Annotated in this window: 90 protein-coding genes (1 of these 90 running past the window's edge); 56 read left to right on the top strand and 34 right to left on the bottom strand. The window is 42.0% G+C overall.

The features are described from left to right. Window positions 1-891 carry the 3' portion of an FAD-dependent oxidoreductase gene (locus G509_RS0111015; protein ID WP_051200140.1) on the top strand. 525 nt of this gene lie to the left of the window's left edge, so only the last 891 of its 1416 coding nucleotides appear in the window; the start codon falls outside the window, past its left edge; its stop codon occupies window positions 889-891. Between the two features lie 83 nt (window positions 892-974). On the opposite strand, the gene G509_RS21895 is transcribed toward G509_RS0111015, so the two are convergent. From G509_RS21895 to G509_RS0111000, 3 genes are read right to left on the bottom strand one after another with little or no spacing between them, the layout of a single operon-like run. Next, window positions 975-1661 carry an alpha/beta hydrolase gene (locus tag G509_RS21895; protein WP_081663287.1) on the bottom strand — a complete coding sequence of 229 codons (687 nt, stop codon included), beginning with the start codon at window positions 1659-1661 and terminating at the stop codon, window positions 975-977. 24 nt (window positions 1662-1685) lie between these two features. After that, window positions 1686-2561, bottom strand: a complete 876-nt coding sequence (locus tag G509_RS0111005) for an alpha/beta fold hydrolase (RefSeq protein ID WP_026991590.1) — start codon at window positions 2559-2561, stop codon at window positions 1686-1688. A gap of 53 nt (window positions 2562-2614) precedes the next feature. Then, window positions 2615-3028, bottom strand: coding sequence for a nuclear transport factor 2 family protein (locus G509_RS0111000; protein WP_026991589.1), 414 nt, complete (start codon window positions 3026-3028; stop codon window positions 2615-2617). Between the two features lie 262 nt (window positions 3029-3290). On the opposite strand from G509_RS0111000, the gene G509_RS22870 reads away from it, so the two are divergent. From G509_RS22870 to G509_RS21880, 5 genes are all read left to right on the top strand, one after another. Next, entirely contained in the window at window positions 3291-5531 is a 2241-nt protein-coding gene (locus tag G509_RS22870; RefSeq protein ID WP_051200136.1) for a histidine kinase dimerization/phosphoacceptor domain -containing protein, read from the top strand. Between the two features lie 274 nt (window positions 5532-5805). Then, window positions 5806-6765 carry a helix-turn-helix domain-containing protein gene (locus G509_RS0110990; RefSeq protein ID WP_026991588.1) on the top strand — a complete coding sequence of 320 codons (960 nt, stop codon included), beginning with the start codon at window positions 5806-5808 and terminating at the stop codon, window positions 6763-6765. Window positions 6766-6905: 140 nt separating this feature from the next. Then, on the top strand, window positions 6906-7703 hold the full coding sequence (locus tag G509_RS22865) for a helix-turn-helix domain-containing protein (protein WP_051200134.1): 798 nt from the start codon (window positions 6906-6908) through the stop codon (window positions 7701-7703). A gap of 164 nt (window positions 7704-7867) precedes the next feature. Continuing rightward, entirely contained in the window at window positions 7868-9235 is a 1368-nt protein-coding gene (locus G509_RS0110980; RefSeq protein ID WP_026991587.1) for a sigma-54-dependent transcriptional regulator, read from the top strand. Window positions 9236-9254: 19 nt separating this feature from the next. After that, complete coding sequence (locus tag G509_RS21880) at window positions 9255-10820, top strand: sigma-54 interaction domain-containing protein (RefSeq protein ID WP_051200132.1); 1566 nt, start codon at window positions 9255-9257, stop codon at window positions 10818-10820. On the opposite strand, the gene G509_RS0110970 is transcribed toward G509_RS21880, so the two are convergent. Next, complete coding sequence (locus G509_RS0110970; RefSeq protein WP_026991586.1) at window positions 10812-11396, bottom strand: Crp/Fnr family transcriptional regulator; 585 nt, start codon at window positions 11394-11396, stop codon at window positions 10812-10814. The genes G509_RS21880 and G509_RS0110970 overlap by 9 nt on opposite strands. A 187-nt stretch (window positions 11397-11583) precedes the next feature. Between G509_RS0110970 and G509_RS0110965 the strand changes: the two genes are divergently transcribed. Continuing rightward, window positions 11584-12219 carry a Crp/Fnr family transcriptional regulator gene (locus G509_RS0110965; protein ID WP_051200129.1) on the top strand — a complete coding sequence of 212 codons (636 nt, stop codon included), beginning with the start codon at window positions 11584-11586 and terminating at the stop codon, window positions 12217-12219. A gap of 398 nt (window positions 12220-12617) precedes the next feature. Then, a complete protein-coding gene (locus tag G509_RS0110960) occupies window positions 12618-13724 on the top strand; it encodes a proline iminopeptidase-family hydrolase (protein WP_081663286.1) in 1107 nt (368 codons plus the stop codon). A gap of 73 nt (window positions 13725-13797) precedes the next feature. Here the strand turns inward: G509_RS0110960 and G509_RS0110955 are convergent, their stop codons facing one another. The 3 genes from G509_RS0110955 to G509_RS0110945 all read right to left on the bottom strand — a co-directional run bounded on the left by G509_RS0110955 (window position 13798) and on the right by G509_RS0110945 (window position 15571). Further along, complete coding sequence (locus tag G509_RS0110955) at window positions 13798-14466, bottom strand: type 1 glutamine amidotransferase domain-containing protein (protein ID WP_035738890.1); 669 nt, start codon at window positions 14464-14466, stop codon at window positions 13798-13800. Between the two features lie 41 nt (window positions 14467-14507). Next, window positions 14508-14798: a putative quinol monooxygenase gene (locus G509_RS0110950; protein ID WP_026991582.1), complete on the bottom strand. Its 291-nt coding sequence runs from the start codon at window positions 14796-14798 to the stop codon at window positions 14508-14510. A 194-nt stretch (window positions 14799-14992) separates the two neighbouring features. After that, complete coding sequence (locus G509_RS0110945; protein ID WP_035739066.1) at window positions 14993-15571, bottom strand: Crp/Fnr family transcriptional regulator; 579 nt, start codon at window positions 15569-15571, stop codon at window positions 14993-14995. Window positions 15572-15731: 160 nt separating this feature from the next. Between G509_RS0110945 and G509_RS21875 the strand changes: the two genes are divergently transcribed. Further along, window positions 15732-16604, top strand: a complete 873-nt coding sequence (locus tag G509_RS21875) for an alpha/beta fold hydrolase (RefSeq protein ID WP_035738887.1) — start codon at window positions 15732-15734, stop codon at window positions 16602-16604. A 15-nt stretch (window positions 16605-16619) separates the two neighbouring features. Here the strand turns inward: G509_RS21875 and G509_RS0110935 are convergent, their stop codons facing one another. From G509_RS0110935 to G509_RS0110925, 3 genes are all read right to left on the bottom strand, one after another. After that, window positions 16620-17312, bottom strand: a complete 693-nt coding sequence (locus G509_RS0110935) for a type 1 glutamine amidotransferase (protein ID WP_026991580.1) — start codon at window positions 17310-17312, stop codon at window positions 16620-16622. A 187-nt stretch (window positions 17313-17499) separates the two neighbouring features. Continuing rightward, window positions 17500-17790 carry a hypothetical protein gene (locus G509_RS0110930; protein WP_026991579.1) on the bottom strand — a complete coding sequence of 97 codons (291 nt, stop codon included), beginning with the start codon at window positions 17788-17790 and terminating at the stop codon, window positions 17500-17502. A gap of 118 nt (window positions 17791-17908) precedes the next feature. Beyond that, window positions 17909-18505, bottom strand: a complete 597-nt coding sequence (locus G509_RS0110925; protein WP_026991578.1) for a Crp/Fnr family transcriptional regulator — start codon at window positions 18503-18505, stop codon at window positions 17909-17911. A gap of 86 nt (window positions 18506-18591) precedes the next feature. Here G509_RS0110925 and G509_RS0110920 point away from each other — a divergent pair, with 86 nt between their 5' ends. After that, complete coding sequence (locus tag G509_RS0110920) at window positions 18592-19659, top strand: hypothetical protein (RefSeq protein WP_026991577.1); 1068 nt, start codon at window positions 18592-18594, stop codon at window positions 19657-19659. Between the two features lie 54 nt (window positions 19660-19713). Here the strand turns inward: G509_RS0110920 and G509_RS21870 are convergent, their stop codons facing one another. From G509_RS21870 to G509_RS0110895, 5 genes are all read right to left on the bottom strand, one after another. Continuing rightward, a complete protein-coding gene (locus G509_RS21870) occupies window positions 19714-27843 on the bottom strand; it encodes a LamG-like jellyroll fold domain-containing protein (protein WP_161627178.1) in 8130 nt (2709 codons plus the stop codon). A gap of 660 nt (window positions 27844-28503) precedes the next feature. Then, window positions 28504-30471: a cytochrome-c peroxidase gene (locus tag G509_RS21865; protein WP_051200127.1), complete on the bottom strand. Its 1968-nt coding sequence runs from the start codon at window positions 30469-30471 to the stop codon at window positions 28504-28506. Between the two features lie 111 nt (window positions 30472-30582). Further along, window positions 30583-32418, bottom strand: a complete 1836-nt coding sequence (locus G509_RS0110905) for an ABC transporter ATP-binding protein (protein ID WP_026991576.1) — start codon at window positions 32416-32418, stop codon at window positions 30583-30585. A 51-nt stretch (window positions 32419-32469) separates the two neighbouring features. Next, window positions 32470-33798, bottom strand: a complete 1329-nt coding sequence (locus G509_RS0110900) for a sensor histidine kinase (protein WP_026991575.1) — start codon at window positions 33796-33798, stop codon at window positions 32470-32472. Between the two features lie 4 nt (window positions 33799-33802). Continuing rightward, on the bottom strand, window positions 33803-35152 hold the full coding sequence (locus tag G509_RS0110895) for a sigma-54-dependent transcriptional regulator (RefSeq protein ID WP_026991574.1): 1350 nt from the start codon (window positions 35150-35152) through the stop codon (window positions 33803-33805). Between the two features lie 141 nt (window positions 35153-35293). On the opposite strand from G509_RS0110895, the gene G509_RS0110890 reads away from it, so the two are divergent. The 5 genes from G509_RS0110890 (at window position 35294) to G509_RS0110870 (ending at window position 43157) form a co-directional block, all read left to right on the top strand. Then, window positions 35294-36535, top strand: a complete 1242-nt coding sequence (locus tag G509_RS0110890) for an efflux RND transporter periplasmic adaptor subunit (RefSeq protein ID WP_117590901.1) — start codon at window positions 35294-35296, stop codon at window positions 36533-36535. Between the two features lie 81 nt (window positions 36536-36616). Further along, complete coding sequence (locus G509_RS0110885; RefSeq protein WP_026991572.1) at window positions 36617-37324, top strand: ABC transporter ATP-binding protein; 708 nt, start codon at window positions 36617-36619, stop codon at window positions 37322-37324. Window positions 37325-37334: 10 nt separating this feature from the next. Then, window positions 37335-39764, top strand: a complete 2430-nt coding sequence (locus tag G509_RS0110880; protein WP_026991571.1) for an ABC transporter permease — start codon at window positions 37335-37337, stop codon at window positions 39762-39764. Between the two features lie 87 nt (window positions 39765-39851). After that, complete coding sequence (locus G509_RS0110875) at window positions 39852-41168, top strand: TolC family protein (protein WP_026991570.1); 1317 nt, start codon at window positions 39852-39854, stop codon at window positions 41166-41168. Window positions 41169-41243: 75 nt separating this feature from the next. Further along, window positions 41244-43157 carry a metallophosphoesterase family protein gene (locus G509_RS0110870; RefSeq protein WP_035738881.1) on the top strand — a complete coding sequence of 638 codons (1914 nt, stop codon included), beginning with the start codon at window positions 41244-41246 and terminating at the stop codon, window positions 43155-43157. A 73-nt stretch (window positions 43158-43230) separates the two neighbouring features. On the opposite strand, the gene G509_RS0110865 is transcribed toward G509_RS0110870, so the two are convergent. Next, entirely contained in the window at window positions 43231-44310 is a 1080-nt protein-coding gene (locus G509_RS0110865) for a phosphatidylinositol-specific phospholipase C1-like protein (protein ID WP_026991568.1), read from the bottom strand. Window positions 44311-44768: 458 nt separating this feature from the next. On the opposite strand from G509_RS0110865, the gene G509_RS0110860 reads away from it, so the two are divergent. The 3 genes from G509_RS0110860 (at window position 44769) to G509_RS0110850 (ending at window position 50257) form a co-directional block, all read left to right on the top strand. Next, window positions 44769-47822: a SusC/RagA family TonB-linked outer membrane protein gene (locus G509_RS0110860; protein WP_026991567.1), complete on the top strand. Its 3054-nt coding sequence runs from the start codon at window positions 44769-44771 to the stop codon at window positions 47820-47822. Between the two features lie 4 nt (window positions 47823-47826). Beyond that, window positions 47827-49599: a RagB/SusD family nutrient uptake outer membrane protein gene (locus tag G509_RS0110855; RefSeq protein WP_026991566.1), complete on the top strand. Its 1773-nt coding sequence runs from the start codon at window positions 47827-47829 to the stop codon at window positions 49597-49599. A gap of 82 nt (window positions 49600-49681) precedes the next feature. Further along, window positions 49682-50257 carry a pentapeptide repeat-containing protein gene (locus G509_RS0110850; RefSeq protein WP_026991565.1) on the top strand — a complete coding sequence of 192 codons (576 nt, stop codon included), beginning with the start codon at window positions 49682-49684 and terminating at the stop codon, window positions 50255-50257. Between the two features lie 517 nt (window positions 50258-50774). Here the strand turns inward: G509_RS0110850 and glyA are convergent. After that, window positions 50775-52049: a serine hydroxymethyltransferase gene (gene glyA / locus G509_RS0110845; RefSeq protein WP_026991564.1), complete on the bottom strand. Its 1275-nt coding sequence runs from the start codon at window positions 52047-52049 to the stop codon at window positions 50775-50777. 108 nt (window positions 52050-52157) lie between these two features. Here glyA and fahA point away from each other — a divergent pair, with 108 nt between their 5' ends. From fahA to G509_RS0110770, 13 genes are all read left to right on the top strand, one after another. After that, complete coding sequence (fahA, locus tag G509_RS0110840) at window positions 52158-53441, top strand: fumarylacetoacetase (protein WP_026991563.1); 1284 nt, start codon at window positions 52158-52160, stop codon at window positions 53439-53441. A 148-nt stretch (window positions 53442-53589) separates the two neighbouring features. Then, window positions 53590-54633, top strand: coding sequence for a glycosyltransferase family 9 protein (locus G509_RS0110835; RefSeq protein ID WP_026991562.1), 1044 nt, complete (start codon window positions 53590-53592; stop codon window positions 54631-54633). 174 nt (window positions 54634-54807) lie between these two features. Continuing rightward, on the top strand, window positions 54808-56046 hold the full coding sequence (locus tag G509_RS0110825) for an MFS transporter (RefSeq protein WP_026991561.1): 1239 nt from the start codon (window positions 54808-54810) through the stop codon (window positions 56044-56046). 490 nt (window positions 56047-56536) lie between these two features. Beyond that, window positions 56537-57175, top strand: a complete 639-nt coding sequence (locus G509_RS0110815; protein WP_026991560.1) for a GNAT family N-acetyltransferase — start codon at window positions 56537-56539, stop codon at window positions 57173-57175. Beyond that, window positions 57168-58364 (top strand): argininosuccinate synthase domain-containing protein, encoded by a 1197-nt coding sequence (locus tag G509_RS0110810; protein ID WP_026991559.1) that lies wholly within the window; start codon window positions 57168-57170, stop codon window positions 58362-58364. The genes G509_RS0110815 and G509_RS0110810 overlap by 8 nt, the downstream gene beginning before the upstream one ends. Then, a complete protein-coding gene (argC, locus tag G509_RS0110805) occupies window positions 58357-59334 on the top strand; it encodes an N-acetyl-gamma-glutamyl-phosphate reductase (protein WP_026991558.1) in 978 nt (325 codons plus the stop codon). The genes G509_RS0110810 and argC overlap by 8 nt, the downstream gene beginning before the upstream one ends. An 86-nt stretch (window positions 59335-59420) precedes the next feature. Next, the gene (locus tag G509_RS0110800; protein ID WP_026991557.1) at window positions 59421-60551 is read left to right on the top strand and encodes an aspartate aminotransferase family protein; all 1131 of its coding nucleotides are present in this window, start codon (window positions 59421-59423) and stop codon (window positions 60549-60551) included. Between the two features lie 99 nt (window positions 60552-60650). After that, a complete protein-coding gene (locus G509_RS0110795) occupies window positions 60651-61601 on the top strand; it encodes an N-acetylornithine carbamoyltransferase (RefSeq protein WP_026991556.1) in 951 nt (316 codons plus the stop codon). Then, on the top strand, window positions 61591-62376 hold the full coding sequence (gene argB, locus G509_RS0110790) for an acetylglutamate kinase (RefSeq protein ID WP_026991555.1): 786 nt from the start codon (window positions 61591-61593) through the stop codon (window positions 62374-62376). The genes G509_RS0110795 and argB overlap by 11 nt, the downstream gene beginning before the upstream one ends. A 15-nt stretch (window positions 62377-62391) precedes the next feature. Then, window positions 62392-63513 (top strand): M20 family metallo-hydrolase, encoded by a 1122-nt coding sequence (locus tag G509_RS0110785; RefSeq protein WP_026991554.1) that lies wholly within the window; start codon window positions 62392-62394, stop codon window positions 63511-63513. A 78-nt stretch (window positions 63514-63591) separates the two neighbouring features. Then, complete coding sequence (gene argH, locus G509_RS0110780; RefSeq protein ID WP_026991553.1) at window positions 63592-64872, top strand: argininosuccinate lyase; 1281 nt, start codon at window positions 63592-63594, stop codon at window positions 64870-64872. A gap of 127 nt (window positions 64873-64999) precedes the next feature. After that, window positions 65000-65668 (top strand): hypothetical protein, encoded by a 669-nt coding sequence (locus G509_RS0110775; protein WP_026991552.1) that lies wholly within the window; start codon window positions 65000-65002, stop codon window positions 65666-65668. A gap of 89 nt (window positions 65669-65757) precedes the next feature. Continuing rightward, a complete protein-coding gene (locus G509_RS0110770) occupies window positions 65758-66789 on the top strand; it encodes a TlpA family protein disulfide reductase (RefSeq protein WP_026991551.1) in 1032 nt (343 codons plus the stop codon). 7 nt (window positions 66790-66796) lie between these two features. On the opposite strand, the gene ytxJ is transcribed toward G509_RS0110770, so the two are convergent. Then, window positions 66797-67189, bottom strand: a complete 393-nt coding sequence (gene ytxJ / locus G509_RS0110765) for a bacillithiol system redox-active protein YtxJ (protein ID WP_026991550.1) — start codon at window positions 67187-67189, stop codon at window positions 66797-66799. 128 nt (window positions 67190-67317) lie between these two features. Between ytxJ and clpB the strand changes: the two genes are divergently transcribed. Next, on the top strand, window positions 67318-69924 hold the full coding sequence (gene clpB / locus G509_RS0110760) for an ATP-dependent chaperone ClpB (RefSeq protein WP_026991549.1): 2607 nt from the start codon (window positions 67318-67320) through the stop codon (window positions 69922-69924). 127 nt (window positions 69925-70051) lie between these two features. Here the strand turns inward: clpB and G509_RS0110755 are convergent, their stop codons facing one another. Beyond that, window positions 70052-70294, bottom strand: coding sequence for a hypothetical protein (locus G509_RS0110755; protein ID WP_131450752.1), 243 nt, complete (start codon window positions 70292-70294; stop codon window positions 70052-70054). A gap of 278 nt (window positions 70295-70572) precedes the next feature. Between G509_RS0110755 and G509_RS0110750 the strand changes: the two genes are divergently transcribed. The 6 genes from G509_RS0110750 (at window position 70573) to G509_RS0110720 (ending at window position 76012) form a co-directional block, all read left to right on the top strand. Then, window positions 70573-70773 carry a hypothetical protein gene (locus tag G509_RS0110750; RefSeq protein WP_026991547.1) on the top strand — a complete coding sequence of 67 codons (201 nt, stop codon included), beginning with the start codon at window positions 70573-70575 and terminating at the stop codon, window positions 70771-70773. A gap of 169 nt (window positions 70774-70942) precedes the next feature. Next, window positions 70943-71374: an SRPBCC family protein gene (locus G509_RS0110745; protein WP_035739056.1), complete on the top strand. Its 432-nt coding sequence runs from the start codon at window positions 70943-70945 to the stop codon at window positions 71372-71374. Between the two features lie 10 nt (window positions 71375-71384). Further along, window positions 71385-72233: an aldose 1-epimerase family protein gene (locus G509_RS0110740; RefSeq protein ID WP_026991545.1), complete on the top strand. Its 849-nt coding sequence runs from the start codon at window positions 71385-71387 to the stop codon at window positions 72231-72233. Between the two features lie 65 nt (window positions 72234-72298). Beyond that, a complete protein-coding gene (locus tag G509_RS0110735; RefSeq protein WP_026991544.1) occupies window positions 72299-72715 on the top strand; it encodes a hypothetical protein in 417 nt (138 codons plus the stop codon). A gap of 625 nt (window positions 72716-73340) precedes the next feature. After that, window positions 73341-74495: an ABC transporter ATP-binding protein gene (locus tag G509_RS0110725; protein WP_026991542.1), complete on the top strand. Its 1155-nt coding sequence runs from the start codon at window positions 73341-73343 to the stop codon at window positions 74493-74495. 14 nt (window positions 74496-74509) lie between these two features. Then, window positions 74510-76012 (top strand): hypothetical protein, encoded by a 1503-nt coding sequence (locus G509_RS0110720; RefSeq protein WP_026991541.1) that lies wholly within the window; start codon window positions 74510-74512, stop codon window positions 76010-76012. Here G509_RS0110720 and G509_RS0110715 read toward each other — a convergent pair. Next, the gene (locus G509_RS0110715) at window positions 76009-76239 is read right to left on the bottom strand and encodes a VF530 family protein (RefSeq protein ID WP_026991540.1); all 231 of its coding nucleotides are present in this window, start codon (window positions 76237-76239) and stop codon (window positions 76009-76011) included. The genes G509_RS0110720 and G509_RS0110715 overlap by 4 nt on opposite strands. Window positions 76240-76299: 60 nt before the next feature. Here G509_RS0110715 and G509_RS0110710 point away from each other — a divergent pair, with 60 nt between their 5' ends. Next, window positions 76300-76782, top strand: a complete 483-nt coding sequence (locus G509_RS0110710; protein ID WP_026991539.1) for a phosphoglycerate mutase family protein — start codon at window positions 76300-76302, stop codon at window positions 76780-76782. A gap of 55 nt (window positions 76783-76837) precedes the next feature. Continuing rightward, on the top strand, window positions 76838-77293 hold the full coding sequence (smpB, locus tag G509_RS0110705; protein ID WP_026991538.1) for an SsrA-binding protein SmpB: 456 nt from the start codon (window positions 76838-76840) through the stop codon (window positions 77291-77293). Between the two features lie 57 nt (window positions 77294-77350). On the opposite strand, the gene G509_RS0110700 is transcribed toward smpB, so the two are convergent. Further along, window positions 77351-77998, bottom strand: coding sequence for a protein-L-isoaspartate(D-aspartate) O-methyltransferase (locus tag G509_RS0110700; protein WP_026991537.1), 648 nt, complete (start codon window positions 77996-77998; stop codon window positions 77351-77353). A gap of 164 nt (window positions 77999-78162) precedes the next feature. Here G509_RS0110700 and G509_RS0110695 point away from each other — a divergent pair, with 164 nt between their 5' ends. The 12 genes from G509_RS0110695 (at window position 78163) to G509_RS0110640 (ending at window position 87781) form a co-directional block, all read left to right on the top strand. Continuing rightward, window positions 78163-79128: a Gfo/Idh/MocA family protein gene (locus G509_RS0110695; protein ID WP_026991536.1), complete on the top strand. Its 966-nt coding sequence runs from the start codon at window positions 78163-78165 to the stop codon at window positions 79126-79128. Window positions 79129-79133: 5 nt separating this feature from the next. Then, on the top strand, window positions 79134-79283 hold the full coding sequence (locus G509_RS23340) for a DUF1016 N-terminal domain-containing protein (protein ID WP_242604887.1): 150 nt from the start codon (window positions 79134-79136) through the stop codon (window positions 79281-79283). After that, a complete protein-coding gene (locus tag G509_RS0110685) occupies window positions 79273-79749 on the top strand; it encodes a hypothetical protein (protein ID WP_026991535.1) in 477 nt (158 codons plus the stop codon). Before G509_RS23340 ends, G509_RS0110685 begins: the two co-directional genes overlap by 11 nt. A gap of 22 nt (window positions 79750-79771) precedes the next feature. After that, complete coding sequence (locus tag G509_RS21860) at window positions 79772-80257, top strand: hypothetical protein (protein WP_035738877.1); 486 nt, start codon at window positions 79772-79774, stop codon at window positions 80255-80257. Beyond that, window positions 80254-81138, top strand: a complete 885-nt coding sequence (locus G509_RS0110675; protein ID WP_026991533.1) for a 3-hydroxyacyl-CoA dehydrogenase family protein — start codon at window positions 80254-80256, stop codon at window positions 81136-81138. The genes G509_RS21860 and G509_RS0110675 overlap by 4 nt, the downstream gene beginning before the upstream one ends. A gap of 250 nt (window positions 81139-81388) precedes the next feature. Further along, window positions 81389-82603, top strand: a complete 1215-nt coding sequence (locus tag G509_RS0110670; protein WP_026991532.1) for a DUF1015 domain-containing protein — start codon at window positions 81389-81391, stop codon at window positions 82601-82603. 70 nt (window positions 82604-82673) lie between these two features. After that, window positions 82674-83195 (top strand): hypothetical protein, encoded by a 522-nt coding sequence (locus G509_RS0110665; protein ID WP_026991531.1) that lies wholly within the window; start codon window positions 82674-82676, stop codon window positions 83193-83195. Beyond that, window positions 83179-83841, top strand: coding sequence for a YggS family pyridoxal phosphate-dependent enzyme (locus tag G509_RS0110660; RefSeq protein ID WP_026991530.1), 663 nt, complete (start codon window positions 83179-83181; stop codon window positions 83839-83841). Before G509_RS0110665 ends, G509_RS0110660 begins: the two co-directional genes overlap by 17 nt. 61 nt (window positions 83842-83902) lie before the next feature. Continuing rightward, window positions 83903-85267, top strand: a complete 1365-nt coding sequence (locus G509_RS0110655) for an exonuclease domain-containing protein (RefSeq protein ID WP_026991529.1) — start codon at window positions 83903-83905, stop codon at window positions 85265-85267. Between the two features lie 22 nt (window positions 85268-85289). Then, the gene (locus tag G509_RS0110650) at window positions 85290-86129 is read left to right on the top strand and encodes an ion transporter (RefSeq protein WP_051200122.1); all 840 of its coding nucleotides are present in this window, start codon (window positions 85290-85292) and stop codon (window positions 86127-86129) included. After that, a complete protein-coding gene (gene miaA, locus G509_RS0110645) occupies window positions 86130-87041 on the top strand; it encodes a tRNA (adenosine(37)-N6)-dimethylallyltransferase MiaA (protein WP_026991527.1) in 912 nt (303 codons plus the stop codon). Continuing rightward, window positions 87041-87781, top strand: a complete 741-nt coding sequence (locus tag G509_RS0110640) for an acyl-[acyl-carrier-protein] thioesterase (RefSeq protein ID WP_026991526.1) — start codon at window positions 87041-87043, stop codon at window positions 87779-87781. The genes miaA and G509_RS0110640 overlap by 1 nt, the downstream gene beginning before the upstream one ends. Window positions 87782-88050: 269 nt before the next feature. On the opposite strand, the gene G509_RS0110635 is transcribed toward G509_RS0110640, so the two are convergent. The 11 genes from G509_RS0110635 to G509_RS0110585 all read right to left on the bottom strand — a co-directional run bounded on the left by G509_RS0110635 (window position 88051) and on the right by G509_RS0110585 (window position 111573). Then, entirely contained in the window at window positions 88051-88773 is a 723-nt protein-coding gene (locus G509_RS0110635; RefSeq protein WP_026991525.1) for a response regulator transcription factor, read from the bottom strand. A 4-nt stretch (window positions 88774-88777) separates the two neighbouring features. Further along, window positions 88778-90301: a sensor histidine kinase gene (locus tag G509_RS0110630; RefSeq protein WP_026991524.1), complete on the bottom strand. Its 1524-nt coding sequence runs from the start codon at window positions 90299-90301 to the stop codon at window positions 88778-88780. A gap of 65 nt (window positions 90302-90366) precedes the next feature. Continuing rightward, complete coding sequence (gene coaE / locus G509_RS0110625; protein WP_026991523.1) at window positions 90367-90960, bottom strand: dephospho-CoA kinase; 594 nt, start codon at window positions 90958-90960, stop codon at window positions 90367-90369. Continuing rightward, window positions 90957-91955, bottom strand: a complete 999-nt coding sequence (locus G509_RS0110620; protein ID WP_026991522.1) for a glycosyltransferase family 2 protein — start codon at window positions 91953-91955, stop codon at window positions 90957-90959. The genes coaE and G509_RS0110620 overlap by 4 nt, the downstream gene beginning before the upstream one ends. Before the next feature lie 107 nt (window positions 91956-92062). Then, the gene (locus G509_RS0110615; protein WP_026991521.1) at window positions 92063-96874 is read right to left on the bottom strand and encodes a T9SS type A sorting domain-containing protein; all 4812 of its coding nucleotides are present in this window, start codon (window positions 96872-96874) and stop codon (window positions 92063-92065) included. A 340-nt stretch (window positions 96875-97214) separates the two neighbouring features. Continuing rightward, complete coding sequence (locus G509_RS0110610; protein ID WP_026991520.1) at window positions 97215-102824, bottom strand: T9SS-dependent choice-of-anchor J family protein; 5610 nt, start codon at window positions 102822-102824, stop codon at window positions 97215-97217. A gap of 399 nt (window positions 102825-103223) precedes the next feature. Next, window positions 103224-106745 (bottom strand): T9SS type A sorting domain-containing protein, encoded by a 3522-nt coding sequence (locus tag G509_RS0110605; protein ID WP_026991519.1) that lies wholly within the window; start codon window positions 106743-106745, stop codon window positions 103224-103226. Window positions 106746-107207: 462 nt separating this feature from the next. Continuing rightward, window positions 107208-108107 carry a DUF6252 domain-containing protein gene (locus tag G509_RS0110600; RefSeq protein WP_026991518.1) on the bottom strand — a complete coding sequence of 300 codons (900 nt, stop codon included), beginning with the start codon at window positions 108105-108107 and terminating at the stop codon, window positions 107208-107210. A 122-nt stretch (window positions 108108-108229) separates the two neighbouring features. Then, window positions 108230-109231: a DUF6252 domain-containing protein gene (locus G509_RS0110595; RefSeq protein ID WP_026991517.1), complete on the bottom strand. Its 1002-nt coding sequence runs from the start codon at window positions 109229-109231 to the stop codon at window positions 108230-108232. A 54-nt stretch (window positions 109232-109285) separates the two neighbouring features. After that, the gene (locus G509_RS0110590; protein ID WP_026991516.1) at window positions 109286-110596 is read right to left on the bottom strand and encodes an MFS transporter; all 1311 of its coding nucleotides are present in this window, start codon (window positions 110594-110596) and stop codon (window positions 109286-109288) included. 161 nt (window positions 110597-110757) lie between these two features. Further along, window positions 110758-111573, bottom strand: a complete 816-nt coding sequence (locus tag G509_RS0110585) for a M48 family metallopeptidase (RefSeq protein ID WP_026991515.1) — start codon at window positions 111571-111573, stop codon at window positions 110758-110760. A gap of 206 nt (window positions 111574-111779) precedes the next feature. On the opposite strand from G509_RS0110585, the gene G509_RS0110580 reads away from it, so the two are divergent. The 3 genes from G509_RS0110580 to msrB (G509_RS0110570) are packed head-to-tail and all read left to right on the top strand — an operon-like array spanning window position 111780 to window position 113574. Beyond that, complete coding sequence (locus G509_RS0110580; protein ID WP_026991514.1) at window positions 111780-112643, top strand: alpha/beta hydrolase; 864 nt, start codon at window positions 111780-111782, stop codon at window positions 112641-112643. Further along, a complete protein-coding gene (gene msrB / locus G509_RS0110575; RefSeq protein WP_026991513.1) occupies window positions 112640-113134 on the top strand; it encodes a peptide-methionine (R)-S-oxide reductase MsrB in 495 nt (164 codons plus the stop codon). Before G509_RS0110580 ends, msrB (G509_RS0110575) begins: the two co-directional genes overlap by 4 nt. Window positions 113135-113169: 35 nt before the next feature. After that, on the top strand, window positions 113170-113574 hold the full coding sequence (msrB, locus tag G509_RS0110570; RefSeq protein ID WP_026991512.1) for a peptide-methionine (R)-S-oxide reductase MsrB: 405 nt from the start codon (window positions 113170-113172) through the stop codon (window positions 113572-113574). A gap of 48 nt (window positions 113575-113622) precedes the next feature. Here msrB (G509_RS0110570) and G509_RS22860 read toward each other — a convergent pair whose 3' ends face one another. Next, window positions 113623-114120, bottom strand: coding sequence for an FISUMP domain-containing protein (locus G509_RS22860; protein ID WP_026991511.1), 498 nt, complete (start codon window positions 114118-114120; stop codon window positions 113623-113625). Window positions 114121-114201: 81 nt separating this feature from the next. Here G509_RS22860 and G509_RS0110560 point away from each other — a divergent pair, with 81 nt between their 5' ends. Then, entirely contained in the window at window positions 114202-114849 is a 648-nt protein-coding gene (locus G509_RS0110560) for an endonuclease III domain-containing protein (RefSeq protein ID WP_026991510.1), read from the top strand. Window positions 114850-114893: 44 nt separating this feature from the next. On the opposite strand, the gene G509_RS0110555 is transcribed toward G509_RS0110560, so the two are convergent. After that, window positions 114894-115190: a hypothetical protein gene (locus tag G509_RS0110555; RefSeq protein ID WP_026991509.1), complete on the bottom strand. Its 297-nt coding sequence runs from the start codon at window positions 115188-115190 to the stop codon at window positions 114894-114896. Between the last annotated feature and the right edge of the window lie 153 nt (window positions 115191-115343).

The following is a 115343-nucleotide window of genomic DNA, read 5'->3' as shown; positions in this document are numbered from 1 at the left end:
GCAAGGCAGTCATTACGGTTGGCGTTATTGGAGCAACTTGGAGGCCATACCGCCGTACATTGGGGGCACCAATTAGTAGATTTTAAAGAGTCTGAAAATAAAGGAGTTAACCTCAACTTTGTGGTAGATGGGGAGGCGAAGAGTGCCACGGCCGACCTTGTGGTTGGAGCCGATGGTATTCGCAGTTCGGTACGAAGGCTGCTTATAGGCGAAGACGTTACCCCCCTACGCTACCTGGATTGTATTGTAATATTGGGCATTTGCCCTTTAAACGCGCTTTATGGGTTTAATAGCCCTTTATTGGATTCGGCTACCGTATTTCAAACCGCCAATGGCAATGAGCGCATTTATATGATGCCCTACACAGCCGACTCGGTAATGTGGCAGCTTAGTTTCCCCATGCCAGAAGAAGAGGCTAAGGCATTAAGTGCCCAAGGAGCCGAAGCACTTAAACAGGAAGCCTACCGAAGGACGCAATGGCACGACCCTATACCTCAAATTATGGCGGCCACCCCCGCAGCTAATATTTCCGGCTATCCGGTATATGACCGTGAATTACTTACATTAGAATTATTGAAAATAAGCCAACAGGCAACCCTTATAGGAGATGCCGCCCACCCCATGAGCCCGTTTAAAGGGCAAGGGGCCAATCAGGCGCTGCTGGATGCACTCTCGCTTGCGCGTGGAATATCCAAAGGTTGCAGATCTTCTGAATGGAGAACCGCCGGATTAAGGGAAAGCGTTTTAAATGCGTTTGAATTGGAGATGCTGGAACGTAGTGCTGTTAAAGTAAAAGATTCGGCACAGGCAGCACAATTTTTACATTCGGATATCGTGTTACAGGAAGGCGATTCACCAAGAGGCCGCTGTTTAAAAAATAAAGATGCATAGCAGGTACACATATCTATCAAAAACAGAAAAGCTCTAAATTAATAATTCAGAGCTTTTCTTCAAGGCTTACAATCTAACCATTATTAGACAGATTTAGAAGCTGTAATAATTACATCGGCAACGGCTTTGGGTTGCGATATATAAACTAAATGGCTGCCTGTAACCCTGGTAGCTGTAGTATTAGAGCGTTTGTACATAGCTTCCTGTATTTGGGGCAAAATGCTTTTATCCTGGGTTGCAATAACGGCATACGCCGGTTTTGCCTGCCAGGCGGCATTGGTAATTGGCGTAACAAAGCCTTTAGCATAAAAAGCACCCTGCGAGGCGTACATAAAATCAACATCATCTGTACTTAAATCGGCACACAAACCGGCATGATATTTATCTTTATCATAATATATAATGCCGTTCTCATCGGGTGGCAGCACACCGCTTTCGGGTGCAGGTGGCGCCGTTTGTGCCCACTGTAAAGCAGTTTCGCCACTATCCGGCTGAAACGCCGCCACGTATACTAAAGCCGCCACATTAGGGTGGTTACCCGCCTCTGTAATCAAAACACCCCCGTAAGAATGCCCCACCAGTACCGAAGGCCCATCCTGCCTGTCTAATGCTATTTTTATGGCAAGGGCGCCATCTTCTAACGATGTAAGCGGGTTATGCACAATGGTTACGTTGTAGCCCTGCCCGCTCAGTATATTATAGACACCCCGCCAGCCGGAGCCATCGGCAAATGCACCATGCACAAGCACAATATTTTTAATTGTTTTCATTTTAAAATGGATATGTTTTGGTATTTAAACAGCGCTTTTACCGGTTTTCCTTAAAAGGAAATCTTTTATAAGAGCGCCAATCTCATCGCCATAACTTTCTAATGCAAAATGCCCTGTATTAAAAAGGTGGAACTCCAGGTTTTTAAGGTCTTTTTTAAAGGCCTCTGCACCAATGCCGGGGAAAATATAATCGTCTTTGCCATAAACAATAATAGTTTCGGGCTGGTAATTTCTAAAGTATTGCTGCCACTCGGGGTACAGCACCACATTGGTTTGATAATCGTAAAACATAGCCAGTTGAATATCGCCATTTTCGGGCCTTTCAAGGTGCCTTAGATCAATTTCCCAGTTATCGGGCGATATGGCGTTAGGGTCAGGAACTGCATGCGTGTACTGCCAATGTAACCCGTTTGGATCATGAAAACCGCGTAATGTATTTTCGGCCACTTTATTATTCCTATCTATCCAGTACTCCTTAATAGGGTCCCAGAACGTTTGAAGCCCTTCCTCGTAAGCACAGCCGTTTTGTATAATCAGCGTCTCCACCTGATCGGGATTTCTGCTGGCAATCCTAAACCCAATAGGTGCGCCATAGTCCATTAAGTAAAGGCTAAACTTTTTAATACCCAGTTCGTCTAACAAGGTTTTCATAATGTTAGATAAATTTTCGAAGGTATAGTCAAACTCTGCCATTGGGGGTTGCTCGCTCCTGCCGTAGCCCGGATAATCGGGTGCTATAAGGTGAAAATCATCGGCCAGGTCGTTAATTAAATTTCTAAACATGTGCGAAGATGTTGGATACCCATGCAACAAAAGCACTGTTGGCTTTTGTTTGTCTCCGGCCTCTCTGTAAAAAATTTCTACACCATTAATTTTTCTTGAATGATAACTTGTTTTCATATTATTGATTTTTAAAATTGATTATTAATATTCCTGATTCATTTATAAATGCACTAAATAAATTTTCTCTCGGTCTCGGCAATAGCCAAATCGTTAATGCTTGCAAACCTCCTTTTCATGTAGCCATTCTCATCAAACTCCCAGTTTTCGTTGCCATAGGCCCTAAACCACTGCCCGTTTAAATCGCGGTATTCGTACTCAAAGCGTACAGCTATCCTGTTACCGGTGTGGGCCCAATATTCCTTTTTAAGCTTATAATCAAGCTCCCTCTCCCACTTGCCCGATAAAAAGTCTATTATTTGCTGCCGGCCATTTATAAATACATTCCGGTTTCTCCATTCGCTGTCAACGGTGTAAGCCTGCGCTATGCGATACGGGTCTCTGCTGTTCCAGGCCTCTTCGGCCAGCTGTATTTTTTCCACGGCACTTTGTAAGGTAAAGGGCGGTATGGGATATCTTTTTTCCATAATTTTTGTATTTGATTGGTGTAATGAGTAAGCAGAAGAAAGTCAACAAATTAATGTTGTATTGGTAGTACGAATTTAGATACTGTAATCCAATCCATTTCTTCGATATTCTTACCAAAAATTATAAAAAATAAAGATTTTGCATATCTCCCGTAGTGTGGGGCACACTTCCCGTTATCTTCAGTAAAAAAAAAGACCAGACATCTTAAATGATTAAAATTTTGTTAATTTTACCATCTAATTTGCTTTAATTGAGCGCTATATGAAACTCCCAATCATCATTGCCTCCCTATTGCTCTTTGCAGTAACCTGCTTTGCACAACCAACAGGTAAAGAGCCGTTTAAACAACTGCAAAAACAATTGGCAACAGAAAAAGATCTGGCCAAAAAAGCCGATCTTTTGTACCAAACTGCACAATATTTTCTTGAAAAAGAAGAAATATCTAAAAAACAACTGGATAGTGCCGCCCTGCTCAATAGCCAGCTAAAAAACATTAGCAGGCAGGCGGACTTAAAAAAATATACTGCCCTTAGCATGATGCTTGATGGCCAAATAGCCATAAAAAAAGACAATTATAAACTTGCCGCCACCTTACATGGCAATGCATTAGATTATGCCCATAAATATGGCCTAAAAAGAGAGGAAGCTATAATTTACAGAGATGCTGTGAATTACATGGATGATGAGCACATGCCAAAAAAAATTGAGCATCTTAAAAAGGCAATTTCTTTATACAAAGAGGCTGGTGCTGTTAATGATGAAGCAGAGACACTAACGGAATTAACCGAATTGTATTTTAATGCATCTGAATACGATAGCTGTACCAAATATGCACTGCAGGCAATAAAAATAAAAAAGAGTATTAAGCGGCCCGATATATATATGGATTATGCAATACTTGCGCAAAATTATTGGGCAAACGGCAACCAGAAAGATGCACTTGCCTGTGCCTTAGAGGCCGAGAAAATAGTCGAAAACGTAAATGCCGATGCTTATTGGGTTAGTCTTACATATAATTTGTTAGGAGTAATATATGCCCATTTAAAATATGACGATAAATCGATAGCTTATTATAAAAGGGCTATAGCACTGGCAAAAAAAAGCAATGATGACTATAGTGCAGAACGAATTGCCCTTAACGCGGCGCATAGCCTTAGCAATAAACATAAATTTGCCGAAGCCATAGATTTGTTAAACGGACTTGGATATTATCCGGGTAAAGACTGTAGCATTAATTGCCCGGCTATTTATGTGTTAACCTATTGCGGATTAAAACAGTATGATAAAGCCAAAACCTACTATGAGCAGCTGCTTAAATGCGATGAGGGTAACTATACGAGCGATAGTAATCCTGAAACCATGTATTTTGCTATTATTCGCTATTTAATAAATACCGGGCAGGCAAGTAAAGCCTATACCTATATTAATAAATTAAAAAAACTGCCTACAATAAACAACAATCTGCTTGATTTAAGAGAGCTTGAATATAATTATTTCAGGGCAGATTCTGCCACCGGAAATTATTTAGCAGCGTTAAAGCATTACAGGTTATCTAAAAGCTTAAACGATTCTATTATTAACCTTAAAAGCAGGCAACAGTTTAACGCGTTACAGGTTAAGTACGAAACCGATAAGAAGGATAAAAATATAAAACTGCTTACCGAGCAGGGCAAACTACAGGAAGAAAAAATTCGTAACGCAACCATTTTGCGCTACGTGTTTATTGGCAGCCTTGCCCTGTTGGTTTTATTTGTTGGCCTGCTTTATAACCGGTCGCGCTTAAAACAACGCGCCAATAAAAAATTAGAATTAAAGCAGCAACAAATTAATGAGCAAAACGATCAGCTTAAAAAGCTACTTACAGAAAAAGAATGGCTGCTAAAAGAAATTCACCACCGGGTAAAAAACAACCTGCAAATTGTTATTAGCCTGCTCAATACGCAATCGGCCTACCTGGAAAATAAAGATGCCTTAATGGCCATACAAAACAGCCAGCACCGCATGCATGCCATGTCGCTAATCCATCAAAAGCTATATCAGTCCAGCAACCTGGCGGCTATAGATATGGCGTGGTATATTTATGAGCTGGTAAACTACCTTAAAGAGTGTTTTAGCGCCGATAAAAAAATAGGCTTTAAGCTGGATACAGATCATGTAGAGCTTGATGTTACGCAGGCAGTGCCACTTGGGCTAATACTTAACGAGGCTATAAGCAATGCTATTAAATATGCCTTTATAACCAAAGATAGCGGACAGATAACCATCTCTTTAAAAAACATCGAACACGACACCTATAGGCTTGTAATTGCCGACGACGGTGTGGGTTTACCAGAAGGATTTGAAACGCAGGAAAGAGAATCTCTGGGCATAAATCTGATGATTGGGCTTACCGATCAGTTAGATGGTACGCTTACATTTATAAATAATAACGGACTTACTATAAACATACTTTTTACAAGAAAAAGGCAATTGACAGAAGCAGGTGTAAGTGCCACAAATTAGATTATCAAATAATAGCAACTGCAGATTTACGATATATCGTAAAAAATAAAACCGAAAAAACAAATAAGTACTTAAATAACAAAACTTTACATAAATGGTTCTTTCTTTGAAATAGTTCATACATATTTTAATCTTCTAAAATTTAAAATTATGAACACCTTTCAAAAACAACCTCTGTTAATTAGCCCCTGCACCATTAATCCTGCAAAATATTGTAAAGCGTTTAGGGCGCAAAACATTTATATACAACCGTTTTTAGCTAAAACCAATTAGCATGAAACCGCCGTTAACTACTGTAAGGAAGTTTACCGACAGCCTTGCCTTTATGGAACTGCCGGTTTTTTCGTACATCGATCGTAATGATTTTGCCATTGTTAAGATGGAAGAACTGGGTATGCCACTGCCCTATCAAACCCCCGTTTTTAGGCCAGATCATTTCAGCATCATTATAATACCGGATGGTGTTGCCTCATATCGTGTAGATGATACTGTGTTTAAACTATGTTCCAACAATGTCCTTTTTATACGGCCAGATACTTTCCTGTCCGGCAAATGGAGCAGTTTGGGCAAGGCGTATTACATTAGCTTTAGCAATCATTTTTTATTGCACCACTGGCCGGCAGGGATAGATGAAATTCAGAAGATGGGCAGCAAAAAGGGTTATGCAGCCTGGTTTGAGCCAAATATGATAGAAAACATAGAGCGAATTTGCCTGGATATGTATGATGAGGCTGTTTGTAAAACACCTTATAAATATGAGGTTATAGCAAACTTAATTCTCAACCTTTTGCTTTTGATAAGGCAGCAGCAGTACACCGAAAAACCGGTTAAGGCTAAAAAACATAATTGCTATGTAGCGGCTTTTATAGGGCAGATGGAAAATAATTTCAGCCGGATAATTTCGGGAGAAACTACGGCTGTGCTTCGTATAAAAGATTATGCAGAGATGCAGAACCTTAACGAGGGCTACCTCTCTAAAATTGTAAGCAACACTACGGGTAAAACGGTTAACCAATGGATACACGAGAAGCTTATAAACGAGATTAAATACCTGCTAAAAAATACCAATAAGCCTATGAGGGAAATTGCTACCCTATACGGCTTTAACGACCTTAACTATTTTTACAACTATTTTAAAAGGCATACCAATAATGCACCCGGCTATTTTAGAAGATATTGTAATGCTATAGCAAAACCTGGAACAGATTATAGAAATATAGTGGTAAACGTTTAAAATTTATCCTGATCATTATTACAAATACCACCAATTACAGCGACCTTAATAACACCTTAGAATACTGTGGAAAGTCCACACTAAAGCCTTTTGAGGATGAGGAAATTGAGAGTTTCAATATCCGGTTAATCCATGCCGGGATGCCTTATGGTACCCCTATGTGGTTTAGGGCCAATTGTTTTTCACTTACCCTAACCATAGATGCCTTGGGCTGTTATTCAACAAAAACAAACACATTTGCTATAAAACCGGGTACACTTTTTTTTAGCCGACCAAATATGCACCGGCAGCTGGAATGGCAAAACATTACAGAGGTGTACCACCTTACGTTTTCTGAACATTTTCTTGCAAAATATGCCGGTGTGGCACTCTTTAAAACATTCCCGTTCCTAATACTCGAATCGGTTGTGCCAAGGCTGGCCGATACTGAAGTGCTTACAGACCTGAGCAAAATTTGCCTCCAGATCGGGCAGGTACAAAAAGAAAATTCGCATTTTAAAAACAATATTATTGCCAACCTGCTAACCCGTCTTTTACTGCGGGTTAAGCAACATTTTTGGGACGGATATACCGGGCCGGTTAAGGATAAAGAGCCTGATATAGTAATGCAATTTATAAAAAACCTCGAACAGCATTACCAGCAATTGCAGCAGGGCAAGGCCACCCTACAGCTGCGGGTAAAAGACTATGCTGCAATGCAGGGCGTGCACGAAAATTATTTATACACGGTAATTAAAGAGCAAACCGGCAAAATGGTAAGCCACTGGATTGCAGAGAAAACAATTCTTGCTGCCCAAAGCCTGCTTGAAGATCCGTCATTTACAATTAAAGAAATTTCTTATCGGTTAGGTTTTGCATACGTATCTTATTTTACTACCTTTTTTAAGAAGCATACCGGGTTTACGCCTAAAGATTTCCGCAATAAAAGTAACGTATAGTTATTACCCTCAATATTTGATTTTTATAACTAAAGATGGTTTTTGCTTATTTTGCAGGTACAGCAAAGTTGCTACCTTAGTTTTAATTGCCCACCTGATAATGATGTAATAATAAAAATTAACTTTATATAAAAATAGAAGCTGGGCTACAGCATTGCTTATAAATGGAAAATAAAGAAAAAATATTAATTGTTGAAGACGAGTTTATTGTAGCCAATGACCTGAAAATGATATTGAAAAAAGAGGGCTATACGGTTGTGGGCATAGCATCATCGGCAACACAGGCAAGGGCTATGGTAACCGCTAAAAAACCGGATTGGGTACTCCTGGATATCATCCTTAAAGGCGATGAAACCGGTATAGACCTGGCGTGGGAGCTGTTAGAGTGCAAAACGCCTTTTTTGTTTATATCTGCCAATACAAACCAGTCTACCCTGGAGGCCGTTAAAAAAACGCAGCCTTATGGCTTTTTGGTAAAGCCCTTCAGGCAGAGAGATCTTTTAGTTATGCTGGATATAGCCCGTTACCGCTATGCTGCCGAAAATCATGCAAAAACATCTGTTCAGGCACACAGAAAGCAACTGGCTATTACAGGGATTATAGGCAAAAGTAAGTTGCTTAACGACATATTTACTAAAATAAGCATTGTTGCACCTACAGATACATCGGTACTTATTACAGGCGAAAGCGGCACCGGTAAAGAAAGGATAGCGCATTCTATACATGAAAATTCCACCCGAAAAAACAAGCCGATGGTGGTGGTAAACTGCGCGGCATTGCCGTTATCGTTGTTGGAGTCAGAGCTTTTTGGGTACGAAAAAGGGGCTTTTACCGGCGCTAATACACAGCGGATAGGTAAATTTGAGCAGGCCAACGGAGGCACACTTTTTCTGGATGAAATTGGAGAGCTACCCCTGGATGCACAGGCCAAACTACTGCGGGTATTGCAGGAAAAAGAAATTGAGCGCATAAGCGGCAACCAGGCCATTAAGGTTGATGTTCGTATTATTGCTGCCACCAACCGCAACCTGGAACACGAGGTTGCCGAGGGTAATTTCAGGCTCGACCTGTATTACAGGCTTAACATATTCCCCATAGAGTTGCCGCCACTGCGGGAGCGAAAAGATGATATACAGCTGCTTGCTTACTACTTTCTTAAAAAATTTAGTGCGGCCAACAGCAGGGCAATAACGGGTTTTACGCCACAGGTGCTGGAGCAATTACAATCGTATAACTGGCCCGGCAATGTACGCGAATTAGAACATCTTATAGAACGCAGTACGCTGCTTGCCACAGGTAACGAGATAGACGAGGTTAACCTTCCTGAAAGTGCAAATATTCCGTCTGCTCCACTGCAACAAGGTGCATTGCAGTCGTTGGAAGACATGGAACGCAACCACATAATGCAGGTATTACAGGCATGCGGTGGTAAAGTTGGCGGACAAAACGGCGCTGCCGGGATACTGAAGATTCCTACTACAACGCTTTATGCTAAAATGAAAAAACTGGGTATTAGTCAGCAATATTATTAATCTAAACCTTTTATTTTTTATGACATACATTTTAGATAATAATAATGATATAATAGCCCACTTAAAGCAAAGAGAGGCGCAACAATCGCAGCTTATTGCCATGAGCGGTGCCCTGGCGTGTGTTACCACAACAAAAGAGCTAAACAATGTGGTAAATACCATAATTAAAAACACAATAGGTTTTAGCCGTTTTATGATTTGCCTTGAAAGCGAATGCCAACAGGTATATAAGCTTTTTTACCATAATAATGCTGTAGAATATATTAAGCACAAAGGCGATAGCTACAGTAAGAATATGGATATTTTTAATTCGGTTGTAAATGCCCCAGAACCCGTTATCCTGTCCAGGAATGACTATCGGCAAACAGCGGGTATACCCTCCTGCATTCAAGGTGCTTTTCAGGAAAATATAGTTACTATGGTTTGCTGCGCTTTACCATCCAAACAGTATAAGGGAGTGTTATTTATAGGCTTTGAAAAAGGAACCCCGCAACGAAACAGCCTGCACCTTATTAAAATGCTATTGGTGCAACTGTCAATTACACTGGCTAACATAATTTTGCTCGAAAAGATAATCACGGTTACGCCTGAAGCTAAAACCGGAGCTTTACCAGCTACAACTGAGACCGTAAATTCAATGGGAATTATAGGCAACAGCCAACCCATGCACAAAGTACGCAGCCTTATACAGCTGGTAAGCAACACTAACAGCGGTGTTTTAATACAGGGCGAAAGCGGCACCGGTAAAGAGCTGGTGGCAAACGCCGTGCATTATAATTCTGACAGGCATTCTAAACCGTTTATAAAAATAAATTGTGCCGCAATACCCCATAACCTTTTAGAGAGCGAACTATTTGGGCACGAAAAAGGCAGCTTTACCGGGGCCGTAGCCAAAAAGATCGGTAAGTTTGAACTGGCCCATACGGGTACATTGTTTTTGGATGATGTATGCGAAATGCCCCTGGAATTGCAGGTAAAATTACTAAGGGCATTGCAGGAAAAAGAAATTCAGCGTATTGGCGGTACTACTACCATTACGGTAGATACCCGCATTATTGCCGCTACCAACAAAGATTTGCAGGACCAGGTTACTGCCGGTAATTTCAGGGCCGATTTGTTTTACAGGCTCAACGTCTTTCCTATAAACATTCCCCCGCTAAGGGAACGTTTGGATGATTTGCCCCATTTAGTACACTTTTTTATAAACCGTTACTGCACTAAAAATAAGCGGCCTGTTAAAACCATTGCCGCCAGGGCACTTAATGCACTTAGCATGTATCATTGGCCGGGCAATGTACGCGAGCTGGAGCATGCCATAGAACGTGCCGTACTGCTATCTCCGGATAAGGTTATTAAAGATGTGCCCGTTGGCAACCAAAAACCAGCTGCCCCGGCTGGTGGCACTACCATTATAAAGCCCTGGAACGAGTTTGAAAAAGAGTATATTCTTACTGTGCTTAAATTTTGTAAGGGCAAAGTATCCGGCCCTAATGGTGCAGCATCGCTGCTGGATATACCCCCTACTACACTCAACTCTAAAATGGAAAAACTGGGTATCAAAAAAAGGCACTATCTTTTAGATTAACAAAGAGGCCAAATTTTTTTTAACCCGGCTCAAGCTCTCCGGTGTTATGCCCAGATAAGAGGCAACATGATAATTTTTAACCATTTTATAGATGTTTGGATACATGGTTATAAACATCATGTATCGTTCCTGTGCCGATTGCACCATGGTAGATAACAACCTTTTTTGAAAACTGATGAGTGATTTTTCTACCCGCTCCCTATAAAATTTTTCTATCTGCGGAATTTGCCTGTACAAACCTTCAAGACTTTTTTTAGGCAACTGGTACACCACGGCATCCTGCAGGCACTCTATATTTAGCATTGCACAGCCATCGTCTAAAAAAGCGGTATAATCGGTAATCCACCAGCCATTAACCGCAAATTGCAAGGTATATTCTTTACCACTGGCATCAATAAAATAAGTACGTAAACAACCGCTGCGCACAAAATACAGATAAGTGGCCGGCTGGCCTTCACTCAAAATAATGCATCCTTTTTGCACAGAAATTTTCCTGATAGCACCTGCTATAGTATCAGTTTCTTTTTGGGTGAGGTTTATTACCCCGAACATTTCTTGTACAGTACAGGATTTCATTTTTTTGCGTATTAAAACTGTTGCAAAGTATTTTCTATCAAAATAATTACATAATGCTTACCCCTGCAAATACCTCTTTGATATGTATAACTAATTGTCGGGATCAGCTATATTTTCAGCATTAAAAATTTACAATATTGCTCTAATTTTGTCATCACAGTTTAAGTTTACAAATGTTACCTGCATTATGGACAATACATTAGATAAATCAAAAATGACTGAAGGCCAGATTTTTGCCCTGCCTTTTTTCGAATTTGTATCTCAAGATCTTCCGATGGATATCGATATGATAGCCTTAATTGCCGGGCATTGCAAACCGGTGGCTTTTAAAAAAGGATGCCGCCTGCTGGAAACCGGAGCCGACGGTAAATACATTTATTTTATAGTCAGCGGCCAGGGTATCTCTTATTTTACCGACTATAACGGTAAAACAACCACCTGGTTTTTTCACTTTAACACGCCCGAAGCCTCAGTAAAAAATGTATTTGCGGTAGATTACAAAAGCTTTCTCTCGGGTGCACCGGCTACCATTTCTATCGAAACACTTACTGATGTAACTGCCCTTAGATTTTCGAGGGATGATGTACATTTTCTGACCTATAATTGTGCACTTTTTGAAAAATGGATGCGCCTTGTTAATGAGAGGGCTTTTATTATGATATACGACCGATTGTCTACCCTGCTTACACTATCGGCTACAGACCGTTACAAGAAATTTTTGGCAGATGAGCCGCACCTGCTCAATATGTTCTCTAACTACTATATAGCTTCTTATCTTGATGTTGCACCCCAATCGCTAAGCAGGATACGAAAAAACATCTAAACCATCTCCCGCTTATAAGCCATCATACACACACATTCCTTAAATTTTTACCACGAAGGCTACAAAGGCCAAAAGAAACTTAACCACAAGGCTCACAAAGTTTTATATGAAATACAAGTACACGAAAAGACAACTCTGTTGTCTTACAAAGTACACAAGGCTGCATAACTATTGCCTTGTGTTCTTCCACTTTTAGGTGGTTGTCTTAGCAGGCTTTGTGTTATTTATCTATGATTGTTTTGTGCCTTTGTGGTTAAAATTAAATGCCTTGCATTGTAAGGGATACGAAAAAATATCTAATAAATCGCCACACTTTTGGGGATGCTACTTATTAACATAGGTGAATGCGCAGGCAGCCATCTATATAGATATTTGTGTTAGATTTTAAACAAAAAACTATGAACGATTATAAGCCATTGGTAAGCCAACAGAACGTTTACCGCTTTAAAAAACAGTACCCTTTAAAAAGTTTTATTAAGCCACTTATGGGTCTTGCACTGTTATTGATGTTAATTACAGCTGCTTCGTGCTCCAAACAAGAGCAGGCTACACAGCATAATAAGCCTGATTATTACAATATTGATACTACCAAGGTGCAAACAGGAGGAATAAAAATGATTCCGGTTACCACAGGTAACAAAACGTATAATGTATGGACCAAACGCATTGGCAACAACCCTAAAATAAAGGTGCTGCTATTGGCCGGTGGCCCGGGCATACCGCACGATTATTTTGAAGCATTCGAGAGCTTTTTACCTGCCGAGGGTATTGAGTTTTACTATTATGATGAGTTAGGGTCTGGCAATTCGGACAAGCCCAACGATACTACCCGATATAACATTGCCAGTGCTGTAGATGAGGTAGAACAGGTGCGCAAAGCACTGCAACTAAATAAGGGCAATTTTTATCTTTTTGGGCATTCCTGGGGTGGGCTGCTGGCTATGGAATATGCCGTAAAATATCAGGGTAACCTTAAAGGCCTGATTGTATCTAACATGACTTCGAGCGGAAAAGAATTTAACCGCTATGTACAACAGGTACTGGCAAAACAAATTCCGCCCGACGCTATGGCGCGTATTAACGAGCTTTCGGCCAAAAACGACTATGCCAATCCGGAATATATGGAGTTGGCCATGAAACACTTTTATGCACAGTTTGTTTGCCGTATACCGCTGGAACAATGGCCGGAGCCACTAAACAGAGCATTGAGTAAACTTAACCAGCCTTATTATAACAAGCTACAGGGGCCCAGTGAATTTGGCCTGTTAGGAAGCCTGAAAGATTGGGATATTAGCAGCCGCCTTAAAGAAATATACGTGCCTACCCTTATAATTGCCGCTAAATATGATGAGATGGACCCGCAACATTTAAAATGGATGAGCACCGAGGTTAAAAACGGGCACTACCTTTATTGTGCCAACGGCAGCCACCTGAGCATGTATGATGAGCAGGCCTTTTACATGAACGGTATCATTAAATTTATTAAACAGGTAAACAACAAATAATTACAAACAAAGGCTGCAATAACTTGCAGCCTTTGTTTATTTAAAAAGTATATTGCTGTAATGAAACAGTAAATTATGCCTCCAGGATTTTGATCATTTTCTGGGCAACGCCCTTGCCCGATGCCGGGTTTTGACCGGTAACCAAATTGCCATCGGCAATGCTAAACGGTGCCCACGGCTCTACGGTGTGGTATATGGCGCCCTGTTGGGTAAGTGCCGTTTGCAGGTCGAAAGGCACATCAGCTCTTGCGTAGGCGTCTTCTTCTTCGGTTGTAAAAGACGAGATGTTTTTGCCGTTTACAAGGTAGCTGCCATCGCTAAGCTTAACATTTAGCAACGATACCGGGCCATGACACACGGCGCCTACTACGGCATTGCGCTCGTAGGTTTCTTTAACCACCTGTTTTAGCAGTGCATTATCGGGCATGTCTACCATTGGGGCAAGGCCGCCGGGCATAAAAATAGCATCGTAAGTGCTTACATCCACATCAGACAGTTTAACTGCTTTTTGCATGGCTGCCCAGCCTTTACCTGTTAAAAAAGCCAAGTTATCGGGGTCGGCAGCAGACTGAAGGTCATCAAGATACGGAGTATCTCCGTTAAGGCTGGCAAAATCTATCTGGTACTGTGCCCTGTCAAATTCGGCATAAGGGTGTGCCACTTCAGGTAAAAAATTACCTGTTCTTCTGTTGTTTGGACCAATAGTGTTGGCGTTAGAAACAATAATTAGTACTTTTTTCATGATTTCTGATCTTAAAATTTATAGTTATGATGGTTTGATGTTTAGAATAGCTGTTTAACAACATATACCTCGCGGGCCTCTAAATGAGGGATTATTTTACCGGCCACAATTGCCTGGTAATGTGCAGAATTTTTGTGGTCTTCCTGCGCCTGGGCATCGGTGTAGCGTTCGTGCAGTATCAGTTCGTGCGGGTTGGTTTCGCTCTGGTAAATAGCGTAGTAAACATTACCAGGTTCTTTTTTAGTAGCTTCGGCAAGAGCCGGTAATAGTTTTAGAATCTCGGCAGTTTCTGTCTCCTTTATTGTCCATTTTACAATTACTTCTTTTTCCATGATCGTATCGATTTTAGATTTTAAAATGCTTTAATATTACACTTCAAAGGTCTGCAATCTATACCCCTAAAAAATTGATGTATGGTAATAAACAAGTATCGTTAAAAATTAAAACCAACTGAATTAGAATACATTAAAACAAAAAGGATAGCATTGCTGCTATCCTTATGTAATTATATGTTATAGTAATTAGTCTATTTTTTAGCCAATTCGTGGCGTACCCTGCTAAGGCTTTCGGTGGTAATGCCCAGGTAAGAGGCCAGGTGATAGTTTTTTATGTTCTTTTCGATATCCGGGTACGATTTTACAAACCGCAGGTACTTTTCCTCTGCCGACGAGGCCAGGTCAGATAGTATCCGTTTTTGGTAGCTGCCAAAAAACCGTTCCATCTTAACCCTGAAAAAACTCTCTATTTGTGGCACCTCTTTGTAAAGCTGTTCCATACTTTCTTTAGAAATTTTGCAGATAACAGCATCGGTAACACAATCTACATAGAACATCGATTTTTCGTTAGTAAAAAAAGCAGTGTAATCGGTAATCCACCAATCTTTAATAGCAAACTGCAAGGTGTACTCTTTTCCGGTTTCAGATATAAAATACGTTCTAAGGCAACCGCTAAAAACAAAATACTGGTAGGGCACAAATTGTCCCGGGGTTAATAAAACGTCGCCTTTTTTTACCAGAATCTCTTCGAATGCTTTTTCGGCAATCTCTAACTCCAAAAGTGAAAAATTAACCCCTTTAAATACATCCTGAACCGTATATTTTTTCATATCGCTTATACTACCTACCAAAGATACGCTATTAAAAAATGTTGCCAAAATTCACTTTTCAGCCGTCTTATATAACTAAAAATCAAAATCTTACCATAGGGTAATTTTTATAAAGTATTAAATCGCGAAATTTGATACACTAACCTTTAAAACCAATACAATGAACACTAATCAGGTAAGTTATAAATACCAAAAAATCAGAGATATACAGATATTTTACAGGGAAGCCGGCAATCCGTTGAATGAAACCATAATATTGCTGCACGGTTTCCCTACGTCATCGCACATGTATCGCCGGGTTTTAGACGAACTATCTGACAATTACCACCTTATAGCCCCGGATTACCCCGGATTTGGCGAAAGTGACTTTCCATCGGCCGATGAATTTGAGTATAGCTTTGATACTATCGCAAAACTGATAGATGAACTCCTTGAAAGCCTGAAAATTACATCGTATACCCTTATGATTCAGGACTATGGCGCACCCATAGGCTATCGGATTGCTACTGCCCACCCCGAAAGAGTCAGGGCGCTAATTGTACAAAACGGTAACGCTTACGAAGAGGGACTGAGTGCCGGTTTTGATGCCACAAAAAAGTTATGGCAGGACAGAACACCTGAAAATGAGCAACCTATATATGCTATGTTCTCTTTAGAAGGTATTAAATGGCAATATACTCATGGTGCAAAAAACCCCGAACACATCAATCCAGACAACTGGAACCTTGATTACCTTAAAATTTCCAGGCCGGGCAACCATCAGGCGCAATTAAACCTTATTTACGACTACCGCAATAATGTAAAGCTCTACCCTACATGGCAAAAGTACCTACGGGACAATCAGCCCCCGTTACTGGTTACATGGGGTAAAAACGACCCGTTTTTTCCGGAAGCCGGTGCTAAGGCATACCTAAACGACGTAAAACAAGTAGATTACCATATTTATGACACCGGGCATTTTGCTCTCGAAGAAGAAGGACATAACATTATTGCAAACATTAGAGACTTTATGCAAAAGCTAAAAAACAACTGATATTTTACAAGCTATTTAACTGTTGCTCAAGCGTGTAAACAGCTTGCTGAGGATAGCGTTTGTGTTACGGGTTAAGTTAGCATTAGCAAGAATGGCTTCGGCGGTTTCTATGTAGGTACCGGGTACCAGTTCTTCCAGGCCGTGCTGCACCATAAGTTGAAGGCTCTCCGGCGTTGCCTCTAAATGAAATTGCAGCCCTAAAACTTTATCCTTATAAACAAACGCCTGGTTTTTACAGGCCTCGCTTACAAGCAGTAAGGTAGCATCTGGCGGTAAATTAAAGGTATCGCCATGCCAATGGAATACCGGTGCCGTAAGGTCGATGCCCTTTAATAGTGGGTGATTTTTCCCCTCCTGCGTTGCCCTTACGGGGAACCAGCCTATCTCTTTCTGGTTGTTTGGATATACTTCGGCGTCCAAAACTTCGGCAATTAGCTGAGAGCCAAGGCAAATGCCCACCACGGTTTTGCCTGCGGCAATGGCTTTTTTTATAAAGGCTTTTTCTGCCGCGAGCCACTCGTACATATCTTCCTGATACACACCCATTGGGCCGCCCATAACTATAAGCCAGTCTATTGCGTTAAGATCGGGCAGCGTGTATGCCTCATAAAAATGGGTGGCTGTTACGGTATGGCCGTTGTCTTCTGCCCAGTTTGTAATGTAACCGGGGCCTTCAAAAGATACATGCTGAAAAATGTGGATGTTCATAATACGAAATTTTAGCGTCACAAAATTGGTTATTTTTTAGTTGTGATGCCAACTTTTAAAATCGATTTTATTTATCACAGCCCCACATCCATATATTATTAATTATTAAAACTTTAGCGAATATAAAAAAACAAAATTTTATTAACCGAAGTAGGACCCTGATTAACTGAAGCTTACCTTAACCCTATTAAATTAACGCGTGTATGTTTATGGCAATAAACAGCAGGCTTAAAAAAACGCTTATGGCCAGTATGGCAAAAGATACGTAAGCTTTTTGCTGAGACAGTACCGCACCATTATAGATCATACAAAAAATAGTTACAAAAAACAGTTGTACCATTTGGGCAGGGTTTGTGCCGCCCATTAATATAAACATGGCTGCAAAAGAGCCTAAACAGCTTTGTGCAAGTATGCTAAGTGTTGCAAAACCAATAAGGCCATGTTTATAATTTTCCTGATATTTTAAATAAGTGTTCATGATAAAATGCGTTAGATTTATAGTGTAAAGGTAAATACACACCTAAGGAGCATTTTATGACCCAAATCATAAGGGATGAAAATTTTGAAAAATTTTTCCGGAGGGAGAATTCTAACTGTTAGCGGTACACTTTGCGGTCTTCTATAATAAGCAGGCCCTTTTTTTCGAGCGATTTTATAGACCGTATAACCGTTTCTACACGCAGGCCGGTAAGGTCGGCTATTTGCTGGCGGGTAAGATCTACCTTATATTTATCGGCGGGTTGCAGCTTACTAACCGATTCTTTAAAGTAATCGATAAGTTTTAAGATGCGATGCTCGGGCTCCTGCGATGAAATTTCTGATGCCATTACAGATTTAAAATACAGTCTTTGCGCCAGGTTAACCGTCATGCTCAAATGTGCCTCGGGGTTAGCGAACAGTAGTCTAAAAAAAGACTCTTTGGCTATGGCATAAACCTCAGCATCTGTAATTGCCACGGCATTTGCCGGATAGGGCTTGTTTATAAACAGCGGCGGTTCGCCAAAGCAATTGCCCTTTGTAAAAATGCTCTGTATAAACTCTTTGCCCTCATCGTTAAAATTGTTCATTTTAATTTCTCCCGACTTTATCTGGTAAAAATACTTAGCGGTATCGCCTTCCTCAAAAAGGATATCGCCTTTTTTTATGGTAATACTACCGGCCCCAAATTGCTGCAAAAGATTTTCGTCGATCATTATGGTACGAAATAAAATGAATACCAAAGTTACTGTGTAAATGGTTATGTAGTAAAAAATAATATATTTACTGTAAAGCTTTGAGTATGAAATTTTCTGAATCGTTTAAATCGACGCTGCAAGATAAGCTTGCCGCAAACAAAGGTATTTTTGAAGAAAAAAGCCTGCAAATAGTAGATGAGGTGTTTAATACCCCTGCAAGAGTTATTTTAGTATCGTTATGCGACTATTACTATCCATTTAAAATTGACTATAAAAGGTGTGTGGAAATAATAAAAAATTCGGTAAAGGATCCGGAAAACTTAACCATACGCAAAAGGCTGGGGAGCAGTTATAATTTTTGGGAAAATGAAATTTATTTTGTGCCAAGCCAAAATGAGCCTCCCTTTTGGGGAACCAAAGAAGAGGAGGACTATAGGTTTAAAACGGAGAATTTTGAGTACGAATGCGAAGATGAATTTTGGCTGGACGAAGTTAACCATAAAGATTACGAAAAACTTTCAGGGTTTAATTGCTTCAATCGTATTGCACAGGATAAGGATAGCATTAAAATTTTTGGGATTAAGGGAGCTCAATATAATAAAGATGCATGGAAAGAATATGTTGTTAAATTAATTGAATATCACTTTAGCGATTTTACCCTGGACCTGCCTAAGTCTAATAAAATGCTCCGTTTTTTAAAGCCAATAAACAGCGAATTCTATTTTGGCTTTGAATATGATACCCGTGAATTAGCACGGTTTTTACCAAGAAATCAACTGGTAATGCCAGAATATATGAATATTATTATAGTTCATAAATCTTTTACGAAAAAGGTAAAAGACGCTGAATACGTAAATGGCTACAGCGATACTATTTTTAGCCTGGGGGTATTAGGAAATCCATTCTTCTATCATCCCTGTTTTCCCATCCAAGGTTTTGCAGCCGTAGATATGTACCATAAAAAAGATGTATTTATGAGCATGGTACCCAACTATATGTGGGAACATAAAGAGTTAGGAGATAATATGGTTGAGATAATTGCTCCCGAAATGTATGGCGAGAAACTTAAAAAACATCTTTTTTACTACATGAAGTTGCTGGCTTATTCTTCGGCAGGATATTTAGAGTATTTAGAAAAAAGTATAGTTGATGCATTACAGGCAGAGGCCTAATAAAAAAAGGGCCACGCATTGCGTGGCCCCTCCTAACATTATTTAACCAAAAACTTATTTTACTTTTAGCAATTTGTAGCTGCCGGTAGCATCGCCAACATGAAGCTGGATGATAAATACCTGCTCGCCCGAAAATGCAGAAAGGTCTAATTCTATTTTCTGGCCTGCGCCAATGGTGGTAAGGTTGTCCAGAGAAGTTACTTTTCTTCCAAGAAGATCGTACACCTCAACAGCTACTTTTTTACCTGCCACAGCACCATTAAGCTCTATGGTAACTTTACCGGTTGTTGGGTTAGGATACAAACTTACGTTGCCTAACGCTGCCGGGTTGTTGGTACTAAGAGGCTCTTCAACCAAAATATATTCGGCTTTCAGCACCTCTTCGCTGCTACCCGCCGCGTTAGATGTAATTAGTTTAACATCATAAACACCTGCCGCTGGATACGTAACCACCGGGGCAGCCTCTGTAGACGTTGCCGGTGTACCACCTTCAAACGTCCACTGCCAAGCGGTTGGGTTGTGCGTACTTAAATCGGTAAAGGTTACGGTTTGCCCTTCGGTTACAATAACATCGTTGGCAACAAAATCGGCCACCGGCTCCTGTATACCTAAGAACTGGTTTAACGAGAATACTACCGATGCCGATGCATTAAAGTTAACCTGCCCAAGTGTAGCATCTGTTTGCGGCGTGTTACTGCCGTTAGGGTGCTGTACCGAGAAGAAACCATACTTATAATCGGGCGTAAAGGTTAAGCCCGTAGGCTCAGACCCTGCCGGCATAGAACCAAATAAATGCACGTTAGGGTTATCCTGCCTATGGTCTGGCTTAATTACCCAGATGTACATAAGGCCACCATCCTGGCATACCCAAAGGTTACCCTTATCATCAAACACAAGGTTATCGTTACCATCGCTCCAAGGCTCAGTAACGGTACCTGTAGCTGTAGTTAACGGGTACGACATGCCTCCTGCAAAGGTTTCAAATTCTGATACCGTTGTACCGTTATCTTTAAACCTGTAAATACGGTTCTTGCCTTTAGAGGTAAAGTATACCTTTCCGTCTAACGGGCTAATCTCGCAATCTTCTACCCCGTTAAAGTTGGTACCGCCAAGGGTAGCTGCAACAAGGTTAAGGTTGTTACGGTCGGCCTGCGTGGTGTTAGGCACCTGTACCCATGTAGCGGTAGAAGAGCTTGGCTCGTCTGACGATAAAGCCAGGTCTAATTTTAGCACATACACAGCACCCGAATATAACTGGCCCGGTGTTGTAGGTACAAATTTGTAAACACAATGTGTGTTACCGTCTTCGCCATAGTAAGCGGCGGTACCATCGGCTTTAACCACTACGTTTTCGTGGTTCATACGGCCCATAGCCCACAGTTTTTCCTGTTTGCCATTGCCATGCTCTTTAACCATTGCGGTTGTTGGGTCTATTTCTACCAACCAGCCCACATCCTGGTAGCCATCGCCGTTAACATCTCCGGCATCTGTAGCCTCTTCAGATGTTACAATGGTGCCCCACGGTGTAGTACCTCCGGAACAGTTTCTGTTAGTAGTTACCAGATCTGTATTGTACATATCTACCCTTTTAGAAACATCTACGGTCCAAAGGTCGTTGGTAGTATCTAAATGAAGATCTAACATAGACACGCCGCCCGGGTTGTTTTCGTGGTTAACCGAAAGGTGCCCCTGGGTGCTGCTGCCGCTAATTGGCACATAAGCCGTATAATCGTGGTTGCCCGGCACGTTGCCCGAACCATCGGTATAAGCACTACCCTCTTTATAGATCATCTGGAAACGGTGTTCCTGCGGGATGATAAGGTTAGCGGTTTGCCCTGTTGGGTTGATGGATGTAAAGCATGCAATATGCGGTGCATCGCACGGTACAGTAAGGTCTACTGCATCTTTAATGTACATATCAAACTTACTGTCTGAACTTGATGCATCGCGGTTGTGTATCTCTACCGATACCCTGTTGATGCCTTCCTGGAAAATTGTTTTAGGAAGCTGGTGTACAAAATACCTGTTCTCATCGGCACCATCAACCGTTGATGTAGAATGTGTAAGGTAATCAAAGTTGCCTGTTGGCATGTTTTCTCTAAACACCTCGTTACCGTTTACATAAACTACGGCACCATCATCGCGTTTTAGTCCGAATTCTACCATATCGGCAACATCGGCAAGGGTAATGTTAATATCCCTGCTAAAATACGTAGTGATGTATTTGTTGGCCGAATCGGGTCCGAACGATACTGTAGTGGCTACAGGGTCGCCGTAACCAAACGGTGCAACGTCAGACATCCATGCTTCGGTATTGTAGGTAGAAGCTGTCCACTCTACAGCGTCAAGGCTTGTACCGTTATCAAGGTAATACCATTCTGAATCTTTTGGCATTGGATAGGCCGATGCAGCCAATGGCGGATAGTTAAAGCCTACCTTCATATCAAAACCAAGGTCGGAGCTACTGGCGGTTGCCTGGTGAAGCTCTACTGCAATTACATTTTCGCCATCCTGTAAAAGGTTGGCTGTTATTGCCTGGAAGAACGTACTCTCGTCGGCATCGCCTACAGTAGAAGATGCATACGTGTTGTAAGCAATATCGCCGGTTGGCATGTTCATCCTGAACGCCTCTGTACCGTTTACATATACTACCACACCATCATCCCTCAATACATCAAATATAAGCGACCCGTACTGTGCGGCATTTTCTACGTTAAACGTATGCCTTAAGTAATAGGTTGGATATTTGTTTTGCGCATCGGTACCAAAGTTTAGCGTTGTGCTTTCCACACCGTCGCCATATCCAAGTATACCGTTACCAAAATCCCATGCAGAATCATCATAAGCATTGGTTTTCCAGTCGGCAGCAAGCGCTACGCCTGTGTCGTTGTATTTCCATAAGCTCTGCTCTGCAATAGGGAATGTTCCTACCGGATAGTTGGTATCGCTAATCCATGCCAGGTAAACCGGCGTATCGTTAAGCGCTATTTGCGGGAAGGTTACAATGTTGTTAGACTTAGTACCCTGTGCCACAATGGTGTAATCGGCTGCCGGGTTTCCTGTAATTAGAAAATAGTTATTGGCAAGCACGTTAACATCATTAAGGTTAGCAAACACCTTGGTAAGGTCTACTTTAGGGCTGCCGTTGGCAACGTAAAGCGACTCAAATTTCCAGCGGGCATTAAGGTATAGCGTATCGTTTTCTGCCGTGCCCGATAGCGGAAGTATCTCGCTGCCGGTTTCCCTGCCAATAACCACGTTATTTTCAAGACTGGCAATATCTTCGGCAAGGTACATACCATTCCTATTATCGTTCTTAACACTCCAGTTACCCGCAACTTTATTACGGAAAGGCGCCTGTACATTACGTATTGGGCCTGTAGCCGGTATTATAGAGGCATTGGTATAAGGCACCTCTACCACTTGTGATCCGCTGTTAACAAGGTAACCGCTGTTGTCCTGGTTAAAGGTATAGTTATAGGCAAGGTCTTCGGTTGGCTCTGTAATGGTTAAGTACATATCCTCGCGAATTTCTTCTACCGTTTTGGCTTTTGTCCAGATACGGAACTCGTCTATATTACTCTTTGTGGCTGCACCGTTGGCAATGTTTTTACCAAAAGCAAGGTCGTTGGCACACGGAAAGAATGTTGTTACCGGCATACTGTCTACCAGCTCGCCGTTTACATAAAATTTAAACTCGCCGTTTGGTGTAAACGTAACGGCAGTGTGGTTCCACTCGTTCAAATTCCAAACCACATCAGAGTTTAAAGAGTTCCAGCCACCGGCCGATCCTTTACCTGTAATGGTTTGAAGCGTCTGGTTGCCAAGAAACTCCATTTCCCAGCCAAAGTTACCACCGCTAAAGCTTGTAAAGCCTACAAGCTTGGTGTTGGCACCGGCAGTTTGGGTTAAACGGCCCCACATTTCTACTGTAAACTCTCCCGAAAGGGCTGCATTTACACCTTCTTTAGGTAGGTACACTTCGTGGTTGTTTTCTAAATCTATAGCACCACCCTGTTGCGCAATAACATCGTCAACATCGGTAGTAAAGGCAAGGTAATAGTTACCAAGGTCTAAAGCTATATCATTAAAATCTACTTTTAAACCATCAGCAACACCTGTAGCAACAATCTCGTAGCTGCTTAGCGGGTCGCCTTTAATAAGTAAGTAGTTCTCTACTAAAGCATTGGTTTGTTCCGGGTTTTCAAAAACCGTTTCAAGGTCTATTTGTACCGTAGCGGTCTCTATGCCAAGGGCATTTATATGCCAGCCACCTGCTACATATGATGTATCTGTGCTTGTACCAAGGTCCAAGATCTCGCTGTTAAGTTCACGGCTAATAACCGCGTTCTCTATAAAGCTGTTAATCTCGTTTTTAAGATATAAACCGTTGGTAGGTTCGTTGGCAATACTCCAGTTACCCGCCATCTGGTCGGGGAAATCTGTATTAACCTCGGCAACCGGGCTGGTAGCATCTATAATCTGGGCATTGGTGTAGGCAATTGTGCCGGCTACCGTGCCTGTATTTTCTAATGCACCGTTATTTTCCTGGTCAAAAGTAAAGTTGTATTTAAGATGCTCATCATCTGCCTGAACTATAGCATGCATTTGCTCCTTAATCTCGGCCTGTGTTTTTACACGGTCCCAGATGCGGAATTCATCCATGATAGAGAACGTTTGCCCGCCGTAGTTAATACTCTTACCAAGGGCAAAATCCCAGTTGGTATTGGCAACATAAGCCGCATAAGCGTTAGATGCCTTAAGCTCTCCGTTAACGTATAGTTTAATAGCATCGCCCGGCGCTGCAGTAATAGCTACGTGGTTCCATTCGCCTATGGTTAATGGCGTACCCGAGTTAATACTGTTCCACGCCGCGGTGTTGGTACCAAAGGCTACAGAGAACGTATTGTTATCCGGAATTTCAATGGCAAAACCGGTAGAGTTACCGTTTATTTTACCGTGATTGGATATAAGCTTATCGTTAGTACCAGGGTCCTGCGTTACGTTTACCCAGAATTCTACCGTAAAGTTGTTGCTTACAATTGGGTTAAGTACCGCATACGGAATTTTTACATCGTGGTTGCCCGTTAGCGATAAAGCACCGCCACGGCCTGCTGTAAATTCGCCGTTGGTCCAGCCAATAAAGTAAATACCATCGGTTAGGTTAGCGTTGTAGAATGTAACATTCTGACCATCATAACTACCTTCAGATACCTCGGTAAACTCTGTTTCGCTTACCTGTTTTAGCAGGTAATACTGGCTTGCCATATCGTTAATAGAATCTAACTGGGTTAACGCCTCAGCAAGATTTACCTTTAAGGTAGCAAACGGCTGGTTAACAGGGTCTATCCTCCAGCCTCCGGTTGAGTAAAACATTTCCTCATTGCCCGGTACCGGTGCAAGAACAGTCTCGATATTTTTACCAATAATAACATTACTGCTGTAGTTGGTAATAGCATCGGGCAGGCTAAGGCCGCCATTGTTTACGGTATTGTTTTTACTCCATTTACCGCTTACAACATCCTGGTATTCAACTTCTATATTACCTACCGGCGATGTTGCTGTAGACAGCGTACCACCGTTCAAGGTAACATTTGTACCTAAAGAGCCCTGGCCGGTTATGGCTGTAGGTGTCTCCTCATCAGTATTAAAGGTGTAATATACTGCAAGGTTATCCTCATCGCCTTGTAAAGAGTAATGCATGTGCTCCCTTATCTGTTCTACCGTTAAGGCAGTATCCCAGATACGAACCTCATCAAGATCAGCCTGTGTGCCCGTGTTAGGGTAATACGGGCTATTGCCCAAACCTAAGCCCCATGAGTTAGGTATGTACTGGCCAAAGTTAGCCTCTGCCACAAGCGCACCGTTTACATAATACTTCATGGTACCGTTTTTAGTAGCCGATAAAGCCACATGGTTCCACTCGCCTATGTTCCACACTGCACCCTGACCGGAAATTGAGTTCCAGCCTGAGCCGTTGTTACCTACAACTACATTAAGCTTATTATCGTCAGGAAACTCAAAAGAGATACCTGTACTTAAGTTGTTCACCCTGCCGTTGCTGGCAAGCAGCTTAAAGTTATTACCCGGATCGGCATTAAGTTTACCCCAAAATTCTATGGTAAAGCTATCGCTAAGGGCATCATTGGTTACTGTGCCCGGTATTGCCATTTGAGACGATCCTGAAACCTTTAGCACCTCGCCACGAGCCGACTCAATATCAGCGTCAAGCATAATTTGCTCGTCAGATATCAGCCTGCCGTACAATACTACGTTGTCTAACAATCCAAGGAATTTTTTATTCTGGAAGTTGTTACCCAGCCTTACATCGGCTTCAGATACCGTTGGTGGTACCACCTGCGCAAAACTCTGTATAAGGAAACCATTGTAGTAAAGCGATAGTTTTCTTCTTACGTTATCGTATTTCCATGTAATGTGAGACCATGTGTTGGCCAATAAACTGTACTGGCTTGTGTAGGTTACGTTGGTAGCATGGTTGGTAAACGTTAGCTTGCCGTTGGCATCTATGCCCATAGAAACACCTGCGCCTGCTGCACCATTAGATAAAATAGTGGCACCGTTGGCCGGAATTTCGCTTGGGTTAACCCAAAATACAAAGCTAAAAGGCCTGTCGTGCAGGTCCAGCTCGTTAGCCGATGCCAAATGCACATCGGTACCGGCTGTAAATTGTAGTGCGCCGTTGGCAACACCATCCCTGTCGGCCGCATAGGCCTGGCCTGTAGCAGTTAGGGTGTGGTTGTAGGCAGATGCATCGGTAAGCGCATTATCCATACCCAAAGAAAGTTTAAGGGCATCGGCATTCTGGCTGGTAAGCATGTCTTCATGAATAATAGTCTCAAAGAAAGGCTCGCCGTTAAGGCCCACATACTGTACTTTCATTCTGCGGTCATCTACATCGCCATAAACATCTACCTTAAGATAGGTTTGTTTCATACCGGTTAGCAGGTAATCGCTGTTGTAATTTACGTTGATGATACCGTTACCAATATCAGAATTCAGGTTACCCGAAAGCACATCGTACAACGGGTATTTTACATCGCCTTCGCGAATCATGAACTTTTGCTCATGGATATCGGCACTAAACGATACTACACCATTAATGTTATTGGTTTTAATGTACTCTATAAGCTCGTCTGACTGGGCTGTGTTACAAAAGTTACGTCCACCACAATCGCGCTCAAAAGACGGCGTACCGTTTACAAGCACCTTAAAAGCAGCGGTAGAGTTTAATAAGCCCGTTTTAAGCCACGCAAACTGATCGGGACCCAAATGTTGCTGGGTACCATCGCGGTAGCTGCGGTTGTCTAATAAAAAGTACTCAACATCTTTATAAACGTACGATGAGTAAAGCCCCTGCCCTTCGGGTGTGCTTTTATATTCCGGATTAGGCCACCAATCCATAAATATTTCGCGCATTTGCCCCAGGGTTGGCATGTTTTTGTTAAACTCGTTTGGCCCCGTGTCGTGGTTGTCTGTAATAGCCAGCTGCGGCATGGCCATTGTAAGGCTGTCGTGAAACTGCCTGAAAAACATGTAACGGTCAAAAGCCATGTCTTTGTTGGCCCAGTCGTCCTGGCCGTCAAGGCATTGCCCCATGGCGTGCTCTAAACCTAAAAGGTACACAGCATCGCCCAGCCAAACCATAAGGTCGCTTTCTTCCTGTGCCATTACATTAAAAATCTCCGGGTCGCCATTTACGTGAAATGCCGATTCCGGAATGTCCATACAGCGCGAAAGATCGTAGATCCTTCCGCATCCGCCCGATAAAAACGTAAAGTCATCTACAATGTCGTTTTCGTTTTTGATAACAGAGGTACGGCCCGATGGCGTACCGTTAACCAACACATTGGCCGTGTAGGTTTCTCCGGCTGTAAGGCCCGTATACTCGTACGAACGCAGGCTGTAGCCCAAGCGGTCGTCTGAATTAAATACGGTGCCGGTTAAGGCTGTACCGGGTGTGTTGCTGCCGGTAAGCGAAATACTGAGCGCTGCACCAGAGCCGGTATTGTTTTTTGTTAGTACCCATACCCGTACTTTGTTGTTGTACACGGGGCTTAACATGGGTCCATGAACGATGGAATCTCCGGGAATGGTTTGGGCGCTGCCGCTAAAACCACAACAAAGAGAAACCAACAAACTCAGGAAGAGTAAGTTTTTTTTCATTTTAGGCATGTAAAAATTATTAGTTAGTAAATGTATTTGAGCCGCAAAAATAGCAGCGGCATTCTTTAACATGCCCCCTAAAAATTTAAGTTTACTTTAAGCTAAAGTGAATATTAGCCTTAAAATCAGCTGCGAAACCGGTGAATGATATCCGTAAGAAAAAACCCATATCATAATAAATTAGAGATACTGCAAGCAAGATGTAGTTAGCATTAAAAAATAGTCAGTTTTTTTGCTTTTTTATTGAATGGTACAGAGGCAAAGTCATAATTAATATAATTATAACCTTTTCTTTAAGCAGCCCGCAATGTTAAATAAGGCAGCATAACGGCTTAACACAAAACCGGTTTTTGAGCGTTGAGGCAGATAAAAACATTTCGAAATGTAGTTGTGCGCTGTAGTAATTGCTTTGTTTTGAAGCAAGTATATTTTTTTATTGTTTAGTATTATTTAAACCTACAAGGTTCTAAAAACCTTGCAGGTTGGGTTGACCAACTTACATACCGCTAATCTCCTGCAAGGTCTCGAAGACCTTGTAGGTATAATTCAATACATCATTAACAATAACAATTATAAACCAAAACATTACACAATAAAAAAGTCCCGCCAAAGGTGGCGGGACAATTGTAAAAAACTAACATATATAAAAAAACTACTCTCTTATTTTTTAGCACCGGGATTATCCGTCAGGGCCTCCATAAAGGCTATCAGGGCCTCGGTTTCTTTTTTGCTGAGGTTTAACGCATCCGGCGGCAGCGTTTGATTAGGCACCTCATAATCAAGGCCTACGCCTGCCGCCCCACCTTTATTATAAAAATCAACTACCTGTTGCAGTGTGTTATATGCCCCGTTATGAAAGTACGGCGCCGTAAGTTTGGCGTTGCGCACCGTCATAGTTTTAAACGAACCGCGGTAAATTTCTTCGCTATCTTCTAAAATGCCGTTCTTAATGCGGCCGCCATCAGTATCAACAATCATGTTATCAGGACTTTGCAGTACCCCAAGTACTTCGCTTTCGTTCTCTGTAAATAGCGGTGGTACGAGCCCGCTAAACAACGGTGCATAGTGGCAGGTGGCACAGGCCGCCTTGCCCATAAACAGGTTAAACCCCTGTTTTACCTTGGGCGACAGCGTTTTAGCCTTGCCCTGTACATATCGGTCAAATTCGGAATTGAACGACCGCAGCGATATAATATACGATGACAATGCCGCCGAGAATTGGTACCTGCTTATAGCCCCCTCTTTACCAAAAGCGCTCTTAAACAGCGCTTTATATGCAGCATCGGCATTTAATTTATCCTGAAGCTTTACAAAGCTGGTATTAAACTCCAAGTGATTCTCTATAACGTGTTTAGCCTGATCTTCAAGGTCGTATGCCCTTAAGTCGTAGAAATACCTATCAGAAAATACTGCATTAATCAAGGTAGGCGAATTCCTTAGCACTGTCATCCCTTCGGCACTGGCGGTAGATTTTGGTTTGCCATCGGTAAAGGCCAGTTCGGGGTTATGGCAGCTGGCGCAACTCATTGTGCCTGTTTGGCTTAGCGATGTATCATAAAAAAGCTGTTTGCCCAGTTGGCGCAGGGTTTCGCTATCATCTTCTTTCTTTAACAGGCTGTAATAGTATGGGTTAAGCAGGTCTTCGCCAAAAATATTGGTGTTGTTGGCATTCCACGAGGGTACTTTGCCCCACCTTTCGGCAGACGACTGCAAATGCAACGCCTGCTGCACCTCCTGCAACTTTTTGTATAATGGGTTAAGGTATTCCGTTAAAAAAACAAGCCTGTCGAAGGCCTCAAAATTGTCGTGCTTTTTTAAATAAGCCACCGAATTTAACAGTAATATTTCACTTTCGGACTTCGACTTTGCATCCAGTTTGCCTAAAAGTGGCGTTACAATTTGCTGCACCCCGTTTATGGCAGCGGCAGCCTCCTGCATGGCGTTTAAAGATCCGGGAGAATCAAATCCGGTTATGCCCATAGAAAGGATACGGATCAGTTCTAACCGCGCGGCCTCCACGATCTCAAAATCGTAGAAAAAGTTGCGCTTGTCTATGGCCAATGCTATCGCGATGAAGTTCTCCTGCAATTGTGCCGCCAGCTCCTGTATGTGCTGTTTAGATTGTGCTGCCTCGTCTGAAAATACCAGCTCATCCAACGCCTGTAGGCCCACGGGGGCTATTACACGGCGTTCGCCACGGTAATGGTCGGTATCTAAATAGTCGAGGGTTATGTTTTTGCTGTATTCCTGTGGAGATACCACATTGTAGCCCTGCTTTTTGTACTCTTCCTTTACAGGATAGGGGTCCAGGTGGTTTAACGGCGGCCCGTTTATATAGGCCTTTACATGCCGGGGGTAGTAATATTCTAAAACGGCCTCGCTGGCTTTAAATGCCTTACGGGTTGTGGTAAGCTGCGCTTTTAGCTGTTTTATATCCTGCGTGCCTTTTGCGTAAGCGGCAGCCACATCGTCAAGCATGTTTATCTGCTCAGACAGGTTATTTACATTAGCACTGATTATAGGGCGAAACTCGTCCTGGTAATAATCGTTACCGCCAGATTGCAGCGCATTGGGCAGCAACGCCGCTGCCATTATTATAAAAAGGGGAACAAGTAATTTAAGGCTCATTATAGTTATAAGCAAGCAAAATTTGCCATTTGCAAGACGCGGCAAACTTAAGCCCCTTATAAAAAAGGTGTATTAATAAGCTATTACTAAATAGTGAATTAACAGCAACCTCTACTTGTAGCCGCTGGCCTGCAGGTTAAACAGTTCGGCGTAGCGGCCGTGCATGGCAAGCAGTTCTTCGTGGGTGCCAATTTCTAACAACTGGCCTTTTTCTAACACCAATATCCTGTCGGCCAGGCGTGCGGTGCTAAAGCGGTGCGATATCAATACGGCCGATTTACCCTCGGTCATGTGCGCAAAGCGTTGGAACACCTCATACTCGGCGCGGGCATCCAGGGCTGCGGTAGGCTCATCTAAAATAAGTACCTGTGCATCTTTCATATAAATACGGGCAAGGGCCACCTTTTGCCACTCGCCACCGGATAATTCCACACCATTATTAAAACGCTTGCCAAGGGCCTGGTCGTATCGGCCGGCCAGTTTTTCGGCCAGTATATCGGCCATACTGCCCTGTGCCGCCCTTTTAATAAGTTCCTCATTATCCTGCTCGCTAATATTGCCCACGGCAATATTGTTGGAAAGCGACATCTGGTACCTTAAGTAATCCTGAAAAATAACCCCCAGGTTAAGGCGCAGGTCTTCGGGATCGTATTCTTTTAGGTCGATTCCATCAAGCAAAATACGGCCTTCGGTAGGTTCGTATAAACGGGCCAGCAGTTTTACAAGGGTGGTTTTACCGGCACCGTTCTCGCCCACTAAAGCCAGCGTTTCGCCGGGGTGCAGCGTAAAGTTAAGGTAGCGGTTGGCCCAGCTTTGGGCATGGCGGTATTTAAAGCCCACATTCTCAAACGTAAAACCCTGCTGTATGGGGTTAGGGAACGGTATCGGGTTTTGCGGCACCACGATGGCCGGCTGTATCTGGAAGAAATCTAAAAAATCGTCTAAGTAAATTGCCCCCTGCGATATGGTGGTAAAGCGCAGCAGTATACCCTCGGTTAACGTTCGCAGTTGCCTGAACGACCCTGCAAGAAACGTAAGGTCGCCCACGGTAAGCGTACCGCTAATGGTTTTCATAATTATAAATACGTAGGCGGCATAGTAGCCCGTACTGCCCAGCATAGAAAAAAACGTACCCCATAACGACCGTTTAACGGCAAGCTTGCTGTTATCTTTATAAAACTGGTCGGATAATCGTTTAAACCTGCCTATTATAAAATCGGCCAGGTTAAATATCTTAACTTCTTTGGCGGTTTCATCGCTCGCACCCAGGTAGCGCAAATAATCCAGTTCGCGGCGTTCGGGTGTCTGGCTTCGCGTAAGCGAATAGTTCTGGCTGTTAAAATACGATTCGCCTAAAAACGAGGGTAAAATGGTAAGTATTAAAAGCACGATAAGCCACGGGTTAAACGCCAGTAAGCCCGTTACCAAAAATACCATAGAGATAAGGTCTTGCATTTGCCCCATTATTTGCGACAGCAGCATGGTGCGCCCCAGTGTTTGCTGGCGTGCCCTTTCGAGCTTATCATAAAATTCTGAATCTTCAGATTGTTCGAGGTCGAGCGTGGCGGCATGCTCCATTATCTTGACCGATGTGTAGTTAGAAAAACTATCGCCCAGCAGCCCGTCTAAAAGGTTGGTAACCCGGTTTAGGGCATCGGTAATTATGGCAAGGCCAAACTCCAGGGCCACAAGCTCCCATAAATATGTAGTATCGGCCCCTGCCGGATTGGTGCTTAGCAGTATAACCTGGTCTACAATAAGCTTGCCTACATACAGCAGTGCAACAGGCATGGCAGAGCGCAATATCCTGAAAAAGAAACTAAAAAATGTTTTTTGCGGGCTGCTTTGCCATACCAGTTTAAAAAATGCCGGCAGGTTGCTTAAAGCGCTTATGCGTTCTTTAAAACTGGCCTTTTTTATAACGGGTGCGCTTCTCTCCTTCTTCATAAACTAACTTCCTCTTTTTAAGAAGCTGCAAAGGTAGCCATATAAAGCCCCTTACTCTACCAAACAAATTATAAATTTGGTGGTGTTGTCGGCAGACTTAAAGCTAAGATACCCCCCGTGTGCCTCTACAATGTTTTTAGACAGCGTTAGCCCAATGCCCGCCCCCTCTTTACGGGTGGTAAAAAACGGAAGGAAAATCTTATCTTCAATCTCTTTTTCTATGCCGTTGCCGGTATCTGTAATGCTAATAAAAACACGGTTGCTTTTAACCTCGGCACTAATTTCTATGTGTTTGTGGTCTTTATCTTGCAGCGCATACATACTGTTAATTAACAGGTTAATAAGCACCTGCTCCATTTGCAGCCGGTCTACCATTAGCCAGCGTTTTATGGCAATGGTGTTTGTAACGGTTATATTGGCTTTTTTAAACAGCGGTGCCATAATATTGAGCGCGCCATCTAACAGGTCGGTCAGTTCGGTCTTTTGCTTATCGGGCGATGGCAGCATGGCCAGCTTGCGGTAGCTTTCTATAAAGTTTTGAAGGTGGTCGCTGCGGTTTATCATGGTCGATACGCTTTGGCGAATGTCCTCCAGGTCGTCTTTAGACAACGCATCCTGCTGCATAATGTCTTCGAGGTTTTGAGCGAGGGAGCGTATGGGCGTTATGGAATTTAAAAGCTCGTGCGATATTACCTTCATAAGGTTTATCCAGGCATCTTTTTCTTTCTTTTCTATAACCTTTTGTATGCTGTCGAGCAACACTATATAGTACTCTTTATTATAGGTTTTGGTTTTAGAGGCCTGCAGCAAAAACGTTTGGGTGTCCTGTCCGTCGATGCTTATTTGTGCCGATGTTTTAAGATCGTCGAAATTTCTACTTTCGATAAGTTCGCAAAGCGATGGCAGCTGCTTTTTTAAGTACACCCATTTTGATACTTTGGGCGTCTGGAAGTGGTCTGAAAAATAATCGTTCATTAAAAAAACATCCCAGTCGGTTTCTGTTTTTTCTAAAATAAGCACGCCGGTTTCTATGTTGTTTAAAATAGAACGGTATACCATGTCTTTAGATACCTGGTCGTCCTGCTTTACCTTTAAATGGTTGTAGAGTTTAAACAGGCTCTTGTAATTTTCTAATGATGTGTGCCTGGAGAAATCGGCCGAAAAGTCGTTGTTTAAAATGGCGCTTATGGTTTTATCGTAAAACAAAAAGGTGCTGCGTACAAAACTAAACAGCTCTGCCAATAGTAAAACAAACACTAAAAGGCTAAACACAGTGGTGTAGTACAGGGCTTTTTGGTACAGTAAAAAACTGCCTCCAACGGCAAGGAGTATTAAAAGTAACCTGATAAAAAGCTGCTGGTAGAGTTGTAAGGCCTTCATAAGCTTAGTTGTTTTCTATACCGTATTTCTCCATCCTGCGGTACAAGGAAGCCCGCGACAGCCCCAACTCTTCGGCCGATTTACTGATGTTGAAATTGTATTTATTAAGCGCCTTTTCTATCGAGTTTTTTTCAATTTCAGATAATGGCAGGTCGTCGTTAGGTTCTTCTGTCTTAGTGATGGTTTCAAGGTTCAGGTCGGCTACCGTAATAACATTATCCTCACACAAAATAACGGCACGCTCTATACGGTTTTCCATCTCGCGAATGTTGCCGTTCCAGGCATGCAACTGTATATTTTGCAGTGCCATATCATCAAACACTATAGCAGTACGCTCGTACTTATCTATCATCTTATCCAGTAAAAATTGGGCAAGCGGCAGCAAATCGGCACGGCGTTCGCGCAATGGCGGCAAGGTAATTTCCATCGTGTTAATACGGTAGTACAAATCTTCCCTAAAGTTTTTAAGGCTTACCTGCTGCACCAAATTGCTGTTGGTGGCGGTAATAATGCGCACATCTAACTGACGTGCCCTGCCCTCGCCCAGCCTTGTAACGGCTTTGTTTTGCAACACCTGCAACAGTTTAGACTGCAGGTGCAGCGGCACATTGCCAATTTCGTCTAAAAACAGGGTGCCGTTGTTGGCCAGCTCAAAACGGCCGGGGGTATCGGCTTTGGCATCGGTAAAGGCACCTTTGGCATAGCCAAAAAGCTCGCTCTCAAAAATAGAATCGCTTAACGAACCCAGGTCTACATGCACAAACGGCTGGCCGCTGCGGTTGGACTGTTGGTGAATGTAATGCGCCATTACGTACTTGCCTGTGCCGTTTTCGCCCAAAATAAGCACATTGGCATTGGTTTTAGCCACTTTTTGCGCCAGCGAATACGCACTCTTAATAGCACCCGATTCGCCTATGAATAAGGTATCGTTCTGGGGTTGCTTAGCTGCGGTTTTCCTGTTTTTGCGGCTTTGGTCTACGGCGGTTTTAACCACCTCTACCAGTTTTTCGTTATCCCAGGGTTTTAAAACATAATCGGCAGCGCCGTTTTTAAGCCCCTCTACCGCCGTTTGCACATGCCCAAAGGCCGTCATTAAAACAACCGCCGTTTGTGGCGATAGCGCCTTTATTTCCTTTAAAACATAAATGCCCTCGCGGCCATCTTCAAACCCAATGCGGTAATTCATATCCAGTAAAACAACGTCTATCTGGTTTTCGGCAAGCAGCGTAACCACATTTTTAGGGTTATTTAGGGTATAAATTGTTTCGAAATGCTTTTTTAAAACCATACGCGACGCAAAAAGAATGTCTTCCTGGTCGTCTATAATTAAAATGGCGGCGTTCGTTTTTTTCATGGGTTGTTCATTATCGTACAAAAGGTGTTCAGAACCGGACAGTTAGCAATTTAACACCCTGCAAAATCACTGATTTTAAGCCAATTACAATTTTTAAAACTGTGGCACAAAATTGCTATATACTCTTACAAATTTGTTAATATGGACACCGTTGTTCTTCGTAAAAATAGAAAAAATAAGTACCTATTGGTGGCAGTGCCCGCTTTTTTATTAGTGGGCTATTTCGTATATGCCGCTGCCACAAAAAAGCGCAGCCTTGATGTTAAACGCAGCGAAATTGTAATTAGACCGGTGGAAGATGCTTTTTTTGAAGACTTTATCGTATTCCAGGCCAAAGTGGAGCCGCTGAATTCGATGCTGATAAACGTTGCCGAGGGCGGATCTGTCCAGGAAATATTTATTGAGAATGGCGACAGGGTTACCAAAGGCCAGCCCCTTGCCCGCCTGTACAACCCTAACACCGAGTTGAGCTATGTTACGCAGGAAACATCTATTATAGAACAGGTAAACAACCTGGATAAAGCCAAGCTCGATTTGCGCAACCAAGAGCTTAACCTTGCCAAAGACCTGGTGGCTATAGAGCACGACTACCAGGATGCCAAAACACAGTACGACCTTAACGAGAAATTGTTTAAGGAAGAAATACTATCGGCCAACGAATGGCAAAAGACAAAAGAGAATTTCCGTTTTCAGAAAGAGCGTAAAAATATCATTCAGCAAAGCATCCAGAAAGAAAAACAGGCCAATGCCGTGCAGATATCGCAAATTAACCAGTCGAAAGTGTTTATGCAAAAAAGCCTGGAGATACTGCGCACCAACAAAAAGAACTTTTTAGTTACCGCGCCGTTAGCCGGCAGGATATCATCGTTCGAACCTATTTTAGGCAAGAACTACACCGTGGGCGAAAGTATTGGTAAAATAGATGTTATGAAGGGCTACAAGCTGCTTGCCGAGGTAGACGAGTATTATCTTGAAAAGATATCGGAAGGGCAAAAAGGCCACATAGAATACAATGGCGAGAACATTAATGTAGCCGTTACCAAGGTGATACCCGAAGTTAAAAACGGCCGCTTTATAGCCGAACTTAATTTTACCGATGGCAAAGTACCCGACCTAAAACAGGGCCTTAGCTTTGGGGTGCGCTTAACGCTATCAGAAAAAAAGAAATCTACCGTGCTGTCTAAAGGGGCTTTTTATGCCGATACATCGGGCAAGTGGATATTTATTGCTAAGGGAGGCAAAGCCGTGCGGAAAGATATTAAGCTGGGCCGCGAAAACCCTTTGTATTACGAGGTTGTTAGCGGGCTACAACCCGGCGACAGCATAATTACATCGGCCTACACCGATTATAAATCTATCGAAGTGCTAAACATTAATAATTAAATTTACGCTCAATCATCATCATCAGAGTTCAATCATCATCAATCAAATCAAAAAACAACAGTTATTAAAAATCAAAAAGCCATGATTAACATCCAGAACCTCTCTAAAGTTTTTAGTACCGAAGAAATAGAAACCAAAGCCCTTAACGAAGTTTCGCTGCAAATAAAGCAGGGTGAGTTTGTAACCATTATGGGGGCATCGGGTTGCGGTAAGTCGACACTGCTTAATATTGTAGGGCTGTTGGATAACGTTTCGTCGGGCAGTTATAAATTGCTCGACCGCGAAATTAACGGCCTTAGCGAATCGGAAAAATCAAAAATAAGGAAAGAGAATATCGGCTTTGTATTCCAGAACTTTAACCTTATCGACGAGCTTTCGGTGTATGATAATATCGAGCTTCCGCTTATTTACAACAACGTACCATCATCTGAAAGAAAGAAAAAAGTAGAAGCTATTGCCGAAAGGCTGGCCATATCGCACCGTTTAAGGCACTACCCCCAGCAGCTATCGGGCGGTCAGCAACAAAGGGTGGCCGTGGCAAGGGCACTTATAAACGACCCTAAAATTATCCTGGCCGATGAGCCCACCGGTAACCTGGACAGCAAAAACGGCAACGAGGTTATGGAGCTGTTAACCGACCTTCATGCGAATGGCGCTACCATACTTATGGTTACACACAGCGATTACGATGCATCGTTCTCTCAAAAAACCATTTTTATGAAAGACGGCATGGTACTTACCGAAAAGCACAACAGCAGAAATGTAGATGTTTTAGTTTCTAACTCGTAATTACATCATCATGCTAAAAAACTGGATCAGGATATTTTTATATCAAATCAAGAACAACAAGTTCTTTACCGCCCTAAACGTTTTGGGGCTAAGCATGGGCATAGCCGGGCTAATATTTGCCATACTGTACTGGAACGACGAGCAGTCTTACAATGCCTGGAACCCCGGTAAAGACAACATTTTTTATACCGTTACCAATTTTGGAGAAGGCAATATTTGGGGCAGCAGCACCGCGGCGTTGGGCCCGCGTATAACAACCGCTCTACCCGAAGTAGAAAGCTTTTGTTATACCGATGGCTGGTACAATAACGGTGTTTTTAAATACAAAGATAAAAAGCAGCTTATAGAAAAGGTTATGAGTGCCCAGCAAAGCTTTTTTTCTTTTTTTCCGTACAAAATACTTAAAGGCAATGCTGCCACGGCACTGGCCGATAATACCGGCATGGCACTATCTGAACCCACAGCAAAGCTATTGTTTGGTAACGAAGACCCCCTGAACAAACAGTTGTATTACGATAAAAAGTACTATACCATTACGTGTATCTATGCCATAGAAGGAAGATCATCGTACGAGCCGGCTGTAGTAATAAACGATATGGATGCCAAATTAAAAGAGAGCGAAGAGCGCTGGGGCAGCTTTAGTTATGCCCTCTTTTTAAAACTTAAAAATCCGGCGGATGCCGATATTGTTAAAGCTAAAATGGAAAAGCTGTACTTTGATTACCGCACAATACCATCGGCAAGAGAAAGCGGCATGACCCCGCAGGAATACGAAAAAAAATATGAAAAAACCCTTGTTATATTAGAGCCGTTAAAAACATTGCGCCTGCACTCGCTGGTAGACGATAACCCGGAGGGCCGCGGCAACCTGCAATTTCTTATTATTATGGTGTCGCTATCGGTTTTAATACTCATTCTTTCTATTGTTAACTACGTAAACCTGGCTACGGCAAGCGCCATTAAACGTGCAAAAGAGGTAGGCGTACGTAAAATACTGGGTGCCAGTAAAGCTAATATCATCAGACAATTTGTATTTGAAACGGTTTTAACCACCCTTTTTGCCATATTATTATCACTTGTAATTGTAGAGTTATCGTTACCGCATTATAACAACTTTTTAAACAAAGTGCTTGTAATACACGGCAGCCAGTTTTACTTGCAACTGGTACTTATTTTTGTAATTGTGGTTGTAATTGCAGGTATATTTCCTGCCGTATACGTTAGCAATTTCGAAACCCTTAAAGTGCTTAAGGGCAATTTTGGGCGCAGCAAAAGCGGCGTGTGGCTGCGCAATAGCATGCTTATATTGCAGTTTGCCATAGCATCGTTCTTTATTGTAGGCTCTTACATTGTGTACCAACAGGTAGATTATATGAGCACTAAAGACCTTGGTTTTAATGGCAGCCAGGTTATAGATGTAGAGTATAATAACGGCTATGATTATAAGCAGGAAGGCTTTAGAGAAAAACTGATGCAAAAGTTTTACATAACTAAAGATCGCCTGCTAAAAATTAAGGGCGTAAAACAGGTATCGGCAGGGTCGTTTGCTTTTGGTGGCGGGGCTATAAACACCTCCGGGTTTACCTATAAAGATGTTTTTGTGCAACCCCAAAATATGGCGCTGGACTTTAACCTGCTTGAAATGATGAAGATTAAAATAAAGGAAGGACGTAATCTTTCAGAGAAATTTTCATCAGATACTATCGAGTCGGCATTGCTTAACGAAACTGCCGTAAGGATGATAAAAGAAAAAGACCCGATAGGAAAAGAAGTGATGTGGAACGACCAGAAATTAAAAATTGTAGGCGTGGTCTCCGACTTTCATAATAAGGGCCTAAACCAGGATATACCACCCATGATATTTTTCCACTTTAAAACCGTGCCCTGGATGATACAAAATGTGCACAGTATTTTTATCGATATCGACCCTAAAGAACTACAGGCCGCACTACCCGAAATAGAAAAATACTGGGTAGCCAATGTAGACCCTGATTATCCGTTTAAATATCAATTTGTAGACAAGCGCTTTGCCCGTACGTACGAGGGGTATGCCAAACAACGCAACCTGTTCTCGCTGCTAAACCTTGTGGTAATAATTATAGCCCTGTTTGGTTTGTTTGCACTGGCATCGTACTCCATACAGCGCCGCATGAAAGAAATTGCCATTAGAAAAACGCTTGGCGCAGAAACCCAGACCCTGCTTAAAGAGCTCTCTAAACAGTACGTTGTGTTTTGTATTATTGGCTTTGTTATAGCACTTTTCCCGGCTTATATGCTGCTGGATAAGTGGCTTGATAATTTTGCCTTTAGGATAAACATATCGCCCCTGCCGTTTATAATTGGCTTTATACTGCTTATGGTTTTAACACTAATTGTGGTGTTATCTAAAGCGTACCAGGCCACAAGGGTTAACGTATTAAAATACCTTAAGTACGAGTAGCCTGATTTAATTTATTTGAGTTTTCCTGATTTTTTATTGCCTGCGGGGGTGCGCAAACTTCCGCAGGCTTACTAACTATTTACTAAAATGAACGCTATAAAACTATTAGGTATCCTCTTACTCCTTACCTGCCCTGCCTTGGCGCAGGAGGTTTGGACGTTTAAAAAATGCCTGGAGCTTGGCCTGCAAAACAATCTGGACTTTAAAATAAACCAGCTCGAAATTTTAAGTGCAGAGGCCACCCATCGCAGTGCTGCTTTAGAATATTTGCCTATCGTTGGCTTTGGCGGCACGCACAGCTACAGCATAGGTTCTACCATAGACCCGGCCACTAACAGCAGGGTAAGTTCTAAAATACAGTCGGATAATTTTTCGCTTAATGCGAACATGAACCTTATTAACTTTAATACGTTTACCGAGGCCCGACGCAATAAAATAGCCGCCCTAAGGGCCCGCGCCGATAAAGAAGCCGCCGAGAGCGAATATACCTTAACCCTGTTAGAGAACTACTTTACTGCCGTATATACACAAGAGCTGCTTAAAATACAACAGTCGCAGTTTGAAAATGCCGTTTTTAACCTCAACCGCATACAAAAAGAAGTAGAAATTGGCAGCAAGCCTAAAAGCGACCTGTATGATATGCAGGTTAGCTACGCCCAGGAAGAAAACAACATACTGGAAACCACCCAGCTTTTAGAAAACCAAAAACTACTGCTGCTACAGCTCATCAACGTAACCAATGTTACGCCCAATACTATTGTCCTCGAAGCCTTAGCCGACCTTGAAGCCACTCCCCTTTCGGATATTTCGATCTACCAAAATGCGGTTAGCAACAGCCCTAAAATTAAATCGGCTTTGCTTAACGAGGCCGTTTTGCAAAAAAATGTTACCATAGAAAAAAACAATTACCTGCCGGTGGTGTCGGCATTTTATTCGTACTCATCGTTTTACTACCAGCCGCTTAACCAGCCGGGCGCAACGGTTAACCCATTCTGGACACAGCTTAACGACAACAAAAACCACTACGTAGGATTGCAGCTGTCTGTACCCATTTTTAACGGGCTAAAAACCCACCGCGATGTGCAGCTTGCCAAAATAGAGCACCAAAAAAGCCAGGTTAGTACCGAACAGGAAAAACTAAAACTGCGCCAGGCCATAGAGCAGGAAACCACAAAACAGCAGCAAAATGCCACACTAATAACCAAATTGCAGGACACCCAGGCTTTCGCCGAAAAATCGTTCCGCACCACGCAGGTAAAATTCACCAACGGCCTGGTTGAAGCTGTGGTGTTTACGGCCTCTAAAAACCAGTTGCTTACCGCCCAGTACAGCCTGCTAAAAGCAAAATTTACATTGCAGTATATATCGTTAAAGATCAGGTTTTTAGAATTCAACCAATTTTAGGCCGTAACTTAAGTATTGCAATTAGGTAACACTGGCTTTATATATTTTTTCAGATTTTTGCAGTAAAAAGTTTTAATGACCCACATTACCCGCTATTGCCTGCTTGCTGTTGCTTTATTTTCTATACACCTCAACGCGCAAAATAAAGCCGAAGGCACCCAGATAGCCTTTTTAGCCGATGTGCATTTGCAGGATCTGTACGGCTCGCTATCCGACAGCGATTATAAGGGTGTGTTAAATCCTGCCAACGGCAAACCTGCGCTGTTGCGCACTATGGATGCCCAACTGCACTCTACCCGTATTTTTAACGAGAACTACTTTGCCTTTTTGGCTGCCTTAGATGATATTGCCAAGCGCAACATACACTACGTTGCCCTGCCCGGCGATTATAGCGATGACGGCCAGCCGCTGCACGTTCGCGGGTTGCAACGCATTTTAAACGAGTACAGCACCAAATACAACATTGAGTTTTTTATAACTACCGGCAACCACGACCCGGTCGGGCCTTTTGCACAGGATGCCGGTAAAGACGATTTTTTAGGCGATGGTGGCAAACGCCAGCCTATTTTTAGCAAAGAGGGTTATAAACCCAATCCTGCTACAGAGTTACCGGTTGTACTAACCAAAGATATAGCTAAAATGGGCTACCTGGGCATTACCGATTATTTGCAGGAATTCGGGTTTTACCCCAAGGCTAACTATAAGTATTGGGCAACGCCTTTTAGCAGCTATACTTTTGCAGATTATACTTTAGATAAGGCACAGCAAGCATCTGACCTTAAAAACCGAATGTACAATGTGGCCCCCGGTTTTACCTTGCCCGATGTTAGCTACGTGGTAGAACCGATAGACGGCCTTTGGCTTTTGGCGATTGACGGCAATGTGTATATTCCGAAAAACGCCAATGGCAGTGCCTCCGACCCGAAGAATTACAAGGGTGCCGACTTGGGTTACAACAATGTACTATCCAACAAAAAGCATTTAATAGACTGGGTTAAAAAAATTGCCGATGAAGCTAAAAAACAGGGCAAAACCCTGATTGCCTTTAGCCACTACCCTATGGTAGAGTTTAATGATGATGCATCGCCCGAAATTGAAGCCCTTATGGGCAAGGGCAAGTGGCAGTTAGACCGCGTGCCCGAAGAAGAAGTGGCACAAACCTTTGCCGATGCCGGCCTTAAAATACACTTTGGCGGGCACATGCACATTAACGATACAGGCATCCGCACCAGTGCAAAGGGCAATACGCTGGTTAATGTGCAAACACCATCGTTGGCGGCTTATATTCCTGCTTACAAGTTGCTTACCATCAAACCAAATAACGTGGTTGAGATTGAAACCATTACTATAGACAGCGTACCCCGCTTTAATGAGCTTTTTAGCCTTTATAAAATGGAACACGCCTTTTTAGAAAGTCAGCACACAAAAGATATTTGGAATGATGCCATACTTACCACCAAAAGCTACCACGAGTTTACCGATTATCATTTAAAAGAACTGGTGCGCCTGCGTTTTTTACCCGATGACTGGCCGGTAGCCTTTAAAGAATTTATTACTAATGTATCAGGTTACGACCTTTTGGCGTTGGCTAATATGGATGCTAAGGCATCTTACAATGACATCCTTAAAAACAAAGCTGCTTATAAAGCCGACTGGAAAAAGGCCGAAACTTCAACCGCCAAATTACTCGCTAAAAACAAGATAAAGGCATCTGATTTTAAAGCATGGAACGGCATGGACCTTATAACTGACTTTTACCGTATCCGCAGTGCCGACCAACTGGCTATTGCCGATGTGGGCGAAGCCAGAATTAAGCAGTACCAATTGCTTTGTGCATCTTATCTAAACAAAAAAGGTGATGGTAACGATGCCAACCAAAAAAACCTAACCCTGTTTTTACAGATATTAGATAAGTTTTTAAAAGGGGCACCGGCCAATCATTTTAGCGTTAACTTAACCACAGGCGCTGTGCAGGACTTACAGAAATAACCACTACACTACAAAATAAAATAGGCATCGGTAAACCCGATGCCTTTTTTTTACAACCTAACATATAACAAAACTATTTTCTTGTAACCGTACCGTTTACAGGGTTAAGCCTAACATATTTGCCATCGTCAAACTTAATGCTGTAAGTCGATTTAAACAGTTGGCTTGGCTTGTAATAATCGGTAGTAATAATTTGTGCACCGGAGTTTTTAGCTGCCGTAAAATGCGAATAATCGTTAGCACGCGCCTCTTTAGTATCAGAGTCGGCACGCGTACGGATAATATAGCCCTTCTTAACCAGGTCGGGTATAGAAGCATCTTCAGAGTTATTCCTAAACATAGCCGCAGCCTCCGGAGTGCCCGGTTTGGCATTAACAAAAGCCACACGACCTTTTAACGACGGGTGCCCCTGCATATACAGTTCCATTTTTTTATCGCTGTTATCTAACAGGAAAAAGAATTTGCCCTTAGCATTTTTAAGCGTTGGCCAGTTGCCGGCAAGCACCGCTTCTTCCAGTGTTTTGTAATTGCCCTTAACCATATCGGGCGTTATCAGTTTGTCTTCGCCCAAATTTTTGCGTATAACGGCATCGGCCTCATCAAACAGCTGGGTGGTAAAAGCCTCCGGAGTTGTACCAAAATGGTTGGCTTTGCCATCTTTAGGCTCAAGCGTTATAAACACCGGCACGTGGCCGGGGTTAGCGTCAGACCATGCTCTTAATTGTTGCAGGCAACCCTCAAACGTTGGTGCCCAACTCCTGAAATCTATATCGGTAACATGAAAAACCTTAAAGCCCGGTTTGTTCATAACGCCATCGGCATCATAAGCCTTATCCGGCTTAGCCAGGTCAAGGCCTTTAGGGTGTGCATACTTACCGCCTTTGCTATCGGCATAAATATCGATCTCCAAATTTCTGAGCCCCATGTTAAGCTGGTCGGTAATAGAAATATGGTCGTACTGCAAACCGCTCATCGAAGCAGAATCTTTTGCGGCAAGCACCTTATATAAGGCTGGTTCAATACCAATTTTATAACTGTTGTGCGACCCTATAACCTGTAGTTTATTAAGTTTTGTGTCGTCTGTCTGGGCATGCGCCTGAAAAAGCGCCCCTGTAGAAAAAATAAGCGCAAGTGCTGTAGTAACTGGTTTCATTTATAAATTTTTAAGTGCAACTGCAAAAGTACCTGCGCAAGGTTAAGCCGCTGTTAGCCTAAAACAACCAAATGTAAACGTCTGTGTAATGTTTGTGTTAAGAACCCCAGTAAATACAGGCATTTACAAACGATATAGTAAAACCGCCAACTAAAGTTTAGTTAACAAACAGGTCGTTTTTGTTACCATAATCCGCACCAAATTAATTTAAACATAACCTTCTGTAAAAGTAGTTTGAATATGTATTCGCTTATTTCGCAGTCAATATTTATCGCGATTTTAAAAGCTTACTATCCTGCTAAAAAATTACTAAAACACACTAAAATTAACCCAAAACTAAATTAAACACACACGCATGAAATTATAATAGTAAGACAGATTGATTACAACAAACAACCGGAGTAACTACAAACAACTACGGCCACGGACTTAAGATCATAACCAATAACTTAAATTCAATGTATCCTAAAATTACATCTTTAAAACTAAAAAGCTATTGTTTTTTAGTGCCCACCCTGCTAACCCTTCAGGCTGGATATAGCAATACAACCAACAGCAGCACTTTAAAATTTAGCGTAAATAATGCCTTTTTACAAGAACGTATTAAAGGTAAAGTAACAGACGAAAGCGGCATGCCCCTGCCCGGTGCATCTGTATTAGAATCCGGAACCAGCAACACTGTTGCTACCGATATAGACGGTAATTTTGAAATTACCGTAGCCAAGGGCAAAACCCTTGAAATTATGTACATGGGCTACAAAACCCAGACTATTGTTGTAGATGGCAGCCCAATAAACGTAACCCTAATGCCCGATGCCTCAGAACTTAACGAGGTACTTGTGGTAGGCTACGGTAAACAGTCTAAAAAAGACGTTACCGGATCGGTTACCCAAATAAACGAAAGCCAGTTCAGGCAGGGTGTAAACATCTCTACAGACCAGCTTTTACAGGGCAAAATTGCCGGTGTGCGTGTTACGCCAACCAGCGGCGAGCCAGGAGCCGGTATTAACGTAAACATTCGTGGTGTAGGTTCTATCAGGAGCGGTAGTACCCCACTATTTGTGGTAGATGGTGTGCCGTTAGCTAATGATGATGTTAGCCCAACAGGTGCTAACGTTGGTTTTGGTGCATCGGCAGCAAAAAACCCGCTTAACTTTTTAAATACCAGCGATATCGAGTCGATTACCGTATTAAAAGATGCCTCGGCGGCAGCCATATATGGTGCCAGGGGTTCTAACGGTGTGGTTATAGTTACCACTAAAAAAGGTGCTAAAGGCAACGCAAGCTTTACGGTAGATTCTTACGTTGGTTTTTCTGATGTAATGCAAAAGCTTGATGTGCTTAGCGCAGACGAATACCGCGGAGCTATTAAAGACCCCGCATTTGACCACGGTGGAAATACCGACTGGCAGGATGTTATATTCAGGACTGCCGTTACCAAAAACAACTCGTTCTCGTTCTCTAAAGGTACCGATACGGGTAACTACTTTGTATCGTTAGCACAAATGGACCAGGAAGGTATTGTTAACCAAAGTAATTTTAAACGTACATCAGGCCGTATTAACGCGTCAGAATCGTTTTTAGATAACAAGCGTTTAAAATTAAAAGTTAACCTTACGGCCAGCGAAACTAAAGACAACGGTGTGCCTACCAGCGACGATGGCGGATCTGACGGTCAGCTTATCATCCATACGCTTATGGCAAACCCTACACGCCCTGTGTTTGATGAAACCGGCGAGTACACTAACTTTAACATGAACGCCCATTACAACCCGGCCTACCTGTTAAGCATTTATGAAGACGAAACCCGTACAACGCGTATATTGGGTAATTTAGAAACATCTTTCAGGATAATAGATGGTTTAGAATACAAGCTTAACCTTGGTGTAGACCGTTCTGTTGCCGAAAGAAACACGACCATATATCCTAACCTTACAGACCGTAACCCACGTGGGCGTTACGTACAGGGCAACCTGGAGTCTAAAAACTCGTTGGTAGAGCATTACCTTACGTACGACTTTTTAGCCAACAAGCACAAGTTTGATGCCATGGCCGGTTTCTCTTACCAAAAATTTGAAAGAAGCGGTACCAGCTTTATCATCGACCAGATTGCCGATAAAGACAGCGGTATAAACCCAGCCAACAACCCCGGTTTTGCGGGTGTACAGTCGGGCGTATCGGGTTATGCACAGGTAAACGAACTACAATCGTATTTTGGAAGGGTAAACTATGCTTTTGATGGTAAATACCTTGTAACTGCCTCTATAAGGGCAGATGGTTCTACCCGTTTTGGAGAGAACAATAAATACGGTTACTTTCCATCGGCTGCTTTAGGCTGGAACATTTCTCAGGAAAACTTCCTTGCCGGGTCTACCGTAATAAACAACCTTAAACTTCGCGGTAGCTGGGGCCAAACAGGTAACCAGGAGGTACAAAACAAAATTACACAGGCCAGCTACTCGTTAACTGCCGGCGATGGTTACTATTTATATGATGATTTAGGACTGGTTAACGGTGTAACCGTAAACAGGACACCAAACCCGGACCTTAAATGGGAGGTGGTAACACAGTACAACGTTGGTTTAGACTTTAACCTTTGGGGCGATAAACTATATGGTACCTTAGATTATTTTAACAAAACCACTACCGATGCTATCTTGCAAATACCATCTCAGCCACTTAGCCCTACAACTACTGTTTGGGTAAACATAAACGATGGTAAAATAATTAACCGTGGTTTCGAAATTATGCTGGGTTCTAAAATTATAGAAACCGATGATTTTAGCTGGAATGTGGATGTAAACGGTGCTACCCTTAAAAATGAGGTTAAAGACCTGCCGGTATCAGAAATTTTATCAGGAACCATATCAGGTCCGGGCCAGTCGGGCGTATTGGCTAACATATACAAAAGTGGTTATGCAGCAGGATCATTCTACCTATTAGAGCACACTGGCTTTGATGACGAAGGCGCTAACGTATACAAAGACCAGAATGGCGATGGCGTAATAGACAACAGCGACCGTACTATTATAGAAGGCGCAATACCTAAATTTACTTACGGCCTAAACAGCTCAATGCGTTACAAAGCGTTCGATTTCTCTTTCTCTATCATAGGCCAGACAGGTGGTTACCTGCTAAACAACACAGGTTTAAATGCACTTAACATTAACAACCTTGCGTCTGACAGGAACACCATGAGCGATTATTACAACTCTGGCGCCAACCAGGCTAACGCGCCGCAGGTATCTACACTTTACCTTGAAAAGTCAGATTTTATCAGGCTTAACAGTGCGCGTATAGGCTATACCTTTAAACACCCGGGTGTATCGTGGCTGCAAAGTTTAAACCTTTATGTAACAGGCCAAAACCTGCTTACCATAACAGACTACTCAGGTTTCGATCCACTAATAAACAGTCCTAAATCAAGCGGTGGTAACCAGTCTATCGGTATCGATTACTCAAGCTACCCAACATCCAGAACATTTTTACTTGGTGCAACTTTAAAAATTTAATGCTATGAAATTTAAAACCATATTTAACAGTAAAACCATAATTACAGCCTGCTTTGCCATTGTACTGGCAGGATGTACCAACCTTGACGAAGATGTGCTTGACGAAGTGTTGGGCGGAGATTCATCCAACGCTGCCGGTGCACTTGCCGCAGCGTACGATCGCCTTGGCGACGGAACCTTTACCAGCCACGGTGGTATGCTTGCCATGCAGGAATACAGCAGCGACATTGGTATACTGCCAACCCGAGGCTCTGACTGGGGCGATGGTGGCAAATGGCGCGCCATGCACGAGTTTACCTGGGCGTCTGACAATGCTGTAGTTAACGATAACTACAACAATCTTACTAACGGTATTACACGTTCGTTAACGGCTATTAAAACAATCAGCGAAAGCGATGAAGAGCAAAAAGCATTATTTCTTGCCGAGGCAAAAGGTTTGCTTGCTTTTTATACCTACCATACACTTGATTTGTACGGACAGGCCCCCTACCGCGATCCGCTTAACTTAGATGCTCCTTTAGAGATATTACAGGCTAAAGATGCAATAGATGACATGATATTGGAAGTTGAGGCACTTTTACCGGATCTTGCCGATCTTGGTGAGCAAAACACCCACAACGGCAGGTTTACAAAACAGGCTGCTTACGGGCTACTTTCTTCTATGTACCTTAACCGTGCCGTGTTTAAAGACCGTTACAACGCCAACTCTAACTTTAATTTTAGCGAAGCTGCTGTAAGTGGATCTGGGTCTGATATGGACAGGGTTATCTATTACACAAGCTTATTGATAGATTCTGGCCGTTTTACACTTGCCAGTAACTATTTTGATAACTTCTCTATAAACAACTCGGGCGGGCCGGAACTTATTTTTGCCATCACACAAAAAATAGACAACCTGCACAATGGTAGTAACGACCTTGCTTACAACTCTATGGAGCGTAACCAAAGGTGTTCTCCATCTAACAGGGGTACTAACGCATCGTGCATTACTCCAGAGTTTTATGCAACCTGGGAAGGCCACCACGAAGACCCTCGTTTTACACGTAAATACCAGTATGCCGACGGTACCTGGTTTAAAAACGATGGTACCGATGTTAGCGTACCTGCCAACAGCATTATTACCGGTACAACATTACCTTGGTTCCATTTTAACCGTGGTATACAGGTTGGCCAGCAATATGGCCCTAAGCTAACAACTGCCGGTGGTTTTGAAATGACAACCGACGGTAGGATAAAAGTATCTGCCCTTGTATGCGAAAAAAGTGCCACCACCCCAATGGTATTTACTCCAGAGCTTAATTTTGATAACCCTACACAGGCTGTATTTGCCCAAAATCAAATTAACCGTGGTACCCGTAGCTTTAAATACGAGTTCGACCCACAGGTTGGTAACGGTGCAAGTAACGTAGATATTTCGTTATACCGTTTAGGTGGTATCTACACTATGAGGGCCGAAGCTTACCTGCGTAAAGGTAACAATGCTGCTGCCCTTGCAGATATCAACATACTACGTACCAGCAGAACCCGCGAAGCACTTTACAACAATGCAGCAGGTGTAGCTATACCGGCAATTGATATGGAAATTCTTTACCGCGAAATTGGTTTCGAAATGTACTGGGAAATGTGGAGAAGGCCTCAAATGATACGTTTTGGCAAATTTGATGCAGCCAGATTAACATCGGCTAAACCGGCATCGCAACCGTACAGAAGGGTTTTCCCTATACCACAGCAAACGTTAGATGTAACTAAAAGTTTTTCTCAAAACCAGGGTTACTAACAAATTTATACTCTCATCTTCTAAAACCCCATGCAATGCGTGGGGTTTTGTTATATTTACGCCTCACTAAAAGGGTTAACCAATGGCATCAGACAAATATATATTAGACAGGGATTTTGATAACATGGTTTTTGGCCTGGACGATATTATGTACCGCGATTACGAGCGTTGTACCTTTAGCAACTGCGATTTTACCGCCTGCGATTTTTTAGGTGTAGCCTTTATAGACTGCGTTTTTAATAATTGTAATTTTAACGAGGCCAGGATAAATTATGTGTCGCTGCGCAATGCGGTATTTAACGCGTGTAGTTTTATAGCCGTTAACTTTACCATGTGCGACCCCTTGCTTATGCAGATAGAGTTTAAAGACTGCACTTTGGATTATGCCAAATTTTATACCTTGAAGATTAAGGGTACCGTTTTTACGAATTGCAGCCTTATTGCCATCGATTTTATGAAAACCGATTTAACAGGGGTTATTTTTGATAATTGCAACCTGCATAAAAGCGTTTTTGTAGATGCAATTGCCAATAAAGCCGATTTTACCACCAGTTATAACTTTAGTATAGACCCTGAACAAAATAAATTAAAAAAGGCAAAGTTCTCACAGGCAGGGCTTAAGGGACTGTTAGAAAAATATGACCTTATTGTTACCTAAAAATTACCCAAATACATTAGGGTTTTAATAAAATAGACCTTACATTTGCAGCTTACTATTAATCATGTTATGGGTTTTTAGTATTTAAGACCCAGGGGCTTCCACCCATGGGTCTTTGCTTTTTATAGCAATTCTCAAAAAAAATCACTCCTTTATTTTACCGTAATTTATTAAAAATCAAAAACCCAACCGGGCCGGGGCCAGATTGGGTTAAATTTTTTTCCATACTTTTAAAACTGCACATCAACTTTATACGTAGGTGATGGAATTGAATGTGCATTATGCAACGGGCGGCGGGGTGCTTTCGCAATGAGGGTTCGAAGCTATCTTGAAATTACCCTTAGCCGCCCTGATTTGTTATTGAGTACTGCAAACGTATTAAAACAAATTCAATAAACGTTATACTATTTTACCAAATCCTTATTAAGTTACATAATATTTTATGATATTTCAAATTGAAGCAATAAAAAAGTCCCTCCATAAGAGGGACTTTCTATTTATGTATGTTACGCCAGTATTAAAATACAAATATTGGCCTTTCGCTCATCATATCGTTAACCTCGTTAGCTACTTCTTCAATAACAGCTTCGTCGGTATGGTTGGTAATAACTTTATCAATAAGGGCAACAATAGTTTCCATATCTGCCTCAACAAGGCCACGGGTTGTAATAGCCGCAGTACCCACACGGATACCAGAAGTTACAAACGGCGACTTATCATCAAACGGAACCATATTCTTGTTAACCGTAATTTCTGCTTTTACAAGCGCATTTTCAGCTTCTTTACCAGAGATGTTTTTGTTTCTAAGGTCAATAAGCATCATGTGGTTATCTGTGCCGCCAGATATAATATCATAACCGCGTGCAACAAATGCAGCAGCCATAACCTTGGCATTTTTTTGCAGCTGCCTTGCATAAGCAAAAAACTCGTCTGATAAAGCCTCACCAAATGCAACCGCCTTAGCAGCAATAATGTGCTCTAATGGCCCACCCTGGTTACCAGGAAAAACAGCAAGGTCTAATAAAGACGACATCATTCTTATTTCTCCTTTTGGAGTTTTGTGGCCCCACGGGTTTTCAAAATCTTTACCCATAAGTATAAGTCCGCCCCTTGGCCCCCTAAGGGTTTTGTGGGTAGTTGTAGTAACAATGTGGCAATGCGGAATAGGGTCGTTCATTAAACCTTTGGCAATAAGGCCTGCAGGGTGAGAGATATCGGCAAGCAATAAAGCACCAACACTATCGGCAATAGCCCTAAAGCGTGCAAAATCCATATCGCGGGAATAGGCAGATGCACCTGCAATTATAAGTTTAGGCTGCTCTTTAGTAGCAATTTCCTGAATTTTATCGTAATCTAAACGTCCTGTTTCTCTATCTACACCATAAAATGTAGGTACGTAAAGCCTTCCTGAAAAGTTTACCGGAGAACCGTGCGTAAGGTGGCCACCATGCGAAAGGTCGAAACCTAAAATTTTATCGCCCGGTTGCAGGCACGCATGAAAAACAGAAGCATTAGCCTGAGAGCCAGAGTGTGGCTGCACGTTAGCATACTCTGCGCCGAACAGTGCTTTAGCCCTGTCTATAGCAATTTGCTCTATAACATCTACAACTTCGCACCCGCCGTAGTACCTTTTACCAGGGTATCCTTCGGCATATTTATTGGTTAGTACAGACCCTGCAGCTTCCATTACCTGGTCGCTTACAAAGTTTTCAGATGCAATTAGTTCCAGGCCGTGTATCTGCCTGTCCTGCTCTTCCAGGATAAGGTCGAAAATTTGTTCGTCGCGTTGCATTATATAATATTTCGTTAATTTGCCGACAAAAGTACAAAAAACGTTTGGTAAAACGAGATATGCAACTATATTTGATAATTCAATAAAGCAAAAAACATACACACAAATATGCCGCTTACAGCAAATAACCCTAACAGAAAATCGTGGCTTAACATACCTAAAGACAGCGATTTCCCTATACAAAACATTCCGTTTGGGGTGTTTATTACTAAAGACGACGTGGTTACCATAGGCACGCGTATTGGCGATTATGCCATAGACCTTGGCGCTTTACAGCAATTAAATTATTTTGAAGGCATAGAGCTTACCGATGATATGTTTATGCAGGATACGCTAAACGATTTTATATCAGACGGTAAAAAAACCTGGCGTTTAGTGCGCAACAGGATAGCCGAATTATTTGATGTTAATAATGCCGAATTAAAAGATAACGAAGCCCACAGGGAAATTGTTATTTTTAAGATAGAAGATGTAGAAATGCAATTGCCGGTACTTATTGGCGATTATACCGATTTTTACAGCAGCCGCGAGCATGCTACCAATGTTGGTAAAATGTTCCGCGACCCGGAGAATGCATTGCTGCCCAACTGGCTGCATTTACCTGTGGGCTACCACGGCAGAAGCAGTACCATTGTGCCATCGGGCATACCGGTGCACCGCCCTTATGGGCAAACGTTGCCTGCCGGCGAAACACAACCTGTATTTGGGCCTTCTAAATCTATTGATTTTGAATTGGAGATGGCTTTTATTACTACCGATGCCAACATTATGGGCGAAAACATACCTGTGGAAGAGGCCGAAGAACACATTTTTGGCATGGTATTGTTTAACGACTGGAGTGCACGCGATATCCAGAAATGGGAGTATGTACCACTTGGGCCGTTCTTAGCCAAAAACTTTGCATCGTCTATGTCGCCATGGATTGTAACGTTAGATGCGTTAGAGCCTTTCCGCACCGGCGGGCCGGAGCAAGACCCTAAGCCTTTAGAATATTTACAGCAAACGGGCAACCACGCTTTTGATATTAACCTACAGGTTGCTATTGAGCCCGAAGATGCCGAAGAGACTGTAATATCTAACTCTAACTTTAAGTACATGTACTGGAGTATGAGTCAGCAATTGGCGCACCACACCATTAACGGATGCCGTGTAAACAGTGGCGACCTTATGGGTAGCGGCACCATATCTGGCCCAACGCCCGATAGTTTTGGCTCTATGCTGGAGCTTACATGGGGTGGAAAAAACCCTATTACCTTAAAAGATGGCACCGAACGCAAATTTATTAACGATGGCGACACCGTAATAATGCGCGGTTACTGCCAAAAAGATGATATACGTATTGGCTTTGGCGAGGTATGCAGTAAGCTGCTACCGCCCTTTAGCAAAAAATAAATGTACAGAACGCTCCTTTTTAAGGGGCGTTTTTTTATGCTTTTTACTTAAGAAATTAATTTGCGCTTAATTTTAATAACACCATAGCATACTATGTATATTATTATTAGTTTCGTTAGCTAAAAGAGAGATATCTAATATTGAGCACATGGGCATTTTAAAAAAATTAAATGTTGTACGAAAAGCCATTACTCGTAATGCGACCAAAAACATAGGCAAATCGTATACAGTACCTACACTTGCCGTTGGCGAAAAAGCTACCATTAATCGCGTGCTGATTTGCAGGCCTAACCACAGGCTTGGTAATTTGCTGCTTATTACACCGCTTATAGAAGAGCTTAATAACCGTTTCCCAGACTGTAAGGTAGACGTTTTTGCAAAGGGTGGCCTGGGCAACATTCTTTTTAAAAACCATACTAATGTAGATAAGGTAATTCAGCTACCGAGAAAGCCCCTTAAGCAGTTGCCTAAATACATTGCAGGCTGGATAGCTATTAAAAGCAGGCGGTACGATATTGCCATTAACGTTGTATCTTATTCATCATCAGGTAAACTGTCTACACAAAAAAGTAATTCGACTTATAAAATTTTTGGTGCCGAAGCTGATGAGCTTACTAAATATCCTGACTATGCGCACGTAGCTAAGTACCCAGTATATTGCCTGCGTAATTTTTTAACGTTGCTTGGCTATCCGGAAGATACATCGCCCGCACCCCTGCTCGACCTTAAATTAGATGCCGCTGAAATTGCCCACGGCAAACAATTGCTTAACGAACTTATTGATGCCAATAAAAAAACCATAGCCATTTTTACTTACGCAACGGGTGCAAAATGCTATCCGCCTTCGTGGTGGGAGCCTGTTTATGAAAGCCTGAAAGCCGAATTTGCCGGTTATAATATTATAGAGGTATTACCTGTTGAAAATGTATCGCAGATAGATTTTAAGGCACCTACATTTTACAGTAAAGATGTTCGAGAAATTGCGGCAGTAATTGCCAACTGCCAAATATTTTTTGGTGCCGATAGCGGTATTATGCACCTTGCCAGCGCTGCACAAACGCCAACGGTTGGGTTATTTTCTATAACTAAGCCCGATACTTTTAAACCGTACGGCAATAAAAGTATTGCAATAGACACCAATACAACATCTACACAGGACATTATTAAGGCTGTAAGTAAAATCCTAAATTAATTATTTTTATCAAATTTACACACCTGCCTTTTTAAGGGTATTTTTTTTGATATGATAATTTTAAACACGTATGCATGCATAATAAACAATAATATTCTTATTAAAAGGATTTCGTAATATTTATCAAATCATCATTCGTAAATTTAATGCTTCGAAAAGAATCATTAAATACAAATGAATACTATATCTGAAAAAAAATCCTGGAACCCTTTTGTGCTTGCATGGGTACTTGGTTTACTGTTCTATGCCTTAGAATATGCCGTGCGATCTGCACCCAGTATAATGCTACCCGACCTTGTAAAGGCTTTTGCTACCACACCCGGTACCGTTAGTGCCGTAATTGGATCCTACTACCTAACCTACTCTGTTACCAGCCTTGCAGCCGGTATTGCCATAGATAAGGCGGGAGCAAAATATCCGCTGTTTGCAGGTGCCATCTTATTAGGGCTTGGCTGTATATTATTTTCTGTCGCCAACCTTTATACAGGCTACGCGGGCAGGCTGTTGCAAGGCATGGGGTCGGCACTGGCGTTTCCGGCCTGTGTGTACCTTGCGGCAAGGGCATTTTCGCCCAAAAGGCTGGCAACCGCCATTGGTGCAACGCAAAGTTTAGGAATGCTGGGCGGTTCGGCAGGGCAGTTTTTATCGGCCCCCATCTTAAAAAACGGACTCCCGTTAACCACCTTCTGGATAGCAATGGGCATTATGGGCTTTGTAATTGCAGGCCTTATAATTTACTTTACACCTACTCAAAAAGGGGCGGTTGCCATTGCCACCACAATGCCTAAAAGAAGTCTGTTAGCTCCTTATAAAATTGTATTCAGCAATCCGCAAAGTTATTTATCAGGGCTGGTATCGGGCCTGCTGTTTGCGCCTACCACCATTTTTGCAATGACCTGGGGTGTGGCATTTTTCCAGACCGGCCGTGGCCTGGATTATACCACCGCCACCCTTGCCTGCGCCCTTGTACCGTTAGGCTGGGCTGTTGGCTGCCCGCTATTAGGCTGGTTTGCCGATAGGCTGGGCCGTAAACCCGTTGTTATTGCCGGCGCTATTGTAATGATAGTGAGCCTTGCACAGCTATGCTACTTCCCTACCCTTATGCCAGCATATTTTAGCACCTTTTTAATGGGTGTGGCTTCAGGCGCCGCCATGATACCATATTCGGTAATTAAGGAGGCAAACCCGGATAGTGTTAAGGGCAGTGCGACCGGCGCCATAAACTTTTTAACCTTTGGGGTAACATCATTATTAGGCCCGGTATTTAGTTATTTATACGGCAAATCGTTAAACACCGTTACCGATACCGAAACCCATTTTAAAAGTGCCGTTTTGTTTTTTATGCTGGTAATTAGCGTTGCTATTGTTGCCTGCCTGTTTTTAAAAGAGACCGGCAAGCAGGCCCAAAAATAAAATCAACATTAAAAAAATATCAAGACGCTCCCATTGTGGAGCGTTTTTTGCTTATAAATAACCTAAAATTAACGGCATAGCCATCACATTTTGGGGGTTATTCGTGATATTTGAATATTTATCAGAATTTTAAGTTGTTTATTTTTTCAAAAACTATACATTTGCAGCCATGAATAAAAAAGAATTACATAGCACCCCTATGTTTAGCATAAACACCCCGGTAACTTGCCGGATGGTGCGGCCATGTTAATGCCGCAAAAGTTTAAGCTTTAATATTCACTTTTTTATTTTACCGAATTGAAAACACCATCTGTTTTATTGCAGGGATTTATCCTTACAAATCATTCTTTTATAAGCAACCTTAACTCGTTTTTAAGCCCGCGCTTAAGACCGTAACGGTATGCCTGTATATTAAACCGGTCCGCCCGGTTTGTTTCCCAAAAAAAGATCATTTAGCCATTTTTCATAATTTATTTCTTTTATCCCTGAAATGAATATATTAATTGTAATAGCCCGAGAGGAGCACTACAAGTTTGCACCGGAAATTTGCGAGACCATGTACGAGTCGGCTATACAGCGCGGTACGGGTATTGCCAAGCGCACGCCAGAGTACATTGTTAAAAAGATGGAACACAAAGATGCTGTTATAGCAACCGTAGATGGCAAATTTGCAGGCTTTTGCTATATAGAAAGCTGGAGCCACGGCAAGTTCGTGGCCAACTCCGGCCTTATTGTACACCCGGATTACCGTAACCTGGGCCTCGCAAAAAAGATAAAAACAAAGGTTTTTGAATACTCGCAGGAAAAATATCCCGGCGCCAAGATATTTGGTATTACCACGGGCCTTGCGGTTATGAAAATAAACTCAGACCTGGGTTATAAACCCGTACCTTTTAGCGAATTGACTGACGACCCTACTTTTTGGAAGGGTTGCAGCGGCTGCAATAATTTTGATATCCTGCAACGCAAGGATTACAAAATGTGCCTGTGCACGGGAATGTTATACGACCCGGCCGAAAAGAAAAACGAAAACGAAGAAGATCAATATACCTTTAACAAAAAAGTGCTGGCAAGGCTAAAAAGTATTAAGCAGGCGCTTTTTCTTAAAAAAGACAAAGACAATGAGTAAAAAACTGGTTTTAGCATACAGCGGCGGTCTGGACACATCATACTGCCTAAAATATTTAAAGAACGATCTTGGGTATGAAGTGCATACCATACTTATAAACACGGGCGGTTTTGGCGAAGAAGAGCTTGCCGCTATAGAAAAACGTGCTTATGAGCTGGGCAGCGCCCACCACCTTAACTTAGATATAATAGATAAGTACTACGAAAAAGCCATTAAGTACCTGGTGTACGGCAATGTGCTTAAAAACAATACCTACCCGCTTTCGGTTAGTGCCGAGAGGGTTTTCCAGGCGCTGGAAACCGTGCGTTACGCCAAAAGCGTTGGTGCTGATGCTATTGCCCACGGCAGTACCGGTGCCGGTAACGACCAGATTAGGTTCGACCTTGTATTCCAGACTATTGCTCCTGAAATGCAAATTATTACCCCTATCCGCGACCTGAAGCTTACCCGCCAGCAGGAGGTTGAGTACCTTCAAAAAAATGGCGTAGAATATTCTTGGGAAAAAGCACAGTACTCTATCAACAAAGGCATCTGGGGTACCAGCGTTGGCGGTAAAGAAACACTAACATCGGGTCAGCCATTGCCTGGTGAGGCTTACCCTTCGCAACTCGAAAAATCAGAAGCTGAGAAAGTTACCCTTCATTTTGAAAAAGGCGAACTTACAGGCATCAATAACGAATTCGAGAAGCCTGCAAGCAACATCCAGAAACTGGAAAAACTGGCTTCGGCATTTGCCATAGGCCGCGATATCCATGTGGGTGATACCATTATAGGTATTAAAGGCCGCGTAGGTTTTGAGGCGGCGGCACCTATCATTATTATAAAAGCACACCACCTGTTAGAAAAACACGTACTGGGCAAATGGCAACAGTACTGGAAAGAGCAGTTGGGCAACTGGTATGGTATGCTTTTTCATGAAGGCCAGTACCTAGACCCGGTTATGCGCAACATAGAAACGTTTTTAGAAGATACCCAAAAAACCGTTACCGGTACCGTAACCGTTACCCTTAAACCCTACCATTTTTCTTTAGATGGTATTGAGTCAGCGCACGATTTAATGAACACCGGCTTTGGCCAGTATGGCGAGGTTAATAATGCCTGGACGGCAGATGATGCCAAAGGCTTTATAAAAATAGTGGGGAATGCCCAAAATATTTACGCACAGGTAAACGGAGAAAAATATGATTAGTATTGGCATTATTGGCGGATCGGGCTATACGGCAGGCGAATTGCTTCGATTGCTGGTTAACCACCCGCAGGCACAGCTCGACTTTGTTTACAGCACCACCAATGCCGGCAGCCCAGTGGCATCGGTGCACGAGGACCTGTATGGCAGTATCGACATCAATTTTACCGATACCGTTAACCCTAATGTAGATGTAGTGTTTTTATGCCTTGGGCACGGCAAGTCCATCTCGTTTTTAGAGGCCAATTACTTTTCGGCAACCACAAGGATAATAGATCTGGGTAATGATTTTCGCCTTACGGCAGATGCCAATTTTAATGGTAAGGTGTTTGTTTACGGCCTGCCGGAACTAAACCGCGACCAGATAAAAACGGCGCAGTACATTGCCAACCCCGGTTGTTTTGCTACGGCTATACAACTGGCATTGCTTCCGTTGGCTAAAAATAGCTTACTTGCAGATACTATCCACGTTAACGCTACAACGGGCAGTACAGGTGCCGGGGTGCAGCCATCTGCTACATCGCACCACCCTTGGCGAACCAATAATATGTCGCATTACAAGGCATTTGGGCACCAGCATTTGGGCGAGATCGTGCAGAGTTTACAGCAGGTTCAACAAGGTTTTGATGAAGAGGTACTGTTTATACCCAACCGCGGCGATTTTACCCGTGGTATTTTCGCAACGCTGTACACTAAACTTACCACCGACTTTAACGAGGTGGTGGCACTTTACAACGCGTATTACGCAAGCGAACCCTTTGTACGGGTTACCACCGATAGCATTAGTCTTAAGCTTGCCATACAAACCAATAATTGCTTTATTAGCTTAGAGCAAAAGGGTAAGTACCTGCTTATAACATCAGTTATAGATAATCTGGTAAAAGGCGCAAGCGGCCAAGCTATAGAAAACATGAACCTGATGTTTGGCCTGGAAGAAACCACTGGCTTAAAATTAAAGCCTGCCGGATTTTAGTTCGGCTCCTATATAAAAATTAAAAATAAAACCTACAAGGTCTTCGAGACCTTGCAGGTTAACACAAACTAAAAAACACATATACAATGAGTTTATTCAATGTATACCCAATATACAACATTACCCCTGTAAAGGCGCTTGGCGCTAAAGTATGGGACGATAAAGGCCAGCAATACCTGGACTTTTACGGTGGCCACGGTGTAATTTCTGCCGGGCACTCGCACCCTGATTATGTAAAAGCAATTACAGACCAGGTAGGCAAAATAGGGTTTTACTCCAACTCCATACAAAACCCAATTCAGGAAGCATTAGCCGATAAACTTGTAAAAGCATCGGGTTACCCTGATTACACACTTTTTCTATGCAATTCGGGGGCAGAAGCTAACGAAAATGCGCTAAAACTGGCGTCATTCCACAATGGTAAAAAAAAGGTAATAGCCTTTAAAAAGGCATTCCACGGGCGTACATCGGCGGCTGTTGCTGCTACCGATAACCCTTCTATAGTTGCGCCACTAAACGCAGGGCACGAGGTAGTTTTTCTTCCGTTAAACGACATTGAGGCCTTAAACGCCGAGATTGCCAAAGGCGATGTTTGCACCGTTATTATAGAGGGCATACAGGGCGTTGGCGGACTGGATCAGGGTACTACCGAGTTTTTCCAGGCCATAGCAAAAGTTTGCGACACTAACGATGTGGTACTGATTTTAGATGAGATACAAAGTGGTTACGGGCGTTCGGGCAAATTCTTTGCGCACCAGTACCACGATATTAAGCCCGATGTTATTACCCTTGCAAAAGGCATGGGCAATGGTTTCCCAATCGGCGGTATCCTTATTTCGCCTAAGTTTAAAGCATCCTTTGGGTTGTTAGGCACCACGTTTGGGGGCAACCATCTGGCTTCTGCGGCAGCACTATCGGTACTTGAAATTATCGAAAACGAAAATCTTATCGATAATGTAAACACTATAAGTGCTTACTTTAAAGAACTTGCAGGCCAGATTCCACAAGTTAAAAATATAAAAGGCCGTGGCTTAATGTTGGGCCTTGAATTCGACTTTGATGTTACCGAGCTTCGTAAGAAATTAATTTACGACGAGCATATTTTTACGGGCAATGCATCGCAAAAAAACCTGCTACGCATACTGCCGCCACTTTCTATAACCAAAGAAGATGTAGATGTGTTTTTTACGGGTTTAAAGAATGCTTTAAAGGCATAGTTAGTTTCCTGCAAGGTTTTTAAAACCTTGTAGGTATAAAATATAATTTATAATAAACCTGTAATATTAAATATCACAGGTTAGTAACAACTAAAAGAAATGAAAAACTTCACTTCCGTAGATGATATTCAAGATCTTAACGAACTGGTATCGTTAGCCAAAGCCATTAAAGCAGAACCTTTTGCTAATGCCGGTTTGGGCAAAAACAAAACCCTTGGCCTGTTGTTTTTTAACCCGAGTTTAAGAACAAGGCTCAGCACACAAAAAGCGGCGCTTAATTTAGGCATGCACGCTATTGTAATGAACCTTAATACCGAGGGCTGGCTGCTGGAATTTGAAGACGGTGTGGTTATGGATGGCAACAAAGCCGAACATATTAAGGAGGCAGCACAGGTGGTTTCGCAATACTGCGATATTATTGCCGTGCGTAGCTTTCCTACCCTTACCGATAAAGAAAAAGACGAAGAAGAGCAGGTTATAAATGCTTTTAAAAAATATGCATCGGTACCGGTTATAAGCCTTGAAGGCTCTACCGAACACCCGTTACAGGCTGTTGCCGATGCTCTTACGGTTGAAGAATATAAAACGGTTGCCCGCCCAAAAGTGGTGCTTACCTGGGCGCCGCACCCCAAGGCATTGCCCCATGCGGTACCCAACTCTTTTGTAAAGGTGATGAAAAAGGCTAATGTTGATTTTGTAATTACCCACCCGGAAGGTTATGAACTTAACCCCGAATTTACAGCCGGTGTTACCATTACACACAACCAGGACGAGGCGTTTAAAGATGCCGATTTTATTTATGCAAAAAACTGGAGCAGCTATATAGATTATGGCCAGATTACAAGTAAAGACCCGTCGTGGACGGTTACAACCGAAAAGATGGCGCTTACCAGCAATGGTAAATTTATGCACTGCCTGCCCGTTCGCCGTAACATGATTGTGACTGATGCTGTGCTCGATAGCGGTGCATCGATTGTTATTCCGCAGGCCAATAACCGTACGTATGCCGCACAGGCTATACTGACAAAAATTCTGGAAGATGGAAAATAAACCCCAGCTTACAATTGTAAAAATTGGCGGCAATGTAATAGATAACGAGTCAGCTTTAAAGGCATTCCTCTCAGATTTTGCCGCTATAGAAGGCTATAAGATACTGGTACACGGCGGTGGTAAAATTGCCACCAAAACTGCCGAGGGCCTTGGTATTGCAGCCGTTTTTCATGAAGGCCGCCGCATTACCGATAAGCCCATGCTTGATGTTGCGGTTATGACGTATGCCGGGCTTATTAATAAAGATATTACCGCGCAGCTACAGGCTTTACAAAACAACGCTATGGGCTTTACCGGTGCCGATGGTAACCTTATACTATCTGAAAAAAGAAAAAATGCCGCCGTTGATTTTGGCTTTGTTGGCGATGTGGTTGCCGTTAATGCAGCGCTGATTCAGGTGTTACTGCTTCAAAACGTGGTACCGGTATTTTGCGCCATAACGCACGATGGTGCTGGCCAGCTGCTTAATACCAATGCCGATACTATTGCAAGCACTCTTGCCGTGGCCTGCAGCAACTATTTTGATGTGAACCTGCTGTATTGTTTTGAGAAAAAAGGTGTGCTGATGGATGCCGAAGATGAGGAATCTGTTATAAAAAACCTTACTTTTGAAGCCTACCAACAACTGCGCGAGCAAAAAGTTATCCACTCCGGCATGCTGCCCAAGCTGGAAAACTGCTTTAATGCCCTGCAGCAGGGGGTTTCTAAAATTGGCATAGGAAGCCCCGAAATGCTGAAAAAAAACAACAGCATTTTTACGCTGGTAACGGCCTAACCAAAAAACAAGTGCATGAGTGGCAAATCTATACATACCTTAACACAAGAGGCAATACAATTATTAAAACGGCTTATTGCAACGCAGTCTTTTTCGAGTGAAGAAGAGGGTACCGCACTGCTTATAGAAGCCTGGTTTAACAACAATAACATACCGTTTGAACGCGAAAACAATAACATTTGGGCGTTTAATAAATATAAACAGAATGGCAGGCCTACCCTGCTGCTAAATTCGCACCACGACACGGTTAAACCCAATTTGGGCTACACGCTTAACCCGTTAGAACCTTTAGAGAAAGACGGCAAATTGTTTGGCCTTGGCAGTAACGATGCCGGCGGATGCCTGGTGTCTTTACTGGCTGCCTTTGCCTATTTTTATGAAGCCGAAAACCTGCCGTACAACCTTGTGGTTGTGGCATCGGCCGAGGAAGAAAGCAGCGGGCCAAACGGGCTTAACAGCGTGCTTAAACACCTGCCCGAACTGGATTGCGCCATTGTGGGCGAACCTACCGAAATGCAACTGGCTATTGCCGAAAAAGGCCTGCTGGTTTTAGATGTGCTTGTGGAGGGTACACCCGGCCATGCCGCCCACCCTAACGATAATGTATCTATTTACAATGCCATACCGGTTATAGAGTGGTTCAGGGATTTTAGGTTCGAAAAAGTTTCCGATGTTTTGGGGCCAATGAAAATGACGGTTACAGGCATTAACGCCGGCAAGCAGCACAACGTAGTACCGTCTGACTGTAATTTGGTGGTAGATGTTCGTGTAAACGATTGCTACACTAATATAGAAGTGCTTGAAATTATCCGAAAAGAAATAGGCAGTAAAGCAAAGGTAACACCGCGCTCGCTGCACCTTAACTCATCATCAATACCTAAAGGCCACGATTTGGTACTTGCGGGTATAGAACTGGGAAGGACAACCTACGGGTCGCCCACATTAAGCGACCAATCGGTTTTAAGTTGCCAGTCGCTTAAGCTTGGCCCAGGCTATTCGCCAAGGTCGCACAGCGCCGACGAATTTATTTACATTAATGAAATTGAAGAGGGAGTAGAATTGTATATTAAAATACTTTCTAAATTCCTTAAACAAGATACTATACCGGCACAAGCTGCCGCATCTCAACCTGAATAATTTGCACGGTATACACATAAACACTATCTAATTGGTGGAATTAGTGTAATTCGTGGCAAAAACAAATAATTACAACCAATGAAACTCTGGGAAAAAGGCATACCTACCGATAAAAAAACCGACCTATTTACTGTGGGCAACGACCGCGAACTCGACTTAGTATTAGCCGAGTACGATGTTATTGGCTCTATAGCCCATGCTAAAATGCTGGGCAAAACCGCCTTGCTTACCCCACAGGAAACAAACGACTTGGTGGCTGCCTTACAAGATATCCTTGCAATTATTAAGGAGGGCAATTTTACTATAGAAGACAGTTTTGAAGATGTGCACAGCAAGGTAGAATACCTGCTTATAGAAAAACTTGGCGATACCGGTAAAAAAATACATGTGGCACGTTCGCGTAACGACCAGGTACTTACCGATGTGCATTTGTATTTAAAGGCCGAAATCCAGACCATTAAAAACCAGGTTAAAGAATTATTTGACCTGCTTATAAACCTGAGCAACCAATACCAAAACATATTGTTACCGGGCTACACGCATTTTCAGGTGGCTATGCCATCATCTTTTGGCATGTGGTTTTCGGCGTATGCCGAGACTTTGATAGACGACATAACCATGCTAAACGCAGCATTAACTGTAGCCGACCAGAACCCGTTAGGATCGGCGGCGGGTTATGGCAGCTCCTTCCCTATCGACAGGACGTTTACAACGCAGGAAATGGGCTTTGCAACGTTAAAATACAATTCGGTTGCTGCGCAAATGAGCCGCGGTAAGGTTGAGAAAACCACTGCTTTTGCCATGGCATCGGTGGCGGGTACGCTCTCTAAATTATCTATGGATATTTGCCTGTACCTGAGCCAAAATTTCAATTTTATAAGCCTGCCGCAGCATTTAACTACAGGCAGCAGCATTATGCCGCATAAAAAAAACCCTGATATTTTTGAGCTGATACGTGGCAAATGCAACAAAATACAGGCACTGCCATATGAGCTTACTCTTATAACAAACAACCTGCCAAGCGGTTACCACAGGGAATTTCAGTTACTAAAAGAGGGGTTATTCCCCGCGCTTCAAACACTAAAATCGTGCTTAGAGATGGCGCATTATTCTATCAAAGAAATTAAAGTCAACGAAAACATACTCGACGATAAAAAATACGATTACCTGTTTACGGTCGATTCGCTAAACGAATTGGTTACCGCAGGCGTACCTTTTAGAGATGCTTATAAAATTGTGGGCGAACAGGTAGATAACGGTACGTTTACATCGCCAAAGGCCACTAAACACACCCACGAGGGAAGCATCAACAATCTTTGTTTAGATGAGATTGTAACTAAGATGGAGAAGGCGCTGTAACTATTCACTCAAAATTCTACACATTAAATTACTGAAATAAAGACGCTTATAAAATTGTTAACAAAATAACAATGCCTGCTTAAAACAGGGCAAAAACAAGTAAGTTTGCAGCCCCTAAAAAAAGTTTATGAGCCCGCAGCGATCTATAGGAATTGATCCTTACGATTTACATGATTTCTTTATTGGTGTAGAAAAATCTTTTGGTGTAAAATTACAGCCTCAGGATTTGCCTATAGGCCTTACCATTAAGCAGTTTTGTGAGTGTGTGGCACGTAAAATTCCCGCGCCGCAGGAAGAGAATTGCACCACCCAGCAAGCCTTTTACAAGTTGCGCGATGCCATTGCCGCTATACTTGCTGTAGATGCTGCTACCATTACACCGGGCACGCAATTAGAACAACTTTTTACTACACAAAACAGGCGCAGGCACATTAAGCAACTGGATCAAAAATTGGGCATGCAGCTCAATTTGCTACAGCCACCGGGCTGGCTGTTGGCTGTATTGTTTTTAGCCCTTGTAATATCGTTAGTTGGGGTGTTCTTTAAATTCAGGTTTGCCTATCCGTTAATTTTATCCTACATAGGGCTATGGGCTTCTAAAAAAACGGCGCGTTATTTCGACCGGGACACCGTTGGACAGGTTGCCGAAAAAATGACACGCCAGCACTACCTGCAATCAAGGCGCAAAGCAACGGTAAATACTAAAGAAATTGAGAAGGTAATTGCGTTGCTGCTTATTACCGACCTGGGCCTGAATGAGGACGAGATAAGGCCGGAAAATATTCTGGTAGATTAAGCCCTCTGCATCATACTTATAAGATAGGATTACATACTTTTATATTTACAGCAGCGTTGTATTTATAACCACCTAACTATCTTGTTTTTATGAACAAAATTACACTCTTGCTTTTAGCTATAGTCTTATTTTCCTGCAAGAAAGAAAATACTGATCCTGTAGATAAAAATAAAACAGTTATTACCATAAATTATACCGCTGATGTTAAGCCGGACAGCATTGTTGTAACCGAAAAGGAGTGCATACACTGGCACAGTTTTAAAGCCACAGAAAAGGTAGTGGCTACCTTCAGTAAAAAAGTGCCGCACATTTACCTAATTGCCTTTTATGCCAACGGAAAACATTATTCGAACGAGTTTTGGCTGGATAACGGCAACCCGAAAGTAAAGCTACACCTTGCTAATAAAGAAGTTGTAATAGACACTGTATACAATGCACCTGTTTATTATGAGTTTGCCTCTTTTTTTAAGCAACTTGATGCATTTGATAAATGCAAGGATAGCCTGAAGCGGGATAAATACCTGTTAGATAAAATAGACGCCCATTTTGATGACTGCTTTTCTAACGTAGTATCAGCTAATTATATGATTTACCATCAAAATAATATTGACAAATTGAAGATTTTAGAGCATAAGATTAAAAACCAGAACGACAGTATAAAATACGGTTATATGTCAGACTATGGGTCGTTGCAAAATTGGCTTACCCCAAAGAAATTTAAACTTTCCGATTACAATCTTATGGATACTAAGGGGATGGCTAAAAAACCGGATAACAGCAGCAGTAAATTATACCTTATCGATTTTTGGTTCGTGAACTGCCCACAGTGTGTTGCCGATCATAAAATTATAAACCAAAGGCTTAACAATTTTAAAAGTCATAATATCGAAGTTGTTGGTATATCCAGAGATGAATCGTACGATAAATGGAGTAACTACTTAAAAAAGCATAACTACAATTGGAAAAATTACAAACAAATATATCCTGAAAAAAATATCCCCACAGAAAATTTAGGGATAACCGCGTATCCTACTTACCTTATAATAAATGATAAAGGCCACATATTAAAACGCTATAGCACTTTAAAAGATGTAGTTGCAGATTATCTGGATAACAAGTAATTAACTGCTACACTTTCCCCTTAACATGAGCGGCATCAATATCGCTGTGCGATGTGGTGTACACCGCTTCGCCATTTTTGATAAGGATAATTTGCGGCGATTGGTGTACTACACCAAAGCGGGAGGCAATTTCGTTAGAAACATCCCTATGCTCTATCAGGTCAAGAAAATATGGCTTTGCAGTATCGGTATCAATAGCATATTCCCTTTCAAAATTCTTTAAAGCCATACGGCTAACAGAGCAGCGCGTGCTGTGTTTAAAGATAATAACGGGTGTTTCCGCCGACTCTGTAGCAATAGTATCCAACTGTTTTAAATCTGTTAAATCATTCCACACTATCGCTTTAGATGCAGTATCTTTACTATCAGAACTACCAAATATATTGTTGAAAAGGCTCATATTGACATACTTTAAGACAATTTGTCGGTTCTAATTGAGTTATTTCAATCAAAATCGGTCATTTTGTCGGATTTTACTTATTGGAATATAAATTGACTATTACTCTTCAAAATTAAACAATTTAAGATATGAACTTTGCCAATTTTACTATAAAATCTCAGGAAGCCATACAAAGGGCACAGCAGATAGCCCAGGGCTTAGGCCAACAGCAAATAGAAAACGAGCATATTGTAAAAGCTATACTGGAGGTCGACGAAAATGTTACCCCTTTTCTACTCAAAAAACTTAACGTAAACCTGCAGCTTTTTGGGCAGATATTAGACAGCATCATACAAAGCTTCCCTAAAGTGCAGGGTGGCGAAATGGGTATATCGCGCGATGCAAGCACATCGCTTACAGAGGCATCTAATATTGCCCGAAAAATGAACGACGAATTTGTAAGCATAGAGCATTTACTGCTTGCCATTTTTGCCTCTAAAAGCAAGGTAGCCCAGATTTTAAAAGACCAGGGCGTTACCGAAAAAGGCCTTCGCGCCGCTATAGACGAGATGCGTAAGGGCGAAAGGGTAACATCGGCCAGTGCCGAAGAAACCTATAACTCGCTTAACAAATACGCCAAAAACCTTAACAAGCTGGCTAACGACGGCAAGCTGGACCCGGTTATTGGCCGCGACGAAGAAATTAGGCGCGTGTTGCAAATACTTAGCCGCCGTACCAAAAACAACCCTATGCTTGTGGGCGAGCCCGGAGTTGGTAAAACCGCTATTGCCGAGGGTTTGGCACACCGCATTATTCAGGGAGATGTGCCGGAGAACCTAAAAAATAAAGTAGTATACTCGTTAGATATGGGCGCCCTTATTGCGGGTGCCAAGTATAAAGGTGAGTTTGAAGAGCGATTAAAATCGGTTGTAAAAGAGGTTACCTCTGCGGAAGGCGACATTGTGCTCTTTATAGACGAGATACACACCCTTGTGGGGGCCGGTGGTGGCGATGGCGCTATGGATGCCGCCAACATTTTAAAACCTGCGCTTGCTCGTGGAGAGCTGCGTGCTATAGGCGCCACTACTTTAGATGAGTACCAAAAATATTTCGAGAAAGATAAAGCCTTAGAGCGTCGTTTCCAAAAAGTTATGGTAGACGAGCCCGATACCGAAAGCGCAATATCAATACTTCGTGGTATTAAAGAAAAATACGAGACCCACCACCAAGTGCGTATTAAAGACGATGCTATTATAGCTGCGGTAGAGCTGTCGCAACGCTATATTACCAACCGTTTTCTTCCGGACAAAGCTATCGACCTTATGGATGAGGCCGCTTCTAAAATAAGGATGGAGATAAACTCTAAGCCCGAAGAGCTGGATGTTTTAGACAGAAGGATTATGCAGCTTGAAATTGAGATTGAAGCCATTAAACGCGAGAACGATGAGAGCAAACTAAAATCGTTAGGTATGGAGCTTGCCAACCAAAAAGAAGAGCGTAACGAGATCTATGCCCGCTGGAAAAGCGAGAAAGATGTGGTTGATGGCATTCAGGCTATTAAGACAGAAATTGAGAACTATAAGATTGATGCCGAGCGTGCTGAGCGCGATGGCGATTATGGTAAAGTAGCTGAATTACGCTACGGCAAAATTAAGCAGGCACAGGAAAAACTTGATGCCATGCAGGGCCAGCTTCATGAAAATCAAAATGGCAAAAGCCTTATTAAAGAAGAGGTTACGCGCGACGATATTGCCGAAGTGGTTGCAAAATGGACCGGTATACCGGTTACCAAAATGCTACAGGGCGAACGCGAAAAACTACTAAGGCTGGAAGACGAACTGCACAAACGTGTTGTGGGTCAGGAAGAAGCCATTGAGGCCGTTAGCGATGCCGTGCGCCGCAGCCGTGCCGGATTGCAGGACCAAAAGAAACCTATTGGGTCGTTCCTGTTTCTTGGTACAACAGGTGTGGGTAAAACCGAACTTGCGAAAGCCCTCGCTTCCTACCTGTTTGACGATGAAAATGCCATGACCCGTATAGATATGAGCGAATACCAGGAACGCCACAGCGTGAGTCGCCTTGTGGGTGCGCCTCCGGGATACGTGGGTTATGATGAGGGTGGCCAGCTTACCGAAGCCGTACGTAGAAAACCATACAGTGTGGTGCTGTTAGACGAAATTGAGAAAGCGCACCCTGACACCTTCAACATCTTGCTGCAAGTGCTTGACGAAGGCCGCCTTACCGACAACAAAGGCCGTGTTGCCGACTTTAAGAACACCATTATAATAATGACCAGTAACATGGGCAGCAGTATTATACAGGAAAAATTCGAAAACCTTAAGGGCAATATAGAAGCGGCTATTGAGGCTGCCAAAGTAGAAGTTTTAGGATTGCTTAAGCAAACGGTTCGCCCTGAGTTTATTAACCGTATTGATGATATTGTAATGTTTACGCCGCTTAGCGCAGATAATATTAGAGAGATTGTTGGGTTACAGGTAAAATCGGTCACCAGGCTGTTGGCACAGCAAAACATTACGCTGGATGCCACGCCCGAAGCTATTGATTACCTGGCTAAAAAAGGCTACGACCCTGATTTTGGTGCACGCCCTGTAAAACGTGTTATCCAGAAAGAGGTTATGAACGAGCTTTCTAAACAGATACTAAGCGGTAAAGTTACCACAGATAGTATTATACTGCTGGATAGTTTTGATGGCAATCTTGTTTTCCGCAACCAGACTGACCTGGTAAGCAACTGAATAACAGCTGCCGTATAAATAACTAATGCCTCGCGATTGCGGGGCATTTTTGTTTCACATCTTAGCATAAAACAAAAACACCCACGCCGGTAGCGTGGGTGTTTTCTAAAAAAGCGTAGCCGTGTGTTTAACGGGCGCTTCTATATTGATAGTACTGGCGTATCGTCATTACATCTTTATCGGCATGTTTTTTTCTATAGGCAAGTATTGCAAACAATCCGGCTATACCCAGGCAGCATGGCAATACAATAAACAATGTGTTTATAAGGTAGTTACTAAAGCTTGTATGATTAAATGTAAAATCGTTTGTAAGCATGTAGCCCGAAAACAAAACTGCAAATACTGCAACCAGAATGTAAAGTAATTTCATAACATTAAATCTTATAGGGTTAGACATTTAGCTTATTTCCCGACTCAAATTTCAGCAATAAAACCCTTATGTTTTAGAACTTTATGACTAAATAACTTTTGGTTAAGATAACTTTTGTAGTCCTTTATTTATGATGGTATTTTAAAGTCAGTAAACACAGGCATTTCGCCAAAAGTATGATTACATTTTATCGTTGATGTTAATGTTTTTACAAACACGCACCATAAACATTAAATAAATCAGAAATTTGTAATCAACTACACTTAAAACAAAACATTATGAATTTAAAGAGAATTTTTGGCGCCATACTTACCATTTTGGGTATCATTGGCCTTATTTACGCAGCTTACATATTTGCTAATACCTCTACTCAGGAGCAAAGCGTTAAGACAACCGCCATTTATGGTATAATAGGACTGATATTTTTTATAGCCGGCATTGGGCTTGTAAAAAACACAAGAGACGACTCAAGGATATAACAATCTCTTTTACAGCAACTAACAAGACACTATTATTCAAATCGCCTAATTATTTTAGGCGATTTTTTTGCGCTATAAAATTATGCCACCTTTTAAAGTATCGTTAAATGGTTGGTTTAGGAGGCGTGTATTTAGTACTTTTAAAATCACACCTTTAAAATTACGTATTATGAGAAAATCACTTATTGTAAAAAACAGCATCAGGATAGAAGCCTCGCCATCAAGGGTTTGGGAAATACTTACCAAGCCGGAATACATCCGCCAATGGGGATTTTTACCCGAAGACTTTGGCGACTATGATATTAGTCCTGCCACGATTATAGAATACCCGGATAGGAGGCTTAATGTAGTTGATTATGAGCTTAATAAAACATTACGCTACTCGCTTTATATGCCAACCTGGGAAGAAAATGTAACCTCTGTAGGCTATACGTACAGCCTGTCTACCGATGCCGAGGGCCATACCTGGCTAAACGTTGAGATAGGCGATTTTGCCATCTTGGTAGAGGGCGATACATATTACGGAGAAAGCAGTATATTTGGCGAAACGGCATCGCACAAAATAAAAGCACTGGCCGAAAAAAGACAAATATCACTTTAATATTTCACTTTTGGACATCAAGATTACTAATGGAACGCTTACCGCAACCATAAACCCCCAGGGGGCCGAACTTAATTCTTTAAAAGATACAAATAACGAATACATCTGGGAGGGCAACGCCAAGTTTTGGGGCAAGCATTCGCCTATACTTTTCCCCATTGTGGGCACCCTCAAAAACAACTCATATTTATACAATGGCCAGGTGCATGCACTAACCCGTCATGGGTTTGCACGCGATAATGCCTTTTCCGTAAAAACCCAGGCAGACGATAGCGTAGCCTTTACACTATCGGATAGCAGCGATACCCTAAAAGTATATCCTTTTAAGTTCGAACTGGAGCTTACCTACACGCTAAAGGATAAAACCCTTTATCTCGACTATACCGTTACCAACAAAGGTGAAGCTGCCATGCCCTTCTCGTTAGGGGCGCACCCCGCTTTTGCCCTGCCGGAAAATTTTAGCAACTATAGCCTTGAATTTGAAAAGGCCGAACCACTTGTTAGCACCCAGCTTAAAAACGACCTGCTTAGCGATAAAACCGTAACACTGCCTGCCGAAGGCGGCGTGCTGCCGTTATCATACGAATTGTTCGAGAACGATGCGCTTATTTTTAAGCAACTCGAATCGAAGTCGGTTACCATCAACAAAAATAATCAGGGGTATATAAAAGTTTCTTTTGCCGATTTTCCGCACCTGGGCATCTGGACAAAACAAGATGCTCCGTTTTTATGCATTGAGCCGTGGCAGGGGTTTTCTGACCCTGAAAGTACCTTTGGCAACCTTATTGAAAAACAGGGCATTGTACTTCTGGAAGCAGGAAAACAGTACAAAGCAGGATTTTCGGTACAAATTATCTAACTTTTTTTTGATGGTAACGCAACCTTTCGTTTAAATTTTCATCTATAGCAAAACACACATAGAATATGAAAACTTTAAAATTTAAATTTATAGCAGTATTTGCTACCGTAATGGTACTGACTGCTTGTAGTTTGAGTGATGACAGCGCTTCTGCAACCTGCTTTAGCCAGTATTACGTTGCTACCAACAATGTAATTGGTGCCGATAGCACAAAAGTAGGCGTGCCGGTAACGCTTGATGTAGTATTTAAAACTACCTCAAGCTGCGAAGCTTTTAGCCAGTTTATTGAAGAAGCAGAAGTTTCTGATAATAAAATTATAAATATTGGCGCTTTAGTAAATAAAACCGGCTGCGAATGTACCACTACAAACACTACCTTAAATAAGCCTTACTCGTTTATAACTAACTTTCCGGGCACTTACACACTGCGTTTTATAACCGCTACAGAGCCTATAGTTAAAACTATTGTGGTATCGCCATAATAGCGTTTAAAAAAACATACATTAATTAGAATCTTCTCCCACAAGGGGAAGATTTTTTTGTTGTTTATTTGCCGCGGTAAAACTATAGGGTAAATACACCATTATGTATAGTAAACCGCTATAATAAATAAATAATTATGCTAACGTTATATTATACAATTTGGATAGACTGTATAGTTAAAATAAGAAATTTCGACGATTATGCTTGGAAACTAAAATCGATGATGATAATGTCGTTTACTATGGCAATTGCTTATATGGTATTTATAACGATACTCGAAAATATTATAGGCTCAAGCTTTTATGAGTTAAATTTAAAAAATTACATTGCAAAGCCATGGTGCGACTTATTTGAGTCTCTGCTTCTTTTTTTTATACCCTTTGTTGTAATTAACTATTTTCTGATTTTTTATAAAAATAGATATGAGATATTAATTGAAAGATACAAATACAATAACGGCAAATATGTAATAACTTTCTTTCTGTGTTGTATGGCGCTACCTCTTTTATGTTTTTTATTAATCATTATAAGAAACCTGTTGTAGCAATCCTCTTCCACAAGAGGAAGATTTTTTTGTTGTTTATTGGCGGCGGTTAAGTATATTTGATACCTACACCACCACCAATGAACGAATTTGAAAGACAGTTTACAGAAGTGCGCGACCTACTGCGCTTTGATGATTACCCGCTTGTTGTAAAGCGAATTATAGATTTTACATTAGATACTGCCGATATAGCTTTTTACCAAAAGGCCAATACACTGCTGGACTGGCTGGACAGCAATGTAAACCACCCCGATACCAAACAAAAGCTCGACGCCCTGCTCGATGAACTTTACGCCACCCTGATTAATAAACCCCTTAGCGAACGATATAAAATACTGGAGGCCACCGAGGTTAAAAAATCATACTCGGCGGCGGCATTTGCGCTGGGGCCGGTAAATTTAGAATTGTTTGAAGGCGACATTGTAGGCCTTGTGGGCGAAAACGGTAACGGCAAAACTACCCTGTTGCGCCTTTTGTGTGGTGAGTTGTATGCTACAGCCGGGCAGGTTATTTATAACTTTACGTATAAAGACCTGTACGACCTGCGTACCAAACTGGTATATATACCGCAGCGCACAGACACATGGCGCGGATCGATGTACGAAAATTTGGTTTTTACCGCAGCAAGCTATGGCTACAGCCCCGAAGAGAACAATTTAATTGTAGAGCTTATTATTGCAAGGCTGGGTTTACGCAAATTCAGGAAACACAGTTGGAAAAATTTATCGTCGGGTTATAAAATGCGTTTCGAGCTGGCGCGTATGCTGCTCAGGAAACCCAAAGTACTGCTTATAGATGAGCCACTGGCCAACCTGGATATACTGGCACAACAAACAGTGCTCGAAGATTTTAGGGCCATTGCAAAGTCACCGTTCAGGCCGATGGGCATTATATTAAGCTCACAGCAATTGTATGAGGTAGAAAAAACATCAGACCAGGTTATCTTTCTTAAAAATGGCGTGCAAAAAAACCTTTACGATGCCCATTCTGAAGATACACAGCACGAAAAACAACTGGTTATAGAGTTTGAAAGCGAATGGACACAAAACACATTAAACGACGTGCTACAGGAGCTTAACCTGGTGTCGTTACAATTTAATGGCGGTACGTATATAGCCACGTTCACTTCGGCCACTACAGTAACCCACTTTTTAAAACTGGTGATAGACCAACAGGTGCCGCTTGGCTACTTCCGAAATATTTCTAACTCTACAAGACGCTTTTTTGTATCCTAAACCGCCACATCATCATGTTTAAAAATATTCAAAATTACCTATTGCTACGCCACCCCCTTTTATGGAATATAAAGTTGGTGCCCATGCTGGCGGTTACCATACTATTCAACATTATTTTCCTGATTATTGGCTACTTAAACGGCGCTATAAACTTTACCGACCCAAGAGAATCATATTATGATGATACCCCTTTGGTAGTTATCTTTTTTTCGGTATTTATTGCATTACTGGTGTTTACTGTTTGGCTCGTTTTTTATTTCAGGAACAATGCATACAAATCATTCTATCCTCAAAGTGCCAATGTACTGTATAAAGAATGGTGCCTGATAACACTTATATGCCTGCTTAACTGCTCGTATAGTGCGTCTTTTTTATTTGCTAAAGATTTTAGGATAAGGAGTTATTTTACCGAAGCAGAATTTTCTCGCCGCGTCGATATCCTGAGCATGGCATCAATATTTATTGAGGCAGAATATAGAGATGACGGCTATGATGAAGCCCCTAACCATCTACAAAGACGAAACGACGCCGTTATTTTTGATGGCAAAGCCTATGTGTTAACATCTTTACTAAATAAAACCATAGAAAGTTATAGTTATCAGGGCTTTGTAAAAGATACTGTGTTGGAGCACCGGGTTAAAAGCTGGCTTACAGAAAACAGGAAAGATTCGGTATTATGGGTTATGAAAGAATTTGATAAAATTGCTAAGAGCCATAATTTAAAAAGTAACATTTCTCCTGAAAAATGGCTAAGCCTGGTATACGATTATCCTGCATTTAATAGCCCTATAGTTATTGCAGGGGTAGAAAAGGTTGTATATGGTAATTATAATGGCCAATATACTACAACAGAGGTAGTGGCTGATTCTAATGTTAACGCTAAAGAAAGCGATACTTTATCGTACCAATTAAAAATTGAAAATGACACTAAAACGCTGTACTCTAAATATTATGTACCATTTAAGGCGCTTAACCGTTCGTACAGCACCATATCTCAGGCATGGGCAAACCCGGATTTCGATAAACAAGTTGGCATTATTTACCTGTACTTTGGTATAATGACGTCGCTTGCTGTATTTTCTTACAGGGTAACATCGGGCAGAAACTGGCTCATTGCGCTTGTAGCTTCGGGAATAATAGGCATAATATCAACAATTGCCGGCATAGCTGCCTCGTCTTACAATTTTTCTTTGTGTTTATGGCTTACTATTTTTATAATTGTGTTGGTATATTATATTTACATCTGCAACAGTAAAGAAAACAAAGGCTATTCAGATGTTATACTAAACAATCTTTTATGGATGATGCCGTGGTTTTTACCACTTCTATATGCAATTTTACTAACCATGATAGATACCAGGTATACCGCTAATAATAGTGATTACGACAATAGCCTTGAAAAATTACTGAGAGATAATTACGGACATTTAATTTATGTCAACCTTTTATTTATATTTATCTACATGTACTTTTTAACCCGCTCTATAAAAAAATGGAAAGGCATTGCCGAGGGTTAACCCTTTAATTTGGGCAATGTCCTTATATAAAGTTCTTCTACCTTTTTGCGGGCCCAGTCGGTTTTGCGCAAAAAGGTAAGGCTCGATTTAATACTTGGGTTATCTTTAAAACATTTAATGTTTACAAATTCGGCCATGGTATCAAATCCGTAATAACCCTCAAGGTCTTCGAGTATTTTTTTAAGGGTAATGCCGTGCATCGGGTCTTTAGAGGCTGGTTGTTCCATACCGCAAAAGTATAAAATAAAGCAGCACTATGTGCATTAGCTGTAGCAATCGATAGTATTATGAAACAAATTTACCTCATATTCAGCCTTTTTTTAATTACAAGCCTTTACAGCCAGGAGGCTACCACCACCATTTACCTGATTAGGCATGCCGAAAAAGCCGACAACAGTAAAGACCCGGAACTCTCGGCCGCCGGTACCACCCGTGCCCAAAAATGGGCAAAGTACTTTAAAGCCAAGCCTATAGACTACTTTTTTGTAACGCAGTACCAAATAACGGCACTTACCGCCTGGCCAATTGCCGAAGCGCAGGATAAACACCTTTTTGAAACATACGACCCTACCCTGCCACTCATGGGCTTAGCCAACAAATACAGGGGCAAAACCCTGCTTATTACAGGCCACAGCAATACCATACCGGCGGCCATTAACGAGTTGCTGGGCAGCGAGGTTTATACAGATATACCAGAAACCGAGTTTGGCAACCTGTACATTATTACCATTACCGGCGCTAAAATTAGCCATACGCGTATAAAACCGTAACACTTTCTTAATGCTGTTGCTGCATTAAACATTTGTGCTTACCTTTGCAATCCTTATGCAAAAAACTGTTAACATATTAAATAAGCGCGCCCGGTTTGATTACGAGATATTAGACCGTTATACGGCGGGTATTGTATTGGCCGGATCTGAGATTAAATCCATCAGGTTGGGCAAGGCTTCTATTGCCGAAAGTTTTTGCGAATTTCATGAGCACGAACTGTTTGCTATAAACACCAGCATAGAAGAGTATGCCTACAGCCGCAGCTTTACCCACCTGCCTAAAAGCGAGCGCAAGCTATTACTGAATAAAAAAGAGCTTAAAAGCCTTTTAAAAAGTGTGCAGAACCAAGGGTTAACCATTATTCCGCTTAGGCTGTTTACCAACGAAAAAGGTATGGCAAAACTGGAAATTGGCTTGTGCCGCGGTAAGAAAAATTACGACAAACGCGAAACCATGAAAGAGCGAGACACCAAACGCGACCTGGACAGGATTAAGAAAGAATTCAAATAAAAAAAGCCCTCGCAGAGGGCTTTTTGTTTATACGGCACTTCCGCAACAGCAGAATAATTAATTTTTATTTTCCAGCAATGGCACAAACCTAAATTCGCCCAGCTCATGTTTTTCAAACTGGGTTTCACTCTTTCTAATAAGCAGTGTCATTATCTGGGGTTGGTTTTCGCCGCCCACAGGTATTACCAGCCTGCCCCCTATTTTTAGCTGCGCCATAAGCGGCTTTGGTATAAGCGGTGCACCTGCGGTTACAATCACGCTGTCAAACGGGCCGTAGTTGGGCAGGCCTTTGTAGCCATCGCCAAAAGAAAGGTGCTTGGGCCTTATGCCCAGTTTAGGCAACAGTAACGATGTTGTTTTAAACAACTCGTTTTGCCTTTCTACACTATACACTTTGGCGCCCATCATGTACAGCACGGCGGTCTGGTAACCAGATCCGGTACCAATTTCGAGCACTTTATGGTCTTTTTCTACCTGCAGCAGCTGGCTCTGGAAAGCCACCGTATACGGCTGCGATATGGTTTGCCCGGCACCAATAGGGAAAGCCTTGTCCTGGTAGGCATAATCTTCAAAGCTGGAATTAAGAAAAAGGTGCCTCGGAATTTTTTTGATAGCTTCCAGCACATTTTTGTCGGTAATGCCTTTTTGCTGCAGTACGCTTACCAATTGATTACGAAGTCCCTGATGTTTGGCGGTGTCTTTCAAAACGGAGATATTGTTGAATGGTAAAAATAGTGAAGAAATTGTTAATTTTCCAAACCTTAAAATAACTTTAGTAACAAAAATAAACGCAACGTCAACTGTGTTTTGAATGCTATTTTTTGGATATTGATTGTAAATAATCTTATTTTTGATAAAAATATATTCTTATGCTAAAAGTTGGCGTTTTGGGCGCAGGCCATCTGGGAAAGATACACCTGCGTTTGCTAAACCAGTCCCAAAAATACGAGCTTGTTGGTTTTTACGACCCTAACAGCGAAAATGCAGATAAAGTTGCACACGAATTTGGATACCAAAAATTTGATACAATAAGCAGTCTTATAGCCGCTGTAGATGTGGTAGATATTGTTACCCCTACCCTTTCGCATTACGATTGCGCCATAGAGGTTATAAACGCCGGCAAACACCTGTTTATAGAAAAGCCCATTGCCAACACCCTTGCAGAGGCCGAAGAAATTATGCTGCTTGCCAAACAGCAAAATGTTAAGGGCCAGGTGGGCCATGTAGAGCGTTTTAACCCCGCTTTTACAGCCACCAAAAACAAGATCGAAAACCCTATGTTTATAGAAACGCACCGCCTGGCTGAATTTAACCCGCGCGGAACGGATGTACCTGTGGTTTTGGATCTTATGATTCATGATATTGATGTGATTTTGAGCGTGGTAAAATCTAAGGTGCAAAATATTTATGCCAGTGGGGTATCTGTAATTAGCGATACGCCCGATATAGCCAACGCCCGTATTGAGTTTGAAAATGGTTGTGTGGCAAACCTTACCGCCAGCCGCATCTCGATGAAAAATATGCGTAAATCGCGCTTTTTCCAGAAGGATGCTTACATTTCTGTCGACTTTTTAGACAAGGTATGCGAGGTGGTTAAAATGAAGGATGCGCCTGAAGTTCCCGGCGATTTTGATATGATACTTCAAAACGCTGAGGGCATCAAAAAACAAATCTATTTTGATAACCCCGATGTAGAGGCTAACAATGCTATTTTAGACGAGCTTGAAACCTTTGCCGATGCTATAAATAATGATACTACCCCGGTTGTTACATTAGAGGATGGCACCGAAGCACTACGTGTAGCCCACCGAATTATTGAGTGTTTTAAAAGCTAATATAAATGCTGCAGGCCAATTTACTTATAGATGTTAAGCAACTTATAGCTAAGGCTAAAGAAGGTGCTATACGTTCGGTAGACCATCATCGTACCGTAATGTACTGGCATATTGGCGAGCGCATTTTTATATCTCTTGCCAAAAATGACATCTAAATTTAGATATACTGCCTACATGTCTTTAGCCTTTTTTGTGCTTATTATAAGTTCGGGGCTGTGGCATGCATCCATATTTAAAAGCTTTTTTACCACTATTATTGGGGGTAAAATTATCTACGTGATTTTGGGCATTGCAGTAGTATCATCATTTACTACCGTTAGGACAAAGCTTATTAAAGCCTCTTTTAATGATGATACCCTTACCGTGCGCCACTTTTTTGGCTTTGGTAAAAGGCAGCTATTTTATTTAAACGATATTACCGGATATTTTACATCGCGCGCGCCGGGGCGGTACATGCATCATAATTACATTTATATAATGGTAGGCACCCGTAAAGTGGCTAAAATTTCCAGCCAGTACCATTCTAATTTCGAAGAATTACGAATTCACATTCAACGCCACCTGCATTACCTTGGCACAGTGGAGACTAATGTAATTACAGAACTTATAGACTTAAGCTAATCTTATTCGCCTGCAAAAAATAATGATTCAATCTAAATTTAAATTTGAAGCCTATCTATTTCTGCCGTTTGCAGTAGTATTGAGCGCTCTTACCATCTTTTCGATAATAAACTGGAAAGATCATCACCGCTTAGTTGAATCCTTGCTTATATTTTTTATGACTTTTGCCAGCATATGTGGTGTTGTAAAACCCCAAAAAATCTGCATTAAAAACCAGCAGATTATTATAAGAGGCACATTAGGTTTGGGGATAAAAAAAGTATATAATATAAAGAAAATATCTGGCTATTACACAGGTGTTTACACAAATAAAGGAAAAATCAGCAACTTTGCTTACATCGCAATAAAAGACAAAAAAATAGCCACTTTATCATATAGTTCCCATAAAAATTATAAAGAGCTTATGGCCTTTATAGAGGGTAACTTAACTAATTTAGGCCCTGTAGAAATAACGTTTATATCAGAATTAAAATCTACAATCAATCCAAAATACAAACTAAAATCATGAAAAACATAGCAGTAATAGGCGCCGGAACTATGGGTAACGGCATAGCACACACCTTTGCACAAAGCGGGTTTAGCGTTAAGCTTATTGATGTGTCAGAAAAATCGTTAGACAAAGGCATGGCTACCATTGCCGCCAACCTGGAGCGCATGGTTGCCAAAGGCACCATTACTAACGAAGACCGTATTAAAACCATTAACAACATTATTACTTATACCGATATTCAGGATGGTGTGGTAAATGTAGACCTGGTTGTTGAGGCCGCTACCGAGAATGTCGACCTTAAACTTAAAATTTTTAAAGACCTGGATGCCTTTTGCGACGAAAACACCATACTGGCAACCAATACATCGTCCATTTCTATTACCCAAATTGCCGCGGTAACCAACAGGCAGGATAAGGTTATTGGCATGCACTTTATGAACCCCGTGCCTATTATGAAACTGGTAGAAATTATCCGTGGCTACAACACTACCGATGAAGTTACCAAGTCGATAATGGACCTGTCTGAAAAACTGGGTAAAGTACCGGTAGAGGTTAACGACTATCCTGGGTTTGTGGCTAACCGCATCCTTATGCCCATGATTAACGAGGCGATAGAAACCCTTTACAACGGTGTGGCCGGCGTGTACGAAATAGATACGGTAATGAAGTTAGGCATGGCACACCCAATGGGTCCGCTGCAGTTGGCCGACTTTATTGGCCTTGATGTTTGCCTGTCGATACTACACGTAATGCACGATGGTTTTAAAAACCCTAAATATGCCCCATGCCCATTATTGGTAAACATGGTAAGGGCCGGTAAGCTTGGTGTAAAATCGGGCGAAGGTTTTTACGATTATTCTGAGAGTAAGAAAGCAGAGAAAGTAGCTTATAAGAAATAGTGTTCAGTCGCAGTCGCAGTATTCAGCCTGCCTGCCGATAGGTTGGTCGCAATAAGCAGGCAGTTTGTCATTCCGACCGAAGCGCAGTGTAGTTGAGGAATCTTAAATACAGCGTTCAGTCGCAGTAAGCAGGCAGTTTGTCATTCCGACGCAGGAGGTATCCCACATAATAATAGTGAGATCCATCGACTCCGCTACGCTCAGGATGACAAACACTAAACCCCAAACCATTAACCCTAAACCCTAAAAATTGGCAAAAATAGTCCCTTTTAAAGCAGTTCGCCCGGCGCGCGATAAAGTTAGCCTGGTAACATCTCGCTCTTACGATGAGTACAGCCCTGCCGAACTGGCTTCGCAACTGGACTATAACCCATTTTCGTTCCTACACATACTAAAACCGGCTTACATTAACCAGCAAAAGGCTTCGGCCGAAACAAGGTTTAAGTCGGTCCACACAAAATACCAGGAGTTTAAAGACGAGCAGGTGCTAAAGCAGGAGGCCGGCGCGGTGTTTTACCTGTACGAAATTCAGAGTAAAAATAGGGTCTTTACCGGTATTATTGCGGGCACATCGATAGAAGATTACCAAAACAACGTTATAAAAAAACACGAAGATACCCTGCCCTACCGTGTAGAATATTTTAAAGATTACCTGCACCAAACGGGCTTTAACACAGAGCCGGTGCTTATAACCTACCCCGAAAAACCCGAACTGCAGCAATGGATAGCCACGCGCAAGCAAAAGCGTCCGCTGTACTTATTTTCGTCGCTTAACCGCGATAAGCACACGCTGTGGCGCATACGCGATGCAGCCGAGATACAATGGCTGCAACAGCAGTTTGAAGGCATAGACAGCCTGTATATTGCCGATGGGCACCATAGGTCGGCATCGTCAGAGCTGTTGTACGAGCAGGATAAGGCTTCCGGTAACGGCAACCTCAACTATTTTATGAGCTTTTTAATTGCAGAGAGTGATTTAAAGATATACGAATACAACCGCATTATTCACGACCTTAACGGCCTTAGTAAAGAGCAGTTTTTAAAGGCGCTTTCTAAAGATTTTACTGTGGTTAATAAGCATTTAGAACTTTGGAAACCCGAAGAAAAATTTAACTTTGGCATGTACCTGGGCGGCGAATTTTATGCCTTACAGTTAAAGAATACCGGGTTTAAGTCTGTTTTAGAAGCGTTGGATGCGCAAATATTATACGAAAAAGTACTGCACCCGCTGTTAGGCATCAGCGATTTACGTAACGATGAGCGTATAGAATACATACCCGGCAACAAACCCATTACCCTTATTAAAGAAATGGTAGATAATGGCGACTATCAGGTTGGTTTTATGCTTTACCCCGCCAGTATTACCGAGATTAAACAACTGGCCAACAACAACCTTATTATGCCGCCAAAAAGTACGTATATTGAGCCAAAGTTCAGGAGCGGACTGGTGGTTTATGAGTTGTAATTTATATATTGAAAGATTAAAAATTGAAAGATTAGGAACTGACGTTTGGTCAATTTGATTAACCAAGAATATGAAAAAACTGTTCTTATTGTTTTTTTTGATACCTGCGCTCAGTTGTGCACAGGACAAAATATTTTCGGTAGTACAGATCGATTCAATTGCCAACAAAAATGGCAACAGCCTACATGATTCTTACTCAAACATCAAGGTAGAAAAGAAGAGGTTTCTTTGGGGTAAAAAAACTATTGCCACAGGTTCTGGCAAAAACTCACTTTATGAGTACGATGATCGTACTAAAAGAAAAACAATAGTTGTTAAAGCAACCTACCTCGAAAAAATAAATTACTTCGACAATCATTCAAAACAAATTTTGATTGAATTTTATTACAACCTTCATATGCTCTTTTTTGTTAGAGTAACAAATAGCACAGTCGATAAGAAGGCGAATAAATTAGATACTGTTTACGAAATTGATCCGGAAAAAGAAATTTCAAAAGACATAACTAAAGCCTTTGAATTCGATATTAAACAATTGATCTTCAGTAAAAATGAAGATTATCAAAAATATTTTAATTATGTCAATACAAAATAATTTATCCAATATAAAAGCCACATTACCGCCACATGTTACCCTTGTAGCGGTTAGCAAAACCTGGCCCGTACCCGATTTAATGGAGGCCTACAACGCCGGGCAGCGCATTTTTGGCGAGAACAAAATTCAGGAAATGGCCGATAAGTACGAGCAGATGCCCAAAGATATTGAGTGGCACATGATAGGCCACGTGCAAACCAATAAGGTTAAATATATGGCACCGTTTGTTAGCCTTGTACATGGTGTAGACAGCCTTAAACTACTGGCCGAAATAAACAAACAGGCCAAAAAAAACGGCAGGGTTATTGACTGTTTATTACAAATGCACATTGCCGAAGAGGACACTAAATTTGGCCTGGACGAAGCAGAACTGAATGAGCTGTTGGCATCTGCCGAGTTTAAACAGATGGAAAACATTAAAGTTACCGGCCTTATGGGCATGGCTACTTTTACCGATGATGAAGCCCAGATTAAAAAGGAATTCAGTAATTTACAGTCGGTTTTCAAATCGCTTGCAGGCAAGCCAACAACCAACAACCTGCAACCAACAACTTTAAGCATGGGCATGAGTGGTGATTATCAGTTAGCTATAGCCTGCGGCAGTACTATGGTGCGCATAGGCAGCAGTATTTTTGGAAATCGATAAAAAAAGTGGTTTTGATTTACGAACTTTGTATCTTTAGGGATTAAAATTTAAAAAAAGATTTTTGTACGCAATACTTGACATAGAAACGACGGGAGGACAATTTAATGAAGAGGGAATAACCGAGATTGCCATTTACAAATATGACGGCCATGAGGTTACCGACCAGTTTATAAGCCTTGTAAATCCCGAAAAACCAATACAGCCCTTTGTGGTAAAGCTAACCGGTATTAATAATGCCATGCTTCGCAGCGCCCCTAAATTTCATGAGGTAGCCAAGCGCATTATAGAAATTACCGATGGCTGCATTATTGTGGCCCACAACGCACAGTTTGACTACCGCGTGCTTAAAACCGAATTCAAGAACCTGGGTTACGATTTCGAAAAGCAAACCCTTTGCACCGTAGAATTATCTCAAAAATTGCTGCCGGAACAAAAATCGCACAGCCTGGGCAAACTGGTTCGCGCCCTGGGCATACCCATGAGCGACAGGCACCGCGCCACCGGAGATGCACTGGCTACCGTTCAGCTATTTAAACTATTATTAGAAAAAGACGTTGAAAAAGAAATAGTTAAAGGCCTGATTAAAAGCGAAACCAAAAAAGGTATTTCTCCAAAATTATTAGACTTGCTTGAGAGTGTACCTTCAGTAACCGGCATTTATTACATCTATAAAGAAAACGGCGACCTTATTTATCTCGGCCGCAGCCGCAACATAAAAAAACGTGTTAACCAGCATTTTACGGGTACGTCTCGAAAATCAAAACGCATACAGCGCGAAGCTTTTACCGTTACGTACGAAGAAACGGGCAGCGAGCTTATTGCCCTGCTTAAAGAATGCCACGAGCTTAAGGTTAATAAGCCGGTGTACAACCGCATGCTTAAAATAGACAACGCCCCATGGTCTATGTATACAGAGAAAGACCCTCACGGCTACATTATACTTAAACTTCAAAAAACCGATGGCCGCAAAAAAGAAATTATTTCTTTTCCGGGCATTGTAGAGGCGCGCAGTGCGCTTTATAAAATTGTAGACAAATACAGGCTGTGCCAAAAAATTAACGGCATGGACGAGTCTGATAAACAGGCCTGTTTCCCGCTGGAGCTGGAAAGCTGCAACGGTGCCTGCATTGGCAAAGAGTTGCCGGAAGAGTACAACCTTCGTGTTAAAGAGTTTATTGATGCCAACAGTTTTTACAACCAAAGCATGGTACTTATAGACCGTGGCCGCGCTATAGACGAGCGTAGTGCCGTACTTATAGAAAACGGCGTATATAAAGGCTACGCTTTCTTTAACCTTAACTATCAGGTTAATAACTTAGAGATACTTAAAAATATTATTGTGCCTATGGACAATAATAAGGACACCAAAAAAATCATTCAGGACTTTATCCGAAAAAAGAAAGCCTTAAAAATAGTACGTTTATAAGGTATTTAGTATTTTTGGTATAATGCAGCAACCCAAAATTTTAAAGACCGGCTTTTTACCCGAGGAAACCCGGCAAAAGCTCCATACCGTAATTTACGAAGCCGATACGCGCGCGGGCAAATTGTTCGACATTATCCTGCTGTGCGTTATCCTTATCAGCATTGTGGCGGTAATGCTGGAGAGTGTTGCATCCATCAAAATTGTATACGGTCACGAACTGGCGGTTATAGAATGGGTAATTACCATTTTATTTACGCTGGAATATATAGCCCGTGTTGTTTCCGTTCGAGAGCCGCTCAGGTATATTTTCAGCTTTTATGGCTTTGTAGATCTGCTTGCTACCCTACCCAAATACGTAGGCCTGCTGTTTCCCGGCTCCGGATTTTTAATTGCCGTACGTGCCGTAAGGTTACTGCGTGTTTTCAGGATCTTAAAGCTTACCCATTTTGTGGGGGCATCCAACCAGTTGCTGGCCGCCCTGCGCAAAAGCCAGGTTAAAATAGCGGTATTTTTATTCAGCGTAATAGTGCTGTGCATTATTATGGGCACACTAATGTACATGATAGAAGGCCCCGAAAGCGGCTTTACAAGCATACCAACCAGCATTTACTGGACTATTGTTACCCTAACCACCGTGGGCTTTGGCGATATTACGCCCATAACCCCGTTAGGGCAGCTTATGTCTATGGTTATCATGATTATGGGTTACGGCATTATTGCTGTACCTACCGGCCTTGTAACCGCACAATTCATGGCCGAAACACCACACTTAAACACCCAGGCATGCCCCAATTGCGGCGCTAACCAGCACCGAGACGATGCTAAGTTTTGCTACAATTGCGGCGCCGGCCTTACCAAATAAATGGATACCCAGCACAAATACCTTATTACTGTTATTGGCCCCACGGCCATTGGCAAAACTGCCATAGCTATAGAAATTGCAAAGCACTTTAATTGCGAGATTATATCGGCCGATAGCAGGCAGTTTTTTAAAGAAATGACTATTGGTACTGCCGTACCGTCTGCAGACGAACTGGCGGCAGCTAAACACCATTTCATTCAGAATATAAGCATCTTTGAAGAGTATACCGTAGGCGATTTTGAGCGAGATGCTATTGCTAAGCTCGACCAGCTTTTTGCAACCAATAACTTTGCAGTTTTGGTGGGTGGCTCCGGCCTGTATATTGATGCTGTTTTAAAAGGCTTTGATGATTTTCCGGAGGTAGAACCCGCTGTAAGACAACAACTTATTGCCGATTTTGAGGAAAAGGGAATCGAATACCTTCAGCATAAACTCGAAGAACTCGACCCTGTGCATTATAACAATGTAGCTAAGGAAAATCCACAGCGGTTAATGCGTGCCCTTGAGGTTTGCATTGGCAGTGGCAAGCCGTATTCTTCATTTCTAAATATTAAAAAAAACAGCCGCAACTTTACTCCTATTGTTATTGGCCTTGAGGCCGAAAGGCAAACCATGTACAACCGTATTAACCAACGTGTTGATATTATGGTTAATAACGGACTGATAGATGAGGCTCGCGAATTATATCCGCATAAAAAGCTTAATGCACTGCAAACGGTTGGCTACCGCGAATTATTTAGTTTTTTTGATGGCGAGTTTACGCAGGATTTTGCCCTCGAAGAAATTAAAAAGAATACCCGCCGCTTTGCCAAACGCCAGATAACGTGGTTTAAGCGTACCGAAGGCGCACGCTGGTTTGATTTTAAAACCGCGCCCGCCACTATTATTAATTACATACAAGACTCTTTATAATGCCTATATCTCCAGACTTTACATCGGTTTACTCGCACCAGTGGGAAATTAATTTTGTGCAATGCACCCCTAACGGTTTGCTTCGCCATACCGAGCTGTGCAACCTGTTGCAGCTTACTGCCGGTTACCATGCCGAATTGGGAGGCCTTAGTTTTACCGATATGCAGGAGCACGACCAGGCTTGGGTTTTAAGCCGTATGCGGGTTGAGATAGACCAGTTACCCAAATGGCGCGATACCGTTACCGTAAAGACATGGATTTACGATTTACAAGGGTCACGATCTATACGAGCGTTGGAAATGTACGTGGGCGATAAAAAAATTGTAGGATCGGTTACCTACTGGGCGGTGTTTAATACCAAGCTTAGAAAAGCAGAAGCCCTTGCCCTGCCCCATGAGCATTTTGAAAAATACCCGGAGAGGGAGTCTACAGCAGAATCTTTTAAAAAAGTAAACCTTACTCGCGAAGCTACACTGCACAGCGAGCGTAAAGTGGTATTATCTGACCTTGATATTGTTAACCACGCCAATAACGTAAAATACCTGGAATGGTGCCTGGATGGCATAGACCACAAACCTATTTTAAGGCAACAGCTGCAAAGTTTTGATATGAATTTTATGCGCGAGCTTAAATTGGGCGATGCCGTACAACTCTATCATGGTGTTGATGATAAGCAGACCTTCTTTAGCATCAATAAAGAAGATAAAGCATGTTTTGCTTTAGAGCTTAACTGGAAATAAACAGTGTTCAGTGTTCAGCCCCAGTATACAGTAAGAACGCGGATGACACGGATGCAAGCAAACGCAGATTTACACAGATTTAAAAATCAGCGTAAATCCGCTAAATCAGCGTCATCCGCGTTCCTTTTTAAGACTGCGTTCCATCATAAACCGTTTTCCGTAAAATATTAAACAAAAAAAATTCCTCCTGTCGCCTGAATGAAAAGCCCGCACGGTTTATCATTCTGTAACGATAGGAAGAATAATTTATATAGAACAGTTACTGTTTACTATTTCTCTTCGGCTACTTTATTTTTTATTACCAACCTAAAACCTTCTCCGTGAATGTTTAGTATCTCTACATCTTCATCGCTTTTTAGGTACTTTCTAAGTTTGGCAATATAAACGTCCATACTTCTGGAAGTAAAGTAGTTATCATCTCTCCAAATTTTTGTTAGCGCAAGCTCCCTTGGCATAAGGTCGTTTTCATGCAGGGCAAGCATTTTAAGCAGTTCGTTCTCTTTTGGAGACAGCTTAATAGGCTCATCGTTATCAAACGTAAGGAAACGTAATTTAGAGTTAAGGTGAAATTTACCAATCTGGAACTCAAATTTAGAGTTATCCGTTTTAGTTTCAGATGCTTTTCTCTGAATAATAGCTTTAATTTTCATTAATAAAACTTCTGAATCAAAAGGCTTATTAAGGTAATCATCTGCTCCTACTTTGTAACCTTTAAGCACATCTTCTTTCATAGATTTTGCTGTAAGGAAAATAATAGGCACTTCTTTATTTTTTTCTCTTATCTCTCTGGCTAATGTATAACCATCCTTATAAGGCATCATAACGTCTAATATGCAAAGGTCGTAGTTGTCTTTTTTAAACTTCTCGAAACCTTCCATTCCGTTCTTGGCTAATGTAACATCAAAATCATTAATTAACAGATAGTCTTTTAGCACCGCCCCAAAGTTCGGGTCGTCTTCAACCAAAAGTATCTTTTTGTTTGCTTCTTCCATATTTTTAATTTATTAGTGGCATTTTTATTATAAAGGTACTACCTCTTCCTTTTTCGCTTTCTACGTATATATGACAGTTGTGATCTTCTACAATTCGTTTTACATAAGCCAATCCAAGACCGTGCCCTTTTACGTTATGTATATCGCCGGTGTGCTCTCTGTAAAACTTCTCAAAAATCCTTTTCTGGGTAATCTTGTTCATACCCAAGCCTTTATCGCTTATTTTAATCAGTATAAAATCTTTAACATTCTCTGTGTATATATCTATAACGGGTTCATCAGGAGAATATTTGATGGCGTTATCTAAAATATTAACAAGAACATTCGTAAAATGCACATCGTTTAACAAAGCCGTTGTGCGCTGTGCATCAAAATGGCGTGTAAGGCTGCCGTGCCTGGCCTCAATAATTAAATGAACGTGCTCTATGGCCCCCTCTATAACATCATGAACATCGGCCTGTTCTTTAGTAATTTCCAGCTCTTTTTTATCGAGTTTGGATATTTGCAGCACGTTTTCTACCTGTGCATGCATTCTTTTATTCTCTTCGCGAATCATTTGCAGGTACCGCTGTACCTTTTCTTTATCATCAAATATCTTTGGGTTTTTAATCGCATCCAGCGCCAGGTTAATGGTAGCTATAGGCGTTTTAAACTCATGGGTCATGTTATTAATAAAGTCGGTTTTAATTTCCGATATATTTTTTTGCTTAATCAATTGGTTAATAGCACTTAAGTAAGCAATAATTATAATAAGCGTAAATATTAGCGACAGCGATGTTATACCTAAGATAGACGAGAACAAAAATGTTTTCTTTTCAGGAAAACTAACCAGCAGCCTGTAATTAGAGCCCCCGTTATTATCGTCAAAAACCTTATGCTCATGAAAGTTAGACGGGTCGTACTTTAAATTAGCCGACCGTATCTTGGTTTGCATGCCATCGTTATAAATGCCAAATTCAAACGGTGTTTTAACGCCACTTTGCACCAGCTCAGACGATAGCATTTCCTGAAGCTTTTCTTTAGATATCCAGTTTTCCAGGTAATTGTATTCCCTGTAATCTTTAATAAAGCCTTCTATGGTAAAACGCATCCTTCTTTCGGCATCTTCCTCACCTGCTTTTGCTTTGGCATCGGGCCTTTTATTTTTTGATGATTTTTTTTCTACAACATCATCAAATTTATCTTTATCAAAGAACACATCGTCATCATACTCCCGTGTAACCTGGTCTGAGTAAATAACTATATCATTATTTTTATTGACAGCCTTATCGTACAGGGGTAATAAATCGGTACGCGATGGTGCCCTGCCGGTACTGTCTTTAAACCTGCTGTAAATTTTGTAAAACTCTTCGCCTTCTTTTTTCTCAAGCCTTTTTGTTACCTGGCCCAATACTTGCTGAATGTGGAACTTAAATTGTTCTTCGTTATTTTTTAGCGATGAGTTTACCCAATATAGCTGTACGAGTATTATTCCTATCAACGATAGGCTCATAAAAAATACCAGTAAGCGGAATCTAGTTTTGTTCATCACTACAAAATTAACATTTTAACATTTACAGCTTCAAAATATTAACCAAAGATTAACAAGGGCAGCTAAATTTCAATTATATTCAGAAAATTAAATATTTTAACAACTTCCTGTTTAGCAACATCTAAACTATAATTATCTATAATATAATTACTTAAATCGGCTTTTTTTTGATCATCCCATTGGTTTGCTATACGCTCTAAAACCTGCTCCCTGCTTACGTTATCGCGTTTCATAACCCTTTCAATACGGGTTTCTATAGGTGCAGTTACCATAATTACGGCATCGCAGTCTTTATAGCTGCCGCTTTCAAACAAAATAGCCGTTTCTTTAATTACAAAAGGTTTGTTGTGGTGCGTGGCCACCCAATCTTTAAAATGCTGGGCCACTTTTGGGTGAATTATACCATTTAAGGTTTGAAGTTTAGCCGGATCTTTAAACACAAGCGCGGCTATCTTGGCTTTATCGGGCATGCCGGCGGTTAAAACACCGGAGCCAAAAGCAGCCTCCACCTCCGGAACTACATGTGGAAGGAAAAGTATTTTTTTAGCCTCTTCGTCGGCAATATATACAGGCACACCAAGATTAGCAAAAAACTGTGCAATGGTACTTTTACCACTGCCAATGCCACCGGTAAGGCCTATAATTTTTGTTTTCATGGTCTAAAAAATAATTCAGGAAATGCTTTTTGAGGTGCTTCTTTAAGCAAATGTATTTTAGTAAACGATTTTAAGTAACCTGTACCATAACCGTAAAACTGTATAAATACCGCCGCTAAAGAAAACAGACCCACTTTTAAACTTTTATTGCTTACCGATGACAGCACCAGCACAGCAACAAAGTACAAAATATAAAAATAAATAAAGAAGTTTACATCAATTAACACAAGCATAAGAGATGCTACCAACCCGATTATAAAAAAGCTTGGAAACAAAAAGGTTATCTTTTTATATTCCGGGTGCCACTTATCCAATATAGGGCGTGCCTTGCCGAATTTATTAACCTGCTTATAAAATTTTTCCCAGTCTATGCGGCGCTTGTGGTACACAAAAGAAGAGGTAAATAATTTAGTGGTGTAACCAAGCTTCCAGAGCCTGATGGAAAGGTCTGGGTCTTCGCCCGGATGGATGTTTCCAAACCCGCCCGAAGCCTCAAATGCCAGCTTAGAAATACCCATATTAAAGCTACGCGGCTGAAATTTTTCTATTTTCTCTGATTTGCCCCTAATGCCACCGGTGGTAAGAAAAGACGTCATGGCAAAATTGATGGCCTTCTGCACATCGCTAAACGAATCAAGAGCTCCATCGGGTCCGCCAAAACAATCAGTATAACCGGCTGCAAGATTATCGGCAACGCTTTGCAAATAATGCGGAGGTATAACACAATCAGAGTCAAATATAATAAAATAGTCGCCCCCGGCATGCTGCATGCCAAAATTGCGGGAGTCGCCCGGGCCGCTGTTTTGCTTATAATAGTAGGTTATAGTAAGCTGGTGGTTAAACTTAGCAATTACCTCATCGCAGGCTATAGTAGAGCCATCTTCTATAACAACCACCTCAAAAGGCTGGTTGTAGGTTTGCAGCGTTAAGCTGTGCAGTAGTTCTTCAATTTCGTCTGGCCTGTTATATACCGGTATTATTAACGAAAACATCATTAGCCTTATTTTTTAACAAAGTTACTCTTTAAAATAAAAAAGCCACCAAAAAAATTTGGTGGCTTAGTTTTGCTGCCTGCGGGGCAGGCGGCATCAATTAACTTACACTACTGCTTTTTAACAACTTTAATTGTTTTTACTGTATTACCGGCAGTTACATTAATAATGTAAGGGCCTTCGGCAAGTTTAGTCATATCAACTTTTACATCGGTAGCAGTTGGCTGTAAATCCATAACCTGCTGGCCTAATAAATTAAATACTTTTACAGATGTAATGTTAGAAGAGTAAGAAATGTTAAGTACATCTTTTACCGGGTTTGGATAGTAGCTAAAAGAAGCTACATCAAAACTCCTGTTGCCAAGTACTATATCAACCATTACAGGTAGTGCACCAATACTTGAACACTCATCTATTGTAGTAACTGCGTAGTACGTAGTACCCGATACAATTTCAAAATCGTAAGAAAGTGGGTTAACGCCGTTAGCTGCATCTTCTGCCGTAGCATACCAAACAACTTCGCCTTCGCTTTCTACAATAATATCTTCGATAGTAGCAACATCACCTTCTTCAATTTCTACTTGCTGAACACCACTTCCTACAGGAACAGCAATTACAAATACATAAGCAGTAACTTCTACCCTTGTAGTACTTTCGCAACCGTTAACCGTTTGAGAAGCATAGTAAACAGTACCATCTACAATTGCAGTATCAGCAGATAAAGCCTCTCCGCCTGTAGCGGTAGCATACCACTGTACGTTTTCTGCCATTGCATCTAAGCTGGCAACAGTAGCGCTGTTACAAAATACCTGAACGGCATCTGCGTAAGGAGCACTTGTAAAGCAAAGTACTGTAAGTACACCGTTTACATTGGTAGTACCATTCCACTCGCCACCACCGGCAGCGCTGTAGCCACCGTAAGTAGCTGTACCACCATCGATCTGGAATTTAGAAGCATAGTAGTACGTACCCGGAGCAAGGTCTGCACCAATGGCAGCCATAAACTCGTCGTTATTACCGGCCTGAGAACCAAACGTCATAGGTACCCATGTAGTAAACGCAGACGGATCTGTATCAGTAGTGCCAATACCAATCCATGCTGTAATACCAGCACCAGGACCAGCACCAGGCGTAACGCCAGCCTCGTAAGCCTGAGCATATACTGTAGCAGAGTTACCCTCTACAATTGTAGCAGCACCCGGCCATTGAAGGTTAACAAAATCAAGTTCGGCAGCGGTAATAGTTACTGTTACAGCAAACCTTACAAGGCTTTCGCAACCCTCTATAGTTTGAGAAGCATAGTATGTAGTACCGTTAACAAGAGGTGTTGTACCTGCAAGAGCAGTACCACCTGTTGCAGCAGCATACCACTGTATGTTTGTACCTGTAGCTGTTAAGCCAGAAACAAATCCTGCAGCATCAAAAGTTTGTGCAGCAGTACCTGTAGGTGCTGGTGTAACATTTACATGAACCATAACCGCAGTTCTTGTAAGGCTTTCGCAACCTACTGTTTGAGATGCGTAGTAAGTAGTACCATCTACAAGAGCAGTTGTACCGGCAAGAGCCGTACCGCCTGTTGCAGCAGCATACCATTGTACTGTAGTACCTGTAGCAGTTAAACCTGCCACTGTACCGGCATTACAAAAACTTTGCATAGCAGCGGCAACCGGTGCAGCTGTAGCACACTGTACTGTTAAAATTCCACTTACGTTAGATGTACCGTTCCAGAAAGAACCGCCATCGGCATTGTAGCCACCATATCTGTAAGGGCCATCTAATAATTTAAATCTACTTGCGTAGTAGTATGTACCAGGTGCTAAGCTTGCGCCAATAGCTGCCATGTACTCATCTTTATCGCCAACTTGTGTGTTGAAAGTCATCGGGATCCATGTAGTCCATGTAGATGGGTTAGAATCTGTAGCGCTAACACCAATCCATGCCTGTACACCAACACCAGGACCTGCACCAGGAGTTACACCAGCCTCAAGGCCTTGTGCATACACTGTACCTGCAGCACCCTGTGCGATAGTTAAAACCGGTGGCCATTGTAGGTTAACCCAGTCCATTATTGGTAAAATAACAGTTACATCTACAGCAAACCTTGTCTGGCTTTCGCAACCGTTAAGTGTTTGAGATGCATAGTATATACCTGTTTCAAGCTCTGTAGTTGGAGCAAGTGGCGTGCCACCTGTTGGAGTTGTATACCACTGTACCGCAGTACCTGTAATATCTAATTGGCTAACTGTTGTTACAACAGTGTAAAGTACCTCTGTTACTGTAGTTGTAGGTGCAGGGGTAACAGTAACTGTTAATGCTGCTGTTGCAGATGCCGGGCATCCAAGATCTGTAGTAGCTGTAGCAGTATAGCTTGTAGCTGCTGCTGGCATAGCATAAACTGTTTGTGCAGATGTACCTGCTACGTAAGGCACGGTACCGGCAGCATCAGAATATAATCCTGTTACCGGAGTCCAAACATAATCAACAGCGTTTGTAGCGCCTGTAATGTTTACGTTATAATCTTCGTACTCGCCATAGCCAGAGTGGCTACAATCTGCAGATACAAGAGATAAAGTACTGTAGCTGCAAAGTACACGCATACGCGTTACACCGTTTATTGCAGTTGCAGGTACTGTAATTGTACCGGTAGATGTAGTTGTAGAGTTTAGGCCTGTAGCCGATGTGTAAACACTTTCATCATCGCTAAAAGTACCATCCTGATTGTAATCTATCCATACGCGGAACCACTCAGTCCAGCTTGGGCTACCAGGCTGTAATGTAATAGTATATGCAGTACCGGCAGTTACGTTTGCTGTTAAAGCACTGTAATACGTATAATCACTTACAGTATCGCCAGAGGCGTTGTTTGTAATGTTTGCAAACGAGAAGTTATTTAAATAATCTCCAGTTGCACCACCATTAAATGTACCTACTGCAGGTGTACAATATGCCACCGGAATGATAGACTCGCCACCTGTAGCAGTAATAGCTACAACTTCGTTTAAACATGCCTCGTATTCTGATGGGTTTACTGTTACCGGGTTTGGTAACGGGTTAACTGTTACAACATAAGTAGCATTTACCATACATGGGCCGGCAGATTGTGTAGCCGTTAATGTATAGGTAGTAGTTTCTGTTGGAGCAAAAACAAAACCAGTAGCAGCAGTACCTGTAACTCCTGTAGAAGGAGACCATACGTACGTATCAAAAGCTGCTGCTCCTTCTGTAATTGTTAAAGCAGGTGTAGCATTACCAAGGCAAATAGCTTCTGCATCATCACTTAAAGTAAACACAGCAGGTGCGTTAACTACAAAAGTACCCGCTGTTGTAAATGTACCACCTACAGTAGTAATGTTTACTGTACCAGACACGCCCGCAGGAACTGTTGCCACCACTTGTGTGGTTGTGTTAGATGTTGTAGCAACTACTGTACCTCCTATTGTTAATACTGCATTGCCAAGATCTGTACCTGTAATGGTAATTTCGCCTGTTGCAGCACAATACGATGCAGGAGTAAATGCTGTAACAACCGGTGCCGGTGGCAGGAATGTTGTTATAGTATAATCTTCGTAAGTACCATAATATCCTGTGTAGCATGGTGTACCTCCTGTATCACTATCTGTACCACCAATCCTTACCCTGTGGCTACCCACAGATGCAGTAACAGGAACCATAAACGAACCTGATAATGTAGAAGGGTTTGGTTGTGCCGATAAACCTGTGTAAACAAGTTCGCCATCATCATCAAAATCTGCATCGTCATTCCAGTCTATCCAAATTTTTGTACCATAAGTATATCCTGTAGAGTATGTAATAGCAAAGCTAACTGTAGAGCCTAACGCAGCACTTGTAGATTGTGCAGCATAGTTACCATAGTAACCTGTTTCAGATCCTGTTGCGTTACTAATAGTACCCAATACAACGTTGGTTATACCTGTACCATCCTGGTTAATTGGCGCAGGAACACAGTATCCAGGAAAGAATACTTTAGGGCCCGCCCAAGAGCTTGACTCAGTATCGCTACAAAGGCTCTTAACCCAAACATAATATGTAAGGGTATTATCTAAGCTTGTTAACGATGTAGTTGTTACACCCGCTGCTACTGTACCAGATGCAGTTGTAGTTGCAGTTGGCGGCGTGTTTGTAGTTGTATAATAGTAGGCATACCCGTTTGCCGGAAGGCTTTGAGATGCTGTCCATGATACAGATGTAGAGGTAAGGCCTGTATTAACAGATGTAAGGTTTGTTGGAGAAAGGCATGATGCCACATTACCTTCAAACTGTAACCTTGCAATTGTACCTGTCCTGGTACCGCTTGGCGGTGCAGCAGGATCCGGGTTGGTACTATCACTGTAATAGTAGATACCACTGTTAGCAGTACTGGTATAAGAACCCCAGTTAGCAGTACAAGAATATCCTGCGATGTTCTCGTCTACACCTACTATAAGGTTGCTTGTACCATTGTAAGTAAATGGAGTACTTAATGTAATCTCCATCCAGTTGTTACCTACCGGAGTAATAGTTCCGCTGTATACCTGTGTTAAGTTGGCAGCAGCCTCCCAATCGGTATTCGAACTAAAAGCCGTTTTGGAGGTCTGGCCTAAATAAACGGTCCAGTTGTTCCAAAGTGTGGTGGTTGTTCCGCCCGAAGCGTAATAAAACCTTATTTTGGTAATCTGGCCGCTAACGCCTCCGCCTGCAGCAAATTCTGAAGCGGTTACAATTTGTTGGCTGTAATTATAGCCCCAACACGAATTTATTGGAAAGATTCCACCGGTAGCCGTGCCCGAACCGATATTAATAGTCCCGGTTTGCGAGTAGCCAACCGTGACCGACATTAAGGCATACAGAACCAGTAGGCCCATGTGCCAGCGCTTCAAACCTTTCCCGAAGTTTGAAGCAGTTAAAATAGTAGTGTTTTTCATATAACATGATTAATTATTAATGTTAATAAAATTATAAAATTATGTTAATATCGAATTATATAATTTTACAATAAATTAACTTTTAAATTATATTTATATAAAAAATGAATAAGGAACACAATATTCAGAGGATGACGTTGAACTACATATCAAAATACATAATATTTAAAGAAATTGGCATTATACAATTTAAAATATTTCTAAATAGATAAAAATTATAGTTAAAATACTACAATCAACACAATATTTTATGCTTTGGTTCGTTATTAAGCTCTTTTATCACAAAACAAAAAGCCACCGTTTCCGGTGGCTTTTTTAACATTTATTTAAGAATTAGCAATTACTGTTTCTTAACAACTTTAATTGTTTTTACAGTGTTTCCGGTGCCTACATTAACAATATAAGTGCCTTCGGCAAGAGCCGACATATCTACCTTAACATCAGTTGCATTTGGTTTAAGCTGCATAATCTGCTGCCCTACCAGGTTAAATACACTTACCGATGTAATGTTTGAAGAGTACGAAAGGTTAAGTACATTATTAACCGGGTTAGGATAGTAAGTAAATGCATTAACATCAAAAACATCTCTTCCTAATACCACATCTACCATTACGGCAAGTACAGTAGTACTGGTACAGTTGCCCACAGTTTGCGTAGCATAGTAAGTAGCACCTGTAGTAATAACGCTTGCATCTGTAAGAGGGTTAACACCCGCAAGGGCATCCACCTCAGATGCATACCATGTAACCGTACCCTCAGTTTCAACTATAAGGTCGGCTATAGTTGCATTTTCGCCCGCAGCAACTTCTACCGTTTGTGTAGCAGCACCTGTAGGAGCATCTACAGTAGTAATAGTTACCGTAAACATATTTTGGGCAGTACAGTTAGGTGTAGTGTTAGATTGAGCGTACACATAAATATCTGTAGTCTGCTCAATTGGAGTTCCAACAGCAAGCATAGTACCTGTTCCGTTAGTTCCGGTATAGTAGCTGCCATTTACAAGGGCAGGCAATATATATACGTTACAAGACGTAACATCTTCCGGAGCATCGGCTACAGCATTATTAATAGTTACTGTAAACGTATTCTCATCGGTACAGTTTGGTGTAGTGCCCGATTGTGCATACACATATATAACAGTAGTCTGCTCAATTTCTGTTCCGGCAGCAAGCATAGTGCCTGTACCACCCATAGCAGTATAGTAGCTACCGCTTGTAAGTGCAGGTAACACATAAGAACCACATTCGGTAACATCTTCCGGAGCATCGGCCACCGTAGTTGTAATAGTAACCATAACGGCAGTCCTGGTTAAGCCTTCGCAACCATCAATAGTTTGAGAAGCATAGTATGTTGTACCGCTTGCAAGGGCAGTATCTGCAGCAAGAGCAGTGCCGCCGGTTGCAGCAGCATACCATTGTACATTAGTACCGGTTGCAAGTAAATTACTTACAGTACCTGATGTACAGAACAATTGAGCCTCGGCAGCAGCAGGAGCCGGAGTTACATTTATTTGTGCAGTAACCGCAGCCCTTACACTCTCGCAGTTGTTTAGTATTTGAGATGCATAGTAAACTGTACCATTTACAAGAGCAGTATCCGGAGTTAAAGCCGTACCGCCCGTAGCAGCAGCATACCATTGTACGCCTGCCTCTGTAGCAACAAGGTTGGCTACCGTAGCAGCATTACAAAATGTTTGTGTAGCAGCAACGGTTGGAACCGGAGTTACATTTATTTGTACAGTAACCGGAGTTCTTAAAGCACTCTCGCAACCATTTAAGGTTTGCGATGCATAGTAAACCGTATCGTCTGTAAGGGCAGCTGTAGCAGCAAGGGCAGTACCGCCTGTTGCAGCAGTATACCATTGTACCGCAGTACCACCTGTTGTTGTAAGGCCTGCTACAGTAGCAGTGTTACAAAACGTTTGGGTGGCATCGGCAGCAGGGGCATCGGTAAGGTTAACAGTAACGCTTACAGTTCCGGTTCTTGTACAACCTGGTGTAGACGTAGATGTAATAGTATACGCGTTTGTACCCGCAGTAGCCGATTTAAAGTAAACCGTAGTGGCGTTGGCACCCGCTACATAAGGTGTAGTGGCCGCAGCATTAGTATATAGGTTTTCTGCAGGAGACCATGAAATTACAGTCGCCGTAGGGTTAGCGCTTGTAAAGGTAACATTAAGCCTTTTTGGAGACAACGTACCTGTTGTTGTAGACGCACTATAACTGTTTCTCCAAAGTACGGTGTTTGTTGCAGTCTCTGTATAGTATGTCTGAGAATTGTAAAGATCATCGGCACCATCATAAGTAACGTTAACTATAATATTCGATGTACCATCCCATGAATATGGCGTAGCAAATGTAATTACCTGCCAGCCACTCTCTGTATGCGTATAGGTTGCAGGGCCGTAAACGGTTGCCATAGCGGTAGTCGACATAAAATCGTTAGTAGCAAAGTTAGCCGAAGACGTAGTACCTATTTTAACCGTAAAGTTAGCATTGGTAGCAGCATCGCCAAGGGTTGTAATATTATACGCCATAGAGGTTATGTTACCGGCAGTTAGCCCGGCAGCAGTAAGTTCGGCAGCAGTATAAATAGTCTGGCTCCAGTAGTTTGGCCAACGGTTACAAAATGCAGTTGGCTGCTCTGTTGTACCCGTTAAAGTGGTAGCCGTACCTATAGGGCCCGGTGTTGGTATAATACCACCTGTAACTGTAAGTGCCTGTACTGTGTTAGCACAAGTTGCAGGTGCAGCAGGTGTAATTACTATTGCGCTTGGCAGCGGATTAACCGTTACCGCAACTGTTTGTGTAGTTACACAGCCTGAACCACTATCTGTAGCTGTTACAGTATAGGTTGTAGATGCAACCGGGGTTACTGCCTGGGTAGCACCTGTAAGGTTGCCCGGCATCCATACATACGTATAGGTTGCGTTTTCGCTGGTTACCGAAAGGTTGGTGCTTTCGCCTGCGCAGATTGATGCGTCAGATGCTGTTGCTGTAATGGCCGGAGCCGCAGTTACAGTAGCAACAACTGCCTGGCGTGGGCTGGCGCAGATAGTTTTGTATTTAATATCGTAAAAATAGTAGTAGTACAATGTAGTGGTTCCACCCCACTCTGACGATGTAACGGTTAAGTTACCATCTGCACTTGTGTACGGGAAGGCTAAGCCGGCAGAGTCGCGCACCAATGATGCACCACTGTAAGCTTTAACCACGATCCTGTAGCCTGTACCGGCAGGAACCTCAACGTTTAAAGGTATAATGTTAGGAGTTGTAGTACCACCTGCTGTAACGGCAACGTTGCCTGTAGAATACAACTCGGTAGTCATGGCGGCGTTCATTACTTTAATATCAACCGTACCTGCCGCAGTAGAGTAAACCGATACCGCTTCTAATTTAGTAGCCTGAGCTACGTTAAACACAATGCCGTAGTTAGTGCTGGTGCTTGTAGTAGCATCGGCAGCCGGGGCTGCTTTACCGCCACTAACCTGCATACCTTCGGTAGCAGCCTCTACATAATAAGTAGTAGTAGCCGATATTTGAGGCGTTGTAAAGCTTGCGCCTGAAGCCAATGCACTACCACCCGTTTGGTTTGCAAACCAACGTAACGTACCGGCCGATGTGGCTGCAAGTGTAGCACTGCCCATACCGCAAACGCTGCCACCTGTTACAGAAGCAACCTCCGGGTAATCGCACATGGTTGTAAATGTACCGGCAACACTCCAGTCGCTAAAATCGCCAGAGCAAACCGTTCTTACAAACACATAATAGGTTGTAGATGGTAGTAACGATGCTACGTTAACCGTTGTACCTGTTACTGCCGTACCCGCTGCAACCGGGGTTGCATTGGTTGTAGACACTACATACTGGTAGCCTGTTGGTGTACCAACTGTTGGTGCAGTCCAGTTAAGGGTGGCCGTATTTTTGGTAATATTGGTAGTAGCAAGCAGTGCCGGTACATCGCAATCCGGAGTTAGCTCTACCACTATATTACCTATATGGAAATCATAGTCCGGGGCTTCGTTTACCGGGCCGTCTGTAGCCTGAAACGCAATTTGTACGGTCTGGCCAACATACGCATTAAGCGCCAGTGTATAATCTGTAAGTACATTGGTTAATGTAGTGGTGTTGGCCGCATTAAAAGTGTAGATAGGTGTCCATACAGCGCCGCAGCCATCTGTAGACACTAAAACATTTACTTTATCATCAGTACCAACCATACGCTCAGGGTCTGCACCGCTACCGTTATAATCAGTAATAGCTGCTTTAAATTTAAGCCTTGAGTTAGCGGTAATAGCCATTTTAGGGCTTATTATCCATGCGTTGCCTGTATCTGTATATAAATTATATTTAGCTGTAGTGGCACCTAAAGCAGTACTGCTTATCCATCCCGAAGAGTTACCCACAGGGTTGCTGCTTGTTGGCACAGTGCCCGATGTTGTAGGTACTGCTGCCTCATACCAGCCTGCAACAGCTGCCGGAAGGTTAGCACCTGTAAAGCCTGTAAAGTTATTGGTAGCAGGTAAAGTTGCTGTTAACGGACCTGTTGTTACACTAAGCGTGTTAGTATCTGTAGTTGTGTTAAAATACACATCATAAGGGCCACTGCCGCAACGGCTGTAATCAAAAACCTTTACATAATAAGTAGTATTGCAGGTAAGGCCTGTAACGTTTACAGACGATCCTGTACCATCATAAACAATTTGCTGACCTGTATTAGCAAATACAGCAGTAGCCGTGTAAGCAGCAATGCCGGTAGCATTTACAGGATTTGTAATTGGCGATGTGCTAACATAAACCAAACGCCTTGTACCATTACCGCTTGTCCAGGCAAGGTTAAAGGCTGTTGCCGATGTAGTAGCAACCGTTAAAGCACTCGACTGTGTTGCCGGCGATTGTATAATGTTTATAGTTACTGCTGTAGAAAAAGCGCTTTCGTTGCTTGTAGCACAGGTAGTTTTTAAACGATACATAATTGTTGTACCGCCAAATGATGGTGGTGTGTACGTTAATGTAGTAGCACCAGAACCACCAACTGCGTTAACCCAATCGGTTCCGTTAGTAGATTGTTCCCATTGGAACGTAATTCCCGGTACAACGGGTGCAGCACCTGTTACGGTAATTGCCGCCGGGGCTACGCCTGTACATACATAACGTATGGCATCGCCACTAATAGTACCAGCAAGCGGTGTACCTGTACAGGCTGCCGGAGGTGTAAATGTGTATACAAGGCCCGATGCAGGTATAGCTGCCGGAGTACCTGTGGTAAATCTTACCGTAGCACTGTTGCTTGTAGCCACGGCTGTATCATCCCATGATGGAGTAGCATCGGGTGCGGTAGTTGTAAGGTTCCTTGCATTATAATCTGTACTGGCCAGGCCGCGTAAACCAACCTGCGGCTGGTAACCTGTAGAGTCGGCAGCCGTCATAGTGCCGTACGCCAGATTTATAACGCCTGTAGTTTTGTTGATCTTTACCTGGAAGTTAAGTTTTTCGATGGTGTTTTGCGCCCATCTTGAGGCGTTCTTCCACTGAAAAACATACTCAGTACCGTTGTCGATCCAGCTTAGGTCGAAGGTGGTGCCTGCAACTGTAGAACTTCTTAAATCCATCCCCAAAGGCGATATAACGCCCGTACCTGTAGCGGTTGAACTGATAGGTGTGGTTGAAGAAGATGTACTGGTAGCACCTAATAGCAATGAGCCGTCAACTCTCATTACTACCGATGTAACCGTTGTTCCGTTAAATGGAAAAGCAGTTGGCAGCGTTATTACATACGAACTGGTATCGTATGATGTAGTACAGTCGGTACAGGATACTACCGAAGTACCTCCTGTAATTTCTGTGTAGGCATTGCCTGATGATTGCGAAAAAGTGTAATTCGCAACCGATTGCCCATAACCCGACAGAAAGGCGAGCATGAAGGCAATAAGTAGGGTAATTTTTTTCATGTAAATTAATGATTAATTAAAAAAGCTATTAAAACTAAAGAAATTAACACCGCACATTACACGTATGTGATTTATTGCCTACTTAAAAGCATAATTGTTAAATAATAACAATTAATTAAACACTTTTGTAAAATTAATAAAACACCAATATTAAATTTATGTTAAGTTAAAAATATCGTCTTGTTAAATACAAACCAATATTCGTACAATATTGCAGAAAAACATCAAATTCAGTCCAAATTTGTTATAATATTGCATCAAAACCATCATTTAACAGAAAATTAACTCATTATCTTAGTGTTATCCTGACCATAAGTTTACCATATGTATTTTTATTCAGAATTAAGTATAAAAAAAGCCATCGTTCCCGATGGCTTTTAGTTTAATTGTAAGGCGTTATTAGTTTTTTACAACCTTAATTACTTTAGTAGCTGCACCTGCATTTACAGTTACCATATAGGTACCCTGTGCAAGGTTTGCCATATCTATAGTTGCATTGGTAGCATTCGGCTTAGCCGATAAAATTTGCTGGCCCAAAAGGTTAGATACACTTACCGAAGTTATGTTAGCCGAATATTCTATCGTTAACACATTGCTTACCGGGTTAGGGTAGTAAACAAATGCGTGTGCATCAAAATCAGTATTACCTAATATTGCCTGTATGGTTACGGCAAGTACTGCAGTACTGGTACAACCATTTATAGTCTGAGTTGCATAATACGTTGTACCGGCTGTTACTACCGTTCCGGCAGGTAAGGCGCCTTCACCCGCAAGAGCGGCAGCTTCGGTAGCATACCATGTAACAGTACCTGTTGCAGTAACAACAATATCTTCTAAAGTAGCGGTATCGCCACCGGCAACACTAATTGTCTGGTTGGCTGCACCCGTTGGCGCAGCAACGTTATTTAACGTAACGGTAACAGCTGTCCTGACAGCACTTTCGCAACCATTTACAGTTTGAGATGCATAGTAGGTTGTAGCTGTAATAGCTGTATCTGCCGTAAGGGCTGTACCTCCTGTTGCTGCGGCATACCACTGTATTGCCGTTCCGGTAGCTGTTAAGTTAGCCACTGTACCCGAACTACAGAATGATTGGGTAGCCGTTGCTGTTGGTGCATCGGTAACATTTAATTGTACAGTTACCGCAAACCTTACCGCACTCTCGCAACCATTAACGGTTTGAGATGCATAGTAGGTTGTAGCTGTAAGGGCTGTATCTGCTGTAAGAGCCGTACCACCTGTTGCTGCTGCATACCATTGTATTGCCGTTCCGGTAGCTGTTAAGTTAGCCACTGTACCCGAAATACAGAATGATTGGGTAGCCGTGCCTGTTGGTGCATCGGTAACATTTAATTGTACGGTTACTGCAAACCTTACCGCACTCTCGCAACCATTAATGGTTTGAGATGCATAGTAGGTTGTAGCTGCAAGGGCTGTATCTGCCGTAAGAGCCGTACCACCTGTTGCTGCGGCATACCACTGTATTGCTGTTCCTGTAGCTGTTAGGTTAGCCACCGTACCCGAACCACAAACCGATTGCGTAGCCGTGCCTGTTGGTGCATCGGTAACATTTAATTGTATGGTTACCGGTACCCTTGGGCTTTCGCAACCATTAACTGTTTGAGATGCGTAGTAAGTTGTAGCCGTTAGGGCTGTATCTGCTGTAAGGGCTGTACCTCCTGTTGCAGCGGCATACCACTGTATGTTTGTTCCTGTAGCGCTTAGGTTAGCTACCGTACCCGAACCACAAAGCGACTGCGTTGCCGTTGCCGTTGGTGCATCGGTAGTGCTTACTGCAATACTTACTGTACCTGTAGACGTACATCCAACTGATGACGTTGCTGTAGCGGTAATAGTTTCGGTACCAACCGTAGCCGACCTGAAGTATACTGTTGTTGCAGCCGTACCCGCAACATAAGGTGTTGTAGCGGCAGCATTAGTATACAGGTGCTCTGCCGGAGTCCATGTAACTGTGGTTGGCAAATAGCTTACAAATTTAACATTTGGCCTTTTTAAAGATACTGAGCCATTTAGTGTACCTGCGCTATAACCATATTCTGAAATAACCATATTCTGGGCTGTTTCGGTATAATAGGTCTGCGAGTTGGTACTCTGGTCTACGCCATTGTACTTAACATCTACAATAATGTTAGAAACACCGTCCCAAGCATAGGGCGTGCTAAAGGTAATTACCTGCCATCCTGAATCGGAATGTGAATAGGTTGCCGGACCAAAAACAGTTGTAAAACCTGTGGTAGCCATATAGGTATTATCAGCAAAACTGCCTGATGCTGTAGTACCTATTTTGACTGTAAATGCCGTGTTAGAATTAGAACTACCAGGAGTAGCTATGTTATAAGCCATAGAGATTATATTACCGGCAGTAAGGCCTGCAGCTGTAAGTTCGGCAGCGGTATAAATAGTCTGGCTCCAGTAGTTAGGATAACGGTTTAGAAAAGCTGTCGGAATTTCGTAATCGCCGGTTAGTGTAGTTGCTGTACCGATTGTAGCTTCTCCGCCAAGGGTGCCACCAACAACTGATAAAGCCTGTGCCTGCTGGGCGCACACCGCTGCCGTAGCAGGGGTAATATTAATTGCCGAAGGTATTGGGTTAACCGTAACCGTAACACTCGATGCTATAGAGCAGTTAGCAGCAGCATCTGTAGCAAATACGGTATATGTTGTAGTAACCGCAGGAGTAACACTTAATGTAGCACCCGCTATATTGCCCGGAAACCATGCATACGTATAATCTGTATTAGTACTTGTAACCGATAAGGTGGTTGTGCCACCGGTACAAATGTTAGGGTTAGCTGCCGTTGCCACTATTGGTGTTGCAGGCGTTACAGTTACTAACACCGCTTGCCTTGGGCTTTCGCAATCGCCGTTAGAAGCACTAACATAAACGGTTGTTGTTTGCGTAACATAAGCAGCCGCCGTTGGCCCCTGCCCTATCTGGTTGCCACCGGTTGCGGCGTTGTACCATTTTATTACAGCTCCGTCGTTAGCTGTAGCCGATAGCATAGATAAACCCTGGCCGCAAATAGTTGCTGCTGTTGTGGTAAGTATCTCGCCGTAATCGCACTGGGTTGTAAATACAGCAGGGCCTGTCCACTCGCTGTACGAACTGCTTCCGCAGTTAGATCGTACCCAAACGTAGTAATCAGTGCTCGACGTAAGGCTTCCGGCAGTAGCCGTAAGCACTCCTGCCGCTACACTGCCGGTTGCCGTTGTACCTGCCGTTGGCGCAGTTGCCGATGTGCTAATATAATAATCGTACCCGCTTGCCGGGGCAACAGATGCCGCCGTCCATGATATGGTTGTAGCATTCTCTAACGTGTTAGACAGTGTTACAGCCGTTGGCTCAATACAGGCCGGAGAGGTGTTTACCGTAATATCATCGATAAAAAGGCTGTTTTGATTACCTATAGAGTACACATTAAAACCAATGTAATAGGTACCTGTAGTGGCAGGTGTAAAATCTATGGTTTTGGTTAGTGGACCATCAGGGTTGTTAATACCGGGCTGATCTGCCAGTACCGTTACCATTGCTGCAGCGTTGTTTGCAGAACCAAATGCAACTTTTAAGTTCTCTGCATAGCCGTTATTACCGTATTTATAGGTAAGCCTGTAAGATGTGCCACCTGTTAAGTTCAAACCCTTGGTATAAAACCAGGCATTAGCAGCCTCAAGGCTGTATAAATACGTAAGTGTATTGGTTGTAAAACCATTACTACCAGGCACACTGGTAGTCCAGTTATTACCTGTGCCAACATTTTGGCCGGTAGTACAAACCGGTAAAGCTGGAGGTGTTGCCGATTCAAAATTTTCTGAATACGGAACTACCACGGCAGTGCAGTCCTGAGCACGTGCCGACATTATTGCGAGCATGCACGCAATAACAAAAGTAATTTTTTTCATAGTTTAATTTATTGTTAAAAATCCATCAATAGCGTTGCAAACATACTGTTTCGCAATAGTTAAATGATGGATAACTGCCTGTAAATAGAGGCTTTGCAACGATAAATAAGGGGACATAAACTGATAAAAACGGCGACATTTTAAAAATAAATGCAAGTAATTAACTGATATTCAGAACACTAAAAAATCGATTATTTTATATGTATGAAATATCCATGTAAAGCCGATTGTCTGCTTTTAAGTGGTATAAGCCTTAATGTGACCTGTAATTTTGTAACGATTTTAGAAGAATAGTATGCTATTGTTATATTATTTTACAAAATGGTGGGATTAGCAAAAATAATTAGTTCTATATGTGGGTAAAACTGAGGTAGTTTAAACCATTAATTAATTTATAAGGAAAGATACATGCAAAAAAAAGCCACCGTAAACGGTGGCTTTAAAGTATATTTTAGGGTGCTGTTAGTATCCTACATTAAATGAACCTGCGGTAACAACGATGGTGTTTATACCATCAATATCGGCTCCGTTAAAAGAGAAGGTACCTTTAATAAAGCCATTTTCGTTGCTTATAATGGTAATGGTTCCGGTTGTAGTAAAGTAGCCTATTTCACCTACCTGATAAGAAGCTGTTGGCCCATCAAAAGGAGATTCTGCCATGGTGTAAATACCCGGTGTAATATCGGTATCAACCATAATGTTCATAAAGCTCATTGTTGCTGCATCTGTACCCGTAAGGTTTAATGTAGTACCAGCTGTAAGGCCTGATATTATGCTATAATCTTTAGCAGTGCCATCTATAGTAGCCTTAAAGTACTCATCATCTTCACCCGGTGTAGGCGTGGCACTTGTAGTATAAGGCAGGTTGGTAAACACACCGTTAGTAAACGCTACAGATGGCAGGTTAGCCTCTGCATCGCCCCACCATCCGGTAAAGCTAAATGTACCCGATATTGTGTGGTTAACGGTGTCTATAGACGATATGGTAACCGTTCCTGAAGTTTCTTCGTTTGCAGGATTAAAGTTGTTATACGTATATTCAGATATTGCAGACGGCTCGTAAGACATAATTAGATTAGCCCCACTGTACGTTCCTGTAGTTGTACCTACCACAGAAAATCCAACAGTTTCGCCATTAGTGCCCCTAATACCCCCAATTGCAATTAAACCATCGGCAATAACAGCCTCCGTAGTTGTAGCAGTATAGGTTTGCCCGCTAAAATCAACTTTAAATGAAGCAGGTAATACTTCCGGTGCTTCATAATCCAAAAGCACAGGATCTATAGGTTCAACATCGCACGATATAAAGCCTATCGCCGTAAAAAGCACTAAAAAGGCAGATAGTAATTTTGTTCTTTTCATAACATTTATTTTATTGCCAAATATAAAAATAAATACTATATATAAAGAAATATTTGTGATTCAGTTATTCCCAAAAAAAATACCCCTGTAAAATTACAGGGGCATTGTTAACTCTTATAGTATTAATAGCCAACATCAAAAGTGCCGGCAGTAATTTGATGGGTATCATTACTGGTAAACATTGTGGCTGTAAAGCTAAATGTTCCTTTAATCCTGTTATTGGCAGTATCATGCTCTGTTATGGTTAGAGTACCTGAGTTAGCTCCAAATGTACCAGTTGTAGAACTGTCTAATATATATATGCCCACGTAGTTACCAAACATACTAATTTCATAAGTTCCGTTGGTAATATTACTTGGTACTGTAATACCAATATTCTCTACAGGTCCACGTCTGCCAACAAGGCTTATCCTGTCCATTGCTACATACCCTGTAATATTTGTAGGTATAAAATCTGCGCCGTCAAGTTTAGCAAAAAAGCTATTGTTAGTTGGGCCAACAACATCTGCTGTGTAAGGAATGCTTGTAAATGACCCGTTGGTAAATTCAATTGTATCTATAGCAACACTTTCAGAATCTTCCGGATTTGTAAAACGAGCCCCGGTAAATTTAAAAGTACCGGTTACAGTATGATTTACCGTATTTATTTCTACAATTTTAATTTCGGCAGTATCTACATAAGGCAAATCCGCAAATTCGCCATAATCGTCAGACATACCAACGTAAGCATTTCCTCCCTGAGCAGGTACATAAGCAAGTACAATAAGATCATTAAAATCTACAGATTCAGTTTGTGGCCACGTGTAAGTGTTACCGGCTGTAGCATTAGGTACAGTAATCTGAAATGCACTTCCATCTGGCTTGATAGCTGTTATAGCAAGATACTGGTCGTTATAGACAGCCTGAACTGTAGATCCAACAAATGTTTGATTATTAAAGTTTACCTTAAATTCTCCGGCAACCGCACCACCATTTTCTTCTCCTTCTTCCTCTCCTTCTTCTTCGCCACTACCACTGTCTTCCGGAACATAATCGTTAACAACAGGATCTATAGGCTCTATATCGCAAGCGGTAAATACAGATAAGAAAACCACGAGGAAAGTGGTAAGGGTAATTTTTTTCATAGTTGAAGATAATTGGTAATGGTTTGCGCAAATATATAAAGTTTATTAAAACAATTACATTTTTTTTAACACCCTGAACAATAAAAAGATGCCAATTATAAAAAATACCGTTAAAAACACCACCGAATAGCGCATGCTGCCAAACGCCTGGTCGATACCGCCATATAAAAGCATCCCTATTACAATACCTATTTTCTCGGTAACATCATAAAAGCTAAAGAATGAAGCCGTATCTGTAGTCTCGGGCAACAGCTTAGAATAAGTGCTTCGCGAAAGCGACTGTATGCCCCCCATTACCAAGCCAACAAAGGCAGCCGTAATGTAAAAATGCATGGGTAGCGTAACAAAATAAGCGCAAACGCAAATTACCGCCCATATACAGTTAATGCCTATAAGCGTTTTAATATTGCCATATTTAGCCGATAATTTAGAGGTTATAACCGCCCCGGCAACAGCAACCAACTGAATAAGCAAAATACTGCTGATTAAGCCCATACTTTTGGCATCGTCTCCACCCCAGTTAATTTCTTCGGCCCCAAAATAAGTGGCTACCAGCATAACGGTTTGCACGGCCATGCTGTATACAAAAAAGGCACCTAAGTAACGTTTTAGCACAATGTTATGGCTTAGCTGGCTCCATACTTTTTTAAGCTCTCTAAAGCCGTTTAGCATAACATCGCCTGTAATTTTATTCTGCTTGGCGCCTTTCGGCAGATAATAATAGCTATACTGGCTAAACACTATCCACCATACGCCAACGGTTACAAACGATATGCGCATGGCTTTAATGGCGGCTGGATTGCCAGGCTCATCTATAATGCCAAAAAATCCGGGCTTCATTATCATGGCAAGGTTAAAAATTAGCAACACCACACTACCTATGTATCCCATAGAATAGCCGCGTGCACTAACGCTGTCCTGCTGCTCGTTATAAGCAATATCGGGCAGGTAAGAGTTATAAAACACCAGGCTGCCCCAAAAACCAATGAGTCCGAAAAGGTAAAACACAAGGCTTAGGTAAAGGTTTTCTTTATTAAACCAGTACAGGCCAATGCATGATGCCGCACCTATATAGCAAAACAGCTTTAAGAACGATTTTTTATTACCGGCATAATCGGCAATGCCCGATAGTAATGGCGATATAAAAGCTACGATAAGAAAAGCAAACGCGGTGGTAAAGCTAATTAGTGCGGTACTCTTCATCGAGGTGCCAAAAACCGGAATCTCGGTACCTTTCTCGAATATCTGATCGTAAAAAATAGGAAAAACTGCCGATGCAATAACAAGGCTGTATACCGAGTTAGCCCAGTCGTAAAATGCCCAGGCGTTAAGCAGCTTTTTACTGCCTTTTTCTAAGTGTGCCATATAGTTTGGTTTGTGTACCAAAGCTACTCTATTTTTTTAAATATCAAATAGTGTAGTATTAAGGCTCTATCAAATTTTTAAGCATAAAAAAAGCTGCACTAAGCAGCTTTTTGTCTATCATCTATTATCTGATAATTATCATCTCAATTCTAAAATCTAATTTAAAACTTAACCCCAAACTTAGCAGCCTGTGCTTTGGCATTAGGTATTTCGCTTGTAATTTTGCTAATCCTTGTAGTACCGCTTGGGTGTGTGCTTAAAAACTCCATTGGTTCAGATCCGCCTGCGTTGGCCTGCATTCTTTTCCAAAAGTCGATAGCCCTGTCTGGGTTATAACCGGCAATAGCCATAAGGGTAAGGCCAATTTCGTCGGCTTCGTTCTCGTTACTGCGGCTAAACGGTAAAATAGCGCCGTACTGAGCACCTAACCCATACGCCTGCTGAAATATTTGCTGTGTAGCCTCGCTTTTACCCGATGTTGCAACACCAACACCCGCTGCTCCATATTGCGCAAGGGCTTCGCGGCTCATACGTTGTGCACCGTGGTTTAATAGTGCGTGTGCCACCTCGTGCCCCATAACGGTAGCAAGGCCTGCCTCATCTTTAGTAATAGGCAATATACCGGTGTACACTACAATTTTTCCGCCGGGCATACACCATGCGTTAACGTCTTTGCTGTCTACTAAATTATACTCCCAGGCATAGCCTTCAAGATAAGCCGACTGCCCTACAGAAGCGAGGTATTTTTCGGCGGCAGCCTTAATTTTTTGGCCAACGCTGGTAACCATGTTTGCCTGTGCCGTACCTTTTATTACCTTGTTTTCGGTTAAAAACTGGTCGTATTGCTGAAAAGCGGTAGGAAATATTTCGCTGTTAGATACTATGTTAAATGTCTGTTTGCCTGTAAACGGATTTGTTGAGCAGGCAGATATCAGCATTGCAAGAAGTACTGATAATGTTAGCACACTTTTTTTCATGGGAGGTGGTGTTATGTTTTCCACAAAATTAACAAATTAAAATGATAAAAAATTCCGAAAAAAAGCCGTCACTCGTTAAAGTATTTGTAAATATTTAATTAGCCGCATTTTATAAGTAGGAAAAAAAATCAAGTATTATTATGCATGCATTATATTTTTGATGCCGCACAAAAAGTAATATCTTTATTGTAGATAATAAACCTACTATGCCGGCTACTAAAAAACTCCATAATTCTACCGTAAAAATTCCAAAAGTGCTTATAACATCGGCAAAAGTGCTGGAAACTTTGTCGCCACAACTGGCTGTAAAGTTTATGATCAAGCTTTTTACAACGCCTATAAAATTCAGGATACCCAAACGCGAAGAAGAAATGGATCGTTTAAGCCGACAGGAAATGGTGCTTGTGCCTTTACTTAATAAATCCATCAACGTATACCATTTAGGCAATAGCCCTAAAAAGGTGTTGCTGGTACATGGCTGGAGCGGGCGCGGCACACAATTGCATTCTATCGCCTCCAAACTTATTAAAAACGGCTATGCTACTATTAGTTTTGATGCCCCGGCGCACGGAAAATCTACCGGAAAAACCAGCGACATGACCGAATTTATTGCCAGCATATTGCATTTGGAGCAGCAATTTGGCCCTTTTGAGTTTGCCGTAGGGCATTCGCTTGGTGCTATGGCGGTACTGAATGCGGTTAAACGCGGCCTCAAAATTAAAAAGGCAGTGCTTATTGGCAGTGGCGATATTATAAAAGATATAATGGATGATTTTGCCGAAAAATTAGGCATGAAAGTTGCAACAGGTGGTATGATGATACACAAATTTGAAAAGAAATTTGGCGAAACCATTAACAACTATTCGGCGTATATAGCTGCAAAAGAGGTTATCATTCCCGTTTTATTATTTCATGACCAGGACGATGCCGACGTGCCCGTAAGTGCGGCCTATCATATTAAAAAACATCTGGCTAATGCCGAACTTGTGATTACTGAAGGGTTGGGACACCGAAAAATTTTAGGCGATAAAACCGTTATTAAAAAACTAACTGAATTTTTAGAACAATGAAAAAGCTATTGATACTTGTAGTCCTTTTTTCCTTAACCGCCTGTCAGGGACAGGAAAAGAAAAAGGAGACTAAAAAAGAAGCAGCAAAAGGCAAGTTTGAAGTTACCAAAACCGATGCCGAATGGAAAGCCGAGCTTACACCCGAACAGTATGATGTGTTGCGGACAAAAGCTACCGAAAGGCCTTTTACCGGCGAATACTACAAGAACTTTAAAAAAGGTGTATATGTTTGTGCAGCCTGCGGCAACCCGTTATTTACATCTGATGCCAAGTTTGATTCGGAATGCGGATGGCCATCGTTTGATAAAGCCATAAAAGGATCGGTTGTGTTTGAGCACGACAACAGTTTTGGAATGGACCGTACCGAAGCCATGTGCGCGCGTTGTGGCGGTCACTTAGGTCACGTTTTTGACGACGGCCCCAAAGAAACTACCGGCGAGCGCTTTTGTACCAACTCTGTTTCTATTAAATTTGTACCTGCCACTAAATAAGCCGCAAGGCAATGTTTAACTTTAAATACTTAACTATGAGCACCACACATAATTATCCGTTACAAAAATCGGAAGCCGAATGGAAAGAAGAATTAGGCCTGGAGCGTTATAAAATTTTACGCCAAAAAGGCACCGAGTTTCCTCATTCCGGCAAATATAACCTTGCTTTTGATAAAGGCACCTATTGTTGCGGCGCCTGTGGCGAACCGCTATTTAAAAGCGATTCTAAATTTGAATCAGGTTGCGGATGGCCATCGTTTGATGAGTCTATTCCCGGCAAGGTAGAATATATTAAAGATACTACCTTCGGGATGTTGCGAACCGAGATTTTATGCGCCAACTGCGGCAGCCATTTAGGTCACGTTTTTGATGATGGCCCAACCGAAACCGGCCAACGCTACTGTGTAAATTCACTCTCGGTAGATTTAAAACAAGAATAATTACCGTAATGACTATAATCCCCATCCTTAACCGGATGGGGATTTTTTTTAGTCCTTTATACACCTAACCGTAAACCCCTTTAAGCTTGATGTTGCAGTATAGTTGTTTTTAGCCCAAGCCTGTAATTCAACCACCATTTTATCATTACCCGGTTGGGTTTTTAAAAAGTCAATTAACGCTTTAGTTTCATCTTTATCGGGCAAATGCCAGCCACACGGACATATATTTCGGTCATCATATATAGTTGCTATATTGTACAACTTGCCACTGCTTAGCTTATTACCCGAAACCATTTTATAATAGTCATTAGAGGGCATTGCACTATCTGTAGCAGCCATAATAGCATCGCCGTTATTATATTTTTCAGTCTTAAGGTTCTCCCCCATCCACCATGCATCACCAATTTTTATTGTTGAATATACATTATACGCAACATCTGTTACCGTAGCTGTTTCAAAAACGGTTTGTTTACCTCCCACATTTGCAGGAAAGTAAACGCATAAAAAAATGCTTAATAGGGTTAGTAAAAAATATAACTTTCTCATAGTTTGGATGTTGGGTTAAAAGTATGCAAAATGTGTAACCTCACTATACCCAACAATAGGGATTTTTGTATCTTTATCTATATGGATCTATTTAACGAAAGTACCGATTGGCCAAAGGCATTGCGCCCCCTTATAGAAAAATATAAAGGAGAGCCACACCCGCTGCATTACAAAAACATTTACCAGTTGTTGGTAATGGTCGTACTATCTGCACAGGACAGTGATGCGCATATTAATAAGATAGCACCGGCCTTTTTTGAAAAATATCCGGATATGAAAGCATTATCTAAAGCCAATACGGACGGATTAATGGAATATTTGGCAGAAGTGCGGTTTCATGGCAATAAAATTGCGTGGCTACAGGAAATTGCTGAAGAAGTTAAAGAAGACAAAAACATACCCGCTACCATGAAGGAATTGGTGGCTTTAAAAGGTGTGGGAAGAAAATCAGCCAATGTAATATTACGCGAAGCAGGCAAAAAAGCTGAAGGCATATTGGTAGATTTACACGTGGTTCGTGTAGCACCCCGTCTTGGCATAGCCAAAGGTAAAGATGCCAATAAAATAGAAAAGGAGCTTATGGCTGTATTACCACAGGATATGTGGGGAGAGATTGGCATGGCAATATCATTCCTGGGCCGCGAAATTTGCCGCCCTACCAACCCAAAACACAGCGAATGTATTTTAAGCCTTGTTTGCCAATACTGTCATGCTCATAAAAGCAACTAGAGCATTTATAAAAAAAGAGAAGCAATTGCTTCTCTTTTTTATACTTAGTATATTTTAATCAGATCGCCGGCAGGTGTAAAAGTAGCAGTTAAATCTACACCGTCTTTAGCAAGTACTAATTTATATTCGCCATCATCGGCTTTATGAGCTTCTTTAATGGTATAATTACCGTAGCTTTTCTTTATTTTATCCAACGCTTCTTTAGAAACTTCAGATACTTGTATCTTTTTGTATTGTTTTTCCTGATAATTAACACTAATTGTAGTGCTATTATTTTTTATAGTAGTAGCTGTCGCTGCAACGCCAGCCATAACAGCAAGGGCTAAAAATAAGTTTTTCATGCTTTTATATTTAGGATTTCACCAAAGTTAGTCAACCAAAACAGGTGAACTTGCCAAAATTATACTAAATTAAACCCAAATTCCTCCAAGCACCTCCATTTCCCCCAAAAATTTAGGCACAAAAAAAAGCCCTATCCGTTTGGATAGGGCTTT

The sequence above is a fragment of the Flavobacterium subsaxonicum WB 4.1-42 = DSM 21790 genome, from assembly GCF_000422725.1.
Taxonomy (GTDB): domain Bacteria; phylum Bacteroidota; class Bacteroidia; order Flavobacteriales; family Flavobacteriaceae; genus Flavobacterium; species Flavobacterium subsaxonicum.
This window is presented reverse-complemented; position numbering and strand designations above follow the sequence as displayed.

Bases quoted from the DNA above. Each gene is read 5' to 3' on its own strand.
- G509_RS21895 (WP_081663287.1), bottom strand. From the start codon at position 1,661: ATGAAAACAATTAAAAATATTGTGCTTGTGCATGGTGCATTTGCCGAT.
- G509_RS0111005 (WP_026991590.1), bottom strand. From the start codon at position 2,561: ATGAAAACAAGTTATCATTCAAGAAAAATTAATGGTGTAGAAATTTTT.
- G509_RS0111000 (WP_026991589.1), bottom strand. From the start codon at position 3,028: ATGGAAAAAAGATATCCCATACCGCCCTTTACCTTACAAAGTGCCGTG.
- G509_RS22870 (WP_051200136.1), top strand. From the start codon at position 3,291: ATGAAACTCCCAATCATCATTGCCTCCCTATTGCTCTTTGCAGTAACC.
- G509_RS0110990 (WP_026991588.1), top strand. From the start codon at position 5,806: ATGAAACCGCCGTTAACTACTGTAAGGAAGTTTACCGACAGCCTTGCC.
- G509_RS22865 (WP_051200134.1), top strand. From the start codon at position 6,906: ATGCCTTATGGTACCCCTATGTGGTTTAGGGCCAATTGTTTTTCACTT.
- G509_RS0110980 (WP_026991587.1), top strand. From the start codon at position 7,868: ATGGAAAATAAAGAAAAAATATTAATTGTTGAAGACGAGTTTATTGTA.
- G509_RS21880 (WP_051200132.1), top strand. From the start codon at position 9,255: ATGACATACATTTTAGATAATAATAATGATATAATAGCCCACTTAAAG.
- G509_RS0110970 (WP_026991586.1), bottom strand. From the start codon at position 11,396: ATGAAATCCTGTACTGTACAAGAAATGTTCGGGGTAATAAACCTCACC.
- G509_RS0110965 (WP_051200129.1), top strand. From the start codon at position 11,584: ATGGACAATACATTAGATAAATCAAAAATGACTGAAGGCCAGATTTTT.
- G509_RS0110960 (WP_081663286.1), top strand. From the start codon at position 12,618: ATGAACGATTATAAGCCATTGGTAAGCCAACAGAACGTTTACCGCTTT.
- G509_RS0110955 (WP_035738890.1), bottom strand. From the start codon at position 14,466: ATGAAAAAAGTACTAATTATTGTTTCTAACGCCAACACTATTGGTCCA.
- G509_RS0110950 (WP_026991582.1), bottom strand. From the start codon at position 14,798: ATGGAAAAAGAAGTAATTGTAAAATGGACAATAAAGGAGACAGAAACT.
- G509_RS0110945 (WP_035739066.1), bottom strand. From the start codon at position 15,571: ATGAAAAAATATACGGTTCAGGATGTATTTAAAGGGGTTAATTTTTCA.
- G509_RS21875 (WP_035738887.1), top strand. From the start codon at position 15,732: ATGAACACTAATCAGGTAAGTTATAAATACCAAAAAATCAGAGATATA.
- G509_RS0110935 (WP_026991580.1), bottom strand. From the start codon at position 17,312: ATGAACATCCACATTTTTCAGCATGTATCTTTTGAAGGCCCCGGTTAC.
- G509_RS0110930 (WP_026991579.1), bottom strand. From the start codon at position 17,790: ATGAACACTTATTTAAAATATCAGGAAAATTATAAACATGGCCTTATT.
- G509_RS0110925 (WP_026991578.1), bottom strand. From the start codon at position 18,505: ATGATCGACGAAAATCTTTTGCAGCAATTTGGGGCCGGTAGTATTACC.
- G509_RS0110920 (WP_026991577.1), top strand. From the start codon at position 18,592: ATGAAATTTTCTGAATCGTTTAAATCGACGCTGCAAGATAAGCTTGCC.
- G509_RS21870 (WP_161627178.1), bottom strand. From the start codon at position 27,843: ATGAAAAAAAACTTACTCTTCCTGAGTTTGTTGGTTTCTCTTTGTTGT.
- G509_RS21865 (WP_051200127.1), bottom strand. From the start codon at position 30,471: ATGAGCCTTAAATTACTTGTTCCCCTTTTTATAATAATGGCAGCGGCG.
- G509_RS0110905 (WP_026991576.1), bottom strand. From the start codon at position 32,418: ATGAAGAAGGAGAGAAGCGCACCCGTTATAAAAAAGGCCAGTTTTAAA.
- G509_RS0110900 (WP_026991575.1), bottom strand. From the start codon at position 33,798: ATGAAGGCCTTACAACTCTACCAGCAGCTTTTTATCAGGTTACTTTTA.
- G509_RS0110895 (WP_026991574.1), bottom strand. From the start codon at position 35,152: ATGAAAAAAACGAACGCCGCCATTTTAATTATAGACGACCAGGAAGAC.
- G509_RS0110890 (WP_117590901.1), top strand. From the start codon at position 35,294: ATGGACACCGTTGTTCTTCGTAAAAATAGAAAAAATAAGTACCTATTG.
- G509_RS0110885 (WP_026991572.1), top strand. From the start codon at position 36,617: ATGATTAACATCCAGAACCTCTCTAAAGTTTTTAGTACCGAAGAAATA.
- G509_RS0110880 (WP_026991571.1), top strand. From the start codon at position 37,335: ATGCTAAAAAACTGGATCAGGATATTTTTATATCAAATCAAGAACAAC.
- G509_RS0110875 (WP_026991570.1), top strand. From the start codon at position 39,852: ATGAACGCTATAAAACTATTAGGTATCCTCTTACTCCTTACCTGCCCT.
- G509_RS0110870 (WP_035738881.1), top strand. From the start codon at position 41,244: ATGACCCACATTACCCGCTATTGCCTGCTTGCTGTTGCTTTATTTTCT.
- G509_RS0110865 (WP_026991568.1), bottom strand. From the start codon at position 44,310: ATGAAACCAGTTACTACAGCACTTGCGCTTATTTTTTCTACAGGGGCG.
- G509_RS0110860 (WP_026991567.1), top strand. From the start codon at position 44,769: ATGTATCCTAAAATTACATCTTTAAAACTAAAAAGCTATTGTTTTTTA.
- G509_RS0110855 (WP_026991566.1), top strand. From the start codon at position 47,827: ATGAAATTTAAAACCATATTTAACAGTAAAACCATAATTACAGCCTGC.
- G509_RS0110850 (WP_026991565.1), top strand. From the start codon at position 49,682: ATGGCATCAGACAAATATATATTAGACAGGGATTTTGATAACATGGTT.
- glyA (WP_026991564.1), bottom strand. From the start codon at position 52,049: ATGCAACGCGACGAACAAATTTTCGACCTTATCCTGGAAGAGCAGGAC.
- fahA (WP_026991563.1), top strand. From the start codon at position 52,158: ATGCCGCTTACAGCAAATAACCCTAACAGAAAATCGTGGCTTAACATA.
- G509_RS0110835 (WP_026991562.1), top strand. From the start codon at position 53,590: ATGGGCATTTTAAAAAAATTAAATGTTGTACGAAAAGCCATTACTCGT.
- G509_RS0110825 (WP_026991561.1), top strand. From the start codon at position 54,808: ATGAATACTATATCTGAAAAAAAATCCTGGAACCCTTTTGTGCTTGCA.
- G509_RS0110815 (WP_026991560.1), top strand. From the start codon at position 56,537: ATGAATATATTAATTGTAATAGCCCGAGAGGAGCACTACAAGTTTGCA.
- G509_RS0110810 (WP_026991559.1), top strand. From the start codon at position 57,168: ATGAGTAAAAAACTGGTTTTAGCATACAGCGGCGGTCTGGACACATCA.
- argC (WP_026991558.1), top strand. From the start codon at position 58,357: ATGATTAGTATTGGCATTATTGGCGGATCGGGCTATACGGCAGGCGAA.
- G509_RS0110800 (WP_026991557.1), top strand. From the start codon at position 59,421: ATGAGTTTATTCAATGTATACCCAATATACAACATTACCCCTGTAAAG.
- G509_RS0110795 (WP_026991556.1), top strand. From the start codon at position 60,651: ATGAAAAACTTCACTTCCGTAGATGATATTCAAGATCTTAACGAACTG.
- argB (WP_026991555.1), top strand. From the start codon at position 61,591: ATGGAAAATAAACCCCAGCTTACAATTGTAAAAATTGGCGGCAATGTA.
- G509_RS0110785 (WP_026991554.1), top strand. From the start codon at position 62,392: ATGAGTGGCAAATCTATACATACCTTAACACAAGAGGCAATACAATTA.
- argH (WP_026991553.1), top strand. From the start codon at position 63,592: ATGAAACTCTGGGAAAAAGGCATACCTACCGATAAAAAAACCGACCTA.
- G509_RS0110775 (WP_026991552.1), top strand. From the start codon at position 65,000: ATGAGCCCGCAGCGATCTATAGGAATTGATCCTTACGATTTACATGAT.
- G509_RS0110770 (WP_026991551.1), top strand. From the start codon at position 65,758: ATGAACAAAATTACACTCTTGCTTTTAGCTATAGTCTTATTTTCCTGC.
- ytxJ (WP_026991550.1), bottom strand. From the start codon at position 67,189: ATGAGCCTTTTCAACAATATATTTGGTAGTTCTGATAGTAAAGATACT.
- clpB (WP_026991549.1), top strand. From the start codon at position 67,318: ATGAACTTTGCCAATTTTACTATAAAATCTCAGGAAGCCATACAAAGG.
- G509_RS0110755 (WP_131450752.1), bottom strand. From the start codon at position 70,294: ATGAAATTACTTTACATTCTGGTTGCAGTATTTGCAGTTTTGTTTTCG.
- G509_RS0110750 (WP_026991547.1), top strand. From the start codon at position 70,573: ATGAATTTAAAGAGAATTTTTGGCGCCATACTTACCATTTTGGGTATC.
- G509_RS0110745 (WP_035739056.1), top strand. From the start codon at position 70,943: ATGAGAAAATCACTTATTGTAAAAAACAGCATCAGGATAGAAGCCTCG.
- G509_RS0110735 (WP_026991544.1), top strand. From the start codon at position 72,299: ATGAAAACTTTAAAATTTAAATTTATAGCAGTATTTGCTACCGTAATG.
- G509_RS0110725 (WP_026991542.1), top strand. From the start codon at position 73,341: ATGAACGAATTTGAAAGACAGTTTACAGAAGTGCGCGACCTACTGCGC.
- G509_RS0110720 (WP_026991541.1), top strand. From the start codon at position 74,510: ATGTTTAAAAATATTCAAAATTACCTATTGCTACGCCACCCCCTTTTA.
- G509_RS0110715 (WP_026991540.1), bottom strand. From the start codon at position 76,239: ATGGAACAACCAGCCTCTAAAGACCCGATGCACGGCATTACCCTTAAA.
- G509_RS0110710 (WP_026991539.1), top strand. From the start codon at position 76,300: ATGAAACAAATTTACCTCATATTCAGCCTTTTTTTAATTACAAGCCTT.
- smpB (WP_026991538.1), top strand. From the start codon at position 76,838: ATGCAAAAAACTGTTAACATATTAAATAAGCGCGCCCGGTTTGATTAC.
- G509_RS0110695 (WP_026991536.1), top strand. From the start codon at position 78,163: ATGCTAAAAGTTGGCGTTTTGGGCGCAGGCCATCTGGGAAAGATACAC.
- G509_RS23340 (WP_242604887.1), top strand. From the start codon at position 79,134: ATGCTGCAGGCCAATTTACTTATAGATGTTAAGCAACTTATAGCTAAG.
- G509_RS0110685 (WP_026991535.1), top strand. From the start codon at position 79,273: ATGACATCTAAATTTAGATATACTGCCTACATGTCTTTAGCCTTTTTT.
- G509_RS21860 (WP_035738877.1), top strand. From the start codon at position 79,772: ATGATTCAATCTAAATTTAAATTTGAAGCCTATCTATTTCTGCCGTTT.
- G509_RS0110675 (WP_026991533.1), top strand. From the start codon at position 80,254: ATGAAAAACATAGCAGTAATAGGCGCCGGAACTATGGGTAACGGCATA.
- G509_RS0110665 (WP_026991531.1), top strand. From the start codon at position 82,674: ATGAAAAAACTGTTCTTATTGTTTTTTTTGATACCTGCGCTCAGTTGT.
- G509_RS0110660 (WP_026991530.1), top strand. From the start codon at position 83,179: ATGTCAATACAAAATAATTTATCCAATATAAAAGCCACATTACCGCCA.
- G509_RS0110650 (WP_051200122.1), top strand. From the start codon at position 85,290: ATGCAGCAACCCAAAATTTTAAAGACCGGCTTTTTACCCGAGGAAACC.
- miaA (WP_026991527.1), top strand. From the start codon at position 86,130: ATGGATACCCAGCACAAATACCTTATTACTGTTATTGGCCCCACGGCC.
- G509_RS0110640 (WP_026991526.1), top strand. From the start codon at position 87,041: ATGCCTATATCTCCAGACTTTACATCGGTTTACTCGCACCAGTGGGAA.
- G509_RS0110635 (WP_026991525.1), bottom strand. From the start codon at position 88,773: ATGGAAGAAGCAAACAAAAAGATACTTTTGGTTGAAGACGACCCGAAC.
- G509_RS0110630 (WP_026991524.1), bottom strand. From the start codon at position 90,301: ATGAACAAAACTAGATTCCGCTTACTGGTATTTTTTATGAGCCTATCG.
- coaE (WP_026991523.1), bottom strand. From the start codon at position 90,960: ATGAAAACAAAAATTATAGGCCTTACCGGTGGCATTGGCAGTGGTAAA.
- G509_RS0110620 (WP_026991522.1), bottom strand. From the start codon at position 91,955: ATGATGTTTTCGTTAATAATACCGGTATATAACAGGCCAGACGAAATT.
- G509_RS0110615 (WP_026991521.1), bottom strand. From the start codon at position 96,874: ATGAAAAACACTACTATTTTAACTGCTTCAAACTTCGGGAAAGGTTTG.
- G509_RS0110610 (WP_026991520.1), bottom strand. From the start codon at position 102,824: ATGAAAAAAATTACCCTACTTATTGCCTTCATGCTCGCCTTTCTGTCG.
- G509_RS0110605 (WP_026991519.1), bottom strand. From the start codon at position 106,745: ATGAAAAAAATTACTTTTGTTATTGCGTGCATGCTCGCAATAATGTCG.
- G509_RS0110600 (WP_026991518.1), bottom strand. From the start codon at position 108,107: ATGAAAAGAACAAAATTACTATCTGCCTTTTTAGTGCTTTTTACGGCG.
- G509_RS0110595 (WP_026991517.1), bottom strand. From the start codon at position 109,231: ATGAAAAAAATTACCCTTACCACTTTCCTCGTGGTTTTCTTATCTGTA.
- G509_RS0110590 (WP_026991516.1), bottom strand. From the start codon at position 110,596: ATGGCACACTTAGAAAAAGGCAGTAAAAAGCTGCTTAACGCCTGGGCA.
- G509_RS0110585 (WP_026991515.1), bottom strand. From the start codon at position 111,573: ATGAAAAAAAGTGTGCTAACATTATCAGTACTTCTTGCAATGCTGATA.
- G509_RS0110580 (WP_026991514.1), top strand. From the start codon at position 111,780: ATGCCGGCTACTAAAAAACTCCATAATTCTACCGTAAAAATTCCAAAA.
- msrB (WP_026991513.1), top strand. From the start codon at position 112,640: ATGAAAAAGCTATTGATACTTGTAGTCCTTTTTTCCTTAACCGCCTGT.
- msrB (WP_026991512.1), top strand. From the start codon at position 113,170: ATGAGCACCACACATAATTATCCGTTACAAAAATCGGAAGCCGAATGG.
- G509_RS22860 (WP_026991511.1), bottom strand. From the start codon at position 114,120: ATGAGAAAGTTATATTTTTTACTAACCCTATTAAGCATTTTTTTATGC.
- G509_RS0110560 (WP_026991510.1), top strand. From the start codon at position 114,202: ATGGATCTATTTAACGAAAGTACCGATTGGCCAAAGGCATTGCGCCCC.
- G509_RS0110555 (WP_026991509.1), bottom strand. From the start codon at position 115,190: ATGAAAAACTTATTTTTAGCCCTTGCTGTTATGGCTGGCGTTGCAGCG.